The sequence below is a fragment of the Citrobacter sedlakii NBRC 105722 genome, from assembly GCF_000759835.1.
GTDB lineage: Bacteria > Pseudomonadota > Gammaproteobacteria > Enterobacterales > Enterobacteriaceae > Citrobacter_A > Citrobacter_A sedlakii.
In genome coordinates this window covers 1-114,925 of record NZ_BBNB01000014.1, presented here as the reverse complement: position 1 = coordinate 114,925, position 114,925 = coordinate 1, and the positions used below count along the sequence as shown (strand labels likewise).

The window sequence follows — 114,925 nt, the reverse complement described above, 5'->3', positions numbered from 1 at the left end:
CATAACAAAACGTGGCAGGCGAACTGCCATAAGAAGCAAGCAATGAGTTTATAAATTAAAGATCTTCTACTTGTGTGCCGATTATATTTCCATTCTTACTGTATGGAGATGGATGCACATGAAAGTATTACAAACATTAGGCGGTTACCAAGGTGGTCAGGCCGGTATTTTTCAGTACAAAAGGAATAGCGATGGGGTAGTTATTGATCCTACCGTCGGTATGAATGCTAATGCGGAAATCATTGAGATTTCTAACGATGATTGGAGTGGGATGATTAATCGGTTAGAAAACATTGGCAAGAAAGTCGTTGATTTGACGGAGATAAAACAAGAGATCGCAGATGAGCTCGGGATGAATAACACTGAGACGGCCGCCGTGGTTGCTATATTGGAACACGAAGGAACATTCGACCATTATGGCGGATTTATCGGTGGCGGGGAGTCAGTTTCAATTCATCTACGTAGGGATGATGACTAATTCAAACTGGTTTTAAGGGGACAGGCCTCGAATTCGCGAGGCTTTTTATTGCCATCACCATGGGCAGACCCATCGTAATGGCGAAATCACAGTATTTATCGATATAACCGACCAAGTGCCTTAATGGCTGCGATTCTAATCTCTATATCATCACTTTGGCTTAATTTGTGTAGTTCCTGGGTAATGTTATCCGCTTGGCATCTACCTTCGCCTAACGCATAGATTGCAGCAAGTTTGATGTCTTTTGGCTGGGTCATCATCTGCAACAAAAGCATGTTAGCTATTGGTTGCGGCATGCTCATATTTATTCCCTTTAATGAGATAAACACTGGTACTCACAGACAAGCTGGAAATGTGCTGTTGCGAGTACCTCATCGGTTTAAACGTGCATATACGTTTAACGCATATGCCAGTATTTATGGATTTCCTAAGATTATCGCGTTATCTATACGATCCCAGCACTCAGTAAAATCAAACACCTTTTTTGCACTCGATACTGAGCCCCAGTGCTCCTTGAGATTCATAGCGTGGCGGTAAGTGGTTGCGATCGGATAGTCATGGTAGCCTTTTTCGTCAGCCACGATCGCGCGAGTTCTACCTTCGTCAAACCTTGTTATGCCATCGCGAGAAATGTGCATTATCGATGGGTTTAGCTCTCCGCCGTGCGTCATCCATTCTCTGATAGAAGTCAGCTTGGTGCTTATTGGGTCGTACCCATCCTCTTTGAATTGAGCCAAGGCAACTTCTTTTGCCCAAGCACTGTTAACGATAAGAATCACTGCCTTATCGCTTTGATCTGAATTTTCGCAAATATTCCAGATTTTTTTATAGGCGGGAGTTACACATCTAATCATTGTTCTTCCTTTTCTATCAGCCACTGGAATCATTATCGTCAATTCACTGAGAAAGCTTAAGCGTATTTCACTTTATGGCGACCATCGAATCAAAATAACGGAGTAAAACAATGGCAAAACCGGACTGGGGCGAGCTTCAGCAACGGTTCCTGTCCGAACATGCCGCAACCGGCGTATCACCAAAGGAATGGTGTGAAGCGCAGGGACTGAACTACGCTACCGCCCGCCGCTACATCAAGAAACCTTCTGCGCAAAGTGCGCAAAAAAATGCGCAGAAAAAACTGCGCACTGCGCAAAAGGAAAAATGCGCAAAAGAGTTGGTGGATGATGACGGTCTTACTGCCCAACAGCGTTTATTTGTCGCGGAATACCTGAAGGACAATAACGCCACTGCCGCCGCTGCACGCGCAGGATATAGTGACCCAAACTATGGTCGTCAACTCATAGCGAATCCTAACGTTGCGCAGGCGATTGCGCAGCAGCAGAAAGAATCGTTAATGCGCACACTCGGCAGTGCAGACGAGGTGCTTGCGCAGATGTGGCGACTGGCAACGTTCGACGCCAACCAGCTTTCTCAGTATCGCCGCGGGAGCTGCCGCTACTGCTGGGGCTTCGGTCACCAGTACCAATGGCGTGATGCCGTGGAGTACGAAGAAAAGCGAATCGAAGCGGTTGAACGCAAACGTCGCGAGCCTGAGGACGTGGGCGGATATGGATATGACCATACGCAGGAACCAAACCCGGAATGTCCACGCTGCAATGGCGATGGAATAGGCCAGCCATTTTTTGCTGATACCCGCAAGTTGCCCACTACGGCAGCGCTGGCATATTCCGGTGTGAAGCTTGGTAAGAATGGCGTTGAGATAACCGCCATCAGCCGTGAGCGCATGTACGAGGCGGTGATGAAACGTCTCGGCCTGGCTGACAGTGAGTTCGCCCAGCGTCTACAGCAGATTGAAATCGAGCGCCGGCAGCTGGAGATCGACAAGCTCCGCAAAGAGCTGGCCGCTGACCCGGAATATGACGAACCAACGCCAGTTGCGATCAATATCAACGTAGTCGATGCGCGAGTGAGGGAAGAGGATGGCGATAGCTCCGACGCTTAACGTTCCCCAGGCTCGTTTTCTGGCTATGCAACAGAAGTTCAAAGCCTATGTAGCTGGTTTTGGATCCGGTAAGACATGGGTTGGCTGCGGTGGAATATGCAAAGGGTTCTGGGAGTTCCCCAAAATAAACCAGGGCTACTTTGCCCCGACTTATCCTCAGATCCGCGATATTTTCTACCCCACGGTGGAAGAAGTTGCTCACGACTGGGGACTGAAAGTCAAAATCGTTGAAAGCAACAAAGAGGTCCATTTCTACAGTGGGCGCCAGTACCGCGGCACGACAATTTGTCGGTCGATGGAAAAGCCCGACACGATAGTAGGCTTTAAAATCGGCAATGCGCTGGTGGATGAACTCGACGTTCTGAAAGCGGATAAGGCGCGTCAGGCGTGGCGAAAAATAATCGCGCGTATGCGTTATAAAGTTGATGGTCTGCGTAATGGCATTGACGTGACTACCACACCTGAAGGATTTAAGTTCGTCTATAACCAGTTTGTTAAGGCTGTGAGGGAAAAGCCTGAACTGAGGTCGATGTATGGTCTGGTACAGGCTTCGACATTCGACAACGAAAAGAACCTGCCGGATGACTATATTCCTTCGCTTCTGGCGAGTTACCCGCCGGAATTGATCAAGGCATATCTGAACGGCCAGTTTACTAACCTGACCAGCGGCACCATTTATCATCAGTTCGACAGAGTGCTGAATAATTCCAGTGAGGAAGAGCAGCCAGGTGAAGCGCTGTATATCGGGATGGATTTCAACGTCGGGAAGATGGCCGGGATCGTCCATGTATTGCGGCTCGGCTTACCACACGCGGTAACAGAGATTATCAACGCTTACGATACGCCAGACATGATACGCATCATCAAGGAACGTTTCTGGCTGTATGCCGACGGTGACTACCGCAAGGTCCGCGAGATTTATATTTACCCGGATGCCTCTGGTGACTCCAGAAAATCAAACAACGCCAGCAAAACAGATATTGAGCAGCTCCGACAGGCCGGATTTAACGTCATCGTTGATGATGCTAACCCGCCGGTAAAGGACCGCATCAACTCCATGAACGCCATGTTCTGCAATGGTAATGGCGATCGCCGGTACAAGGTGAATGTGGCCCGTTGCCCGGTCTATGCCGACTGCCTGGAACAACAGGTGTGGGATAAAAACGGCGAGCCGGATAAAAAGAGCGATAACGATCACCCCAACGATGGCGCTGGTTACTTCATTGTGAAGCAATTCCCAATAGTTCGACCTGCATTCTCTATTTCACTGGACACGACATTCTGATGGCCAATAACGATATTACTTATGTTCGCCCTGAGGTCAGGGCGGCGATGCCCGTGTGGAAAAAAATTCGTGACGTGTGCAAAGGGGCTGATGCTGTAAAGGCCGCCGGGAATGAATACCTCCCTTTTCTGGATCCGTCCGATAAGTCTGCACGCAATAAAAAGCGCAATGCTGATTACATTCAGCGCGCCGTTTTCTACGCGATAACGGGCAATACAAAGGTGGGTTTACTGGGGCTGGCATTCAGAAAAGACCCGACCATGACCGCGCCGGATAAACTGAATTATCTTCGTGATAACGCCGATGGTGCTGGTGCCAGCATTTATCAGCAGTCCCAGCAGGTTACAGAAAATATTCTGGAGGCCGCGCGCGAGGGGCTTTATACGGATTATGCAGCTGAGACCGACGAGGCGATCATCCTTCGTTATCAGGCGGAAAGCATCATTAACTGGCGCACCAAACGCATCAATGGACGTGATCAACTGGTGCTGGTGGTTTTACGCGAATGCATGGAAAAGGAAGATGGTTTTGCGTACAAGGATGAAATCCAGTATCGGGAACTTGCCCTGGAGGACGGCAAGTTTATCTGCAGGGTGTGGCGAAAGTCGGCCGATGCAGTGTCTTTTTCCGTCGATTCTGAGTATCACCCGAAGCCTAAAGGTGAGGATTTTTGGGATGAGATCCCCTTTACCTTCGTTGGTGCACAAAATAACGATCCCAGCATCGACGAGTCGCCATTAGCCGCCCTCGTTGAAATTAACCTTGGTCATTATCGAAATTCGGCGGATTACGAAGACAGCGTATTTTTCTGCGGTCAGGTTCAGCCGGTGATTTCCGGGCTTGATACCGCCTGGCGTGACTGGCTGCAGGATAAGGGAATTCGTGTCGGTTCTCGTTCTCCATTCCTGCTGCCGAAGGAGGGGAGTTTTACCTATGCTCAGGCGCAACCAAACACCCTGGCTAAAGAGGCGATGGACAGTAAGCGTGATTATTCTGTTCAGCTTGGCGCCCGGCTTATCGAGCAGAACGGCGCGGTTAAAACCGCCACTCAATCCAGCGGCGAGCAAACCGCATCCACATCGGTGCTCGGCATTTGCGTTTCCAATGTCTCGGAGGCCTATACGCTGGCACTCGGCTGGTGCGCCAGATATCTCGGCATAAAAGGCGAGGAATACCGTTACAGCATCAATCAGGAGTTTATCGCCAAAGTCGCAGAATCCGGCATGGTAACGGCAATCGTCAATGCCTGGCAGTACGGTGCGATTCGCGACACTGATATGGTCAGAGCTCTGCAGAGGCTTGACCTGATAGATCCCGCTGATGACCCTGAAACTGTCATTGACGCTATTCGTAACGGCGCGCCTAACCTGATTGGTGGCAATAATGGCAACGGCGAATGACAAACTGCAGGATGAATCCATAGCCCACGCTATATGGGTGAGTCGCTACAGTAACGGCGTTGCCAACAGGATGATAAAAGTCCTGAATGACAGCGACGCCGAACTTACCGCAAGGTTGCTGGTGGCTATTGATACGCTGGACGCTGAGAGCTTTACCGTTTCTAGGCTGGAAGCGTTACTGGTAAGCGTCAGGGCGATAAACAAGGATGCGATTCAGTCGATGTATGCAGCTCTTACTGCCGAGTTGCAGGAACTGGCGAAGCACGAAGCCACTTTTCAGATGAGCCTCTTCCAGTTTGCTATTCCCGACGATGTTCTTGCTCTTCATCCGCTGGTGGGTATCTCCCCGGATGCGGTTTATGCCGCGGCGATGGGGCGTCCATTCCAGGGACGTTTGCTGAGTGAATGGGCCAGCAACCTCGAAGCTGATCGGATGGCGCGGATATCCAATACGGTGCGGCAGGGATTCCTGCTGGGCGATACGCAGGAGCAAATCGCAAAAAAGGTCCGTGGCCATGCTAATCGTGGTTACCAGGATGGTGCGCTGCAGATGAGCCGGGCCAATGCAGCCAGCATTGCAAAAACGGCAGTAGGGCATCTTGCATCGACAGCCAGACAAAGCTTTGCGTCGGCGAACGACGACATTCTGAAGGGTAAGCAGTGGTTATCTACTTTGGATAACCGGACATCAAAGGATTGTCGGATCCGCGACCGTCTCAAGTACACGCTGGATAATAAACCGATAGGGCACAAGGTGCCTTATCTGCAGGGACCTGGAAAAATCCACTTTTGCTGTCGGAGCACTGAAACTTACATCCTGAAATCGTCCGAGGAGTTGGGTATCAAAGTCGGCGAAATCAAGAATAGCTCGCGCGCCAGCATGGATGGACAGGTTCCGGCTGATACGAATTACCAGGACTGGTTCTCCCGGCAGTCGTTCACGCGACAAGCTGAGATTGTCGGAGAAACGCGCGCCAGGCTGATTCGTGATGGCGGCATGTCTCCCGATGAGTTCTACAACGACAGGGGCGAGTGGCTGACGCTGGACCAGTTGCGCTCAAAGGATGAGCAGGCATTCAGAAACGCCAGGCTTTAACTAACACATCTTATTCAATCAGGCTGCCTTCGGGCGGCCTTTTTTATTGGGCCAGGCCCACAGTAACTATCCCAAGGGGACAACATGCTTATTCGTAACATGTTCATTAAATATTATTCGGCAGCTGGTGGTGAAGGTGGTGATGGCGGTGGCTCCGGTAGTGGTGCGCCCGAGATTACGCCGGAAATCCAAAAGCTGATCGATGAGCAGGTCAGTGCTCAGGTTTCAGGCCTGAAAAATAAAAATAGTGAGTTACTCGGTAAGCTCAAAGAGTCCACTGAGTCGCTTAAGCGTTTTGAAGGTATCGATCCTGACGCGGTGAAAACTATTCTCCAGCGTTTCTCTGATGATGAAGAGGCGCAACTGATCGCCGCCGGGAAAATTGACGAGGTACTGGATAAACGCACTGAGCGGCTACGTGCTGATGTTGATAAGCAAATCAAAGCCGCTAATGAACGCGCTGAAAAGGCGGAAGCGTTCTCCAACAAATTCCGTGATCGTGTCCTGGGTGATGCTATCCGCAGCGCAGCGCTTAAGGCTGGCGCGCTGCCAGAAGCATCCGACGATCTGATTCTTCGTGCTAAAGGCACATTCCAGCTCAACGACGAAGGCGAGGCCGTAGCAGTTGATGCAAATGGCGATGTTCTGTTCGGTAAAGACGGCAAAACTCCGCTCACCCCGGTTGAGTGGGCTGAATCTCTGAAAGAGACGGCCCCGCACCTGTTCCCGCGCGCCGAAGGCTCCGGGGCTGGTGGTCATAAACCCGGTGGCGGTGGCGGTAGTCTGAAACGTTCAGAAATGAGCTCAAGCGACAAAGCGGACTACATCCGCAAACATGGCCAGCAGGCCTATCTCAAATTGCCTAAGTAAGGACTAATCAATGCCTACGACCGTAAACAGTGACCTGATTATCTATGACGACCTCGCGCAGACTGCGTTTCTTGAGCGTCGCCAGGATAATCTGGAAGTCTTCAACGCCGCTTCAAACGGCGCAATCATTCTCGACAACGAACTGATCGAGGGTGATTTTCGCAAGCGCACCTTCTATAAAGTTGGTGGTTCTATCGAATCGCGCAACGTTAACTCCACCGACCCGGTAACGGGTAAAAAAATCGGTGCCGGTGAATCTGTCAGCGTTAAGGCGCCGTGGAAATACGGCCCGTATGAAACCACGGAGGAGGCGTTTAAACGTCGGGGTCGCGACGTTAGCGAATTCTCCGAGGTGATCGGCGTCGACGTCGCTGATGCAACGCTTGAAGGTTATATCAAGTATGCCCTACAGGGTCTTGTTGCAGCCATTGGCGCAAATGCTGACATGACGGTATCCGCGGATATTGCCACTGATGGTAAGAAAACGCTGACCCGTGGCCTGCGTAAATACGGCGATAAATTTAACCGTGTTGCGCTGTTCGTTATGCATTCCACGACCTATTTCGACATTGTTGATCAGGCTATCGACAACAAAATTTACGAAGAAGCTGGCGTGGTGGTTTATGGCGGACAGCCAGGCACGTTGGGTAAACCGGTGCTGGTAACTGACACCATGCCAGTTGATGCGATTCTGGGGCTGGTGGCCGGCGCGGTATCCGTAACGGAATCACAGGCTCCGGGCTTCCGTTCCTACGATATTAACGACCAGGAAAACCTTGCCATTGGCTATCGCGCAGAGGGTACGGTTAACGTTGAACTGCTGGGTTACAGCTGGGATGAGACGAAAGGCGCTAACCCTGACCTGACCAAAATCGGCACCGGCGCGAACTGGAAGAAACATTTCACCAGTAACAAATCCACTGCAGGCGTACTAATTAAGCTGGAAGCCCCTGCGGGGGAGTAACCCTGTCAGTGGATAAAACTTCCGCAACTGCTGACAGTACCGACGCGGTGACCGTTTCGCTCAAGTACACCAGAAATGGTGCAGGAGTCTCCGGCGCATCTGTGGCGTGGACGTCTACAGGCGGCACACTAAGTGCTTCGACGTCACAGACAGGGTCTGCTGGTGTCTCGACGGTGAAACTCACCTCTGCTACGGCCGGCTCCTTCACGGTGAAGGCTACCGTTGACGGCGTGGTGAAAACAACTGAAGCGATCGCGTTCACTGCTCCAGCGGGTGGTTAACTGACGGGGCGAAAGCCCCGTTTCTTTTGGTGAGGATCCGATGACCGTTTATATAACAATCCAGGACGTTGACGAGTTGCTGGGCGATACCTGGGCTGCCGCCGACAAAAAGGTTAAAGCCGTGCTCCAGGCAAACACCTGGATGACGGCGCTTAACCTTCAGGATATCGACCCGGAGCATATTCCTGAACAAGTTAAGCAAGCCGGAGCGTTTATCGCTTCCGTAGCCGCTGCAGGCAATCTGTATCAGCAAAAAACAGATTCCGGCGTGGTGACGAGCAAAAGCGTTGAGGCCGACGATGTGAAGGTTTCCCGCACTTTTGCCGAGTTTTCAACCACCAGCACTGAATTACTCGATCCTGATTTGCAGCTGGCGCTGGATATGCTCAAACCGTGGATGATTAACCCTTTCCAGACGTTCTTTGTGAGGGCGTGATATGTCCGATTTGAAGGTGGTCCCATTTCAAAAGCCCAGCCATCACAGCCTCGATAACGACCAGGTTATTCGCCTGCTGAAACAGGCTCTGGAGAGAGCCGAAAACGGCGGCTGCCACAGTGTCGCAGTGATACTGCTTGATGATGAGGGTAACGCGATTGATTGCTGGCATAACGGTGGACGCCCCTATGTGATGGTTGGCGCTATGGAGTCGCTTAAAACCGACTTTATCCATGCTCATATTGAGCGGCGGTAAGGGGGTAACATGCAAAATCCATATGTGCATTATGCCGGCGACGGGCTCGGTCCCCGCGATGTGTTTGTGAATGGAAACCCGATCAGACATGTCGTTTACGCAAACCCGACAAAGGGTGTTGTAGAGTTTGCTCCGCTCCCGCTGCGGGTTAAGCGCAATGGCGAAATCTATACCAGAAAACTGCGTGGTAACGTCCTGGTCCTTTTTACTGGCGGATATGTTTCTAACAATATACCGCTTCAGCGTTTTGGTGAAAAAAGCATAGAGGAGGTAGACCGTGGGTATCCGCGACGAACTACAAACTGAAGTCGCCGCAGCCTTCGATACCGACCTGCGGGATGCCGTTAAGGATTTCACTGGCTCATACGCCGTTCGGGGTGCCTGGGACCCGGTAACGGAAACCGGTACTGAAACACAGGTGACTTACTCGGGGCGCGGAGTGCTGGCGCGCTATAAACTCCGCCGTATCGATGGCGTTAACATTCTGCATGGTGATGTGAAGCTAACCGCCCTGGTTAACGAGGTGACTGACAAGCCGGCCGTCGGGCATATCATCACCGCACCGGATCCGATTACGGGTGAGCTTCAGCGCTACGAGGTCATCACCGCTTCTTCCGACTCTGCTGGCGCTGCGTACTCCATTCAACTGCGGAGAGCGTGATATGGCTAAGGGCTGGAACATCGACCCGGCGGCATTCGCCGGGCTGGTGGAAGACGATGTGAGGTTACGGCAGAGAACCATCGCCATTCAGCTGCTGAATGAAATTGTTCAACGGTCGCCGGTAGGAAACCCGGAGCTGTGGGCCATCAACGCGACCGCGGTTCAATACAACAAAGCTGTTGGGGAATGGAACGAATCTCTTTATGCCGATCCTGCCAACCTGACAAAGACAGGCCGTCTCAGAAAGAAAGTCCGTGTTAATGACAGCATGGATATTAGGCGGCCGGCTGAGTATCGCGCAGGAACCTTCAGGGCATCGCATTTCGTCAGCATCGGCGAACCTAATCATTCCGTCCCGACCGAACCGGATCCGCGCGGGACAATGACGTTTCTTAATGGCAAAAATATTATTGACCAGGCGCCAGCCTACTCGGTGATTTACATCCAGTCGAACCTGCCTTACTCCGTGCCTCTGGAGAATGGTCACTCAACACAGGCGCCGACAGGCGTCTATGCCGTCTCGTTTAATGGTGTGATTCAGGCCTACAAATGACCCTTACAGAAATCAGAAACGCTGTCATTTCTCGAATGGCGGCACAGACCGCTATTGCCTCTGATGCGGTGGATTATCCCAATGGTCCTGTATTTGACCCCAGCAACCGCGATATCTGGGCCCGCCTCACCAACATTGCAGGACAGGCTGGCGCAACCGAGATCGGGGATGGGCCAGTCGTTCAGCGCACCGGGGTGCTGATTATTCAGATCTTCGTCCCTGTTGGTTCTGGCTCTCTGCTTATCACTCAAACAGCAGACAAACTCCGTGAGCTTTTTGAATTTCAGGATGATGGAAAACTCAGTTATTTCGCCGTATCCGCTGTGCCCGCTGGCGAAACGGATGGCTGGTCTCAGTTCAATCTACAAATCCCTTACCGCGCTCTGTAGCGCTTAACTTCGATGGAGGTGACCGCATGTCGAGCGGCGCTAAGGTACTCTCGGCCTTTATCCGGGAGACGACTCCAGGAATTACGCCTGCTGGCGTCTGGAATCTTTTCAAACGTACGAGCTGGGGCGTTGGTCCATCCCAGAATACCAATGACAACGACGAGATCGGCGGTACCCGAATGGCACAAGGCGCTACGCTGGGAACGGTCGATGTAGGCGGCGATGTCGGGGCAAAGTTCCGCTACGGCCAGCATGATGACTTCCTGGCTTCGTGTTTTGGCGCGGAGTGGGCGGGTAATGTGCTGGCGATGGGGAATGATCGTATCTCTTTCTCACTCGCAACATACGCGTCGGACGTTGGTATTGCCTCCATTGTTCGCGGCGCCCAGGTAAGCGTGTTCCAGTTGGAAATTCCTAACGACGGTGACGTTACCGCGACAGTCACATTCGCCGGGCTGGGGTGGGACTCAAAAGCAGATGATACGAGTTACATCACCGGTACTCCTGCCGATAATGCTGGCGAACTGCGTTACTCGTTCAAAGAGGTCACTGCGATAAATCTGAACGGCGTCGATGGTGGTGATGGTTTCTGTATCGATACCTTCAACATCCAGTTCGACAATAACGTCCAGACGCAGCGCTGTATCGGTACCGGTTCACCGTTTGCCGGGGCGAACATCCCGACCACCTTTACGCCGTCAGGTTCGATCACTTTATCGTGGTCAAAAGCCGCGTGGGAAGTCTGGAGCAAAACGCTTACCGGCGCAACCGTGCCATTCAGTTTCACTCTGGCGAACGACGAAGGCCAGTACACGTTTAGCTTCCCGAAAGTGCAGGTCTCCGGTGACTGGCCTGATGGCGGCAATACCGACATTATCCAGGTTCAACTGGATATCACTGCGGCCGACGAGTCGCCGACGATTACCCGCGCCGTAACCATTCCAGCAACCGGCATCACGGTAACACCGGAAACAGCTTCTGTTGATGTGGGCGATACAACCAGCCTCACTGCAGCTCTGGCTCCCGCAGGCGCAACGGATACCGTGTCCTGGGAGTCATCCGATCCTGTAGTGGCAACAGTTAACGCGTCAGGTGTCGTTACTGGTGTGGCGGCCGGAACGGCAACTATCACTGCTAAGGCGCGCACTTTTACCGATACGGTAACCATTACCGTAACTGAACCATAAAATTTCCCTTGCCCGTTCCGCTCTGCATGGCGGCGCGGGCATTTTTAATGCAGGAGCTTTTAATGATCATCTTGACTCCACGAATTGATATTGGCGGCGAGCGCTGGTTTACACCACTGAAAGAGCTGAAACCTATTGAAGGGTTGAAACTACTCGTCAGCAGCATTGATAACGACCAGTACCGCTCACGTAATGCGCTTATCCGCCGCCATATTGAAAAGATGGATGCCAGTTACCAGGTGGGAACCAGCGAATTTAGCCTGTCATCGGTCGGAGAAATTGACTCCGCTGATGACCTGCTAATCGATAACTGCGCGCGTTACCTGTTGAAAGACTGGAAGGGTGTCGGTGAGCTTGTTGATGGCAAAGAGATTCCGATTGAGTACACGCCGGAACGCGGTGCTGCACTTATGAAACAGGAACCAGTGATTTACTGGCAAATTCTGGCTGAGGCCGCCAGCATCGCCCAGGGAAAAGAGCAGAAAAAGCAGGAAACCGTAAAAAAGCCATCGAAGCGCAAAAGTGGCTGAGTGAGTTCGGCGGGGAGCACGGTGAAAAGGCAAGGTGGCGAAGGGAGAAATTAAAACTCCCGCCAATTCCAGAGCCTGAAATTGACGGAGTAACGGTGGAAATCCTCAACGCTTACTCCGTTATTTCCCGCTCACGGCTTTATGCTGGAATGGCTGGTGTCCCGCTGCCTATCTCACTTCACGACATCGAATGTTATCTTTCTTCACGCAAGATCTCCCTTGAACGTGATGAATTCGATACTGCGATTTTTGCGCTTGATGATTTGTGGTTGGATACATGGACAAAGAGGCAGCAGAGGCTGACTGAAAATAAATAGCCCATGGTCTCGCTCTGTCCCTGTGCTAATCTGTGTGAAAATGTTAATGATGGGGATAGGGATGTGGACAGCGACGATTATGATGATCCGCTTTTCGACCAGGTCGTACATTTTGTTATTGAAAGGCAAAATCCTTCAATCAGCCTTCTTCAAAGGCAATTCAGAATTGGGTTTAACCGTGCATCACGACTTATTGAACGAATGGAGGTTAATGGTGTGGTTAGCGCTCAGGACCATGGCGGGAATAGGAGTGTTAATTTTTCCGATTTTTATCAATGGGCGGAATTCAGTAAAGAAAATGATGATCTACAGGGTGTGGATATGTCCAATGTGATTCCTTGGCCAAGAGGGAGAAAATGAAAAAAACAATAGCGGTTGTAATTCTGCCTGTTTTGTTTTCTTTCAACGTATTAGCAGAAGATAAAACTCCAGTTGAAGAGTTAAAAGACGGGGCGGAGATGGTGTGCAAAGGACACCAGGATGAAGCTTTGTGCGAACAAATGGTGTTATCCCTGGCTTCATTTGCGATGTATAACGCTGGGTTCTATACGCAAAGTTGTCTGGATGAAAGCAAAATCATCCCAAAAGATAAAAAACATTGTGAGAACGCCAAGGATTTAGTCGGATATTTAAAGGGGCTTGATAACAGGTAACCACTGAAAGCCCCATTCAGGTGGGTTTTCGCATTTTGTGCGATCACAGATGTTCATATCTATTCAAATTACCTGATGGGTAATTTCTTCATCTGCCACCCTATCTTTGAGCACCTACAGACGCTTTAATTACTCCTGTAGGTGTTCTTTAACAGTTAAGTGGGCTTCGTATCGTTATCCCCAACCTGGAGTTTATGCATCAATTCGAAAAGACCGTTGATCACAGACTTATGATCGCTTGGATCGATCTCGACAAAATCACTCTCACCGAAACCAATACGTACAGAACCAACCTGTGACCCTGAAATGGCGTTTTCAAGAATCTGCACTATCTCGGAATTCATAGAGCGGCCGTTGCGCTTGGCGCGTTCTGCTATAGCTTCCCTTAATTCATCCGGCATTCTCAAGCCGAATGGGGCAATGTTCCGCATACCTTTCATGTGATACCTCTTCAAATCTGATATCACAGTGTAATCAAAAAAAGATTGACTAAATAGCGACACGGTGAAATCATTTCACCGTGATATCAAAATGCAAGGGGATTGAAATGAGTGAGATTCTTTATACGGGTAAAAAAAGTGAAAACTTCATGCTTCGACTTCCTGAGCGCATGAAGGAAGAGATCCGCCATTTGGCAGAAATGGATGGAATTTCTATCAACTCTGCAATAGTTCAGCGCTTGGCGAAAAGCCTGCGTGAGGAACGTGCAAATGGTCAGTAAAAACAGTGAAGCCCCATCGGCGGCAACCTTTGGGGCTTCGGTATCAACAAACCACCAAGGAATATTGACATGACAAGTATAGCAATTCTTGAAGCTGTTAACACCTCTTACGTGCCGTTCAACGGTCAGCAGGTTATTACTGCTATGGCTGCCGGTATCGCTTATGTTGCGATGAAACCTATCGTTGAAAACCTTGGCATGAGTTGGGGCACACAGCAGCAGAAACTGGCTCGCCACATTGGTAAGTTTGGGTGTATTCATATGAATATACCTTCCGCTGGCGGCATTCAGAAAATGCTTGTTCTCCCACTAAAGAAACTCAACGGGTGGTTGTTTAGCATCAACCCAGAGAAAGTTCGCGCTGATATCCGCGATAAGTTGATCCAGTATCAGGAAGAATGCTTCACCATTTTGCATGACTACTGGACCAAAGGGCAGGCGGTTAACCCGCGCAAGACCAGCACCGACGATCGCACCCCGCTGCGTGGTCTGGTTAACCGCATCATGGGCAAAACAGGTATTCACTATCAACCGCTTTATAAAATGATCCACCGCGAGTTTGGCGTTAACCATATTGACGAGTTGACGCCTAAACAGGTTGCTGAAGCGATGGAGTATCTGGCAGGTAAGGTACTGGAAGGCGATCTTTTGCCAAAAGATAACAAACCAATCCCATTTCAGTCAGCAATGCCGCTTAGCGGGTCGGGGCGAACGATGATTTACACCGATGAAAAAGGTGTAGTGCAGGGATCTTATCCATTAACAGAAGATCAAGTGGTCATGTCATTTGATGGGTTTGTTAAATTTTTCAGGGGAAAAGGATGGCTAGTAGCCCCGAAAGAGGAGGTGATAGGGGCGATACAGAGTTTACAGTAGGGCAAAAAGAAAAACCGCCAGGTAGGACTGGCGGTTCACTGAAGTCTAACAACGTGTAGGAACGTATATGACTAAACATACTTTAGCAGTACAAGATCAGCTTGTCACCATGTCCAGCATTGATATTGCTGGCCTGGTTGGGAAGCGCCATGACAATGTGAAGAGGACAGTCGAAACCTTGATTGAACGAGGAGTGATTGCTTCTCCTCAAATTGAGGAAAAGGCTACAGCAGGCCGCCCGGTAGCATTTTATGTATTTGAAGGAGAGCAAGGTAAGCGCGACAGTATCGTAGTCGTTGCTCAACTCTCTCCAGAGTTTACAGCCCGGCTGGTAGATCGTTGGCAAGAACTTGAGAAACAGGTTTCTAAGCCTGCATTTGATGCAATGGCGGCACTCAATGACGCTACGTTCCTGCGCGGTACTTTGCTGACTTATAGCGAGAAGGTAATTGCACTTGAGCATCAGGTCGATGAAATGAAGCCGGATGTTGAAGCTCTGGAACGTATCGCGAAAGCAGATGGCAGCATGTGCATTACCGATTCTGCCAAGCATTTACAGGTTCAGCCTAAGTCCCTGTTCAAGCTACTTTCCGAGTGGCACTGGATCTATCGTCGCGCGGGTGGCAAAGCATGGCTTGGTTATCAGGACAAAATTCAGTCTGGCTATCTTGAGCATAAAGTGACGACGGTCAACCGTTCTGATGGCAGTGAGAAAATTGTTGAACAGGTGCTAATAACTGCTAAAGGCATCACGAAGATCTCCAGACTGCTCGGCGTCAGTGCGGCGGCCTAATCTACTTAAATACACCTAAACCCATCTCAGGATGGGTTTTTTATTACCTGATGCCGAAAGGCAGGAGATAGTTATGACTTTAGAACAACAAGTTGAAGCGCTGGAGTTCAAGGTGGAATTTCCAGAAAAGAATGGATTAAGTGTTACTATGAACAAAGACTTAGCCATGAAATTCATACAGCGCATTGGCAGTAATGTGTCGGTAAATATCGGTTCAAAAACGCTGGCTAACATTCCATACAGCGAAGAGTTAATAACTGATTTTACACTGGAAAGGCACAATCAACGGGCTAAAGAGCATGCTAATCAGGTAATTGTAAAAATTATCAATGCGGCCAAGAATCAGGCCGCGGTTAAAGAGGTCGCAGTTATGCAAGGCAACACTGAAAGTATTATTACCAATGCACTCAAAAGCTCCGGCGCTAAATTTCCTTAAACTAGTTTCTGTACACAATCAATTGAATCATTGAGCATTTGTAAAACGAAGTTATTCGGCTCCGACTTTGAGCGCTCTAAATCTAAACGCGCGTTTAGTCTGGACATAGCAAATTTCTTTATTGTTGCTGCTTGCTCCGGAGGTAATGTAGAGATAATTCCAGCCATAAGCACATCATGAGCTATTGTCACCGCGTCAGTGCTGGGGGTTTTGTTATCTTTGCTCATCTTAATTCCTTATACAGAGGTAATCAGCCATCCCTCTTCATATAGGTTCGCCAGTGTCCCACCACTGACGGGCTGAGTATCAAACATAGCCAGGTATATAAACCATTAACATCCTGATAAACGATCAGTAGCCGCCACCGTGCGGCTTTTTTAATGCCCGGAGATCTCAATGTCAGAACAGAAATCCCGCCTTGCCATCATTATCGACAGCACCGGCGCAGAAAAAAATGCTGAAAGCCTGACCAGTGCCCTACATGGATTGACTGAATGGGGGCGGAAAGCTGCGTTCAGTGCCGGGAAGGTGACAAAAGCCACCGAGGAAGAGTCTGCAGCATTATCGGAACTACTTGACCGCATTGACCCGGTTAACGCTGCGCTGAATAAACTGGATAAACAACAGCAACAACTGGCGAAATTTAAGTCGAAAGGCATGCTGGACGATGAGACCTTTGATGTCTATTCGAAAAAAATTGAAGAGGCCCGCAATCGTCTTACCGGCTTTTCAGATCAACTGAAAAATACGGGCATGTCAGCAAAGCAGACCGCTTTTGCCATGCGACTTGTTCCGATGCAAATGACCGATATCGTCACAAGCTTAGCCGCAGGGCAACCACCATTGATGGTTCTGTTACAGCAGGGCGGGCAGTTAAAAGATATGTTCGGCGGCATTGGTCCGGCAATTAAAGGTGTCGGCTCTTATGTGATGGGCCTGATCAATCCATTCACACTGGCTGCTGCTGCTGTCGGCGTGCTGGGCGTGGCGTACTACAAAGGCACGCAGGAGCAGGACGCATTTAATAAATCACTTATCCTGACGGGTAATCAGGTAGGGAAGACATCTGGTCAACTGGCAGATATGGCAGCCAGAGCCGGAGCGGCAGCAAATTCTACCACTGCCGCCGCTGCGCCAGTCCTAAAACAACTCATTGAGTCCGGGAAGGTTGCCGGAGACTCGCTGGAACGTGTGACTACTGCCGTTGTTAAAACAAGCGAAGCCACTGGTATTGCGACAGATCAGTTAGTCGGTGATTTCAACAAAATTGCAGCTGACCCGCTGGATGCAATCACTAAACTTAATGACCAGTATCGCTTCCTGACGCTGTCAACGTACAACCAGATTAAAGCCCTTCAGGATGAAGGAAATCAGCAGGAAGCCGCTCGCGTTGCCAGTGAAGCCTATTCCTCTACCCTGATCCAGCGGTCGAATCAGATTAAGGAAAACCTCGGTACACTCGAAACGGCGTGGAACGCACTGGGTAAGGCTGCTGGATGGGCATGGGATTCCATGCTTGATGTAGGTCGTGAGGCTTCTCTTGAACAGAAAATACAGAATGCCAGCAGTGAGATTGAGCGCGCACAGAAATCGCTTGCTGATTTGGAACGTGGACAAGCTGCTAATTCAGGGCCATACGGTCCTTGGAAATCTGATGACCTTGATCGACAGCAAAAAGGCTTAGCTTTATTAAAACAACGATTTTCATCCCTTCAGGGGGAAAAGATTGCGCAGGACGTAATTAACGATTCCTATGATTCATACCTTAAAAAACAGCAGGACGGAATCAAAGCGCAGCAGGAAATCAACGCCATCGATCAGCGTTTCGCCAGCAACGCAGAAAAGAGAGCCAAAGCACAAGAAGCATACACGCAAGCCTTGATTAAGGCGAGAGCCGCAGGTTCGATCATTAGCCCTGAGAAAGAGGCTTACAACCGAAAAAAAATCGACGAACAATTTAAAGACCCAAAAACGCCGGCAGCGCCAAAAGGTAAAGCCGTTACTGAAGATGCAGGGCAACGTATGATTGATCAGCTCAACCAGCAAAATGCCCTGCTGGTTACTCAGGCTGAAGCAACAAACAAACTGTCTTCTTCTGAACAGGAACTCATCAAATGGCGTCAGCAGCTTTCCACTCTGGAAACACGATCACCATCCCAATTAACTACCGCACAAAAATCGCTACTGCTTCGTAAAGACGAAATTACTTCATTGATGGAGCGCAATGCCCAACAGGAGAAAAATAACCGCCTGATGAAGGAGGCGACGGAACTTGCATCGTATCGCAGTACGCTTGAGATGGGGCTGGATAATTTACGGGCCAGCTATGCTGTTCAGGATTCTGGTTTCGGTCTGGGTGAGAAGCAGCAGAAACAGATGCAGGAACTGCTTCAACTGGAACAAAAATATAATACTCAGCGACAGCAACTTGATCGTGATTATGCAGATAAATCGAAAGGTATGAGCGAGGAAACGTATAACGCTAAATCACAAATGCTGACCGATGCGTTAGGCCGCGAGAGGGCAATAATGCAGCAACACTATGAAAACCTCGACGCGATGAACAATGACTGGCTGGGCGGCGTGGAGCAGGGGTTTCGAAACTGGATGGATACAGCATCGACATATTCTACCCAGATGTCTGGCGTTGTTCAGGGAGCGATGAATGGTCTTGTCGATACTATGGCCGATGGATTAAGCGGTAGTAAAGCGGACTGGAATGAGTGGTCTATGAGTGTTCTGAAGTCCCTTCAAAAAGTGCTACTGAACGCGATGATCGTAAACGGCATCAAATCAATGCAAGGCGCAGGTATTTGGGGCTCGTTATTTGGTTCAGCGAACAGTGGTGGCTCGACTCCTTCCGGAGCCTATGGCAGTGCATCAAGTGGGCTGGATTTCTTCAAACAAAATGCTAAAGGTGGGGTTTATAACTCTCCATCACTTAGCGCATATTCTGGCGGTGTATTTGATTCACCGAAGCTTTTTGCCTTCGCTAAAGGCGCTGGTGTATTTGGTGAAGCAGGGCCGGAAGCAATTATGCCACTTGCCCGAACGCCTGACGGGAATCTGGGGGTCAGGATGATGGGAGCGCAGGGAGGGGGCTTCTCTGGCGACATAATCGTCCAGCAAACGATTCATGTTTCAGGAAATGGCGACGCTGCATTGAATCGCGCAATGGAAGATGCTGCCAGAAAAGGGGCTGACGACGGCGCCAGACGGGCCAGACAGGAAATGCTTCAGGATTTTCAGAACCGTGGGCAGGGGCGGAGATTACTAGGAGTTTAACAGATGGCTGATGTATTAGAGTGGCCAGGGCCTCGCCCTTCATCCCTCAACTGGTATCTCGAGTCGAATACCAAAACATTCAGATCTCCATTCAATGGCTCATCCCAGGTAGTGCGCTTTCCGGGATCCCGGTGGAAATGTACTGTCGGCTATGACGTTCTGGATGACGCTCAGGCCAGAAAAATTGAGGCAGTACTGGCGTCACTGGACGGTGAATATGGACGTGTGAAAATTCGTGACTGGGGGCGTGATGGTGGCTCGACTGCCGCCGCAGTGTTAGTGACGGATGCGTATCAAACAGGAAGTAACCTTTCAACTAAAGGCTGGCCGGCTAATACAATGGTGATGCAAGCCGGTTACTACCTGACTGTAAATTCGGAACTGAAAAAAGTGACTGAGGATGTATTCAGCAATTCCAGCGGTGTTGCTGTGATCCCTATATCCCCAATGCTGCGGTCATCTCCAGCGGCAAATAGTACGGTAGAGGTGCGAGAACCATGGGGGATATTCAAGCTTTCAGATAACTTGCAGGGCGCATTTGACCGTAAACCGGGTGGGATAACGTCAATGACCATTGAATTTGAGGAGGCGTTTTAATGTTGTACTCCCCTTTTTCTGATTCGATGGTCGACTGGCTTTCCCGCGACCGGGTGACGGCGGTGATCGCTGCCAATATCCAGTTTGAGTCCGGCACCGTTTATGTACATTCCGGTACCGGGACAATCGTGCTTGGTGGGTATGTTTATTACGGCATGGGGCGAATGGGGTCAATTGATGATGCCACGGAAACGAACACAACCAGCCCAACGCAGGTGAAGATGACGCTCTCAGGGCTCGACCTGTCACTCTTTGCAAAGACGCTGAATGAGCGGTGTGTTGGCCGCAGCGCTGAGATTTACCTGGTGGCGATGGATGACAACGGCGTGGTGCAGGTTGCCGATTTACTTTTTAAGGGCAAGGTTTCCGGCACCGGGGCCACTGCCGGGAAAACAAACGCCCTGCAATACACCATCAGTAATATTTTTGAGGACTGGCAGCGCCCATTCCCCGATCGTTATACCGATGAGTCGCAGCAGGCCGCGTATCCCGGGGATCATATTTTTCGTTACGTTGCTCAGATGGCGGAGCGTTCGATTTACTGGGGCAATAAAAAAGATGCTCCTGGTTTTACTTATAAGTGAGGAAGCATGAAGCATCCGGACTGGCAAAACAGATTAAACGCAGTGATGAAGGCCGCCATTGAGCGGCCTTTTTCATGGGGCCAGCATGACTGCTGCCTGTTTGCTGCTGACTGTGCAGAAGCGATGACCGGGGAGAATTTTGCGAATGGCTGGCGTGGAACTTATGACAGCGAAACGGGAGCAAAAAAGGCAATTCTTCGCGGTGGCGGATCACTTGAAAAGGTGTTGGCTCGATATCTCGATGAGGTACCGGTGAAGCTGGCACAGCGCGGAGATATTGCTGTTGTTGAAAATGCCGGGTCACGGTGTGCCGGCGTTGTCTGTTCGGGCGCGGTATGGGTTCCCGGTGAAAATGGTCTGGTTGGCTTGCGGGTCAAACCGCTGAGTGTCTGGAGGGTGCGTTAATGCCTGCAGCTATCCCAATTATTGCTACCGTCGCCGCTGGCGCAGCCGCCTCTTATCAGTATTACGGGATCGCAATGGCTATCACTGTTGCCGCCCAGGTTGCTACGCAGGCGCTCACCAAAAAGCCTTCCGGGATTGATTCATATCGTGACACATCTGAACGCAAGCAGGTATTGCGAGCAGCGGCCAGCGCAAAAACTGTCGTTTACGGACGCACCACGACTTCAGGCACGCTGTTTTTCTCTGAAGAGCAGGCTGGCGAACAGGACGATGGCGAAATGCTGCACCTGGCCGTTGCGCTGGCGGGACATTCATTGTCCAGCATCGGAACCATCTGGCTTGGCGATGAGCCTGTAACTAGTTACCCTGAACACGCATCGTTTGAGTTGCACACCAACCGACAGACGGCTGACCCGTTCATGCTGGAGAACTGCCCGTCATGGAAAGATGACATGATCGGCAAAGGGCTCACCTGGCTGCGTGTGTCCCTGAAATTTAACGCTGAAAAATTCCCTTCCGGCATCCCGAATATCAAGGTTGAAAAGTTTGGTCGTGAGGTTTACGACCCGCGAACCGGTCTGACTGGATACAGCAACAATGCCGCCCTGGTCATTCTCGACTACTACCGAAACTACCTGAAAGTTCCAGACTCAGATATTAACTGGGATCAGTTTCAGGAAGCGGCCAACATCTGCGATGAGGAGGTGATCACCGGCGCCAATACCGTTGAAAAACGTTACACGATAAACGGTGAATTCGATCTTAGCGAAAACAAGGTCACTATTCTGGAAGGGATGCTGGCGGCGTGCGCGGGTGATGTGACTTATATTGCCGGAAAACATGGATTGCTTGTCGGCGCATATTATGGACCTGCGACAGAGGTGATCACCGAAAGTCAGCTGGCAGGCGACATAGAGATTATGCCTGAGGTATCCCAGTCAGAGCGGGTTAATACCATCAAGGGGACGTTTGTCGACCCGGAACAGGGATTCACAGAGGCCGATTTCCCGTCCGTTTCCGTCAGCGAGTGGGTAACAGAGGATGGCGTAGAAATTTCACAGGACATGAAACTTCGGTTTGTGACCTCTGAATTTCAGGCTCAGCGTCTGGCCGATGTGAAGTTAAAGCGCACCCGTATTGCCAGAACGATGAACGTGACGCTGAATCTGAGCGGGTACCGTTATCGTCCTGGAATGTATGCGAAGGTGAATTTCCCGTCACTGGGCATCGTCAACGTAGAGATGCGCGTTACCGACTGGAAGTTTGGCGTGCAGAATGGTGTACAGCTAACGCTGAAACAGGAAACTGCTGATGTCTGGGGTGATGCAATAGGTAAGCCTGTAGAGCGGCCACCATTCACGCAGTTACCGTCCGGTGGCGTGGCACAGCCGCAAAACCTCAGATACACCGTTGAGGAAATCGGGCAGGTGGTACAGGGCATTCTTTCCTGGGAAAACGTGGGGCAGGTGACCTATAACAAAGTCATCATTCGTCGTAACGGCCAGATGGTGCTTTCTGTTCAGGTTCCGGGTTCATTTACACGTCTGACCGGATTGCCAAAGGATACCTATACCGCCCATGTTATCGCCGTTAACCAGATGGGAGCGGAATCTCCTGAAGGCTATCTGGAATTCAGCATTGAGGCCCCGCCTCCTCCGTCGCATGTTGATATTGAGCAGGGTTTCTTTGCCGTCACGCTGATCCCACGTCTGGCTGCGATAACAAACGTTTCCACCCAGTTTGACTTCTGGACATCAGGCGAAACTCAGCTTCCCGGCACAACGACTGAAATCGTTGAGGGGAACGCCAGCAGGGAGGGTATTGGCACCACATGGACCAGTAACCAGCTACAGGTGGGACACACCTATTACTGGTACATCAGGACGATTAACGCCTTTGGTGCATCAGCATTTGTTGAGGTTCCGGCGCTGTGCTCAATGGATACCGGAGGCCTGATCGACCTCATTGATGATGCTGTTCAGAATTCTGACGCATTCCAGAATGTTAAAGAAGGTGTTGATACCAACCTCGAAGGCATTATGGAAAATTCGCTGGCGAACCACGGAACTGTTGAGCACCAGTATCAACAGTACGGTGAGGTACGTGCCGATATCCTTGTCGTGAAAACCACGGTAGCGTCTGCTGAGCAGGGACTTGCTGACCTGTCCACGTATGTTCAGGCGCAGATTGGCCCTGAAGGTAGCCTTACATCAGCCGTTAACCAGAAGATGACTGCAGTCGTTAATAGTGATGGTACAGCGAAGGCATCCTATACGCTCAATATGGGTATTGTCAGGAACGGAGTGAAATACAATACCGGTTTCGGCATGTCCATTGAGCCTGATGGTAGCTCATACAAATCAACTGTAGTTTTTGCGGCTGATCAGTTCGGCATTTATTCAGGCAGCGATCCAGGTAACTGGCAGGCTGCTTTCTTTGTATATAACGGACAGGTCTTTATCAGGAGTGTATTGATTCAGGAAGCATCAATCGACTTTGGAAAAATAACTGATTCTTTGCAGTCTTCTAACTTCATTCCTGGTGTGCGTGGCTGGAATTTGCCAAAAAATGCCAGCCCTGAGTTTCATGGAAAGCTTTATGCCGACAGTGGTGAGTTTGCATTTAACGGTGTGAATAATACGGTCGTAATTAACGGCAATGGAATTACTGTCAATCTGTCTGGTGGCGGGCGTGTAGTGGTTGGTCGCTGGACATAAGGTGAAATATGCCGGAAGGAATACTGATAGATTATAATGATGGCCGTCCTGTGATGGCTATTACCGCGGGGCTTCGTGCTCCGTCGTTTTGTGCAAGTTTTTCAGGGAACGGAACCGGAGCGAATCAATTTCGCGTCGATACTCCGTTGACTCCGGGTTCTACAGTTTTTGTTTTGCCGACACGTCCTGTTGATATACAGGAATTTGCCGACAATCAAACCTGGATTGTTTTGCCGATATATATGACATCAGTGACAAGAAACGGAGACAGCGGTATTACTGTTAACGGTACAAACAGGGGCAACTACCAGCGAATACCAAACTGGGCAGGAACAGTATTTGAAATTCTTCCTGCCACTACCTACAACGAAGGACTTCTCGTTTCCAACTCTACTGATTTCACGGCAATTTCAAATCAGGCTAAATTAATGACATGTGCTTACGTTGGCACGGTGACAGTCAACGGTTCGATGGCTCTACCCGTATCAGGAATACCGTTCGGGAAATGGAATAACAATAATGTATCTGTAGGGTTTGACGGAACAAATATTATTGTAAGAGACATCAGTTACTCAGGAAGGGATGATGTTTCCGCATCTGTAACAATGGACCTGGTAATTTTCAATAATACCGCTCCTGTAGCCGGTGATGGCATCACCATGACAAATTCAGCAGGACAGGTAACATTTTCAACAGTGAAGCGACCATTTGTATATGACCAGCAATTAACCATGACCGACAGTAATCAGTATGTAGGTGATAAATATTGCCAGATAGTATTTACAGGTGCGCAGTCGAGGAGAGTCGATGGATACTTCAATGTCAGAAAAAAAGGCGTTGTAATGTCAGGCGGAAACGTCCGGTCAGCGTATAACCAAGTGGTCGGTAATTACAATGACAACAGATTCGACATGTCATTTAACCAGAATATTAATATGCCCGTTTTAATCCTTCCAAACATGTACTGAGGAAATAACCATGTCCGCAGGAACTTTAACCCTGACCAATAACTCTGACATTGTGACAGGTATCGGTACTTCATTTGCAACGGAACTCGCCGCAGGAGATTTCGTTGTAGTAACGGTCGGAGGTGTACCATACACTCTGTCGGTTAAATCGGTAGAGAGTGACACAGGCCTGACGCTGGTCAGCGTATACACAGGCCCGACACAATCCGGCGCCGCGTGGTCGGCGGTTCCACGCGTGGCGCTGAACATGGTTACTGCCGCGCTGGTTGCACAAAGTGCAGAAGCGCTACGTGGTCTTAACTACGACAAGCAGAACTGGCAGCAGTTATTTAGTAACAACGGAAATATAACTGTTACATTGCCAGACGGCTCGCAATTCTCTGGTCCGTCATGGCCATATATGATTAGCACTGTAGCCACTAAAACGAACGGTGCAGTTCCTGTTAACCAAGGGGGAACTGGCTCAACTACTGCACAGGGTGCCAGGATAAATCTCGGTTTAGTAGATGATGCTGGTGTTATACCTGTTTCACTTGGAGGCACTGGCTCAAATACAGCATCAGGCGCAAGAAGTAATCTCGGTTTAGGTAATTCTGCAACGAGGAACGTAAACAGTCATTCCGCCATCCCCACCCCAGTAACACCAGAAATAGCAGAACAAAACGCTAAAGATTTTAGAGGAATCATCAGCTATGCACTTTTAGGTAACTACCCGCTAGGCGTATCGAGCGCGATTATGCGCGGGGATCAAGGATGGAAGCAAACCAGTGCTGCATTGGTTGGTGTTTTAAGTTCCCGCAACTGGAATGATAACAGCGGTGGCGATAGCGTTTTCCAGATAGGCATTAATAGAAACGGGGCGGGGTACAAAGTCGCCCAGCCGTCGGGCGATACGTACTATCTTAGTGACGTTATCAAATTCAGAGACGAACGAAACACAACCGTAGATTCGAACGGTTTCATAAAGGTTGCGTCTCCCATTGTAAAGATATTCAGGGATGGTAGCTATGAAACGAATGAAGAGTCGGAGGGAGTTGTTGTTACCCACATAAATACAGGTGAGTATTTGATAGCAGGTTGCACCGGCCTTAATGCAGATGCAGCATGGGGAGGGATCGATGGTGGATTTGAAATCCCGGTAGACAGGAACAAGCTCGCGCGCATCTGGCTTGATTATGAAGTGAATGCTGATGGCTCTGTTCTGGTAAAAACATATCACCGTACACACCCGGAAGCGCCTGAGTTTGCAAGAAACGAAATCAACGGGTTAACTAATGGCGAGCCAGCAGACATTCCTGAAGATTCTTTTGTTTCCGTACGTGTTGAAATGCCACCAGATAGTATCTGGAACCAGCGACAGAATGAGGCTTTGGAAGCAGACGTGCAGAAACCTACCTCATAAATAAAACCGCCGCAAGTCGTATGCAAGAACGTGCGGCGGCAAGCAGGCGTTCGTTCGATAGTGCGAGTATTGAATGATTGCCAGCCGGTGCGGATTCTACATATGCAATATGACAAAACAATGCTCTTATTCTGAAACCAGCCACATGTCGGCTTCTTCAAACATTTCCTCAAGCATATGGTTTAGCTTTTCTCGATCGCTTTTGCTGGCGTCGCTATTCAGGCCGTTTGCCTGCATCGGCTTCACCTTCACTTCTGCATCCGGGAAAATCCGATGCACACGCTTCGTCAGTTCAGCCAGGATGATCTCTCTGGCTCCCGTCAATCCCTCAACATTACGCTTGTCATAAACCAGCTCAACAAACATATTTTTTCTCCTTACTTTACTGGTTGGATATACAGTATTTATACTGTTTTAAAACTCAGTGTCAATGCAAGGGAGGATTTATGAATTATACCATTAGAAAAACATCGGCTTACGTTATGCCAGTTGCTGAGGTTGAGCTGAGTTAAGATGTTTGCTCTAGTTGATGTGAACTCGTTTTATGCGAGTTGCGAGACGGTATTTAGGCCAGATCTTAAGGGAAGGCCCGTTGTCGTATTGTCTAACAATGACGGTTGCGTGATTGCGCGTAGCGCGGAAGCTAAAGCCGCTGGGATAGCGATGGGGGAGCCGTACTTCAAGTTAAAAGATCAAATTCGGCGCGTAGGCGTCGTTTGCTTCAGCAGCAACTATGAGCTGTATGCGGATATGAGCCAGCGGGTGATGACCACGCTCGAGGATCTGGCACCGCGGGTGGAGATTTACTCTATAGACGAGGCGTTCTGTGAGCTGACTGGTGTGCGTAACTGCCGTGTGCTGGAAGACTTCGGCAGGGAACTGCAGGAAGCTGTCTACAGGAACACACGACTTGCGGTAGGCGTTGGCATAGGGCAGACAAAGACGCTGGCCAAATTGGCAAATCATGCGGCGAAAAAGTGGCTGAGGCAGACCGGTGGTGTAGTTGACTTGTCGAATGTTGAGCGGCAGCGTAAATTAATGGCGGCGCTGCCGGTTGATGAAACATGGGGCGTTGGTCGCCGAATCGCTAAAAATCTCGAGGCCATGGGGATCAAGACGGTTCTCGATTTGGCAGACACCGACATCCGGTTTATCCGTAAGCATTTCAGCGTGGTGTTGGAAAGGACTGTAAGAGAGCTCCGTGGCGAATCATGCCTGGGGCTGGAAGAGTTTGCGCCAGCAAAGCAGGAAATTGTCTGCTCCCGTTCGTTCGGCGATCGGGTAACTGATTACGAGCAGATGAGGCAGGCCATTTGTAGTTACGCAGCGCGTGCGGCAGAAAAACTACGGGGGGAACATCAGTATTGCAGGTTTATTTCGGCATTCGTCAAAACCTCACCTTTTGCCCTCAATGAGCCTTATTACGGTAACAGCGCTTCCGTTAAATTGTTCACGCCAACGCAGGACAGCAGGGACATTATCGGCGCGGCCACGCGTTGTCTTGATGTAATCTGGAAAGACGGGCACCGTTATCAAAAGGCGGGGGTGATGCTGGGTGACTTTTTCAGCCAGGGCGTGGCGCAGCTTAACCTGTTTGATGATAATGCGCCGCGTGCCGGCAGCGAAAAACTAATGGAAGTGTTGGACCACCTCAACGCCAAAGATGGGAAGGGAACGCTCTACTTTGCCGGACAGGGCATACAGCAGCAGTGGCAGATGAAACGCGAAATGCTTTCGCCGCGGTATACTACCAGGTATACCGATCTTCTCAGGGTTAGATAAATTTTTTGTACGCTTTAGTCCGCTTTGTGCCAGAAACGGACATTAAGGTCGCCAGCTCAAACTCTAATAAGGCTATACGTACGTATAAACGAAGTGCCACGATTAGAAAGGCTGAATTTATAGACTTAAAAATCATTTATTGCAGCTCAATTTATGTAATGACATAAGCAGGTTGGCTAAAGTGAGGGAGGAAATGGATAAAACATCATAAAATCAGTAAATAGATAGCGATATTGCACATATATTGCTTAAACACAGGACAGACCTGATCAGCTGAATATCCCCCCTGAAGGAGGGGGTACAGGTGGATCTCAGCACAATCTATGCCAGCTGAAAGAGAGGTCACGTTTTAGGCTGACAATAAAACACCGGAACGTCTGCAAAGTACATGACAAAGTTCCCGGACTGATCCAGGCGAATGGCCATCGCTAGCTGTTTTTCTTCCTGCGAAAAGAAAGCTGGAAAGTGACTGTTAAAATCACTGTTAGCTATAGTGGGATCACCATTATTCATCATCTGTACCTGCTGGCTTAAAAGGACAAAATCATCGCCCTGACGGGTATAATTGAAGAAAATCTGACGGCTCACTATGTTTTCCTTTTCGCCAACATCCGTACTGCCGTTGATTCTGACCCTTCCTCTCCCTTTCTGAAATAAAAAATCGAACTCTCCCTGCATCAAAAAATCGCCATGTATTGTTGACTGATTGGCGAGGCACAGAATATGGTGATCATTACTTATTTTTCTGTAGGCAGCGAACACAGCCATACTGAGGAAAATAATAGTGGATATAAAAAAAAGTACAGCAGGCAATTTTTTGCACATAAGGATCTCACTGAACGTATAAAGAAAGAGAACAGGCTTTTGTATTTCCGATATCGGCAGGACACGAGATAACAGATAATCTTGAATGGTTATCGCTTTGAGTTAAAATGATATATCTTTTTCGCGAACAGTCAGTTTTTGATTTTGTAAGCAATGCACTGACATTTTCCCTTAGGATTTTTTCATTATATAAAACGGTACACATCTTATATTCCTGATGGAGATAATTATTAAAAGCAGTTTTGTCAGGCTCTGACGTATACATATACAGAAAACCAGACAGGAAAAGTAAAACCCCGGATAGAATGACAAAAAAAATATTCCTCCCGCTGCTCAGTGAAATGCTCCTGGTAATACCAGAGATGAAATTAATTATGTTACTCTTTGTCTGAGTGGGTTCCTGAATGCCGGGACCGGAAATTTTTACTGAAACACATGGATTTATTTTCAGTCCCCGGCGTGGAACTGTAATGATAATGCCATCAGCGCCTACCTTTGCCAGACTTTGCCGAAGATGAAACACCATCTGATTAAAAGTATTATCGGATATTATCAGTGATTTATCATTCCAGGAAATCTTAATCAATTCAGCTTTGGTCAGTATCTGCGGACGACTGACTAAAAGATATAAAAGACAATAATTTGCTGGCGTGTACAGAGTGACCACTTCCCCCGTAACGTCATTTCTAAGTTCCCTAGAGACTGGGATAAACACGACAGTATCACTGATGATTATTTTACTGGCTATTAATTTTTCCATTTCAGCAAGGCTATCCTGAGTATCAATATTTATATTTCACTGTTAAGTATAACACCAGAACAGGGTAGAGTTCACGGTTAAACACAAAACATAAGCTATTGATAAACAATGGGTTAATATAACTTAATTTAAAATAACTGTTGTTACAACTCTCGTTTGTTCAATAATAACGAACATCTTTTCGGAATGTACGTTAAGAGAGTTTCCGGGCGGTGAAATGTAATAAATTACCGCAAGCGTTGAAAATGGACGATAAAGAATAAATTATGAATAAGGCATTTAATATTGTATGGAGTCACGTGAGGCAGGCGTGGATAGTTACATCTGAACTCACTACACGCAATGGCACCCCATTCCGGGCAACAGCAGGTATTTTACCGGTTGTTCTTTTTACAGCCATGGTAAGTTTTCCGGCACGGGCTGAATATACGGAGGAGGTAACATCAGGCATAACCGTAACCGGAGAAATCGTACCAGAGTACGGTTATCAGGTGGTTGAGGGCGGGACGACCATTAATACCACGCTGAATAACGGACGCCAGATTGTTGTGGGGACAGGGAGCCAGGCAATCGGGACGGTAATTAATTATGAAAATGGTTTTGATGCTCCGAATAATGGCAGCTGTAGTAGACCCAACTGTGTTCCGGGTCAGGAAGTCAGTGATGGTGGTGTAGCCACTGATACAATTGTTAATACTGGAATGCAACAAATCACTGCCGGGGGGCGGGCTGACAATACCGTAGTAAATAACGAAGGTACCCAGAGTGTTAAAAATGGTGGTTATGCATCGGGTACCATAATTAATGATAACGGTCTGCAGTGGGTAGGGATGGGCGGCTCCGTCAGTAACGCTATTATTAATGGCGGTACTCAGGAGGTATACCTGGCTAGTAAAGCAACCAACACTACAGTGAATGCAGGCGGTAAACAAGAAATAAAGACAGGAAGTACTGCTCAAGATACCATCTTAAATGGTGGTCAGCAAATTATCACCGATGAAGGCAGTGTGGCCAACGGAACCATTATATATAACGGTGGCCAGAGTATTGTGCAGAATTCAGCAACTGCAAATAAAACCACGATCAATACTGGCGGTGAACAGATAATCAGTTCGGACAGTACGGCTTCAGAAACGGTCATTAATGGTGGTAAACAGATTATTAATGCAGGTGGTAACGCCTACAATACTGCGGTTAATTATGGTGGAAACCAGACTGTTCAGAATAGTGCCTATTCCCATAACGTTAAGGTTAACAGAGGTGGAATACTTGAGCTCAATGGGGGGACTGCTGAAGATGTCACGATTGACAGCGGTGGTACGCTCAGCGCCCATGAAAACTCAACCATGCTTGGTACTCTAACCAACGGCGGTCAGGCTATTCTTCATGACAGCGTCACTGTTAACGGGGATATCCTGAATACAGGCACACTTTCATTTGTCTCATCTCAGCCAGCCTCGGTTGCGGTAATCAATGGTAATCTCACTAATAGCGGGCAATTGTTTACCGGAGGACCGTCGCTCAGTGCCGGCAGCGAACTTACCATTCAAGGGGATTACCACGGTAATGATGGCTCCCTGATCATGAATGCCATATTAGGTAATGATACTTCCATTATGGATAAATTACTGATTGGCGGAAATGCGACAGGAACAACAGAGGTTTCAGTCAATAATCTGGGCGGTAAAGGAGATCAAACCCTCAACGGTATTGAGATTGTACAGGTTGCCGGCGCGTCGTCCGCTGGCGCTTTTTATAACAGTAAGGCTATTCGTGCTGGCCTGTATAATTATACGGTCATTCAGAAGGGCAATAATTATTACCTCACGAGTAATTACGTAGCTCCTGAGCCTGAGCCGACACCTGAGCCGACACCAGAACCAGCGCCAGAACCAACGCCTACTCCAGGTAAAGATATCAGTACGTCCGCAGGGGGGTATATGGCTAATCTGGCGACGGCGAATCAGATTTTTAACACCCGTCTGGCCGATCGTCAGACCGGCATGGAATACCTGAATTCACCGACTGATAACGCTGAGGGAACCCGTTTATGGCTGCGACAGGTGGGAGGACATACACGGTCCCGCGCCGACGTACTCCGCACCCGGAGTAACCGCTACGTTGCCCAGATAGGGGGAGAAATACTCGCCGGAACTCTCAGTAACGCTGACCGCTGGGCTATTGGGTTAATGGCCGGATATGCAAACCAGAACAGCACGACTACGTCTGTACGCAGCCGCTATAACACCCGCACCACTTCCAGTCTTCACGGATACAGCGTCGGTTTGTACGGCACCTGGATGGAGGATCCTAAAGAAAATTCCGGTCTTAACCTTGATTCGTGGGTTCAGTACAGCTGGTTTCGTAATTCTGTGAATGAGGCCGGTCAGGCTTCTGACCGTTACACTTCAAAAGGTTTCAGCGCTTCTGCGGAAGGCGGATACGCTTATAAAATGTTTGAAGGTGAACGCACCGATTTTTATATCCAGCCCCAGATGCAGTTAATCTGGTCAGATGTTTCTGCTGATGCCCGATACTCACCAAACGGTATCTATGTCCAGGATGAAGGGCAAGGAAACATTCAGAGTCGCATCGGTATCAAAGCTTATCTGCAAGGACACAGCAAGATCGATGATAATTCCGGGCGCGAATTTAGACCCTATATCGAAACTAACTGGATTCATAACACGGAGCGCTATGGTGTTCGTATGGATGGGAGCCAACTTACACAGGATGGCATGAAAGATATCGCTGAAGTAAAAACCGGTATTGAAGCGAGACTGGCTACTTCAACAAGCCTGTGGGGTGGCATTGGTGTTCAAGTTGGTGAAAAAGGCTACAGCGACACGCAGGGCCAACTGGGGATCCGCTATCAGTTTTGACGGGATGTCTCGATTATTCCTGTTAATGGCTCCTGAATCGTCTAGGGTTCAGACTGTAAAACAGGAGCCTGATATTACTCAGTAAATACTCTAGCAACTGAGACTATCACGCGAATCTGAAATTACAGATTCGCGTGGAATCTACGAGTTATCAGGCTGTGGTACACACCCGCCCTGACGAGGGAGCCATAAATTCATGAAGCTCATCACTTAAGCCCACAATAATCGTACGAAGCCTGACCTCACCGGTTAATAATGAAAAATATGATCTTACATGCTTATACCTCTGTTTTTTGTAGTTATTTTTTTGCCAAAATCTCATGTCCGCTATTCGCTCATAATGGAAGTACTTGCTCACTTTTCCATTTCATCGTGTCGCCGCGATTAACTCCGCCCCCTGATTCTTCACATTTCCCACGGCGCGCGTAACCGCGTGCCAGATAAACTTGTCTGCTGAAACAGAGCCGTCGGCGATAATCTCTTCTGCCTCTTTCCCCCCAACATCTTGGCGCATCCATTCCCTTGCCGCTTCCGGCGTAAGCACAAGTGGCCGTCGGTCGTGTATATCGACCAGTCCCTGATCTGCTGCTGATGTCACGATGAGAAAACCCTCAGCTTCGTCGCCGCGCTCAAACGGTATGCTTCCGATCGCAGCCATAAATATTGGTTGACCGTCTGCACGGTGGATGAAGTAGGGCTGTTTCTTATCGCCTTCCTTCTTCCATTCAAACCACCCATCGGCAAAACAGATCGCCCGGCCATGCTGCCAGAGAGGCTTGAACATTCTGCTGGTGGCCGCAGTCTCAACGCGGGCGTTAATCAGTGGTGCTTTATCCCACCACCCGGGTGCGTATCCCCAGAACACCGGATCGAGGTGCATCTGCTCGTCGCGTTCGCTCAGTAGCAGGACCTTGGTGCCGGGCGCCACGTTGTAACGACCAATCGGCTCCGGGTCATATGCGATGTCGCGATCACCTTCATCGGCAAGGTAGGCCAGGTATTCTTCACGAGTTTGGGCTTGCGCAAAACGTCCACACATAGAAATCTCCAGCCAAATGTCATACTAAAAGTATAGAGTAGCTGGTCCGGACAGAAGATACGCCTTATAGATGTTACATCGTAGGTTAATCAAGTGATCGTATGCTGACGATTTCGGCGCTACAGTGTAATATGCACGCCAGTCGTTGATGGGGTAGTTACTGTGGAGTGTCCACCGCTGTGTCCATCAAGAAAAATTTATCAGCATAGCGAGTTAAAAAATTCATATTTATGAAGAATATACGAAATTTCTCCATTATTGCTCACATCGACCACGGTAAATCGACGCTGTCTGACCGTATTATCCAGATCTGCGGTGGCCTGTCTGACCGTGAAATGGAAGCGCAGGTTCTCGACTCGATGGATCTGGAGCGTGAGCGCGGCATTACCATCAAAGCACAGAGCGTAACGCTCGATTACAAAGCCTCAGATGGTGAAACGTACCAGCTTAACTTTATCGACACCCCCGGTCACGTTGACTTCTCGTACGAGGTTTCCCGTTCGCTCGCCGCCTGTGAAGGGGCGCTGCTGGTGGTGGATGCCGGGCAGGGCGTTGAAGCGCAGACGCTGGCGAACTGCTACACCGCCATGGAAATGGATCTCGAAGTGGTGCCGGTTCTGAACAAAATTGACCTGCCCGCTGCCGATCCGGAACGTGTCGCCGAAGAGATTGAAGATATTGTTGGCATTGACGCGACTGACGCTGTGCGCTGCTCGGCGAAAACGGGCGTTGGCGTGACCGACGTGCTGGAACGCCTGGTGCGCGATATCCCGCCGCCGCAGGGCGACCCGGAAGGGCCGCTGCAGGCGTTGATTATCGACTCCTGGTTTGATAACTACCTCGGCGTCGTGTCGCTGGTGCGGATTAAAAACGGCACCATGCGCAAAGGCGACAAAGTGAAGGTCATGAGCACCGGTCAAACCTACAACGCCGATCGCCTGGGCATCTTCACGCCGAAGCAGGTTGACCGTACCGAGCTGAAATGCGGCGAGGTAGGTTGGCTGGTCTGCGCCATTAAAGATATCCACGGCGCGCCGGTGGGCGACACCCTGACGCTGGCCCGTAACCCGGCGGACAAAGCGCTTCCGGGCTTTAAAAAGGTCAAACCGCAGGTTTACGCAGGTCTGTTCCCGGTAAGCTCCGACGATTACGAAGGCTTCCGTGATGCCCTCGGCAAACTGAGCCTTAACGATGCGTCCCTGTTCTATGAACCGGAAAGTTCTTCCGCGCTTGGCTTTGGTTTCCGCTGCGGCTTCCTTGGGCTGCTGCATATGGAGATCATTCAGGAACGTCTGGAGCGTGAATACGATCTGGATCTCATCACCACGGCGCCGACCGTTGTTTACGAAGTGGAAACCACGGCAAAAGAGACGATCTACGTCGACAGTCCGTCAAAACTGCCGCCGCTGAACAACATCTATGAACTGCGCGAACCAATCGCAGAGTGTCATATGCTGCTGCCGCAGGCGTATCTGGGGAACGTCATCACGTTGTGCGTTGAAAAACGCGGCGTGCAGACCAACATGGTTTACCACGGTAACCAGGTGGCGCTGACCTATGAAATCCCGATGGCGGAAGTCGTGCTCGACTTCTTTGACCGTCTGAAATCCACATCGCGTGGCTATGCGTCGCTGGATTACAACTTCAAACGCTTCCAGGCTTCCGATATGGTGCGCGTAGACGTTCTGATCAACAACGAACGCGTCGACGCGCTGGCGCTGATCACGCACCGTGACAACTCCCAGAGCCGTGGCCGTGAGCTGGTGGAGAAGATGAAAGATCTGATCCCGCGTCAGCAGTTTGATATCGCGATTCAGGCGGCAATCGGCACACACATTATTGCGCGTTCTACCGTGAAACAGCTGCGTAAGAACGTGTTGGCGAAATGCTATGGCGGCGATATCAGCCGTAAGAAAAAACTGCTGCAGAAGCAGAAAGAAGGTAAGAAGCGTATGAAGCAGATCGGTAACGTCGAACTGCCTCAGGAAGCGTTCCTCGCCATTCTGCATGTCGGTAAAGACAGCAAATAACCCTTAAGGAGTTGGCATGGCCAATATGTTTGCCCTGATTCTGGTGATTGCCACACTGTTGACGGGCATTTTATGGTGCGTGGATAAATTCTTTTTCGCGCCAAAACGTCGGGAGCGTCAGGCCGCAGCGCAGGCCGCTGCTGGTGATTCGCTCGATAAAGCCACCTTGAAGAAAGTGGCGCCGAAACCCGGCTGGCTGGAAACTGGCGCGTCGGTTTTCCCGGTGCTGGCGATTGTGCTGGTCGTGCGTTCGTTTATTTATGAGCCGTTCCAGATCCCGTCAGGTTCAATGATGCCAACGCTGCTGATTGGTGACTTTATCCTGGTGGAGAAATTCGCTTACGGGATTAAAGATCCGATCTACCAGAAAACGTTGATCGAAACCGGTCATCCGAAACGCGGCGATATCGTGGTCTTTAAATATCCGGAAGATCCGAAGCTCGACTACATTAAACGTGCGGTTGGGCTGCCTGGCGACAAAGTGACTTACGATCCGGTTGCCAAAGAACTCACCATTCAGCCTGGCTGTCGCTCCGGTCAGGCGTGCGAAAATGCTTTACCGGTGACCTACAGCGACGTACAGCCGAGCGACTTCGTACAGACGTTCTCGCGTCGTAACGGCGGTGAGGCGACCAGCGGCTTCTTTGACGTACCGCAGAGTGAAACGAAAGAGAACGGCATTCGACTTGCCGAGCGCAAAGAGACCCTTGGCGACGTCACGCACCGTATTCTGACCGTGCCGATTGCGCAGGATCAGGTGGGGATGTATTACCGTCAGGCAGGCCAGCAACTGGCGACCTGGATTGTGCCGCCGGGGCAGTACTTCATGATGGGCGATAACCGGGATAACAGCGCAGACAGCCGTTACTGGGGATTTGTCCCGGAAGCTAATCTGGTGGGGAAAGCAACCGCAATCTGGATGAGTTTTGACAAGCAGGAAGGCGAATGGCCGACCGGCGTCCGTTTAAGCCGTATTGGCGGGATCCACTGATCGCGGTTTAGCGTTCACGTTGTCGTCAATGTGGCGGCAACGTGAATTATTTATTAGATAATTCCCCCCAGGCTAACGACATCCCTTGTCGTTGTGTATAGAATATTCCCCCGAAGTTTAAGGTTGGCGCCTCCTGGTCGCCACGGCACACGAAACAGCGTTGGTTCCCCATATACAGGCAAGTAAAGCTGTCGCTCTGCGGCTGGCTGAATAGCCTGTGTATCAGGTCTGTTTCGTGTGCTGAATTGTTGACGCATTTATTTATTGGTATCGCATGAACCCCATCGTAATTAATCGGCTTCAACGGAAGCTGGGCTATACTTTTACTCATCAGGAGCTGTTGCAGCAGGCATTAACCCATCGCAGCGCCAGCAGCAAACATAACGAGCGTTTAGAGTTTCTTGGCGACTCCATTTTAAGTTTTGTGATTGCGAATGCGCTGTATCACCGTTTTCCGCGCGTAGACGAAGGCGACATGAGCCGTATGCGCGCAACGCTGGTGCGGGGTAATACGCTGGCTGAACTGGCGCGTGAATTCGATCTGGGCGAATGTTTGCGCTTAGGGCCTGGAGAACTGAAGAGCGGCGGTTTTCGTCGTGAGTCGATTCTGGCCGACACCGTTGAAGCGTTGATTGGCGGGGTGTTCCTCGACAGCGATATTCAAACCGTCGAAAAACTGATTCTCAACTGGTACCAGACCCGTCTGGACGAAATCAGTCCGGGCGATAAACAAAAAGATCCGAAAACGCGTTTGCAGGAATATTTACAGGGTCGCCATCTGCCGCTGCCGTCGTACCTGGTTGTGCAGGTTCGCGGCGAAGCGCACGATCAAGAATTTACAATCCACTGCCAGGTCAGCGGCCTGAGTGAGCCGGTGGTAGGCACCGGTTCGAGCCGTCGTAAGGCGGAGCAGGCTGCCGCCGAACAGGCGCTGAAAAAACTGGAGCTGGAATGAGCGAAGATAAAACCTACTGCGGATTTATAGCCATCGTCGGACGTCCGAACGTGGGTAAATCCACCCTGTTAAATAAGCTGCTCGGGCAGAAGATTTCGATCACCTCCCGTAAAGCGCAGACCACGCGTCACCGAATTGTCGGCATCCATACCGAAGGGGCATATCAGGCGATTTACGTCGATACTCCCGGTCTGCATATGGAAGAAAAGCGTGCGATCAACCGTCTGATGAATAAAGCGGCCAGCAGCTCTATCGGTGACGTTGAACTGGTGATCTTCGTGGTTGAAGGTACGCGCTGGACCCCGGACGACGAGATGGTGCTGAATAAGCTGCGCGACGGCAAAGCACCGGTGATCCTGGCCGTGAACAAGGTGGATAACGTTCAGGAAAAAGCCGATCTGCTGCCGCACCTGCAGTTCCTGGCAAGTCAGATGAACTTTCTCGACATCGTACCGATCTCCGCTGAGACCGGGATGAACGTCGACACCATCGCGGGTATTGTGCGTAAACACCTGCCGGAAGCCATTCATCACTTCCCGGAAGATTACATTACCGATCGCTCCCAGCGCTTTATGGCCTCTGAGATCATCCGTGAAAAGCTGATGCGTTTTCTTGGCGCTGAGCTGCCTTATTCGGTCACCGTCGAAATTGAGCGTTTCGTGACTAACGAGCGCGGCGGCTACGACATCAACGGGCTGATCCTCGTTGAACGTGAAGGGCAGAAAAAGATGGTTATTGGCAACAAAGGCGCCAAGATTAAAACCATCGGCATTGAAGCGCGTAAAGACATGCAGGAGATGTTCGAAGCCCCGGTTCACCTTGAACTGTGGGTGAAAGTGAAATCGGGATGGGCCGACGACGAGCGCGCGCTGCGCAGTCTCGGTTATGTCGACGACCTCTAAACCTGCGTCCTGCACAGACGACGAGTATGATGGAAGGCTGGCAGCGCGCATTTGTCCTGCATAGTCGTCCCTGGAGCGAAACCAGCCTGATGCTGGACGTCTTCACGGAAGAGTCGGGTCGCGTGCGCCTTGTTGCCAAAGGCGCGCGATCTAAACGTTCGAACCTGAAAGGCGCTCTCCAGCCTTTTACCCCCCTGTTAGTGCGCTTTGGCGGGCGTGGCGAAGTGAAAACGCTACGCAGCGCTGAAGCCGTTTCTCTGGCCCTCCCACTGAGCGGTATCACCTTATACAGTGGTCTGTACGTTAACGAACTGCTGGCCCGCGTGCTTGAGCACGAAACCCGTTTTTCGGCCCTTTTTTTCGACTATCTGCATTGCATACAGGCGCTGGCGGGCGCTACCGGTACGCCCGAACCGACCCTGCGTCGATTCGAACTGGCGCTGCTCGGGCACCTTGGGTATGGCGTGGACTTTTTGCACTGCGCCGGCAGCGGTGAAGCGGTGGATGACACAATGACCTATCGTTACCGCGAGGAAAAAGGCTTTATCGCCAGCGTGGTGATCGACAACAGCACCTTTACCGGTCGGCAGTTGCGGGCGCTGGCGGAGCGCGAGTTTCCCGATGCTGATACCTTGCGCGCCGCGAAACGCTTTACCCGCATGGCGCTGAAGCCGTATCTTGGTGGAAAACCTTTAAAGAGCCGCGAATTATTCCGGCAGTTTATGCCGAAGCGAAAATAAAAAAACGAGGATTGTCATGGCTGAATTACTGTTAGGCGTCAATATTGACCACATTGCCACCCTGCGTAACGCGCGCGGCACGGCGTATCCGGATCCGGTGCAGGCGGCGTTCATTGCTGAACAGGCGGGCGCGGATGGTATCACCGTCCATCTGCGCGAAGATCGTCGTCATATCACCGATCGCGACGTTCGTATTCTTCGCCAGACGCTGGACACGCGGATGAATCTGGAAATGGCGGTGACCGAAGAAATGCTGGCGATTGCGGTGGAGACCAAACCGCATTTCTGCTGCCTGGTGCCGGAAAAACGCCAGGAAGTGACCACCGAAGGCGGTCTCGATGTCGCCGGGCAGCGCGACAAAATGCGTGATGCCTGCAAGCGTCTGGCGGAGGCGGGGATCCTCGTGTCGCTGTTCATCGACGCGGATGAAGTACAGATCAAAGCCGCTGCCGAGGTGGGCGCGCCGTACATTGAAATCCATACCGGCTGCTATGCCGATGCGCAAACTGACGCTGACCAGGCGCAGGAGCTGGCGCGCATCGCGAAAGCGGCGACCTTTGCAGCAAGCCTCGGTCTGAAGGTCAATGCGGGCCACGGTTTAACGTACCACAACGTGAAAGCTATTGCCGCGCTGCCGGAAATGCATGAACTGAATATCGGCCATGCGATTATTGGGCGTGCGGTCATGAGCGGCCTGAAAGAGGCGGTAGCGGAAATGAAGCGCCTGATGCTGGAAGCGCGCGGCTAATGGCAATCCTCGGTTTAGGCACCGATATCGTGGAGATCGCCCGCATCGAAGCGGTGATCTCCCGCTCCGGCGACCGCCTTGCCAGACGGGTGCTCAGCGACAACGAGTGGGCGATTTGGCAGACGCACCAGCAGCCGGTGCGTTTTCTTGCCAAGCGCTTTGCGGTGAAAGAGGCGGCGGCAAAAGCGTTGGGTACCGGTATCCGCAATGGCCTGGCGTTTAATCAGTTTGAAGTGTTCAACGATGCGCTGGGGAAACCGCGCCTGCGGCTGTGGGGGGAAGCGTTAGCGCTGGCAGAGAAACAGGGTGTTGTTCATATGCATGTGACGCTGGCCGATGAGCGCCATTACGCCTGCGCCACGGTCATTATTGAAAGTTAAGCAGCGTTGCCGTCATCCGGCGTATTCACTTGCCGAACGGCATCCTGTTTTATCAGGCCCGGAGGCGGGTCTCAGGCAGCCGTTACAGCTTATCGGCGTGGTGCATCAGAACAAACTTGTCCCACAGTTGCTCTTCCGTTTCGACATGCGCCGGATCTTTCAAAATGGTATTCGGGATAGGGCACACCTTCTGACAGGTGGGCGTTTCATAATGGCCTACGCACTCGGTGCACTTGTCGCTGTTAATCTCATAAATGCTCTCGCCCATTGAAATCGCCTCATTGGGGCATTCTGGCTCGCACATATCGCAGTTGATGCATTTTTTGGTGATTAACAGGGCCATCAGGAAACTCTCATAACATCACAAACCGGGCGGGCATTATACGCGCATTCTTTGCTCAAACCAGTTTTTTTACCAGCGCCTCGCTGTGGCGTATCCGCTCCGGCGCATGTTCTAAATCCTGCTGTACCAGCGCCATAAACAGCAGATCGGTCAGCAGCGTCTGTGCGTGAGTGGAAGAGATAGCAGCACTGCGCGTGGCCTGCTCTTCCGCAATGGTATAAAGACAGTGGCTGGCCCGCTGCTGCAGGGCGTTAGGGGTGAAACCGGTTATAGCCAGAATCTTGCCACCGACGCGCAGCGTTTCATCCGCCGCCAGATTCAGCTCACGGCGCTCTCCGCTGTAGGAAATGGCAAACAGCAGATCGTCTGGCGTCAACGCCTGAACCGTCGCCAGCAGCGCATGCATATCGCGCTCCACGACCGCGTTGAGGCCGATTTTTCGTAGCTTCCAGGCAAAACTCTGCGCCACCAGACCCGACGCGCCGATGCCGGTCAACACAATGCGCCGGGCGCTGCGCAACAGATTCACGCTTTCGATCAGCTTCTCTTCCGTATTCACGTCCAGCGTGGCATGCATGGCCGCGACGTTCTCTTTGATCAACTTCTCGCCGACGAGACGTAACGGATCGTCGCCGCGGATCTGGTTGTGCACCGGCACAGAGTGCGCGGCTGGCGCGCTCATCAGCGCTTCGCTGAGCGCCAGTTTCAATGCGGGGAAACCTTTATAGCCAAGCTTTTGCGCGAACTTCACGACGCTTGACTGACTCACGCCCGCTTCGGCAGCCAGCTGCTGAGAGCTAAGATGTCTTGCCGTATCCGGCTGCGTGAGCAGATAGTCCGCGAGCTTTTTATCACTCTGCGCAAACCCAGAATATCGCTGACGAATACGAATCAAACAGTTCATAACCTCTCCCGGAAAACGAAATGGCGCAACAGACTGAAATTTTGCTCGCCTTAGTGAATATTCTATTCCATTATTAATGATAAATATGAATTAAAAATTCCTGAGGAGCAAATATGAATCTCGGCGCGTTAGTATCAGAAACCCGCAATCCCCAAACGATGGATCTTGATGCGCTGCCGACGCTTAAATTGGTTGAGCGTTTTAATCAACAGGATGCGCAGGTAGCGGAAGCCGTAAAAGCGACTCTCCCGGAGGTTGCGCGAGCGGTCGACGCCGCGGCTGACGCGTTGAAATCCGGGGGGCGTATTATCTATATGGGGGCAGGGACCAGCGGACGCCTTGGCGTGCTTGATGCCTCGGAATGTCCACCGACATTCGGCGTCCCGCACGGTCTGGTTATCGGGCTGATTGCCGGTGGTCCGGGGGCATTGCTTAAAGCGGTCGAAGGCGCAGAAGACAATCCTCAGTTGGGGGAAGACGATCTTGTCGCGATCAACCTAAAGCCACAGGATCTGGTGGTGGGACTGGCCGCTTCGGGCCGTACACCGTACGTGATCGGGGCGCTGAAGTATGCGCGTGGCGTGGGCTGCACGACGGTGGCTATCTCCTGTAATCCGGATTCACCCATTGCCCGCGAAGCCGATATCGCGATTTCGCCGGTCGTTGGCCCCGAGGCGCTCACGGGCTCAACGCGCCTGAAGTCAGGCACTGCCCAGAAACTGGTGCTCAATATGATCTCCACTGGCGCGATGGTGAAGTTCGGCAAGGTTTACCAGAATCTGATGGTGGATATGCAGGCCACTAACGTCAAACTGGTCGATCGCGCCTGTCGGATGGTGGTTGAGGCGACGGGCATTGCGCGCGACGACGCGGAAGCGCTTCTCAAACAAACCGACTATGACGTTAAACCCGCTATTCTGATGGCGCTGACCGGTCTTAACGCTACGGCGGCGAGAGAGAAGCTGGCCCAACATCAGGGCTTTTTACGCGCGGCGTTAGCTGACTCGTCTGCGGATCGCCTGGGTAAATGATTGTTGCCGGAAAAGTGACGATCTATCTGTTAGGCTAAGATCAGGAGTTATCGTCAGGTTTCCGTTTCCTGATGACAGACGTTGAATGATCCAGAGGAGTAAGGTTTGACCACTAACGCGCGTCGTGTCGTATTTTTTGATTTGGATGGTACGTTGCACCAGCAGGACATGTTCGGCAGTTTCCTGCGCTATTTGTTGCGTCGCCAGCCTCTCAACGCGCTGCTCGTGCTGCCTCTTTTGCCGGTCATTGCCGGCGCGTTGCTGATAAAAGGGCGCGCAGCGCGCTGGCCAATGAGTTTGCTGCTGTGGGGCTGCACCTTCGGGCACAGCGAAGCGCGGCTGCAGACGCTGCATGCAGACTTTGTGAGCTGGTTTCGGGAAAGCGTGACGGCGTTTCCGCTCGTCCAGGAACGTCTGACAACCTATCTGCTCAGTTCAGATGCCGATATCTGGCTGATTACCGGTTCGCCGCAGTCGCTGGTGGAGCAGGTGTATTTTGATACGCCGTGGCTGCCGCGGGTCAATCTTATCGCCAGCCAGATGCGGCGCGGCTATGGCGGCTGGGTGCTGACGATGCGCTGTCTGGGACATGAAAAAGTGGCGCAGCTTGAGCGTCAAATCGGTACGCCGCTGCGTCTGTACAGCGGCTACAGCGACAGTAAACAGGACAACCCGTTGCTCTATTTTTGCCAGCATCGTTGGCGCGTCACGCCTCGCGGAGAGCTCCAGCAACTGGAATAGTTGAAAGCATAGCTACTGTGTATAATGCGGCCCGCTATGATTACCGGAGTATCCCTTTTGTCAGACGTTGAATTTAGCCACGAATACTGGATGCGTCATGCGCTTACCCTCGCAAAGCGTGCCTGGGACGCGAGAGAAGTGCCAGTCGGGGCGGTACTGGTGCATAACAACCGCGTGATTGGCGAAGGCTGGAACCGCCCGATTGGTCACCACGATCCGACCGCGCATGCGGAGATCATGGCGCTCCGCCAGGGCGGACTGGTGTTACAGAATTACCGGTTGATTGACGCCACGCTGTACGTAACGCTGGAGCCGTGCGTCATGTGCGCAGGGGCAATGGTGCATAGCCGTATTAGCCGCGTGGTGTTTGGCGCCCGAGATGCCAAAACCGGCGCTGCCGGTTCACTTATTGACGTGCTGCACCATCCGGGAATGAATCATCGCGTAGAGGTTATCGAAGGCGTGCTGCGCGATAAGTGCGCGACGCTGCTCAGCGACTTCTTTCGCATGCGTCGTCAGGAAATTAAAGCCCTGAAAAACGCATCACGCGCTCACCTTTCATCCGACTAGGACGCGGTCAATTTACTCTGCGTCCTTTTTCTGCGGCAGGCGCAGCAAGGAAGGGGCATCCGCCAGATAGCCGGAGGACGCTTGTGACAGGAAGGAGGAGAGCGGCAGCGACTGCTTGCTGAATTCCGCAGGGGATACCACGGGATATTCTTCCGCCAGCCTCATTTCTTCCGCGACCCGTTTCTCTTTCTCCTGCAAATAGCCCACTAAACTGATCTGATACTTGCGGATATTTTCGACGTAGGCGTACGCTTCGTGACCGCGGGCGTAGCCATAGGTCAGCTTACTGTAATATGGCTTCTGGCTGAGCAGTGGCAGACGCTGCTTCACGTCGGTCCAACTGTCAGGGTTCCCTTTGGTTTTCGCCGTCAGCGTTCGCGCGTCGAGCATATGCGCATAGCCCATATTATACGCCGCCAGCGCAAACCAGATGCGCTCATCCTTTGGCACGGTTTCCGGCACCTTGCTCATCATGTCCTGTAAATACCGCGCGCCGCCGCTGATGCTCTGCTCCGGGTCGGTACGATCGGTAAGACCCAGACTTTGGGCCGTGTTTTTGGTCAGCATCATCATGCCGCGAACGCCGGTCGGCGAGGTAGCCTGCGGATCCCAGTGCGATTCCTGCCAGGCGATCGCGGCGAGCAGACGCCAGTCAATTTCCTGAGCATACTTTTCAAATAAGGGTTTCAGGTCGGGCAGCATGGCCTCAACGGCGCGCAGGAAGGTGCGGGTATCGACATAGTCGAAATCGTCGCCGTGGCCGAGATACTTCTCTTCCAGCCTCGCCAGCGAACCGTCATCATTGATGCTGTTGAAGAAATCGAGCAGGGCGGCTGATAACGTATTGTCATCGTCCAGTTGGCTAAACCAGGTGACCGGCTGTTCGTCAGTGACATCCAACGCGACCGCCAGTTCCGGATGTACGCGCTGATAAAGGCTGATGGCGACAGAGTCGGCAATGGTGTAATCCAGCTTACCGGCAAGCACGGCGTCCAACAGCTCCGTGGTGCCTTTTCTGTCTTCGATTCGCCAACTGAGTTGAGGAAATTTTGTCTCTTTCAGCGTCTGTAAATCATTAACCACCACATGGCCGGGAGCGATAGTCAGCTGGCTTTCCGTCACGCTGCCCAGCGTACGCGGACGATACTGGCCCACTTTGTAGACCAGCTGCTGCGAGACGGAGTAATAGGTCGGGCCGGGCTGGTAATTTTTAACCCGTTCGCTGTTATAGACCAGTCCGGCAGCCAGCAGGTCGGCATCGCCGTTATCCAGGTCATCGAACAACTGACTGATGTTCTGGCGTACGGTAATCTTCAGCTTCACCCCCAGATAGTTGGCAAACTGTTCCGCCAGCTCATAATCCAGCCCGTAGGGCTTACCATTAAGCGTTGAATAGGTCAGCGGCGAGTTAATGGTGCTCACGCGCAGCTCTCCCCGCGACTGGATCGCCGCGATACGACTTTCAGCTTTACCGGACCAGGGAATAGAGGGCCAAAGCGCGGCGGCCAACAACAGCGTCAGGATGCCGATGAACAGATAATTAATCTTTAATTTTTTCAATTAGTTAATTCTCTGTACCGTGCGTTGCCTCAGTGTAGGAAAAGGAATAGTAAGACCAGGAGTATTTATCAGTGAGCGGCATTTTGCTTAAACTTGCGTCAGTTGGCAACTAATTAGAACGATTGGCCGCACCGTCTGGCAAAAATTGACGCCAATTTTATTTCGACGCAAACGGTTTCGTCGGCGGCGCAGATTCTTTATAATGACGCCCGTTTCCCCACTTGGGCACACCGAAAGCTTAGAAGACGAGAGACTTATGATGGAAATTCTGCGTGGTTCGCCTGCACTGTCGGCATTCCGTATCAACAAACTGCTGGCGCGCTTTCAGGCTGCCAACCTCCAGGTCCACAACATTTACGCCGAGTACGTCCATTTTGCCGATCTGAACGCGCCGCTGAGCGAAGATGAGCAGGCGCAGCTTGCTCGCCTGCTGAAATATGGCCCGAGCCTGAGCAGCCATACGCCGGAAGGCAAACTGCTGCTGGTAACGCCTCGCCCCGGCACCATCTCCCCCTGGTCTTCCAAAGCGACGGATATCGCCCACAACTGCGGTCTGCAACAAATCGATCGCCTGGAGCGCGGTGTGGCTTACTATGTTGAAGCCTCCACGCTGACCGCTGAACAGTGGCAGCAGGTCGCCGCAGAGCTTCACGATCGCATGATGGAAACGGTTTTTTCCTCATTAAACGATGCGGAAAAATTGTTTATCCATCACGAGCCCGCTCCGGTCGCCAGCGTCAATTTGCTGGGCGAAGGCCGCCAGGCGCTGATCGACGCCAACCTGCGTCTCGGCCTGGCGCTGGCGGAAGACGAAATCGACTACCTGCAGGATGCGTTCACAACGCTGGGGCGCAACCCGAACGATATCGAGCTGTACATGTTTGCCCAAGCGAACTCCGAACACTGCCGCCACAAAATTTTTAACGCCGACTGGGTGATTGACGGCGAGCCGCAGCCGAAGTCGCTGTTCAAAATGATTAAAAACACGATGGAACACACCCCCGACCACGTGTTGTCTGCCTATAAAGACAACGCGGCGGTAATGGAAGGTTCTGACGTGGGACGTTATTTTGCCGACCATGCCACCGGGCGCTATGACTTCCACCAGGAAGCGGCGCATATCCTGATGAAGGTCGAAACCCATAACCACCCAACGGCAATCTCGCCATGGCCGGGGGCGGCGACCGGTTCCGGCGGCGAGATTCGCGATGAAGGCGCAACCGGACGCGGCGCGAAGCCAAAAGCGGGGCTGGTGGGCTTTTCGGTCTCTAACCTGCGCATTCCTGGCTTTGAACAGCCGTGGGAAGAAGATTTCGGCAAGCCTGAGCGCATTGTGACCGCGCTGGATATCATGACCGAAGGCCCGCTGGGCGGCGCGGCGTTCAACAACGAATTTGGTCGTCCGGCGCTGAACGGCTATTTCCGTACCTACGAAGAAAAGGTCAACAGCCATAACGGCGAGGAGCTGCGCGGCTACCATAAACCGATCATGCTGGCGGGCGGGATCGGCAACATCCGCGCGGATCATGTACAGAAAGGCGAGATCAACGTTGGCGCGAAGCTGATCGTTCTCGGCGGCCCGGCAATGAATATCGGCCTCGGCGGTGGGGCTGCGTCGTCAATGGCGTCCGGCCAGTCTGACGCGGATCTCGACTTTGCTTCCGTGCAGCGCGACAACCCGGAGATGGAGCGTCGCTGCCAGGAGGTGATCGACCGCTGCTGGCAACTGGGCGAAGCTAACCCCATTCTCTTTATTCATGACGTTGGCGCGGGCGGTCTTTCTAACGCCATGCCGGAGCTGGTGAGCGACGGCGGGCGCGGCGGTAAGTTCGAGCTGCGTGATATTCTCAGCGACGAGCCGGGCATGAGCCCGCTGGAAATCTGGTGTAACGAATCCCAGGAGCGTTACGTGCTGGCGGTTGCCGCCGACCAGCTTCCGCTCTTCGACGAACTGTGCCGTCGCGAACGCGCGCCGTACGCGGTCATTGGTGAAGCGACGGAAGAAAAACACCTGTCGCTGAATGACCGTCACTTTAACAACCAGCCGATCGATCTGCCGCTTGACGTGTTGCTCGGCAAAACACCGAAAATGACCCGCGATGTTCAGTCCCTCAAAGCGAAAGGCGACGCCCTGAATCGCGGCGGCATCACGCTTGCCGACGCCGTGAAGCGCGTTCTGCATTTGCCAGCCGTCGCGGAAAAAACCTTCCTGGTGACCATTGGCGACCGCACCGTTACCGGTATGGTTTCCCGCGATCAGATGGTCGGCCCGTGGCAGGTGCCGGTAGCGAACTGCGCGGTAACGACCGCCAGCCTCGATAGCTACTATGGCGAAGCGATGGCTATCGGCGAACGCGCGCCGGTGGCGTTGCTCGACTTCTCTGCTTCCGCGCGTCTGGCCGTTGGTGAAGCGCTGACCAACATCGCCGCGACGCAGATCGGCGACATCAAACGCATCAAGCTTTCCGCGAACTGGATGGCGGCTGCCGGTCACCCCGGTGAAGACGCCGGTCTGTATGAAGCGGTAAAAGCGGTAGGCGAAGAACTTTGCCCGGCGCTTGGCCTGACCATTCCGGTAGGCAAAGACTCCATGTCGATGAAAACCCGCTGGCAGGAAGGCGGCGAACAGCGTGAAATGACCTCGCCGCTGTCGTTGGTGATCTCCGCTTTTGCCCGCGTAGAGGACGTACGTCATACCGTTACGCCTCAGCTCTCGACCGAAGACAATGCCCTGCTGCTGATTGACCTCGGTAAAGGACACAACGCGCTGGGCGCCACCGCGCTGGCGCAGGTGTACCGTCAGCTTGGCGATAAACCAGCGGATGTGCGCGACGTGGCGCAGCTGAAAGGTTTCTACGACGCGATTCAGGCGCTGGTGGCGCAGCGTAAATTGCTGGCCTACCACGACCGCTCTGACGGCGGTCTGCTGGTGACGCTGGCGGAAATGGCCTTTACCGGCCATTGCGGTCTCCAGGCCGATATCGCCACGCTGGGCGGCGACCATTTGGCCGCGTTATTTAACGAAGAACTGGGCGCGGTGATCCAGGTGCGTGCGGCGGATCGTGAGGCGGTTGAAGCGCTGCTGGCGCAATACGGCCTCGGTGACTGCGTCCATTATGTCGGTCAGGCCGTGTCGGGCGACCGTTTCGTGATTAATGCTAACGGCCAGACGGTGTTCAGCGAAAGCCGGACCACGCTTCGCGTCTGGTGGGCAGAAACCACCTGGCAGATGCAGCGCCTGCGCGACAATCCGGAATGCGCCGACCAGGAGCACGACGCGAAAACCAACGACGCCGATCCGGGCCTGAACGTGACGCTGACGTTTGATCTTAATGACGATATCGCCGCACCGTACATTGCCACCGGCGCGCGTCCGAAGGTCGCCGTCCTGCGCGAGCAGGGGGTGAACTCCCACGTTGAAATGGCCGCCGCGTTCCATCGCGCGGGCTTTGACGCCATCGACGTGCACATGAGCGATCTCCTCGGCGGTCGCACCGGACTGGGCAACTTCCAGGCGCTGGTGGCCTGCGGCGGTTTCTCTTACGGCGACGTGCTGGGCGCAGGGGAAGGCTGGGCGAAATCCATTCTGTTTAATCATCGCGTGCGCGATGAGTTTGAAACTTTCTTCCATCGTCCGCAAACCCTGGCGCTTGGCGTATGTAACGGCTGCCAGATGATGTCGAACCTGCGTGAACTGATCCCGGGCAGCGAGCTGTGGCCGCGCTTTGTGCGTAATCAGTCGGACCGTTTTGAAGCGCGCTTTAGCCTGGTGGAAGTGACGCAAAGCCCGTCGCTGCTGCTACAGGGGATGGTCGGCTCGCAAATGCCTATCGCTGTGTCCCACGGGGAAGGGCGCGTCGAAGTACGCGATGAGGCCCATCTTGCCGCGCTGGAGAGCAAAGGTCTGGTGGCGCTGCGCTATGTCGACAACTTTGGCACGGTGACGGAAACGTACCCGGCAAACCCGAACGGCTCGCCAAACGGCATTACCGCGGTCACGACGGAAAACGGTCGTGTGACCATCATGATGCCGCACCCGGAGCGCGTGTTCCGCACGGTCAGTAACTCCTGGCACCCGGAAAACTGGGGCGAGGACGGCCCATGGATGCGTATCTTCCGCAACGCGCGTAAGCAGCTAGGCTAAGCCGTTGCCTGTTGAATAGCCTCTTCACAAAGAGCCCGGTATATTTACCGGGCTTTTTAGTGGGTGTCGCGAATTTACGACAACACAGCCAGGTGAGTGTCGTCAAAAGGAGACGCTTAACCTATTGATTTTTATAGCGGTATAAAGGTTGTGCTTAAGGTGTTGCTAATCAGCGACACTTGGGGTGAAAAATAAGCAATGCAGGGCGCGGGCTTATTTTACATAAATATCATGAAATTCAGTGTGTTAACAAAATGTTTTATTTGTTGGCACAGTTACTGCATAATATTCACCAGTGGCTCATTCACCTTCTTATGTCAGCCCCTTCGGGACGTGCTACATAAACTTCGAATGACGCACAACAAGGTGCCTGCCGTCCAACTTCTGATAATAGCGTTGCTTTATCAACCATCGGGCGAAACGTCGAGTTAGGCACCGCCTTATTCCATAACAAAGCCGGGTTTTACCCGGCTTTGTTGTATCTGACGTTTGCCTCAGTTAGCATCCTCTTATTCCTGTTTGGCGAGAGTAACGCATTGAAGCGCTGGTCTGTTTTCCCCCGTTCATTACGACAGTTGGTAACGCTGGCATTCCTGCTGATCCTGTTACCGCTGTTGGTCCTTGCCTGGCAGGCGTGGCAAAGCCTGAACGCCCTGAGCGCGCAGGCGGCGCTAACCAACCGTACGACGCTTATCGATGCGCGCCGCAGCGAGGCAATGACCAACGTAGCGCTGGAGATGGAGCGCAGCTACCGCCAGTATTGCGTGCTTGACGATCCAACCCTTGCCAGGGTGTACCAGAGCCAGCGCAAACGCTACAGCGAAATGCTCGACGCCCACGCCGGCGTATTGCCAGACGATAAGCTGTATCAGGCGCTGCATCAGGATCTGAACGATCTGACGCAGTTGCAATGCCGTAACAGCGGGCCGGATACCGCCGCTGCCGCGCGTCTGGAAGCCTTTGCCAGCGCCAATACCGAGATGGTGCAGGCCACGCGTACCGTGGTTTTCTCGCGCGGGCAACAGCTTCAACAGGAGATTGCCGAACGCGGCCAGTTCTTCGGCTGGCAAGCGCTGGTGTTGTTTCTGGTCAGTCTTGCAATGGTATTGCTGTTTACGCGGATGATAATCGGGCCGGTAAAAGGCATAGAGCGAATGATCAACCGGTTGGGGGAAGGGCGGTCGCTTGGCAATACCGTCACTTTTACCGGACCGCGCGAGCTTCGTTCCGTAGGGCAGCGTATCATTTGGCTGAGCGAGCGGCTGTCCTGGCTTGAGTCTCAGCGCCATCAGTTTTTGCGTCATCTTTCCCATGAACTGAAAACGCCGCTCGCCAGCATGCGGGAAGGGACGGAACTGTTGGCCGATCAGGTGGTGGGCCCCTTGACGCCGGAGCAAAAAGAGGTGGTCGGCATCCTCGACGACAGCAGCCGCAACCTGCAAAAACTGATTGAACAACTGCTCGATTATAACCGTAAGCTGGCGGACAGCCCCGTTGAGATGGAAAGCGTTGAGATTGAACCTTTGGTTGATATGGTCGTTTCCGCTCACAGTTTGCCTGCTCGCGCTAAAATGATGCATACCGCGGTTGAGCTGTCAGCTGACCGCTGTCTGGCGGAGCCGATGCTGTTGATGAGCGTGCTGGATAATCTTTATTCCAATGCGGTGCACTACGGAGCCGAATCCGGTAACATTCGTATCAGTAGCCGTTTCCAGGGAAACCGGGTTTACATTGACGTCTGCAATACCGGTACGCCAATTCCCGAAGCGGAAAAGACCATGATTTTCGAGCCTTTTTTCCAGGGAAGTCATCAACGAAAAGGGGCCGTGAAGGGCAGCGGGTTGGGGCTGAGTATCGCCAGAGATTGCATTCGCCGTATGCAGGGCGAACTGTATCTTGTCGAGGACTCTGCGCAAGCGGTTTGCTTCCGAATCGAATTGCCGCTTTCTGCATCGAAAAACGACTAAACAGATAAGTCTGGTAACTATGCCACACGTTTTTTTTCACATTTTTCAACGAATTCTGTCCCGTCGGGTCATCCTGGCGGGAATACCCTGTCTGGCGCTGCTGGGCTGTGTACCGCAGGCGGTAAAACATGACGCGGGCGAAACGGCGCAGGATAACCTGCCTACGACTCAACTGGCGGATTATCTGTCGGTCGACTGTACCGATATCTGGGCGCTGCATGGCCCGGTGACCGATACCAATCCGCTGTACTGGCTGCGCGCCATTGACTGCGCCGATCGTTTGATGCCGGTACAGTCGCGCAATGAAGCCCGAATGCTGAACGACGACAGCTGGCAAAACGCCTTTAAGCGCGGCGTGCTGCTGGCGAACGCCAAAATCACGCCGCTGGAGCGTCGCGACACGATCTCCCGTCTTGACGGCGTCAGTACCCTGATCCCCTCGCAGGTGCGCCCGCTTTATCAAATCTGGCGCGACGGACAGGCGCTCCAGCTTCAGCTTGCTGAAGAGCGCCAGCGCTACAGCAAACTGCAGCAAACCAGCGACAGCGAACTTGATACGCTGCGCCAGCAACAACAGCACATGCAGGCGCAGTTAGATCTGACGACGCGCAAACTGGAAAACCTGACGGACATCGAGCGCCGGCTTTCCAGCCGTAAGCCTGCCGGAAGTTACAATCCTGACGCGGGACACAGCGAAGAGAAAGCTGCCGCGCCGGTTCCGTCCGACGATGAGGTATCGCCATGATAAGCCGTAAACCAGCGCATTTACTGCTGGTCGATGACGATCCGGGCTTGCTTAAACTGTTGGGTATGCGTCTGACCAGTGAAGGCTACAGCGTGGTTACAGCAGAGAGCGGAGCCGAAGGACTGCGCGTGCTAAACCGTGAAAAAGTGGATTTGGTGATTAGCGACTTACGCATGGATGAAATGGACGGGATGCAACTGTTCAGCGAAATCCAGAAGGTGCAGCCCGGCATGCCGGTGATCATCCTTACCGCCCACGGGTCGATCCCGGACGCGGTCGCCGCAACGCAAAAAGGCGTGTTCAGTTTTCTCACTAAACCGGTCGATAAGGACGCGCTGTACCATGCTATTGATGAAGCACTGGAACAGTCCGCCCCGGCGACCGACGACAGTTGGCGTGAGTCAATCGTTACCCGCAGCCCGCTCATGCTGCGTCTGCTGGAGCAGGCGCGGATGGTGGCTCAGTCTGACGTCAGCGTGCTGATCAACGGGCAAAGCGGCACCGGGAAAGAGATCTTCGCCCAGGCGATCCATAATGCCAGCCCGCGCAGCAGTAAACCGTTTATCGCCATTAACTGCGGCGCGTTGCCGGAACAACTGCTCGAGTCGGAGCTGTTTGGTCACGCGCGCGGGGCGTTTACCGGCGCGGTCAGCAACCGCGAAGGGCTGTTTCAGGCCGCAGAAGGCGGGACGCTGTTCCTTGATGAAATTGGCGATATGCCCGCGCCGTTACAGGTGAAGCTGCTGCGCGTGTTGCAGGAGCGCAAGGTCAGGCCGCTCGGCAGCAACCGCGACATCGACATTGATGTGCGTATTATTTCGGCTACCCACCGTGACCTGCCGAAAGCGATGGTGCGCGGCGAGTTTCGTGAGGATCTGTACTACCGCCTCAACGTGGTGAGCCTGAAGATCCCGGCGCTGGCCGAACGGACGGAAGATATCCCGCTGCTGGCGAATCATTTGCTGCGTCAGTCGGCGGAGCGGCATAAACCGTTTGTGCGCGCCTTTTCCACCGATGCGATGAAGCGCCTGATGACCGCCAGCTGGCCGGGTAACGTCCGGCAACTGGTGAACGTCATTGAGCAGTGCGTGGCGCTGACCTCGTCGCCGGTGATCAGCGACGCACTGGTCGAGCAGGCGCTGGAAGGCGAAAACACCGCGTTACCGACCTTTGTCGAAGCCCGTAATCAGTTCGAACTGAACTATCTGCGTAAACTGCTGCAAATCACCCGAGGCAATGTGACCCATGCGGCGCGCATGGCGGGACGCAACCGGACGGAGTTTTATAAATTGCTCTCACGTCACGAGCTTGATGCCAACGACTTTAAAGAGTAGCTCCCTACCAGGACGCACGCTATGATACGGTTAGCAACCGGTTACGCGATTAAAACAGGAACACCATGAAAAAGATTGATGCGATTATTAAACCCTTCAAACTGGATGACGTGCGTGAAGCGCTGGCTGAAGTCGGCATCACCGGGATGACGGTAACAGAAGTGAAAGGCTTTGGCCGTCAGAAAGGGCATACCGAGCTGTATCGTGGCGCGGAATATATGGTCGATTTTCTGCCGAAGGTGAAAATCGAAATCGTCGTGCCGGATGACATCGTGGAAACCTGCGTCGATACCATCATCCGTACTGCGCAGACTGGCAAAATTGGCGATGGTAAGATTTTTGTCTTCGACGTGGCGCGGGTTGTACGCATCCGTACTGGCGAGGAAGACGACGCGGCCATTTAAGCCGCGTCTGCCTGTAGGCTGGCGCAGTGCCTGATGGCGCGGCGCCTGTCAGGCCTGCGGGTTTTTCCGCTGTGCGTTACAGCACTTTATGCGGACCAAAACATTCGTAATGAATGTTTTCGTTTTTCACGCCCATTTCCACCAGTTGCTTCGCGGCAAACTGCATAAACCCGACCGGACCGCACAGATAAAACTGCATAGCCGGATGGGTTAGCGATGCTTTCATCGCCGTCAGGTCCATCAGCCCTTCACTGTCAAATGCCGCTTTTGCGCGATCGGCCTCTGTCGGGATGCGATACCAGGTGTGCGCGGTAAAGTGCGGCAGCGTATTTCCCCGTTCACTCACTTCATCGACAAACGCATGCACATCGCCGTTTTCCGCCGCGTGGAACCAGTTAACCTGGGCGCTGTGTTTCGCTGTTGCCAGCGTATCCAGCATCGCCAGCATTGGGGTCTGACCGACGCCTGCGGAGATCAGCGACACTGGCGTGTCCGTTGGGACCTGCATAAAGAAATCACCGGCAGGCGCGGCTAAATGCACTACGTCGCCGACGTTTGCATGGTTATGCAGCCAGTTAGACACCTGCCCGCCGTCTTCGCGCTTCACGGCAATCCGGTAGCCTTTGCCATCCGGCTTGCGGGTCAGCGAGTACTGGCGAATCTCCTGGTGCGGAAAACCTTCCGGCTTCAGCCAGACGCCCAGATATTGACCCGGCTGGTAGTCGGCCACCGCGCCGCCATCGACGGGTTCAAATTCAAAACTGGTAATCAGCGCGCTGCGTGGGGTTTTCGCGACAATACGGAATGGTCGTGTCCCTTCCCAGCCGCCGGTTTTACGGGCATTTTCACGATAGATTTCCGCTTCGCGGTGAATAAACACATTCGCCAGCACGCCATAGGCTTTACCCCACGCATCCAGCACATCCTGACCCGGGCTGAACATTTCATCCAGCGTGGCTAACAGATGCGTGCCGACGATGTTGTACTGCTCCGGTTGGATCTGGAAGCTGGTGTGTTTCTGGGCGATCTTTTCCACAGCAGGCAGCAGCGCGGGCAGATTCTCAAGGTTGCTGGCATAGGCGGCAATGGCGTTAAACAGCGCTTCACGCTGATCGCCATTGCGCTGGTTGCTCATGTTAAAGATTTCTTTGAGTTCGGGATTATGGGCAAACATGCGATCGTAAAAATGGGCGGTCAGTTTGGGACCCGTTTCGACCAGCAGGGGAATGGTGGCTTTTACAGTGGCGATGGTTTGGGCGTCAAGCATACGGTCTTCCTTTATCTGAATCTTTAATGATGTATGTCAAATGCATCTTATAAAAAATACCCCTGCTTTGTAAATGGTTCTTTGTGACTTTGCGTTGCAAAAGTTACAACGTGAAAAATCTGCATCACAAACCTGAAAAGAAATCCGTTGAAAACCGTAAAGTCTTCATTCGGCAAAGCCTTATAGAATGCCGAGGTAATCGTTTGCGTAAAATCCTTTGTCAAGACCTGTTATCACAGAATGATTCAGTTATACTGTTGGCCGTTGTCCAACAGGACCGCCTAATTAAGGCCAAAATTTTATCGTTAGCTGAGTCAGGAGATGCGGATGTTAAAGCGTGAAATGAACATTGCCGATTATGATGCCGAACTGTGGCAGGCTATGGAGCAGGAAAAAGTACGTCAGGAAGAGCACATCGAACTGATCGCCTCCGAAAACTACACCAGCCCGCGCGTCATGCAGGCGCAGGGCTCTCAGCTGACCAACAAATATGCTGAAGGGTATCCGGGCAAGCGCTACTACGGCGGTTGTGAATATGTCGATATCGTTGAGCAACTGGCGATCGATCGCGCGAAAGAACTGTTCGGCGCTGACTACGCTAACGTACAGCCGCACTCTGGTTCTCAGGCTAACTTCGCGGTTTACACCGCGCTGCTGCAGCCGGGCGATACCGTACTGGGTATGAACCTGGCGCAGGGCGGCCACCTGACTCACGGCTCCCCGGTTAACTTCTCCGGCAAACTGTACAACATCGTGCCTTACGGTATTGATGAGTCCGGTAAAATTGACTACGAAGAGATGGCGAAGCTGGCGAAAGCGCACAAACCGAAAATGATTATCGGTGGTTTCTCTGCTTACTCCGGTATCGTTGACTGGGCCAAAATGCGTGAAATCGCCGACAGCATCGGCGCGTATCTGTTCGTCGATATGGCGCACGTTGCGGGCCTGATCGCCGCAGGCGTTTACCCGAACCCGGTTCCGCACGCGCACGTTGTGACCACCACCACCCACAAAACGCTGGCGGGTCCTCGCGGCGGCCTGATCCTGGCGAAAGGCGGTGACGAAGAACTGTACAAAAAACTGAACTCCGCCGTGTTCCCGAGCGCGCAGGGCGGCCCGTTGATGCACGTTATCGCGGCGAAAGCGGTAGCGCTGAAAGAAGCGATGGAGCCAGAATTCAAAGTTTACCAGCAGCAGGTTGCGAAAAATGCTAAAGCGATGGTGGAGGTGTTCCTGAGCCGCGGTTACAAAGTGGTCTCCGGCGGGACTGAAAACCACCTGTTCCTGCTGGATCTGGTTGATAAAAACCTGACCGGTAAAGAAGCCGATGCCGCGCTGGGTCGCGCCAACATCACCGTAAACAAAAACAGCGTACCGAACGATCCGAAGAGCCCGTTTGTGACTTCCGGTATCCGTATCGGTTCTCCGGCTGTCACTCGCCGTGGCTTTAAAGAAGCGGAAGTGAAAGAGCTGGCGGGCTGGATGTGTGACGTTCTGGACAATATCAATGACGACGCGGTGATTGAGCGCGTGAAAGGTAACGTTCTGGATATTTGCGCACGCTTCCCGGTTTACGCGTAATTCACTGCGAATGCCGGATGGCGGCGCATGCCTGACCATCCGGTCGCGATGTTATGCCGGGCGTCACTCTGATGCCCGGTTATCTGAATAAAATGCCCTCACGCTTCCCTCGCCGCCGCGGCGCTCCGGGTCAATCTCGCTCAACTGCGATTCAACGTATAAATAGCCAATACCCATAAGCTGCTGCGCGCGGCTCAACGTGCCAAAGCCGATCCGCGTCGCTTTCGCCCGCGGATTATCGCCATGGTCGAAAGGATTAAATCCGGTTTGCTGGCGTAAGGTATTTAGCCAGCTTTCGCCAAAAGCACAGCTACGCCCGTATAGCCAGATCTGGTTAATATTGAGGATATTAAGGAAGTTATAAAGGCTTAATCCGATGGCGTTCGCCGCATGTTCCACCCATGCCTGAATACGCACGTCACCCTGCCGCCATGCTTCAATCAGTCTGTCCGTGGTTAGCCTCTCCGGATCCAGCTCGGGTATGGGTTGCGTTTTCATCCACACCCTCGCCTGTTTTTTCAGCGCGCTCAGCGAGGCCACGGTTTCCAGGCAACCGTAGCGACCACAGTCGCAGGCGACGCCGTCCGGATGAATAATGGTGTGTCCTATCTGTCCACTGCCGTACAGGCTGCCGCGCCAGATGCTGTCATTGATGACAAAGGAAGAACCAATCCCATAATCGACGTTAATCACGCAGAAATCTTCATTGGCCGCCGGGTTTTGCCATTTCTCCGCCAGCGCCAGCATCACGCAGTCATTATCAAGACGAACCTGCACGCCAAGCATTTCTTCCAGGAGATATTTTATCTCTACCGGGGTTTTCCACGGTGCCTGCGGCATGGTTTTCGACGCACCGGTAATCGGGTCAACCTGACCGTGCACGCCCAGCGCCAGATTAAGGGTGATCTCAGGATAGCGCTGCTGGTACACGCGCCAGTGGCGGGCTATAGCGCTGAGCAAGTCTTTCGGCGTGGCGGCATTGATTACCTCGTGCCGCCAGTCGCCGACGGCGACCAGACGGGCGTCCGCCAGTTGGCTGGTGAGGCTGGTCGGCGTCACGTTCATACAGAGCGTCCAGGCCCCGCGTTCGGGCAGGTGAAAGCTTCCGTTGCTCAGACCTCGCTGGCTCAGCGTTTCTCTGGAGTGGCAGAGCCGTCCCTCATCCACTAACTCCTGCAGAATATTGCTCACTGCTGGAATCGACAGGCCGGTCATTTGCGCCAGCTGCGACTTGCTGAGCTGTTTCTCACGCCATAAATGCGCCAGAAAGAGCTGTTTGTTTGCCTGCCGGACCCGCGCATTGTTGTAGCCTAAATGGCGCATACACTTAACTCCCTTAACTATATTGCGTGAGCGTTGCGCATTTTAACGCCAGTTAACTGTACCACAATAGCCTTAAGTCGATATTTTACTTTTATTCATTGAGTGGAGGCAGCATGTACGGTTCAGTTAAGGTCTGGCAGGAAACCTTATCACTTCCGAGCTGGACGGTGGGGGAAGAAGATCCAAACCCCATGTTTCTTGAAAAGCGCGTCTACCAGGGCTCTTCCGGCGCCGTGTATCCGTATGGCGTTATTGATACGCTGACCGGCAAACGTGAGATGCGTGAGTATCAGGCCGTGTGGATGGAGAACGATTTTATCCGCGTCATGCTGCTACCGGCGCTGGGTGGACGTATTCATCGCGCTTACGACAAAGTGCGGGCGCGCGATTTTGTCTATTACAACGAAGTGGTGAAACCCGCGCTGGTCGGCTTGCTGGGGCCGTGGATCTCCGGCGGCATTGAGTTTAACTGGCCGCAGCACCACCGTCCCACCACCTTTATGCCGGTGGATTTCACCGTCCAGGCGGGTGAAAACGGCGAACAAACCGTCTGGATGGGCGAGGTGGAGCCGATGCGCGGTTTGCAGGTTATGGCTGGTTTTACGCTGTATCCGGATCGCGCGCTGATTGAAATCACCGGTAAGGTATTCAACGGCAACGCGACACCGCGCCATTTTTTGTGGTGGGCTAACCCGGCGGTGAAGGGGGGGGATGATCATCAGAGCGTATTTCCGCCGGACGTGACGGCGGTATTTGACCACGGCAAGCGCGACGTTTCTGCTTTTCCGATCGCCACCGGCACCTACTATAAAGTCGATTACTCGGCGGGCGTGGATATCTCCCGCTACAAAAACGTGCCGGTTCCGACCTCCTACATGGCGGAAAAGTCAGACTATGACTTTGTCGGTGCCTGGCATCACGGTGAACGTGGTGGCCTGTTGCATGTGGCCGATCATCACGTTTCACCGGGTAAAAAACAGTGGACCTGGGGATACGGCGATTTTGGCGTCGCCTGGGATCGTAACCTGACCGATGATAACGGCCCGTATATCGAACTGATGACCGGCGTTTTCACTGATAACCAGCCGGATTTTACCTGGCTTGCGCCTTATGAGGAAAAGGTGTTCGTCCAGAACTTCCTTCCTTACAGCGAACTGGGCATGGTACAGAATGCCAGCACCGATCTGGCGCTCCGTCTGGTGCGTGAAGACGGCGCTCTGTCGGTTGGCGTTTACGCCATCGCGCCGCTGCATGAGGCGCGAGTGACGCTCAGCGCAGAGGGCGCGCCTTTTTATGAAACCACCCTGACGCTGGCACCGGGCCAGAGCTGGATGACACGGATCGTGGAAAACGGCCCGGACCGGATCACGATGACGGTAAGCCATCCTGATGGACGGGAATGGCTGAAATACGAAGAACACATCGCCGGGGAGGTTCCCCTGCCGTCGACAGCAACGGCGCCGGCGATGCCGGAAGCGCTCTCCAATACCGATGAGCTCTACTTTATTGGTCAGCACCTGGAGCAATACAACCATGCCAGCCGTTATGCCGAGGATTACTATCGTCGGGCGCTGGAGGTGGATCCGCTGGATTATCGCAACAACGTCGCGCTGGGTACGCTGGCGCTAAATCGCGCGGACTGGACGCTGGCGGCACAGTGTGCGAGCGCCGCGTTGACGCGGGCGCACAAGCTCAACAAAAACCCGCGTGACGGCGAAGCCAGCATGTTGCTTGCCGCCGCGCTGGAGCGGCAGGGGAATTTCGACGCGGCATGGGATCACTACTTTAAAGCGAGCTGGAGCGGGAACTGTCGGGATGCCGCGTTCTGGTCGCTGGCGCGAATAGCGATGCGGCGGGGAAATTACGCGGACGCGCTGGACAAAGTCAATCAAAGCCTGCGCGTTAACGGTAGCAACAACCTGGCGATGGGGTTAAAGGCGCTGGTGTTGGCGAAGCTGGGCCGAGAAGCTGACGCGCTGACCTGGATCGATCAGCAGCTTCGCGATTATCCGCTCAGCTACGCGCTGCACTATGCGCGCTGGGCGGTGAGCCGCGACGAGTCAACGAAAGATGCGTTGATTGCCATCACGGGACGACGCGGTACTAACGCCTGTGAGTTGGCGGGCTGGCTGCTCTCCTGTGGTCAGCAAGACGCTGCGCGCGACGTGCTGGCGCTGTTGGACAGCCAGGAAACGCTGCCGCTGCTTTGGCGCGCATCCCTGAGCGATAACCCGCAGTCGTTGATTGATCGGTCACGCGCCTGTCTGCACAACCGGGTGCGCTTCCCGAATACGCTCGACGAAGTGCAAATGCTGCAAACGCTACCGGACAGCCCGTGGGCGCAATATTTACTCGGCTGCTTCTGGTACAGCAAACGCCGTTACGATGCGGCGCTGGCCTGCTGGCAGTTCACGCTTGCGCAGGAAGCGGATTTCGCACCGGTGCATCGTCTGCTAGGCATCTACGCATGGAATAAACAGCAGGATGCCGTACTGGCGCGACAGTACCTTTCGCAGGCGGTGGCGCTGGAGCCGGACAACGCCCGTTTCCTGTTTGAACGGGATTACCTCGACAAACTGCTGGCTACCCCTGCTGCACAGCGTCTGCAACAGCTGGTCTCCCGCCAGTCCGTTGTTTTTCAGCGCGACGATCTCACTGTGGAATTGCTCAGCCTGTGGAACGGACTGGGCGACTACGAGGCGGCGGCGAAGGTCCTGCGCGAGCGGGCATTCCATCCCTGGGAAGGGGGCGAAGGGAAGGCGACCGGCCAGTACCTGATCAACCAGATGCATCGGGCGCTGGCGGCGATCGGCGAAGGCGCGTACCAGAATGCGGTCTACCTGCTGCAACAGGCGCTGAGCTATCCGCATAACCTGGGCGAGGGGCGTTTGCCGGGGCAAACGGATAATGACATTTGGTATCTGCTTGGCTACTGCGCGCAGCAACAGGGGCATCACGACGAGGCGCAGCGCTATTTTGCGCGAGCGACGCGCGGCGGCAGTTCGCTTGATGCTGGCCGCTATTATAACGATCAACCGGTGGATTACTTGTTCTGGCAGGGCATGGCGCTGAAGGCGCTGGGCGAGCATCACGCTGCGGAGCGGTTGTTCCAGAGCTTCCTGCATTGGGTTGAAACTCAGCGCGACAACGTGCCAGAGGTGGACTTCTTCGCCGTTTCGTTGCCGGATCTGGTGGTGCTTGATACGCCCGCGGCGGCGAAGCACCAACAGCACTGTCTGTTTATCACCGCGTTAGGGCATTTGGGGCTGGGCAATCTTACCGCCAGCCAGCTGGCGTTCGACGCATTACTGCAGGCGAATCCGGCGCATGACAAAGCGCTGCTCCTGCGCCACGCCATCCCCCTGGCGTTATGGAACTAAACCCTGAACCGGTGGTGGAAACACCACCGACAACCTCCTGTTCCCTGCGTTTCCCTGAAAGAGGAATCAACATGAATAATGCGCAGACACACCTGAATATCGGCTACGTCTGGACCATTTGTCTGGTTGCGGCCTGCGGCGGTTTATTGTTTGGCTATGACTGGGTGGTCATTGGTGGGGCAAAGCCCTTTTATGAAGCGTACTTTTCCATTACCGATCCGGCGCAGTCCGGCTGGGCAATGAGTTCCGCGCTGGTGGGCTGTATTTTTGGCGCGCTGATTTCCGGCTGGTGCGCCGATAAGTTCGGTCGCAAAATGCCGCTGATCCTCGCGGCCATTCTGTTCAGCGCCTCGGCATGGGGAACCGCCGTTGCCCATAATTTCGATATGTTTGTTATTTACCGCATCGTCGGCGGTATCGGGATCGGTCTGGCCTCAGCCCTGAGTCCACTGTACATCGCCGAGGTCAGTCCGGCGGAAAAGCGCGGTCGCTTTGTGGCGGTTAACCAGTTAACTATTGTGATCGGCGTGCTCGCGGCGCAGCTGATCAACCTGCTGATCGCCGAACCCGTCGCGCCAGGCGCGACGCAACAGGCCATCGTGGAAAGCTGGAACGGTCAGACCGGCTGGCGCTGGATGTTTGGCGCCGAGCTTGTTCCGGCGCTGGCGTTTCTGGTGCTGATGTTTTTTGTTCCGGAATCGCCGCGCTGGCTGGTGAAGGCGGGGAAACCGGAGCGGGCGCGCGCGATGCTACAGCGGATTGGCAGTACGGAGTACGCCGGGCAGACGCTGAAAGAGATTGAACACTCCCTGCGTAAAGATAGCCATAAAGTCGCCTGGTCGACGCTGCTACAGCCGCAGATCAAGCCGATCGTGGTTATCGGGATGGTGCTTGCGGTGTTCCAGCAGTGGTGCGGGATCAACGTGATCTTCAACTATGCCCAGGAGATCTTCGCCTCTGCGGGCTTCGACATTAACGGTACGCTGAAATCCATCGTCGCCACCGGCATCATTAACCTGGTGTTTACGCTTGCCGCGCTGCCGCTGGTCGACAAAATTGGTCGACGCAAACTGATGTTGTTTGGCGCATCCGGTCTGACTGTCATCTATGTGCTGATTGCGGGCGCGTATGGCATGGGGATCATGGGCTGGCCGGTGCTGGTTCTGGTACTGGCGGCGATCGCGATCTATGCCATGACCCTTGCCCCGGTAACCTGGGTGCTGCTTTCCGAGATTTTTCCCAACCGGGTGCGCGGTCTGGCGATGTCGCTGGGGACGCTGGCGCTGTGGATCGCCTGCTTCCTGTTGACGTATACCTTTCCGCTGCTCAATGCCGGACTCGGCGCGGCAGGCAGCTTCCTGCTCTATGGCGTGATTTGCGCGATGGGTTTTCTGTACATCCTGCGTAACGTGCCGGAGACCAAAGGCGTGACGCTGGAAGCGCTGGAAGAACAGTTGGCGGCTAAACAGCTGAAAACCAGCCCGTCGGCGCAGCAGAAAAGCGCACGCTCATGAGCACCGCGCTGACGCTGCAAAACGCGCATCTGCGGATGCGCGTGGATCCGCAAGGAGGCAGGCTGCTGACGCTGTTTTCGTTACCACATCAGCAGCCAGTATTGTATACAGGCGACGGCGCGGGTGGGCTGTTTCCCATGTTGCCGGTGGCTAACCGTGTGGCGGGAAACCGTTTTTCCCAGCGCGACGGCGTCGTTCAACTGCCCTTGCATGATGCTGACCCCACGTTCTGGCTGCACGGAGACGGCTGGCGTCAACGCTGGGAGGTGGCCGACGCTGGCGATCAGCACTGCGTTTTGCGTCTGCGAAGCCAGCACCCCTGCGGCTACGATTATTGGGCCACCTTGCGTTACGCTCTCGACGGCGCAACGCTGGCGGCGCAGCTCTCGATAACCCATCAGGGTCAGCGACCGATGCTTTACGGCTGTGGATTTCATCCCTGGTTTGCTTTTGACGCGCAAAGTACAGCGCAGTTTTCCGCCAGCGGCTACTGGCCGGAAGGGGAACAGCACCTGCCGTTGGCCTGGCGCAGCGACATTCCGCCAGAAGCGGATTTTAGCCGGGCGCATAATGGCGCGGATCGCTGGCTGAATGTGGGCTATTCCGGCTGGGGAGGACGGGCGGTCATCCGACATAGCGTGATGAAGATCACGCTTTCAGCGCAAACTCCCTGGCTGATGCTGTTCAGAATGCCGGGTCGGTCATTCCTCTGCCTTGAGCCGCAGTCGCATCCGGTTAACGCCCACCACATGCCGGGGCAGCCGGGATTACGTGTATTAAGTGCGGGAGAAGCGTGCCGTTTTGCACTGCAAATCCGCGTTGATTAAGGCAAAAAAGAGGTTATCCCGCTGTTAATGTTCACTTGCGTCAGCCTGCGTTTATCGCCAGACTATCGCCTCCAAACGGGAGGGAATCATGGTCTTGCACTCCACGCGCTGGCTGGCGCTCGGTTACTTCACCTATTTTTTTAGCTACGGTATTTTCTTACCTTTCTGGAGCGTCTGGCTTAATGGCGCCGGGTTAACCCCCGAAACCATCGGTTTGCTGCTGGGCGCCGGACTGATCGCCCGTTTTCTTGGCAGCCTGTTGATTGCCCCCCGGGTCAGCGACCCGTCGCGGTTGATTTCAGCGCTGCGCATCCTGGCGTTGCTGACGCTGGTGTTCGCGCTGGCATTCTGGGCGGGCGCCCACGTGGCGTGGCTGATGGTCGTGATGGTCGGCTTTAACCTTTTTTTCTCCCCGCTGGTGCCGTTAACCGATGCGCTGGCAAACACCTGGCAAAAACAGATCACGATGGACTATGGCCGGGTGCGTCTGTGGGGGTCAGTCGCCTTTGTGATCGGCTCGGCGCTAACCGGTAAGCTCGTGAGTCTGTTTGATTATCGGGCGATTCTGGTAATGCTCACCCTGGGGATTGCATCCATGCTGCTCGGTATGCTGCTGCGTCCGAGCGTGCCGCCGCAGGGAGAAAGCCGCCAGCAGGAGAGCGCCGGATGGCCAGCGTGGCGAGCGTTGGTGACCCAGAGCTGGCGCTTTCTGGCCTGCGTCTGCCTGCTGCAAGGGGCGCATGCCGCTTATTACGGTTTTAGCGCGATTTACTGGCAGGGGGCCGGGTATTCGGCCTCGGCGGTAGGGTATTTGTGGTCGCTTGGCGTCGTGGCGGAAGTTGTCATCTTCGCTCTTAGCAAAAAGCTGTTCCGCCGCTTTAGCGCCCGCGACCTGTTGCTGCTTTCTGCCGTCTGCGGCGTGATTCGCTGGGCGCTGATGGGCTGGACCACCGCGCTGCCGTGGTTGATTGTGGCGCAGATCCTGCACTGCGGCACGTTTACCGTATGTCACCTGGCCGCGATGCGCTATATCGCCGCGCGGCAGGGGAGTGAAGTGATTCGCCTGCAGGCGGTCTATTCCGCGGTGGCGATGGGCGGCAGTATCGCCATCATGACGGTCTTTGCCGGATTCCTCTATCAGCATCTGGGCAACGGCGTGTTCTGGGTGATGGCGCTGGTGGCTCTGCCCGCGATGGCGCTGCGGCCAAAAGTAACGGCTTCAGCCTGACTCCAGCATTTTGCGGATCTGCTGTTGCTGGTGCGGCGTTAACGCCTCCGCCGCGTGTATCAGCGGCGGTGAAAACAGGGGCAGCGGCGTGGTGTAAGGCGTGACGATCAGCGCGACGCCGCGCGGCGACCCTTCCTGCTGAAATGTCCGCATCGGCACCGGTTTGATATTTAACGGCAGTAGCGTCAGTTCGCGAAGCTGCTGTTCTATCTGTTGCTCCAGCATGCGGTTATCGCCGGTCAGTAAGAGGATCTGCTTTTCGTGTAGATCATTTTCCTGCATCAACCACGCGCCGAAAATCACCGCCACCAGACCCGTCTCTTCTTCGGAAAACGCAACGCCGTATTCCTCTTCAAAACCGCGCAGAGCCTCGCGGGTGGTGCGCATCAGGCGCGGATAAAGACGCGCGAATTCATCCGGCAGGGTGTTATCAATACCGATCGAGAACAGACTGCGGTTCAGCGCCTGGGCAAGGTGAATGTATAACTGATCGTTCAGCCCTTGTTCATCGTTGAACCGCACCGCGCCCAGTTCGCGAAAGCGCAGCACCAGACGGGCGATGGCCAGCCGTAGCCGCCGGTTTTGCTGATGGTTGTCGCGGATCGGATCGGGCAGGCGCACCATCGAAAACAGCAGCGCCATAAACAGCGACTCCGTGAGCGGCGCATCCTGTCGCACGCGTCGCTGCCAGTGGCGCCCAATTTCCTGGGCGAGCTGATATTCGGCGCAGGTTTGCACCCAGCGCTGCTGGATCGGATTAAATTCCGGCGCAATGCCCGCGTGATGTTGCAAAAGGCAATACTGCAAATAGAGGCGTAAAAACTGCACGTCGCGACTCTCGAACGGCTTTTGCAGACGGCGGGCGCAGAGGTTGATCAGCGCGTGAAGGTTGGTGTCATCGTAGAGCGTGCGCAGGATCCCCCGCTGCTTCAGCTCGCGCTTGAGGGCGGGCGAGAAGTGCTGGGAAATAAAATTGGGGCATAACCGTAAGCCGCGTCTCAGCCAGTGCAGCAGGCAGAGGCGCTGATCGAGCGCTGTACCTTCGATCCGGTAGCAACCGTCAGGGCCAGAAATGATGCTCAGTCGATGATAGCGCTGGATCTCACGTCCCGTTTCGGTGACATCTTCGCGGGCAAGCCTATCATCGACGCCATTAAGCGCGCTGAATGTTTCCGCGGTGGCAATTTGCCCTGGCTGGAAAAGCGTCAGCAAGACCTGGCAACGGCGCTGGGGAGCAGAAAGTACAGATGGCGGAGCAAGCGTTGGCATCATCTGTCGAACCTCCCGAATGTATGTTTGATAAGAATAGCTAAAGTTTTTCCATAATAATTACGAATGAAATGCTTTAGGTCAGGATTGCTGAGGAAGGTCACAGAATTTTTCACGTACAGGGCGTCAGGAAGGAGTGAAACGCAGCGCCTGAAGCGCATTTTTTGCTTTTTTATCGTTCGGTTGTCTAAAAGACGCCCCGCCGATGCCGGCGGAGCGGGAAACGCTAACGCGTCTGGCGTAACGTTAATCCAACGTCGCCACCGGGATGCACCGACAACAGCGTCTCTTTTGAGTAACCACTTTCGCTCATCAGGCAGGCGCAGGCGGCGTCGAAAATGGCGATGACCAGCATAATCGAAGTGGTCGCCAGCATGTTTAGCGGGTCGGCTTCACGCTTAACGCCTGTTGAAATCACCAGCCGGGCGGCGCGGGCGATGGCGGAGTCAGCGTTTTCGGTGACGCTGATAATCGGTACATTTTTCGCCGCGAGTCCTGGCAGCAGGCGCGTTAGCTCATCTGAGTTCCCGCCGCGAGAGATCATAATGACCAGATCGTCCGCGTCCAAAAAACCCAGGTCGCCGTGCGCGGCGTCGGTGGCGTTAAGGTAGATCGCCGGACGTTCAACGCAGGCCAGCATATGGGCGATTTTTCGCGCTGCGATGCCGGAGGTGCCGACGCCCGTGACGGCGATTTTCCCCCGGCAAGCGCGTAGCGCCGCCATTAACGCCTGCCACTGCGCCTCGCTCAGATGATCGGCCAGTCCGGCCAGCGCCTCGCTATACAGCGTCCAGGTGGCGGTGGCCTGTTGCCATGCGCGGCTCATGACGCCGCCTGCATCAGTTGGCGGTACTTCATATGATCCTGATACATTTCATGAAACACCTGATATTTACGGTCGTAATACTGTTTGATGCGGTTGGTCTGCGGGGTCACCGTTTTGCCAATCCGGCTCATCGCCGACATCGCTTCCGGGAAGCTCTCAAAAACGCCCGCCGCGATCGTGCCCATCATGGCGCCGCCCAACAGCATCGCCTCGCTCTCTTCCGGCAACAGCATCGCGCAGCCGGTGGCGTTAGCGTGTTCCTGCACGAAGACGGGATTCTTGGTGCCGCCACCGCTGGCCATAATGGTGTCGATACTGTAACCGCTCTGGTTCATGGTCTCGATGATATGGCGTGTCCCCAACGCGATGGCCTGAATGGTGGCCAGATACTGTAGCGCCATATCTTCCGGAGTCCGCGATAGTTTCAGCCCGCTTATCGCCCCGGTGAGGGTGGGGTTGGCGCGCGGCGAACGGTTACCGTGGAAGTAGGGGAGAATATGTATATCGCGGGTTAAAAAGGCGATGTTCTCCGGCTCGCCCGCCATTTTTCGCAGCAGCGCGTTGAGCACTTCATAAATAGTTTGGTCCTGCGACGTAGCCTGCGCCAGTAGCGTTTCGTAGCACGGGTGTGACTGAATAATATGATCGATTAACGCGCCGGTGGCGGATTGTCCGCCTTCGTTAAGCCAGTATTCCGGTAGCACCGCTGAGTAGTACGGTCCCCAGACGCCGCTGATAAAGCGCGGTTCTTTAGAGATCGCCATATGGCCGGTCGAGGTGCCGCCAATCAGGGCGATCCGGCGATCGAAATCGGCCACATCGCCCGACACGCCGCTGGCGCCCAGGGTGCCGAGCGTACCGGCATGGGCGTCGATGATCGACACGCTCACCGCCGTGCCCGGAATCAGTCCCATTTCGCTGGCGGCGCGCTGGCTCAGACCGTGACCCAACGGTTCGCCCATCGTTTTAACATAGCGGCCAATTTTGGCGGCATCGTGTTCCAGCAGATCTTCAAGGCCAATTTCGCGGAAGTAGCTGGCATCCCATTTGTCCTCGTGGCCCATATAGGTCCACTTGCAGACCGTGGAGCACAATGAACGGGTGTCGTCGCCGGTGGCGCGCCAGGTCAGGAAATCAGGCAAATCAAAATAATAGCCCGCGTTGGCCCAGGTGTTCGGCATGTGCTGTTTCAGCCACAGCAGCTTTGGGGTCTGCATTTCCGGTGAGATAATACCGCCAACGTAGTCCAGCACGCGGTGGTGCAGGGCGTTGATGCGTTCCGCCTGGGTGATGGCGCGGTGATCCATCCAGACAATAATATTCTGCTCGCTGCGCCCCGACGGGCTAACGGTCAGCGGTTGTCCCTCTTTGTCGAGCACCACCAACGAACAGGTCGCGTCAAAGCCTAACCCCTTGACCTGAATAGGGTTGATATCTGACTGATTAATGGCATCGCGAACGGCGTTGCACACCGCCTGCCAGATATTGTCTGACGACTGTTCGACGAAATCGGCCTGCGGACGATAAATCTCAATCGCACGGCTGGCTTGTCCAACCATTCTGCCGTTGAGATCAAACACCCCTGCGCGGGCGCTACCGGTTCCTACATCCACACCAATAAAATAACTCGCCATCATTTTTCTCCTGAAATCAGGCTTTACGATTCTGTAATGCGATAAAGAGGATGAGCACCGCGCCCCAGAGCGCCATGGTCAGATAGCTACTGATCCCCAGCAAATTAAAGCCGCTCTCCAGCATTTGCAGCACCACCAGCGCCAGCACCAGGCCGATAATGCGCCCAAAGCCGCCGTCCGGGTTAATGCCGCCCAGCACTGAGGCGAGAATGGTCACCAGCAGGTACGACTCGCCGTAGCCGGCTTTCGCCGAATTGAACTTGGCCATCATCAAGATGGCCGCCACCCAGCCGAGCAGAGCGGAAATGACATAGACGGAGATTTGCACCCGCACTGTATTCACGCCGCTGTAGCGGGTCGCCTGCTCGTTGGAGCCCATCAGATAAAGGCTGCGCCCCAACGTGGTGTGCTCCAGCAAAACCCATAGCAGGACGGCAACCAGCAGGAACAGCAGCAGGGCGACGGGAATACCGGCGACAGTGGCGTTACCGAGATACTGAATCGCTGTCGGGAAACCAGAAATCACCGTGCCGTTGGAAAGTAGAATGTTCAACCCGGAGATCAGCGTCATGGTACCGAGCGTCGCCAGGATGGGTGAGACGCCGACCCAGGCGATGAGCGCCCCGTTTACGACACCGATCGCTACGGCCACCGCTGCGCCCGCCAGCAGCGCCAGCGCCAGAAACAGCGGGTTATCCGGTTGACTGACGATGATCGCCGCCATGACCAGCGAACAGGCGTTAGCGCCCGCGATAATCGACAGGTTGATGCCGCCAGTAAGCATGGTCATCCCCATGCCGAGCGCCAGCATACCGAGGATCGGCAACTGCGAGCCGATGGACTGGAAATTGGCGGCGCTGAAAAAACGGCTTCCCAGCAGCGCGGAAAAGATCACGGCAACGACAATAATAATGACGCACTGCAGGCGGATGATGGCATCACTGGGTAAAACGCGTGCTATCGTTTTCATCTTAGAGCTCCCTTGCCAGTTTGCGTTTTTCGTTCCAGGCCGTCGCGCTGATGCTGACCAGGATGATGGCGCCGCTGAAAACGGTGTGCCAGTAAGATGAGACGCCCAGCAGCGTCAGGCCGTTTTGCAAAAAGGCCAACAGGATCACCCCGAGCAGCGTTCCGGTCAGCGTGCCGCGTCCGCCGCTCATGCTGGTGCCGCCGAGCACTACTGCCGCCAGCACAGTGAGTTCGAAACCGAGCAGCGAGTTTGGCGCTACCGACTGGGTGATTTGCGCCTGCACCACCGCCGCGACGCCCGCCAGAATCCCCATGTAGCCGTAAACGTAGAAATGCAGCTTCAGCAGATTCATACCGAGGCGCGAGGCCGCATCGCGGTTGCCGCCCATCGCGTAAATTTGTCGGCCCAGGCGGGTAAAGTTCATCAGCACGGCGGTAAAGACAATCACTGCCGCCAGGCACAACAATGGCAGGGTTAGCCCGTAGTCATAACCGTCGGCGGCGGTGAACGAAAACCAGTTAATGCCGTTCATAAACCAGTCCGGGAAGCCGTACAGCCAGGTGCCTTTGGTGGCGTAAACCAGCAGACCGTAATAGACGTTAAGCGTGGCGATGGTAATGATGATCGCCGGTACGCGCAGCCAGTAAACGAGAAAGCCGTTGAGCAAGCCGAGCAGCAGCCCGACGACGCAGGCCAGCGCCAGGGCCAGCAGGAAGTTGCCGCCGTGGGCAATAACCCAGCTTGCCATCGCATACTGCGCAATGGCGGTCATCGCCGGAAACGAAATATCGATACCGCCGGAGATCAGCACCACAAACAGCCCGCAGGCGAGGATGCCGAGGATCGCGTAGCTGGTGGCGACATCCGTCAGGTTACCTAACGACAGAAATTCATCGGTTTTGATGCTCAGCCCGACCGCCAGCGCAATCACCAGCAGGCCGAGCCAAAATTCATGGTGTCCCGCTAAGCGGGAGAGACGATTATTATTCATGGATGACCTCTACCACCTCGGCAATATCCTGTTCAGAGCAGCGATGCGGGTTAAACTCCGCCACCAACTTTCCGCGACGCATCACCAGCACGCGATGGCTGTTGTAATAGGCTTCCGGGATCTCATCGCAAATCATCAGCACCGCCATTCCCTGCTCCGCCAGGTCGCGGGCGATCTGGTAGATCCCTTCTTTATTGGCGATATCCACGCCCACGGTGGGCGAATCGAGGATCAGAATCCGTGGGTTGGTCGCCACCCATTTGGCAATGGCGATACGCTGGGCGTTTCCGCCGGACAGCGTTTTTACCGGCAGTTGCGGATCGGAAACCTTAATGTTCAGTTCACGGATCAGTCCGGCGACCTGTTTTTGCGCGTGGCGATGGTCCAGCAGACCGCTGCGCGTATGCAGTTTGTCGTAAACCGTGACGATGGTGTTGTCATAGATCGACTGATCCATGATAAGCCCTTGCGTCAGGCGATCCTCCGAGACATAGCCGATCCCGTGCCGGATAGCATCCTGGTTATTACGCAGCCGGACCGGCTGACCGTTGATCCGAATTTCACCGCTTTCCGGCTGGGTCATGCCAAACAGGCTCAGGCACAGCTCGGTGCGCCCGGCGCCCAGTAACCCGACAATCGACACGATTTCGCCGCTGCGCAGCGACAAATTGATGTCCTGATATTTTCCACGACGGCTCAGGTTGCGTAGCTCAAGCAGGGGTTCTTGCTCAGGCGACGGTTTTTCCGGGAGCGGGCTGTAATGAAAGCGCTGGCCGGTCATCAGGAACGCCAGCTCGTGGCTGTCGAGCTCGCTTGCCGGATACGTGCCCACCAGCTTGCCGTCACGCATGACGCTGATGCGGTCCGCCACTTCCATCACTTCATCAAGCCGGTGGCTGACAAACACCACGCAGATGCCATCTGCCTTAAGTTCGTTTACCACCCGCAGCAGGCCGTTAACCTCCTGGCGGGTCAACGAAGCGGTAGGTTCATCCATAATGACCAGCCGCGCTTCGGCGGCAATGGCGCGGCAAATAGCCACCAGTTGGCGGTCGGCAATCGACAGCTTTTCGACTTTTTTGTCCGGATCGATGGACACGCCAATGCGCCGCATTGCCGCCAGCGCCTGTTGTTTCATTGCGCCGCGGCGTACCCAGATATCGCCGCCGGGTAGGTAGCGGTTGACGGCAATGTTCTCTGCCACGCTGAAGTTGGGGAACAGGGATAAATCCTGATAGATCACCTGGATGCCATAATGTGAAGAGAGCTGCGGAGAAAGATGGTGGAACAGTTTTCCATCCAACTGGATCTGCGCCCCTTTTTCCGGCTGATAAACGCCCGAAATCACTTTAATGATGGTGCTTTTTCCGCAGCCGTTCTGTCCTGCCAGGCAGTGAACTTCGCCTTTTTTCAGCGTCAGATTCACGTTATCCAGCGCCAGCACGCCCGGGAATTGCTTGCTGATATTCTCAAGAGTGATAAATGCGGTGGTGTCTGTCATGGACAATACCCCTGCGAGCGCCCCGAAGGGCGCTAAGTGTTAATTTTTATTGATAGCGCCATTCAGACGAACGGCGTTGGGTTTCCCTGGTGTTGGCAAAAAGCCTTAGAAACCGAGCGATTGTGCGTTGTCTTTGGTGACTTCGAGGATCTTATTAAAGCGAATCACTTTCTGTTCCATGTCGACATCGGCTTTCCCTAAACCGTCGATGGTAAGATCCGGCGTCACCTCTTTACCCTGCAACAGTTGATCGGCGACCGTGACCAGCGCGTAACCAGCGTCTTTCGGATCCCACAACATCGCTTTCTTGATATCACCGCGCATCAGATACGGCGCGGCCTGTGCTGGCATCGCGATTCCAACCACGGCGATTTTATCTTTCGCCCGTTTTTTCTGTACCGCCTGGCCTGCGCCGATCGGACCCAGCGAGCCAAACCCGATAACGCCTTTCATCTGCGGGTAGGTTTTCATCAGATCCAGCGTTGTGGCGTAGGATTTATCGATGCTCTCCGCTACCGGCAGGCGCGAAGTCACTTCAAACATGTCAGGGTATTTTTCTTTCTGGTACTTAATGGCGTAGTCGGCCCAGGCGTTGTGCAACGGTACGGTCAGCGAACCAACGTAAATGGCGTAGCCGCCTTTTCCACCCATGTTTTTCGCCAGTTCGTCAACGTTCGCCTGCGCGTACTTCTCGCTGTCGATGGTTTCAATATCCCACTGACCGATCTGCTGGTCAGGTGACTCGTGGGTCAGGACGACAATCCCCTTATCGCGCGCTTTCTTCAGAACCGGCTCAAGGACTTTCGCGTCATTCGGGACCACAATGATCGCGTTCACGTTCTTGGCAATCAGATCTTCAATCACTTTCACTTGCTGCGCCGGATCGGGCGTTGACGGACCGGTCTGGTAAGCGTTGACGTCGAGCTTTTTCGCAGCTTCATTGACGCCGGTTTCCATGCGGTTGAACCATGGAATCCCCGTCACTTTTGCAACCACAGCGATTTCATATTTTTCTGCCGCAAAGGACGTGCCGGACAACATGCATGCAGAAACCAGAGTGGCACTGAGTAATGCGAGTTTGAATTTCATTGTTGTTCCTTTTGTAGGGACCAGGGCATGTCACGCCACGAGATTAGCAACGAAGGGAAGAGGCAATGAATCATAAGTTTGCTAAATGTGATCAATGCCCTTAATTGTTATTTTTTGGATAATGCAAGGTTAAATTAATGTTTAATTTGGAGTGAGTTAGCCTTTGATAGAGACAGATTGTGTTATTTTTTACGTGTAATTGAAACTATTTATTAACATTTATGCATCATATTGCCGTTGGCGAAGCAAAATTTGGCGTTGGCGTGTTGAACAACGCGGCGGGAAAATATCAAAAATGAGAACTGAATCGAGACACGAAATCCGCGCCCAATTTTACAGATTTCTTTGCTATCCTCTCGGTCAGTTTCGCCACGCTGGTTTTTCGTGGCCTGTAGCCGAATTGAGAGGTAATGATGCCACTGGTTAAACGCAGCGCGCTGGCGTGCCTGATGTTTTTTATGACCTCTATGGCGGTGGCGCATCCTCATAGCTTTATCCGCCTGAAAACAGAAACGGTGAGTGAGGATGGTCGCCTGATCGCGTTAAAAATGCGCTGGACGATGGATGAGTTAACCTCAGCCGACCTGCTTTACGACGCGGGGGAGGCGAAACCCGGCTCGGAAGTCTGGAAGAAACTGGCGGCGGAAGTGATGGCGAACGTGCTGGGACAGCATTATTTCACCGAAATGTGGCATAACGGGCAGCGGGTGAAATTTAAAAATCGTCCCACGGAATACGGTATGGCGCGTGAAGCCCATCAGGCTGTACTGACGTTTACTCTGCCACTCGCTGAACCGCAGCCGCTGAGCGGGCAAACCTTTACCTTTTCTACTTTCGATCCCAGCTATTACGTCGATATGAGTTATGAAGAAGACAGTGACGCCACGCTCTCTCCGGCGATGGCAACGCAGTGCGACATTGCCATGCATACCCCGACCCCCAGCGAAGAATCCCTGAAATTTGCCCAGTCGCTGGATAAAGCGGACGCGCCGCCGGAAGATATGGAACTGGGTAAACAATTTGCGCAGAAGGTCACCCTGAGATGTCGGTAATGTCACCCTCTCGTCTTCCTTCACGCCGCTGGATGGCTTTTTGGCCGCTGGCACTGTTTTTATTGCTGGCTACCGTGGGCGGCGTCTGGCTCTGGCAGGCATGGCCGCAGGTGATGATTAAAAGCGTGCTCTGGCAGCGGGAAGTTAATCAGCAGATGGGCGCTTTGCTGAAGACTGTTGCCGCGAATCCGGCACAGGCGGGCGGTTCGCTGCTGCTGTTCAGCTTTTTGTATGGTGTGCTGCATGCGCTGGGGCCAGGGCATGGCAAGGTGGTGATCGCGACCTGGCTGGCGACCCATCCTTCTAAGCTGAAATCGAGTATCGGCCTGACGCTGGCATCCTCGCTATTGCAAGGGCTGGTGGCGATTGGACTGGTGGTGCTGGTGCTTGGCGTGCTACAGCTTCCGGCAAGGCAACTCCATTTGAGCAGTTTCTGGCTCGAAAAGGGCAGTTACGCATTGGTCGGCGTCCTCGGGCTCCTGCTCTGCTGGCGGGCGTTGAAAAAACTTCGCGCGCTGCTGCGTAAGCCCAAATTCATCGCCTTCACGCCGCACCATACGCATCATGAAAACTGCGGCTGCGGGCATCAGCATTTACCGGATCCGCAGCAGCTAAGCAATGATGACGACTGGCGCGCCCGGCTGATGATTATTCTGTCAATGGGGATGCGTCCCTGTTCCGGCGCAATCATGGTACTGCTGTTCAGCAAAGTCATCGGCGTTTTTTACTGGGGAATGGCCTCGGCGCTGGCGATGGCGGCAGGGACATCGCTCACTATTACATCGCTGGCGCTGCTGGTGCATAGCTTCCGGACGCTGGCGGCCAGACTGAGCGGCAACAGTGCGCCGGTATTGTGGCGGCAGGTAGGATGGTTGACGCTGGCGTTAGCCGGAGGGACGTTCTTAATGATTGCTGCGGTGGTGATGTGGGTGAGTGCGGCGCCGACGGGAAGGGGCCTGAGGCCGTTTTGAATAAATGCCGGAGGCGGGCTCCGGCATTTTGCTTAACGCTTCAGCGCGTCGCTCAGTTCGTCACGCATGCTGGCCAGCATCGCTTTCACTACGCGCGGGTTACCCGCCACGATGTTGCCGGTTGTCATGTAGTTATGGCCGCCGGTGAAGTCGCATACCAGCGCGCCCGCTTCACGGGCGATCAGCTCGCCTGCGGCGAAATCCCACGGACGCAGGCCGATTTCGAAATAACCGTCAACGCGCGCGGCGGCAACGTAGGCCAGATCCAGCGCGGCGGAGCCGGTGCGGCGGAAGTCAGCGCACTCGGTAAACATTTTGCCGAGGATATTCATGTAAGAGGTGGCGTGCTGTTTCGCTTTGAACGGGAACCCGGTAGCGATGATGGTGCCATCCAGGTCGCGCGCGTTGCTACCGCGCAGACGGTAACCGTTCAGCTGCGCGCCCTGACCGCGGGTGGCGGTGAACAGTTCATTGCGCATCGGATCGTAAACCACGGCGACTTCGGTACGGCCTTTAATGCGGACCGCAATTGATACCGCGAAGTGCGGCAGACGTTTAACGAAGTTGGTCGTGCCATCCAGTGGATCGATAACCCATTGAACATCCTGATCGGTACCTTCATGTTCACCGCTTTCTTCGGTGATGATGGTGTGCTGTGGGTAAGATTTGCGGATCGTTTCGATAATAATCGCTTCTGCGGCTTTATCGACGTTGGTCACGAAATCATTGCTGCCTTTCTGGCTGGTTTCTACTGAGTCAGGCGTTTCGTAGTGTTTGGCAATTACATTACCCGCCTTGCGCGCTGCGCGCACGGCGATGGTCAGCATCGGATGCATCGGTCTCTCTCACTGGATGTTAAAGAACGGGAAAACGGCGCAGATTATAGCAGCGAGATCGGAATATGTCTCCGGTTTATGATAATATGGCCGAATAATCTTTAGACGAAGAAAGACAATGCTGCAAAATATTCGAATTGTGCTGGTCGAAACCTCCCACACCGGCAATATGGGGTCTGTCGCCCGCGCGATGAAAACAATGGGGTTAACCAATCTGTGGCTGGTGAATCCGCTGGTGAAACCGGATTCCCAGGCAATTGCGCTGGCGGCCGGGGCCAGCGATGTGATCGGCAACGCGCAGATCGTCGACACGCTCGACGAGGCGCTTGCCGGATGCAGCCTGGTGGTTGGCACCAGCGCGCGTTCGCGTACGCTGCCGTGGCCAATGCTTGACCCGCGCGAATGCGGCCTGAAAAGCGTGGCGGAAGCGGCGAATACGCCGGTGGCGCTGGTGTTTGGCCGTGAACGCGTTGGCCTGACCAATGATGAACTGCAAAAATGCCATTACCATGTCGCGATTGCCGCTAATCCGGAATACAGCTCGCTGAACCTGGCAATGGCGGTGCAGGTTATCGCCTATGAAGTCCGCATGGCCTGGCTGGCGACGCAGGAAAACCCGGACGCCGCGGAGCATGAAGAAACGCCTTACCCGCTGGTTGACGATCTGGAGCGTTTTTACGGTCACCTGGAGCAGACGTTGCTTTCAACAGGTTTTATCCGTGAGAACCATCCGGGGCAGGTGATGAACAAACTGCGCCGTCTGTTTACCCGTGCGCGTCCGGAGAGCCAGGAGCTGAACATTTTGCGCGGTATGCTGGCGTCGATTGAGCAGTTAAAGAAAGAGAAGTAAGCCAGGCCGAAGGCACATACCGTAAGCCGGATAAGCGGAGCGCCATCCGGCAGGTGAAAACGGCACTGAAGGTTAAATACCTGACTAAAACAGTCAAGTAAATAGTTGACCAATTTACTCAGGAATGTCAGACTTGGCCCTGCTATGCAATACCCCCATTTTACAATAAAAACCCCGGGCAGGGGCGAGTTTGAGGTTAAGTAAGACATGAGACTGACATCTAAAGGGCGTTATGCCGTGACCGCAATGTTGGACGTTGCGCTCAACTCCGAAGCGGGCCCGGTACCGTTGGCTGATATTTCCGAGCGTCAGGGTATTTCCCTTTCTTATCTGGAACAGCTGTTCTCCCGTTTGCGTAAAAATGGTCTGGTCTCCAGCGTACGTGGACCAGGCGGTGGTTATCTGCTGGGTAAAGATGCCGGCAGTATTGCAGTAGGTGAAGTGATCAGCGCTGTTGACGAGTCGGTGGATGCGACCCGTTGCCAGGGCAAAGGCGGCTGTCAGGGCGGCGATAAGTGCCTGACTCACGCGCTGTGGCGCGATCTCAGCGACCGTCTGACCGGTTTCCTTAACAACATTACGTTGGGCGAACTGGTGAATAATCAGGAAGTCCTGGATGTGTCCGATCGTCAGCACACCCATGACGCACCGCGCACGAATCGTGCTCAAGACGCGATCGACGTTAAATTACGCGCGTAGTAAGTAGTAAAACGTATTTCAGAATCAGGCCGGGGCAATGACGTATTGCCCCGCTAACTCGGTCGTACATCCAGCCGGTTGCCTGATTCCTTGCATTGAAGCGATGTACGGAGTTTATAGAGCAATGAAATTACCGATTTATCTCGACTACTCCGCAACCACGCCGGTGGACCCGCGTGTTGCCGAGAAAATGATGCAGTTCCTGACGCTGGACGGAACCTTTGGTAACCCGGCCTCCCGTTCACACCGTTTTGGCTGGCAGGCTGAAGAAGCGGTCGATATTGCCCGTAATCAGATTGCCGAGCTGGTCGGCGCCGACCCGCGTGAAATTGTCTTTACCTCCGGTGCGACAGAGTCCGATAACCTGGCGATCAAAGGTGCAGCCAACTTTTATCAGAAAAAAGGCAAGCACATCATCACCAGCAAAACCGAACACAAAGCCGTGCTGGATACCTGCCGTCAGCTTGAGCGCGAAGGGTTTGAAGTCACCTACCTGGCGCCGCAGAGCAACGGTATTATCGATCTGAAAGCGCTCGAAGCGGCAATGCGTGATGACACCATCCTCGTGTCTATCATGCACGTGAACAACGAAATCGGCGTGGTGCAGGATATCGCGACTATCGGCGAAATGTGCCGTGCGCGCGGCATCATCTATCACGTGGACGCCACCCAGAGCGTGGGCAAACTGCCTATCGATCTGAGCCAACTGAAAGTGGATCTGATGTCCTTCTCCGGCCACAAAATCTATGGCCCGAAAGGGATCGGCGCGCTGTACGTTCGCCGTAAACCGCGTATTCGTATTGAAGCGCAGATGCATGGCGGCGGACACGAGCGCGGTATGCGTTCCGGCACCCTGCCTGTTCACCAGATCGTCGGTATGGGTGAAGCCTATCGTATCGCCAAAGAAGAGATGGAAACCGAAATGGCGCGCCTGCGCGCGCTGCGTAACCGTCTGTGGAACGGCGTGAAAGATATGGAAGAAGTCTACCTGAACGGCGATCTCGAACAGGGCGCGCCGAACATTCTTAACGTCAGCTTTAACTACGTTGAAGGCGAGTCACTGATCATGGCGCTGAAAGACCTGGCGGTATCGTCCGGTTCAGCCTGTACTTCCGCAAGCCTCGAGCCATCCTACGTGCTGCGCGCGCTGGGGATGACCGATGAGCTGGCGCATAGCTCTATCCGTTTCTCTTTAGGTCGTTTTACTACCGAAGAAGAGATTGATTACACCATCGAACTGGTTCGTAAATCCATTGGCCGTCTGCGCGATCTTTCTCCGCTGTGGGAAATGCACAAGCAGGGCGTGGATCTGAACAGCATCGAATGGTCACATCATTAATCGGTACCGATAAGGAGAATTCAACATGGCATACAGCGAAAAAGTCATCGATCATTACGAGAATCCGCGTAACGTGGGTTCCTTCGACAACAGCGACGAGAACGTCGGCAGCGGTATGGTCGGCGCGCCAGCCTGTGGCGACGTAATGAAGTTGCAGATTAAAGTCAACAATGAAGGTATCATTGAAGACGCGCGTTTTAAGACCTACGGCTGCGGTTCCGCCATCGCCTCCAGCTCCCTGGTCACCGAATGGGTCAAAGGGAAGTCGCTGGACGAAGCGCAGGCGATCAAAAACACCGATATTGCCGACGAGCTTGAACTGCCGCCAGTGAAAATTCACTGCTCTATCCTGGCAGAAGACGCGATCAAAGCCGCCATTGCGGACTACAAAAGTAAACGTGAAGCAAAATAAGAAGAGTTGAGGTTTTGTTATGTCGATTACACTTAGCGACAGTGCAGCAGCGCGAGTTAATACCTTCCTGGCGAACCGCGGTAAAGGGTTCGGCCTGCGTCTGGGTGTAAGAACCTCGGGCTGCTCAGGTATGGCGTATGTACTGGAATTTGTTGATGAACCGGCGGCGGAAGACACCGTGTTTGAAGACAAAGGCGTGAAAGTAGTCGTCGACGGCAAAAGCCTGCAATTTCTGGATGGTACGCAGTTAGATTTCGTCAAAGAAGGTCTTAACGAAGGGTTTAAGTTCACCAACCCGAACGTTAAAGACGAATGTGGCTGCGGCGAAAGCTTCCACGTCTGAGCGCTTACCGATAACCCCACGCGTAATGTCTTACGTGTGGGGTTTGTTCTGACAGGCTACCCCTGAGATAGTTATGGATTACTTCACTCTCTTCGGATTACCCGCGCAATACCCACTTGATCTCCAGGCCCTGACGATGCGTTTTCAGGATCTGCAACGTCAGTATCACCCTGATAAATTCGCCAGTGGCACCCAGGCTGAACAGCTTGCCGCCGTACAGCAATCCGCCACCATCAACCAGGGCTGGCAAACGCTACGCCATCCCTTAACGCGTGCGGAATATCTGCTCTCACTCCACGGATTCGACCTTGCCAGCGAGCAGCATACGGTGCGCGACACCGCTTTTCTCATGGAACAACTGGAACTCCGCGAAGAACTCGACGAGATTGAACAGGCGAAAGACGAAGCGCGGCTCGACGCCTTTATTAAGCGCGTCCAGTCCATGTTCGACAGCCGCCATCAGCAGATGGTTGAACAGCTTAATCACGAGACGTGGGACGCGGCGGCCGATACCGTGCGTAAACTGCGTTTTCTCGATAAACTGCGAAGCAGTGCAGAACAACTCGAAGAAAAACTGCTCGATTTTTAATTTTCGGAAGCAATTATGGCCTTATTACAAATTAGTGAGCCTGGTCTGAGTGCTGCGCCGCATCAGCGTCGTCTGGCGGCGGGCATTGACCTTGGAACCACCAACTCTCTGGTCGCTACCGTGCGTAGCGGTCAGGCCGAAACGCTGGCTGACCATGACGGTCGTCATCTGTTGCCGTCGGTGGTTCACTATCAGCAGCAGGGCCACACGGTGGGCTACACCGCACGCGAGAACGCCGCGCTGGACACCGCTAACACCATCAGTTCGGTTAAGCGCATGATGGGCCGCTCGCTGGCGGATATCCAGACGCGTTACCCGCATCTGCCGTACCGTTTTCAGGCCAGCGCTAACGGCCTGCCGATGATCGAAACCGCAGCGGGATTGCTGAATCCGGTGCGGGTGTCCGCGGACATTTTGAAAGCGCTGGCCGCGCGTGCCACCGAATCCCTTTCCGGCGAGCTGGACGGCGTGGTGATTACCGTTCCGGCCTACTTCGATGACGCGCAGCGTCAGGGGACAAAAGACGCTGCGCGTCTGGCGGGGCTGCATGTGCTGCGCCTGCTTAACGAGCCGACTGCCGCGGCGATTGCCTACGGTCTGGATTCCGGCAAAGAAGGGGTGATTGCCGTCTACGATCTCGGCGGCGGCACTTTTGATATTTCTATTCTGCGCCTGAGCCGCGGCGTGTTCGAAGTGCTGGCAACCGGCGGCGACTCCGCGCTGGGCGGCGACGATTTCGACCACCTGCTGGCAGACTACATTCGTGAACAGGCGGGGATTACCGATCGCAGCGATAACCGCGTACAGCGTGAACTGTTGGATGCGGCCATCGCCGCGAAAATCGCCCTCAGTGACGCGGAGTCGGTCACCGTTAACGTGGCGGGCTGGCAGGGGAAAATCACCCGCGACCAGTTCAATGAACTCATTTCCTCGCTGGTTAAGCGTACCTTACTGGCCTGCCGACGCGCGCTGAAAGACGCGGGCGTTGAGCCGCAGGAAGTTCTGGAAGTGGTGATGGTGGGCGGTTCTACGCGCGTGCCGTTGGTGCGTGAGCGCGTGGGCGAATTCTTTGGCCGAACGCCGCTGACCGCGATCGATCCGGATAAAGTGGTCGCCATTGGCGCCGCCATTCAGGCGGATATCCTGGTGGGCAACAAGCCGGACAGCGAAATGCTGCTGCTGGACGTGATTCCACTGTCGCTGGGCCTCGAGACGATGGGCGGCCTGGTGGAAAAAGTGATCCCGCGTAATACCACGATTCCGGTGGCGCGCGCGCAGGACTTCACCACGTTTAAAGACGGTCAAACCGCCATGTCGATCCACGTCATGCAGGGCGAGCGTGAACTGGTGCAGGACTGCCGTTCGCTGGCGCGCTTTGCGCTGCGCGGGATCCCGGCGTTGCCAGCGGGTGGTGCGCATATTCGCGTTACCTTCCAGGTGGACGCTGATGGCCTGCTGAGCGTCACCGCAATGGAAAAATCGACCGGCGTTGAGGCCTCTATTCAGGTCAAACCGTCCTATGGTCTGACCGACAGCGAAATCGCGTCAATGATTCAGGATTCGATGAGCTTTGCCGAGCAGGACGTGAAAGCGCGTATGCTGGCCGAGCAGAAAGTCGAAGCGGCGCGCGTGCTGGAAAGTTTAACCGGCGCGCTCGTTGCGGATGCCGCGCTGCTCAGCGCCGCAGAACGTCAGGTTATCGACGAGGCCGCCGCGCGCCTGAGCGAGGCGGCGCAGGGCGATGACGTTGACGCTATCGAACAAGCCATTAAAAACGTAGACAAACAAACCCAGGAATTCGCCGCTCGCCGCATGGACCAGTCGGTTCGTCGCGCGCTGAAAGGCCATTCCGTGGACGAGGTTTAATATGCCAAAGATTGTTATTCTGCCTCATCAGGACCTCTGTCCGGATGGCGCAGTTCTGGAAGCGAAGACCGGTGAAACCATTCTTGACGTTGCCCTGCGTAACGGCATCGAGATTGAACACGCCTGCGAAAAATCCTGCGCCTGTACCACCTGCCACTGCATCGTGCGTGAAGGTTTTGATTCCCTGCCGGAAAGCACGGAAGAAGAAGACGACATGCTGGATAAAGCCTGGGGGCTGGAGCCGGAGAGTCGCTTAAGCTGCCAGGCGCGCGTCACCGAAGATGATTTAGTGGTCGAAATCCCACGTTACACAATCAACCATGCGCGCGAGCATTAACAGAGGGTAGTATGGGACTTAAGTGGACAGACAGCCGTGAAATTGGCGAAGCGCTGTACGACGCCTTCCCCGATCTCGATCCAAAAACCGTTCGTTTCACCGATCTGCATCAGTGGATCTGCGACCTGGAAGAATTCGACGATGACCCGCAGGCATCGAACGAAAAGATCCTTGAGGCCATTCTGCTGGTCTGGCTGGACGAAGCCGAATAAGACAACGGGCTGCCTACGGGTAGCCCGTTTTCCTGTATGCGCGAAGTTAAGGAAAAATAACAATGACAGAAGCCATGAAAATCACGCTTTCCACTCAGCCTGCCGACGCGCGCTGGGGTGAAAAAGCCACATACAGTATTAATAGCGACGGGATTACCCTGCACCTCAACGGTAAAGACGACCTGGGCCTGATTCAGCGCGCCGCGCGTAAAATTGACGGGCTGGGTATTAAGCATGTCCAGCTTGCCGGTGACGGATGGGACGCCGATCGCAGCTGGGCCTTCTGGCAGGGCTACAAAGGGCCGAAAGGCAGCCGTAAGGTCGAGTGGCCGCAACTCGACGACGCACAGCGCCAGGAGCTGGACAACCGTTTGACGATCGTCGACTGGGTGCGCGACACCATCAACGCCCCGGCGGAAGAACTGGGGCCGGAGCAGCTGGCGCAGCGCGCCGTTGACCTGCTGTGCAGCGTAGCGTGCGATCATGTTTCTTACCGTATTACGAAAGGCGAAGACCTGCGCGAGCAGAATTACATGGGGTTGCATACCGTTGGCCGCGGCTCTGAGCGTCCGCCAGTGCTGTTGGCGCTCGACTACAACCCGACCGGGAATAAAGATGCGCCGGTTTATGCCTGTCTGGTGGGTAAAGGCATCACCTTCGATTCCGGCGGTTACAGCATCAAACAGAGCGCTTTTATGGATTCGATGAAATCCGATATGGGCGGCGCGGCAACGGTGACCGGCGCGCTGGCGTTTGCCATTACCCGCGGTCTGAACAAGCGCGTGAAGCTGTTCCTTTGCTGTGCCGATAACCTGATCAGCGGCAATGCGTTTAAGCTGGGCGATATTATTCGCTATCGTAACGGTAAAAACGTAGAAGTGATGAACACCGATGCGGAAGGCCGTCTGGTACTGGCGGATGGACTGATTGACGCCGGCGCGCAGAAACCAGAGCTGATCATCGACGCCGCCACTCTGACCGGCGCGGCAAAAACGGCGCTGGGTAATGACTATCATGCGCTGTTCAGCTTTGACGATCAGTTGGCGAACCGCCTGCTGGCCAGCGCGGCGGCGGAAAACGAGCCGTTCTGGCGTCTGCCGCTGGCGGAGTTCCACCGTAACCAACTGCCCTCGAATTTTGCCGAGCTGAATAATACCGGCAGCGCGGCGTATCCGGCCGGTGCGAGCACGGCGGCGGGGTTCCTGTCGCACTTTGTCGAAAATTACCAGCAGGGCTGGCTGCATATTGACTGTTCGGCCACCTACCGCAAAGCGCCGGTTGAGCAGTGGTCCGCCGGGGCGACTGGCCTGGGCGTGCGCACGATTGCGAATCTGCTGACCGCCTAAAATCCGCTTTATAGGCCGGGCAAGCGAAGCGCCTCCCGGCATTTTGCCTGACGCGACGCGTTGCGTCAGGCCTGTAATCATTTTTAATACGATGTGTGATGCCTATGTCCGAAACGAAAAACGAATTAGAAATTCTGCTGGAGAAAGCGGCGACAGAACCCGCGCACCGTCCGGCCTTTTTCCGCACCTTGCTGGAGTCGACCGTCTGGGTGCCCGGCACCGCTGCCGAAGGCGAGGCGATCGTCGAAGACTCTGCGCTGGATCTTCAGCACTGGGAAAAAGAGGACGGCACCTCCGTTATTCCGTTCTTTACTTCTCTGGACGCGCTACAGCAGGCAGTGGAGGAAGAACAGGCGTTTGTGGTGATGCCCGTGCGCACTCTGTTTGAAATGACCCTGGGCGAGACGCTGTTCCTTAACGCCAAACTGCCGACCGGCAAAGAGTTTATGCCGCGTGAAATCAGCCTGTTAATGGGTGAAGAGGGCAATCCTCTGAGTTCGCAAGAGGTGCTGGAGGGAGGGGAATCATTGATCCTTTCTGACGTCGCTGAACCGCCAGCCCAGATGATCGATTCGCTCACCACGTTGTTTAAAACCCTCAAGCCGGTGAAGCGGGCGTTTCTGTGCTCCATTAAAGAAAGTGCCGATGCTGAATCTAACCTGTTGATAGGCATTGAGGCTGACGGCGATATTGAGGACATTATTCAGGCGGCGGGCAGCGTGGCGACCGACACCTTACCGGGCGATGAGCCAATTGATATCTGTCAGGTCGTGAAAGGCGAAAAGGGCATCAGCCACTTTATTACCGAGCATATCGCACCGTTCTACGAACGTCGCTGGGGCGGATTCCTGCGTGACTTTAAGCAAAAACGGATTCTCTGATCACAGGAAAGCCGCCCCGTAGGACGGCTACCTGGCTTACTTGTTCTGAACGTTGAGATTTTTGAACACAGCGTGCCGGGAAGGCCGCGAACCGAACCAGCACAAAAAAACGCGCGGTTGAACGGTTTTTTTGTGGGGATAAGCAAGTCCTGTCGGAATTTATTCAGACGGTTCAGGCTCCACCGGTAAATCATCACGCGCGCCCCATTCACTCCATGCGCCGTCATACAGCGCAACGTCCGGAACCCCCAGGGTGGCCAGCGCCAGCACCACCACGGCAGCCGTCACGCCGGAACCGCAGCTGGCAATAATGGGCCGATCAAGACTGACCCCGTGGCGAAAGAAAATGGCGTCCAGTTCGTCCGTCGTTTTTAATTCACCGTCCTGAACCAGCTCGGTCCACGGCACGTTTAACGCGCCGGGGACGTGGCCACGCCGCAGGCCGGGACGCGGCTCATCCACTTCTGCATTAAAACGCGCAGCCGGACGGGCGTCGACGATTTGCGCCGTTTTTTCGTGGCTGGCTAACAGCACGTCAGTAACACGCACCACGGCTCCGGGGGTAAATGCGGCGTCAAATTCGCCTTCCGGCAGCGTCACGTCGCCTTCTTCCAGTGGCAGCGCAGCGCGCTGCCAGCCCGCCAGCCCGCCGCCCAGGATCGACACCTTCTCCACGCCAAACGTCCGCAGCATCCACCACGCGCGTGGCGCGGAAAACAGATTTCCTTCGTCATAAACAACCAGATGCTTATCCTGATGTATGCCGAGTTCGCGCATGGCGACGGCAAAGGCTTCCGGGCGCGGCATCATATGGGGCAGAGGAGAGGTGTGGTCGGAAAGCGCTTCGATATCGAAAAACACAGCGCCAGGAATATGTCCGGCGCGGAACTCTTGTGCAACGTCGCGGTCTTCCTGTCCCGGCGGCGCCATTCGGGCGTCGATAACGTGAATATGCGGATCGTTAATATGCTCAGCAAGCCAGTCGGCGGCGACAAACCAGGAAGTGGACATAAGCATCTCCATTTTTGCGTCACAGAAAAGAAGAATTCTCGGACGTTTAGGGATAACGGGCAAGTAAAAGCGCCCGAATTGTCCGGTAGCGCCACACTTCTAAAAAAAATTCAGACAGCGCAGAGCGGATACAGACTTACACAACGATAAATCTCACGCATAATGTCTGTCCTACGTTGCTAACGGGCCATGTCGGCCAGGGATGAAAAATGAAACACATACGCGTAGCCGCCTGCATTTTGATGCTGGCGCTGGCTGGGTGCGACAACAACGACAAAACCACAACTGTCGCCAAAAGCGATACGCCAGCGACGCAAACAAAGGCCACACCGCCTGTCCAGAAAGATCCGGCGCAGTTGCAAAAGCTGGCCCAGCAAAGCGAAGGCAAAGCCTTAACGCTGTTGGACGCATCAGAAGTACAGCTCGATGGCGCCGCCACGCTGGTGCTGACTTTTTCCATTCCGCTCGATCCCGAACAGGATTTCGCCCGCACCGTGCATGTGGTGGATAAGAAAAGCGGCAAAGTCGATGGCGCCTGGGAGCTTTCGCCCAATCTGAAAGAGCTGCGTTTACGCCATCTGGAGCCTAATCGTTCTCTGGTGGTCACGGTTGAACGGGATCTTAAAGCGCTGAACAACGCGACTTTCGACATTACGTACGAAAAAGCGCTCACCACCCGTGACGTGCAGCCCAGCGTCGGCTTTGCCAGTCGTGGGTCGCTGCTGCCAGGAAAGGTGGTGGAAGGCCTGCCGGTCATGGCGTTGAATGTGAACAACGTAGACGTCAACTTTTTCCGCGTGAAGCCGGAATCGCTGGCGGCGTTCGTCAGCCAGTGGGAGTATCGCAATTCCCTTTCGAACTGGGAGTCCGACACGCTGCTGAAAATGGCCGATTTAGTCTATTCTGGCCGTTTCGACCTGAATCCGGCGCGCAACACCCGCGAAAAACTTCTCTTACCGCTCAGCGAGATTAAACCGCTGCAGCAGACCGGCGTTTATGTCGCGGTCATGGCGAAAGCCGGTAAGTATGAATACAGCAATGCCGCGACGCTGTTTACCTTAAGCGACATTGGCGTCTCGGCGCATCGCTACCAGAACCGTCTGGATGTTTTTACCCAAAGTCTGGAAAACGGCGCGGCGCAGCAGGGCGTCAATGTCTCTCTGCTGGATGAGAAAGGCCAGACGCTGGCGCAGGCCACCAGCGACGGGAGAGGCCATCTGCAACTGGAGAACACGAAAAATGCCGCGTTGCTGTTAGCGCGGAAAGACGGTCAAACCACCCTGTTGGATCTCAAACTGCCGGCGCTGGACCTGGCCGAGTTCGATATCGCAGGCGCGCCAGGCTACAGCAAGCAATTCTTTATGTTCGGCCCGCGCGATCTCTATCGTCCGGGCGAAACGGTGATCCTCAATGGACTGCTGCGCGACAGCGACGGCAGGTCGCTGCCCGATCAGCCGGTTAAGCTCGAGGTGGTCAAACCGGACGGCCAGGTGATCCGCAGCGTGGTGAGTCAGGCTGAAAATGGCTTGTACCGCTTTACCTACCCGCTGGACAGCGGCGCGCCGACCGGCATGTGGAATATCCGCGCGAACACGGGCGATAACCAGAGCCGGATGTGGGACTTCCACGTGGAAGATTTTATGCCGGAACGAATGGCGCTGAACCTCAGTGGGCAGAAAACGCCATTAGCGCCTGCGGACAAGGTAAATTTCTCGGTTACCGGCTATTACCTGTATGGCGCTCCCGCAAATGGTAATGCTCTGCAAGGCCAGCTGTTCCTCCGACCATTGCGTGAAGCCGTTCCGGCGTTGCCGGGCTTCCAGTTTGGCAACATCGCGGAGGAGAATCTTTCACGTAGCCTGGACGAAGTGCAGTTAACGCTGGATGCGCAAGGGCGCGGCGAGGTCAGTACCGACAGCCAGTGGCGTGACGCCCATTCACCGTTACAGGTGGTCTTGCAGGCCAGCCTGCTGGAGTCCGGTGGTCGCCCGGTCACACGCCGTGCGGAGCAGGCGATTTGGCCAGCCGACACGCTGCCGGGTATCCGTCCGCAGTTTGCGGTAAAAGCAGTGTATGACTATCGCACCGACACCACCGTCAATCAGCCTGTTGTCGACGAAGACAGCAACGCCGCGTTTGATATTGTTTATACCGATGCGCAGGGCGTGAAAAAAGCGGTATCCGGATTGCAGGTGCGGTTGATCCGTGAACGCCGTGATTACTACTGGAACTGGTCGGAAAGCGAGGGCTGGGAATCGCGCTTCGATCAAAAAGATCTGGTCGAAGGCGAACAGACATTGGATCTCGGCGCCGATGAAACCGGTAAAGTGTCGTTTCCGGTGGAATGGGGCGCTTACCGACTGGAAGTCAAAGCGCCAAACGATGCTGTCAGTAGCGTTCGCTTTTGGGCGGGCTATAGCTGGCAGGACAACAGCGACGGCAGCGGGGCGGTACGTCCGGATCGCGTGACGTTGAAGCTCGATAAGCCCGCTTATCGTCCGGGCGACACCATCAGGCTGCATATTGCCGCGCCGGCGGCAGGCAAAGGTTATGCGATGGTGGAATCCAGCGAAGGCCCGGTGTGGTGGCAAGAAATTGACGTACCGGCGGCTGGATTGGATCTGTCAATTCCGGTAGATAAAGACTGGAATCGCCACGATCTTTATCTGAGTACGCTGGTGGTGCGTCCTGGGGATAAATCGCGTTCGGCGACGCCAAAACGCGCCGTAGGCTTGCTGCATCTGCCGTTAGGCGATGAAAATCGTCGCCTGGCGCTGACGCTGGAGAGCCCGGCGAAAATGCGGCCGAACCAGCCGTTGACGGTGAAAATTAAAGCCAGCGCCAAAAACGGCGCCGCGCCGAAACAGGTAAATGTGCTGGTATCCGCTGTGGACAGCGGCGTGCTGAATATTACTGATTACGTCACGCCGGATCCGTGGCAGGCGTTCTTCGGGCAAAAACGCTATGGCGCGGATATCTACGATATCTATGGTCAGGTCATTGAAGGCCAGGGACGTCTGGCGGCATTGCGCTTTGGTGGCGATGGCGATGAGCTAAAACGCGGGGGTAAACCCCCGGTTAACCATGTCAATATTGTCGCCCAACAGGCGCAGCCAGTTACGCTAAATGAACAGGGCGAAGGCATCGTGACGTTGCCGATTGGCGATTTCAACGGTGAACTTCGGGTCATGGCGCAAGCGTGGACCGCGGAAGACTTCGGCAGTAGCGAAAGCAAAACCGTTGTGGCGGCGCCGGTTATCGCTGAACTGAATATGCCGCGCTTTATGGCCAGCGGCGATACGTCGCGTCTGGTGCTGGATATCACTAACCTTACGGACCAGCCGCAGACCCTAAACGTGGGGCTGACGACCCGCGGTCTGATTGAGTTGATCAGCGAGCAGCCTGCGCCAGTCACTCTTGCGCCGGGTGTGCGTACGACGTTGTTTATTCCGGTGCGCGCAAAAGAGGGCTTTGGCGATGGTGAGCTGCAGGCTACGCTCACTGGCCTGACGCTGCCGGGCGAAGCGGTGGGGGCGCAGCAAAAACAGTGGAAGATAGGCGTTCGTCCGGCATTCCCGGCGCAAACAACCCATCACGGCATTATGCTGCAATCAGGCGAAAGCTGGTCGGCGCCTGCCGATGTACTGGCCAATTTCTCGCCAGTCACCACCCAGGGACAACTGCTGTTCAGCGGTAAACCGCCGCTGAATCTGGCGCGTTATATCCGCGAACTGAAAGCCTATCCGTATGGCTGCCTGGAACAAACCACCAGCGGCCTGTTCCCGTCGCTTTATACTAACGCTGCGCAGCTTAAGGCGTTGGGCATTGCTGGCGACAGCGATGAAAAGCGCCGTGCGGCGATAGAAACCGGCATTTCACGTCTGCTGCAGATGCAGCGTGATAACGGCGGCTTTGCGCTGTGGGATAAAAACGGTCCGGAAGAATACTGGCTGACCGCGTACGCGATGGACTTTCTTGTCCGTGCGGGCGAGCAGGGCTACAGCGTCCCGGCGGAAAGTATTAACCAGGGGAACGCGCGTCTGCTGCGCTATCTTCAGGATCCGGGCATGATGTCGATTCGCTACGCCGATGACACCCGGGCGAGTAAGTTTGCCGTGCAGGCCTATGCCGCGCTGGTGCTGGCGCGTCAGCAGAAAGCGCCGCTCGGCGCGCTGCGTGAAATCTGGGAGCGTCGCGGTCAGGCGGCGTCCGGTTTACCGCTGCTGCAACTGGGGATTGCCCTGAAAAATATGGGGGATGCGAAGCGTAGCGACGAGGCGATTAGCCTGGCGTTGACGACGTCGCGCGACAGTGATCGTCAATGGATGGCGGATTACGGCAGCCCGCTTCGCGATAACGCGCTGATGCTGTCGCTGCTGGAAGAAAACAAGCTGAAGCCGGAAGCGCAGAACAGCTTGCTGAACACCCTCTCTGAACAGGCATTTGGTCAACGCTGGCTGTCAACGCAGGAGAATAACGCGTTGTTCCTTGCGGCGCGCACTCTTCAGGATCTGCCGGGAACCTGGCAGGCGCAGACGTCGCTTGAGACGCAGCCGTTGGCGGGCGATCGCGCGCAAACCCGTAATCTCGATGCCGATCAACTTGCCGCGCTGCAGGTGACCAACAGCGGCACACAGCCAATGTGGCTGCGCCTGGATGTCAGCGGCTACCCGCAAACCGCGCCAGCGCCAGCCAGCAATGTTTTGCACATTGAGCGCCATATTCTGGGCACTGATGGACAAAGCAAGGCGTTGGATTCGCTACGCAGTGGCGAACTGGTGCTGGTCTGGCTGGAAGTGAAGGCCAGCCAGAACGTGCCCGATGCGCTGGTGGTGGATCTGTTGCCAGCCGGTCTGGAACTGGAAAACCAGAACCTGTCCAATGGCAGCGCCAGCCTGCAGGAAAGCGGCAGCGAAGTGCAGAACCTGATTAACCAGATGCAACAGGCGGACATTCAGCACATGGAGTTCCGCGATGATCGCTTTGTCGCCGCCGTGGCGATCAATGAAGGGCAGCCCGTCACGCTGGTGTATCTGGCGCGCGCGGTGACGCCGGGAACGTACCAGGTGCCGACGCCGCTGGTGGAGTCAATGTATGTACCACAATGGCGGGCGATCGGCGCGGCTGACAATCTGCTGATTGTTAAGCCGTAAATGATCCGATTGTGTCGCAAACGCAACTGCTGGCTCTGGCTGGCAGTTGCGTCTGTCCTTCTGGTCGCCGCCGTTCTGGCGGCTGATAAAATCTGGCCCTTACCCCTGCGCGAAGTGAATCCGGCCCGTGTCGTCGTGGCGCATGACGGTACGCCGTTATGGCGATTCGCCGACGCGGAAGGGATCTGGCGTTATCCGGTTACCGTTGAAGAGGTCTCCCCCCGCTACCTTGAGGCGCTCATCAATTACGAAGATCGCTGGTTCTGGACGCACCCGGGGGTCAATCCGTTCTCTGTGCTTCGCGCGGCGTGGCAGGATCTGAGCGCCGGACGCGTGATTTCCGGCGGTAGCACCTTAACCATGCAGGTTGCCCGACTCCTTGACCCGCATCCGCGAACCTTCGGCGGCAAGTTTCGTCAACTCTGGCGCGCTTTTCAGCTTGAATGGCACCTCTCTAAGCGTGATATCCTGACCCTGTACCTCAATCGTGCGCCGTTTGGCGGGACTTTGCAGGGCGTCGGCGCGGCCAGTTGGGCTTACCTGGGTAAGCCTCCGACGCAGTTGAGTTATTCCGAAGCGGCTTTACTGGCGGTGCTGCCTCAGGCGCCGAGCCGTCTGCGTCCCGACCGGTGGCCGGAACGGGCAGAGGCCGCGCGAAATAAAGTGCTTGCGCGAATGGCGACACAGGGCGTGTGGTCGCCAAAGCAGGTGCAAGAGTCGCGTGAAGAGCCTGTCTGGCTTGCGCCGAGACAAATGCCGCAGTTGGCGCCGTTGTTTTCGCGCATGATGTTGGGCAAAAGCCAGCGCGACAAAATCGTCACCACACTGGATGCCGGGTTGCAAAGGCAACTGGAAGAGCTGGCGAATAACTGGAAGGGAAGGCTTCCGGCGCGCAGTTCCCTGGCGATGATCGTGGTCGACCATACCGATATGAGTGTGCGTGGCTGGGTCGGCTCGGCAGATTTGAATGACGACACGCGATTCGGTCATGTGGATATGGTAAATGCGATCCGTTCACCCGGATCGGTGTTAAAGCCCTTTGTCTACGGCCTTGCGCTGGATGATGGGTTAATTCATCCGGCGTCTTTATTACAGGATGTGCCACGTCGTACCGGGGACTATCGGCCTGGCAATTTTGACAGCGGCTTCCACGGCCCCGTCAGCATGAGTGAGGCGCTGGTCAGATCGCTGAACCTGCCAGCGGTGCAGGTGCTGGAAGCCTACGGACCAAAACGTTTTGCGGCGAAACTGCGCAACGCCGGATTGCCGCTGTATCTGCCTGCGGGCGCCGCGCCGAACCTGTCGCTGATTCTGGGGGGCGCAGGCGCGCGGCTTGAGGAGATGGCGGCGGCGTATAGCGCGTTTGCCCGCCACGGTAAGGCGGGAAAGCTGCGCCTGCAACCGGACGAGCCGCTGATTGAGCGTCCATTGCTTTCGCCGGGCGCGGCATGGATCATCCGGAGAATCATGGCGGATGAAGCGCAGCCGTTACCTGACAGCGCGCTACCCCGCGTCGCGCCGCTGGCCTGGAAAACCGGTACCAGCTACGGCTATCGCGACGCGTGGGCGATTGGCCTGAACGCTCGCTATGTGATCGGCATCTGGACCGGCAGACCGGATGGAACGCCCGTCGCCGGACAGTTTGGATTCGCCAGCGCCATTCCGCTGTTGAATCAGGTAAACAACTTGCTGCTGGCCCGCGGCGCATCGCTGCCGGAAGATCCGCGCCCTTCGTCAGTGACGCGAGGGACGGTTTGCTGGCCTGGCGGACAATCTCTTGCGGATGGCGACGCCAACTGTCGCCGTCGTCTGGCGAGCTGGCTGCTGGAGGGCGCACAGCCGCCGACGCTGCTGTTGCCTGAGCAGGAAGGCGTGAGCGGTATTCGTTTTCCTGTCTGGCTGGACGGCGCGGGAAAACGCGTTGCTGCCGACTGTCCGCAGGCGCGCGAGCGGACGCTGATCGTCTGGCCGCTGCCGCTGGAGCCGTGGTTACCGACCCCGGAGCGTCGTGCTGCAAGGCTGCCGCCGCCCTCCGTACAGTGCCCGCCGCTGGGACAGGACGCCCTTTTACCGCTTCAGCTTTCCGGCATACGTGACGGGGCGATAGTGAAGCGTTTACCGGGTAGCCTTGAGGCGAGCGTCGCGATTCAGAGCAGCGGTGGAAGCGGCGAACGCTGGTGGTTCCTTAATGGCGAACCGTTAAGCGAACGAGGATCTGCGATCACGTTGCGGCTCGTGGAAAACCGAGAATATCAACTGTTGGTGATGGATGGCGCAGGACAAATTGCGACGGTGAGATTTTCCTTACTGTAGTCGTCAGCGCCGTTTGTCAGGCCATCCGCCGCGAACGCATGCGTGTTGTTGCTAATACTCATCTTATTTTAAAAAAATGTTACCTTTATCCATAGGCAACAGTCAGGATGCTCTTTATAATCCGCGCCAGGTAAACAACAACAGAACACTTATCAGAGGTTAATAATGGCGATTGAACGTACTTTTTCCATCATCAAGCCAAACGCGGTGGCAAAAAACGTTATTGGTAATATCTTTGCGCGCTTTGAAGCAGCAGGGTTTAAAATTGTCGGCACAAAAATGCTGCACCTGACCGTAGAACAGGCTCGCGGTTTTTATGCTGAGCACGACGGTAAGCCGTTCTTTGACGGTCTGGTGGAGTTTATGACCTCTGGCCCGATCGTGGTCTCTGTTCTGGAAAGCGAAAACGCGGTGCAGCGTCATCGCGATCTGCTGGGCGCAACCAACCCGGCAAACGCTCTGGCGGGTACCCTGCGCGCGGACTACGCGGACAGCTTCACCGAAAACGGCACCCACGGTTCCGACTCCCTGGAATCCGCGAAACGCGAAATCGCCTTCTTCTTCGGAGAAGGCGAGGTGTGCCCGCGTACTCGTTAATAATTTCGTAAATGCCGCGTGCAGACGTGGCATCCTTGCGCCAGAATTTGTACAATGCAGCGCCCCAGGACGAGCACCGGCACCGCTCACCGGGGCGCTTCTTTTTCAACCCTCCAGGGGCCATAACGTGTAATAACGAGGCCGGAATAGAATATGTCTGAACACATTGTCACGCCTGAAAGCATCACCCCGGTAGTTCCCAATAAAGATGGAAAAATCAACCTGTTGGATCTCAACCGCCAGCAGATGCGGGAGTTTTTTAAAGAGTTAGGTGAAAAACCCTTCCGCGCCGATCAGGTGATGAAGTGGATGTATCACTATTGCTGCGACAACTTTGATGAGATGACCGACATCAACAAAGTTCTGCGCGGTAAGCTGAAAGAGGTGGCGGAAATCCGCGCGCCGGAAGTGGTTGAAGAACAGCGCTCCTCCGACGGCACCATCAAATGGGCGATTGCCGTCGGCGATCAGCGCGTTGAAACGGTATACATCCCGGAAGACGACCGCGCCACGCTGTGCGTCTCTTCTCAGGTAGGCTGTGCGCTGGAATGTAAATTCTGCTCAACGGCCCAGCAGGGATTTAACCGTAACCTGCGCGTTTCTGAAATCATCGGCCAGGTGTGGCGTGCGGCGAAAATCGTTGGCGCGGCGAAAGTCACCGGCCAGCGCCCGATCACTAACGTGGTGATGATGGGGATGGGCGAACCGTTGCTCAACCTGACCAATGTGGTTCCGGCGATGGAAATCATGCTGGATGATTTTGGCTTTGGCTTGTCCAAACGTCGCGTCACGTTGTCCACTTCCGGCGTCGTGCCTGCGCTGGACAAATTAGGCGACATGATCGATGTCGCGCTGGCGATCTCGTTGCACGCGCCGAACGATGAAATTCGAGACGAAATTGTCCCTATAAACAAGAAATACAATATCGAAACGTTCCTCGCCGCGGTGCGCCGCTATCTGGAGAAATCCAACGCTAACCAGGGGCGTGTGACCATCGAATATGTCATGCTCGATCACGTCAATGACGGAACCGAGCACGCGCATCAGTTGGCGGAGTTGCTGAAAGATACGCCATGTAAGATCAACCTGATCCCCTGGAACCCGTTCCCGGGCGCGCCGTATGGCCGCAGCTCCAATAGCCGCATCGATCGTTTCTCGAAAGTGCTCATGGGTTACGGGTTTACCACCATTGTGCGTAAAACCCGCGGCGATGATATCGACGCCGCCTGCGGTCAACTGGCCGGGGATGTTATCGATCGGACCAAGCGTACCCTGCGTAAACGTATGCAGGGCGAGGCTATCGACGTGAAAGCGATCTGATAAATATTGCGTCACTGCCCGTTTTATGTGCAGTGACGCAATGTTATTTGAATGAGGGCCGCGCTTGTACTCGTCTGGTCAATAATAACGGTGCGTTTTTGTCGACTTTAAGGCAGTATGTACGGTGCAACAATAGTTTAGCCCTCTGGCTTGAGCTGTTTTTGTTAAGAGTGACCTGACAGGCTTATACTGTCTGACTAAGGTTAACTGACCAGATGTTTCGCGGTGTGGGTGGGCATTGTGACTCGCCGGCGCCTGAATCCAAATTTACACCAGCAGCTGTAGCGAATGAATACTGAAGCCACTCACGACCAACATGAAGCACAATCCACTGGCGTTCGTCTGCGTAATGCCCGTGAACAACTCGGACTCAGCCAGCAGGCTGTCGCTGAGCGACTTTGCCTGAAGGTGTCTACCGTACGTGATATCGAAGACGATAAGGCCCCGGCCGATCTTGCTTCGACCTTCCTGCGCGGGTATATCCGCTCCTATGCGCGTCTGGTGCATATCCCTGAAGAAGAGCTGCTGCCTGGCCTGGAAAAACAGGCGCCTGTCCGTGCGGCGAAAGTGGCGCCGATGCAGAGCTTCTCATTAGGTAAACGGCGCAAAAAGCGCGACGGCTGGTTGATGACGTTTACCTGGCTGGTGCTGTTTGTGGTCGTCGGCCTGACGGGCGCCTGGTGGTGGCAAAACCATAAGGCGCAGCAGGAGGAGATCACGACGATGGCCGATCAGTCCGCTGCTGAGCTGAACGCAAATGGCGCAACGACGCAGAGCGTGCCGCTGGATACCAGCGCCGCAGCAAGTCAGGATAATACCCCTGCGTCGACCGGTCCGGCGGAAACCGCGCAAACGCCAGCGCCAACCACAACGGCGCCTGCGGTTGACCCGCAGCAGAACGCCGTTGTGTCGCCTTCTCAGGCTAACGTGGATACCGCCACGACGTCTCCGGCCACCCCTGCGCCACAGTCCGCGACGGACGGTACAGCAACGCTGCCAACCGATCCGGCAGGCACGGCGGCACCTGCTGTCGACCCGAACGCGCTGGTGATGAACTTCACCGCCGACTGCTGGCTGGAAGTGACCGATGCGACCGGCAAAAAGCTGTTCAGCGGTATGCAGCGTAAAGATGGCAATTTAAACCTAACCGGGCAGGCGCCTTATAAGCTTAAAATTGGCGCTCCGGCGGCGGTGCAGATCCAGTATCAAGGAAAACCTGTCGATCTGAGCCGTTTTATCAGAACTAACCAGGTTGCGCGTCTGACCCTCAATGCCGAACAATCACCGGCGCAGTAACAGACGGGTAACGCGGGAGATTTTTCATGCATAACCAGGCTCCAATTCAACGTAGAAAATCAACGCGTATTTACGTTGGGAATGTGCCGATTGGCGATGGCGCCCCCATCGCCGTACAGTCGATGACCAATACGCGGACCACGGACGTGGAAGCGACGGTTAACCAGATAAAAGCGCTGGAACGCGTTGGCGCAGATATTGTTCGCGTCTCCGTCCCCACCATGGATGCCGCAGAAGCCTTTAAGCTCATCAAACAGCAGGTTTCTGTTCCGCTGGTGGCCGACATTCACTTTGACTACCGTATCGCGCTGAAAGTGGCGGAATATGGTGTGGACTGTCTGCGTATCAACCCTGGCAATATCGGTAATGAAGAGCGTATCCGCATGGTGGTGGATTGCGCGCGCGACAAAAATATCCCGATCCGCATCGGCGTTAACGCCGGGTCGCTGGAAAAAGATCTGCAGGAAAAATATGGCGAACCGACGCCGCAGGCGCTGCTGGAATCGGCAATGCGCCATGTCGATCATCTCGATCGTCTCAATTTCGATCAGTTTAAAGTCAGCGTGAAAGCCTCCGATGTCTTCCTCGCCGTTGAGTCTTATCGCCTGTTAGCGCGTCAGATCGCTCAGCCGCTGCACCTAGGTATCACCGAAGCCGGCGGCGCACGCAGCGGCGCGGTGAAATCCGCGATCGGCCTCGGGCTGCTGCTGTCTGAAGGGATCGGCGACACCCTGCGCGTCTCGCTGGCTGCCGATCCGGTGGAAGAGATCAAAGTCGGTTTTGATATTCTCAAATCACTGCGTATTCGCTCACGCGGCATCAATTTTATTGCCTGCCCGACCTGTTCGCGCCAGGAGTTCGACGTGATCGGTACGGTGAACGCGCTGGAGCAGCGGCTGGAAGATATCATCACCCCGATGGACGTTTCTATCATTGGCTGTGTGGTCAACGGGCCGGGCGAAGCGCTGGTCTCCACGCTGGGCGTGACGGGCGGCAACAAGAAAAGTGGTCTCTATGAAGATGGCGTTCGTAAAGATCGTCTGGATAATAACGACATGATTGACCAGCTTGAAGCCCGCATTCGCGCCAAAGCGACGATGCTCGACGAAGCGCAGCGCATCAACGTGCAGCAGGTTGAAAAATAATAACGTGATGGGAAGCGCGTAGCTTCCCGTGTATGATTGAACCCGCATGGCTCCCGTCTCGTTCGGGAAAGCGCTGAGGGTTCATTTTTATATTCAGAAAGAGAATAAACGTGGCAAAAAACATTCAAGCCATTCGCGGCATGAACGATTATCTGCCTGGCGAAACCGCCATCTGGCAGCGCATTGAAGGCACACTCAAAAACGTGCTCGGTAGCTACGGTTACAGTGAAATCCGCCTGCCGATTGTAGAGCAGACCCCGTTATTCAAACGCGCGATTGGTGAAGTTACTGACGTCGTTGAAAAAGAGATGTATACCTTCGAGGACCGCAATGGCGATAGCCTGACCCTGCGTCCTGAAGGAACGGCAGGCTGTGTACGCGCCGGCATCGAGCATGGTCTTCTGTACAATCAGGAACAACGTCTGTGGTACATCGGACCGATGTTTCGCCACGAGCGTCCGCAGAAAGGGCGCTATCGCCAGTTCCACCAGTTGGGCGTCGAAGCCTTTGGCCTGCAGGGGCCGGACATTGACGCTGAGCTGATCATGCTGACAGCACGCTGGTGGCGTGCGCTGGGGATCGCCGGGCACGTTAACCTGGAGCTGAACTCTATTGGTTCTCTGGCGGCGCGCGCCAGTTATCGCGATGCGCTGGTCGCCTTCCTGGAACAGCACGTTGAGAAGCTTGACGAAGACTGCAAACGTCGTATGTACAGCAACCCGCTGCGCGTTCTGGACTCCAAAAATCCGGACGTACAGGCGCTGCTTAACGATGCGCCGCAGCTTGGCGACTATCTCGACGACGATTCCCGCGAACACTTCGCCGGCCTGTGTAAACTGCTGGAAGCCGCGGGCATTGGCTATACCGTTAATCAGCGTCTGGTTCGCGGCCTTGACTACTACAACCGTACCGTTTTTGAATGGGTGACCAGCAGCCTGGGTTCCCAGGGCACCGTTTGCGCTGGCGGCCGCTATGACGGACTGGTGGAACAGCTTGGTGGCCGGGCGACCCCGGCGGTGGGCTTCGCAATGGGGCTTGAGCGCCTTGTTTTACTTGTTCAGGCGGTGAATCCGGAATTTACTGCCGATCCTGTTGTCGATATATACCTGGTGGCTTCAGGCGCGGATACGCAGTCTGCGGCAATGACGCTGGCGGAACGTTTACGGGATGACCTCCCGGGCGTGAAGCTGATGACAAACCACGGCGGCGGCAACTTTAAGAAACAGTTTGCCCGCGCTGATAAGTGGGGCGCCCGCATTGCGCTGGTGCTTGGCGAGTCCGAAGTGGCTGCCGGTACTGTCGTTGTGAAAGATTTGCGCTCCGGTGAGCAAACGGCGGTTGCACAGGATAGCGTTGCAACGCATTTGCGCACGTTAATGGCTTAAGGAGAAGGACTGCGTGGAAATTTACGAGAACGAAAACGACCAGGTTGACGCGATTAAACGCTTCTTTGCCGAAAACGGCAAAGCCCTGGCGGTTGGGGTGATTTTAGGGGTTGGCGCGCTGATTGGCTGGCGCTACTGGACCAGTCACCAGACTGAATCCGCACGCTCTGCTTCTCAGGCTTATCAGACCGTCGTGAGCTCGCTCAGCGCGGATAACGCAGAAAACCTGTCTGCGGCGGAAAAATTTGCTGCTGAGAATAAAAACACCTACGGCGCGTTAGCGTCGATGGAGCTGGCGCAACAGTTTGTCGACCAGAATCAACTTGATAAAGCCGTGTCCCAGCTACAGCAGGGACTGGCGGCCACCAGTGACGAAAACCTTAAAGCGGTTATCTCACTGCGTCTGGCTCGCGTTCAGGTACAGCTTAAACAGGCTGACACTGCGCTGCAAACCCTCGACACCGTAAAAGGTGAAGGCTGGGCGGCGATTGTTGCCGATCTGCGTGGCGAAGCGTTGCTGAGCAAAGGCGACAAGAAAGGTGCGCGCAGTGCATGGGAAGCAGGCGTAAACAGCAAAGCCTCCCCGGCACTGAGCGAAATGTTGCAGATGAAAATCAATAATTTGTCCATCTGAGAGGGACCCGATGCAATTGCGTAAATTACTTCTGCCAGGACTGCTGTCCGTTACCCTGTTGAGCGGCTGTTCACTGTTTAGCGGCGAAGAAGACGTTGTTAAAATGTCCCCATTACCGGTGGTTGAGAACCAGTTTACCCCGTCTACCGTCTGGAGCACCTCTGTGGGCAACGGGATCGGTGATTTCTATTCCAACCTCCATCCTGCGCTGGCAGATAACGTGGTTTACGCCGCCGATCGTGCGGGCGTGGTGAAAGCGTTAAATGCCGACGACGGCAAAGAGATCTGGTCGGTTAACCTCAACGAGAAAGATGGCTGGTTCTCCCGCGCGCCTGCGCTGCTGTCTGGCGGCGTGACGGTGTCTGGCGGTCATGTTTACCTGGGCAGTGAAAAAGCCCAGGTATATGCCCTGAACACCGCGGACGGTACCGTTGCGTGGCAGACCAAAGTCGCGGGCGAAGCGCTGTCGCGTCCGGTGGTCAGCGACGGCCTGGTGCTGATTCATACCAGTAACGGCCAGCTGCAGGCGCTGAACGAAGCGGATGGCGCGATCAAGTGGACCGTCAACCTTGATATGCCTTCTCTGTCTCTGCGCGGCGAGTCTGCGCCAGCGACGGCCTTCGGCGCGGCGATTGTCGGCGGCGATAACGGTCGCGTAAGCGCCGTGCTGATGCAGCAGGGCCAGATGATTTGGCAGCAGCGTATTTCTCAGGCGACGGGCTCTACAGAAATCGACCGTCTCAGCGATGTCGATACCACGCCAGTTATCGTTGACGGTATCGTCTATGCGCTGGCGTATAATGGTAACCTGACGGCGCTGGATCTGCGCAGCGGTCAGATCATGTGGAAACGTGAACTGGGGTCAGTGAACGATTTCATCGTTGACGGCAACCGTATTTATCTGGTGGATCAGAATGACCGCATACTGGCGTTGACCACCGACGGCGGCGTAACCCTGTGGACACAGAGCGATCTGCTTCACCGTCTGCTGACCTCTCCGGTGCTGTACAATGGCAATCTGGTGGTGGGCGACAGCGAAGGTTACCTGCACTGGCTCAACGTTGAAGATGGCCGCTTTGTGGCACAGCAGGAAGTTGACAGCTCCGGCTTCCAGACCGAACCGGTGTCTGCCGACGGCAAACTGCTGATCCAGGCGAAAGACGGTACCGTGTACGCGATTACACGTTAATCGTTCCGGTCGTACGCGTTAAAAAACGGCTCCTGGTGCAGGGGCCGTTTTCCTGTTTTTAACAACGGCGCAAAAATCGCGTCTGTTGTCTGATGATTTATAAAATGAGGCTTTAAACATGGTACCTGTGGTCGCGCTTGTCGGGCGCCCTAACGTCGGAAAATCCACGTTATTTAACCGTCTAACCCGTACCCGGGATGCGCTGGTTGCGGATTTCCCGGGTCTGACTCGTGACCGTAAGTACGGTCGTGCGGAAATTGATGGTCGCGAGTTTATCTGTATTGATACTGGCGGTATTGACGGGACGGAAGACGGTGTAGAAACCCGTATGGCGGAACAGTCCTTGCTGGCGATTGAAGAAGCGGACGTTGTACTGTTTATGGTGGACGCCCGCGCGGGCCTGATGCCTGCTGACGAAGCCATCGCTCAGCATCTGCGTTCCCGTGAAAAACCGACCTTCCTCGTCGCCAACAAAACCGACGGTCTCGATCCGGACCAGGCGGTTGTGGAATTCTACTCCCTGGGGCTGGGGGAAATTCACCCGATCGCCGCGTCTCATGGTCGTGGCGTTCTCAGCCTGCTGGAGCACGTTCTGCTGCCGTGGATGGACGATGTCGCGCCGCAGGAAGAGGTGGATGAAGACGCCGAATACTGGGCGCAGTACGACGCCGACGAGAACGGGGAAGAAGAGCCGGCAGATGATTTTAACCCGCAGGATCTGCCGATCAAGCTGGCGATAGTCGGACGACCGAACGTGGGTAAGTCTACGCTTACTAACCGCATTCTGGGTGAGGACCGCGTGGTAGTCTACGACATGCCCGGCACCACGCGCGACAGCATTTATATCCCCATGCAGCGTGACGAGCGTGAATATGTGCTGATTGATACCGCAGGGGTGCGTAAGCGCGGCAAGATTACCGACGCGGTGGAAAAGTTCTCGGTAATCAAGACGCTGCAGGCGATAGAAGACGCTAACGTGGTGCTGCTGGTGATTGATGCCCGCGAAGGGATTTCCGATCAGGACCTGTCGCTGCTGGGGTTCATCCTTAATAGTGGGCGCTCACTTGTTATTGTGGTGAACAAGTGGGATGGCCTGACGCAGGAAGTGAAAGAGCAGGTGAAAGAGACGCTGGACTTCCGTCTGGGCTTTATCGACTTTGCCCGCGTACACTTTATCTCCGCACTTCACGGCAGCGGGGTCGGCAACCTGTTTGAATCCGTACGTGAGGCCTATGACAGCTCCACCCGTCGCGTCAGCACCGCGATGCTAACCCGCATCATGACGATGGCGGTGGAAGATCACCAGCCGCCGTTGGTGCGTGGCCGCCGCGTGAAGCTGAAATACGCCCACGCCGGTGGTTACAACCCGCCAATCGTGGTGATTCACGGCAACCAGGTTAAAGACCTGCCGGACTCTTACAAGCGTTATCTGATGAACTACTTCCGTAAGTCGCTGGAAGTGATGGGGACACCGATTCGTATCCAGTTCAAAGAAGGGGAAAACCCGTATGCGAATAAGCGTAATACGCTGACCCCGACGCAGATGCGCAAGCGTAAGCGCCTGATTAAACATATCAAGAAAAGTAAGTAATCACTTAAGCCCTCTCTCAGGAGAGGGCACACATCCAGATAGGGAGACTGCTATGGAACTTCGTTGTCCAGACTGCCAAAATCCGCTGGAACGTAACGGTGAGACTGCGCATTGTGCGACGTGCAATGTCGATTATGCCCTTGCGGCGCTGTGCCCGGACTGCCATAAGCCGCTACAGATCTTAAAAGCCTGTGGCGCGGTGGATTACTTTTGCCAGAATGGCCATGGCCTGATTTCAAAAAAACGCGTTGAGTTTGCCCTGACGCGAACTTAATCGCACACGCAATCCTCTCCTTTTTGCCAAAGCTCAACGAGCGAAGCGGGCGCGTCATTTTCCGGCACCAGCACGATGATATCGGCGTATCCCGCCTGATCGTGCCGGGTCCAGACGATCTGAATACGAAAATAGCGCTGATCGCCTCGCCCCGGCGAATCCGCCTGACCCGGCGGCGTGCCGACGGACAGGCTTTGCCGCAGGATGTCGGCAACGCGCTGACGCTGGGCCTCAGACAAGGTGGAAAGGGCAATTTTGCGCTGTTGACTCAGCTTCGGGATAAACGCGACGCCGCCTTCGCGTGCCAGTTCCACAACGGCGTCATCAGTGAGTTCAGGGATATCCATTACATCACTCCTGTGGCTTTCCAGGCGTCCTCAATGGCCTGCGCCGTTTCTTTACCGCTACGTTTTTCTCCGTGATGAATGGTTAAACGCGCGAAATCAATGAAGTCGGCGTCCTGCGCCAGTTGGCGATCGCACACTGTATCGTACCAGGCATAGCCAGCCTTCTCCCATGCGTAACCGCCGAGCGCCGTCGCGGCGAGGTAAAACGCCCGGTTAGGAATGCCGGAATTAAGGTGCACGCCGCCGTTGTCCTCACGCGTTTTGATAAAATCGCGCATATGACCAGGCTGTGGATCTTTGCCAAGCAGCGGATCGTCATAGGCGGTACCCGGTGCCGACATTGAGCGTAATCCCTTGCCGTTGATACCTTCCGCCAGCAGCCCTTCGCCGATGAGCCAGTCGGCCTGGTCCGCGGTTTGCCCCAGATGGTATTGCTTTACCAGCGCGCCAAACACGTCAGATAGCGATTCATTGAGCGCGCCCGCCTGCTCAAAGTAGATCAGTCCGGCTTCGGACTCCGTGATCCCATGCGCCAGTTCGTGCGCCACCACGTCAATGGCAATCGTGAAACGGTTAAAAATCTCGCCATCGCCGTCGCCAAACACCATCTGCTGCCCGTTCCAGAAGGCGTTCTGGTACTCGCGTCCATAATGAACCGTTCCGGTGAGAATTAACCCTTTGTTATCCAACGAGTCGCGCTGCCAGTTTTTCCAGAAAAAGTCATGGGTTATGCCGAGATAATCATAGGCTTCATCTACCGCCACGTCGCCATTCGAAGGGTGGCCCTCATAACGGACCTGCGTGCCGGGCAGTTCCTGGGTCTGCTTCGCATCGTAAATGTCGCGTTCCAGTTGGCCAGCCTGACTGACGTGCGGCGCGGCGGGCTTGCCCGGCATATGCGCCATCAGGGTCTGCACGTGGCTCAGCGTTTGTCGTGCGCACCGCTGCTGCGGTTCAGAACCTGTTTCGATAATGCGACGCAGGATATAAGGCGGGATGACGCTGTAAAAGTGGGGCATGCTGTTCTCCTGAATTCTGGCAAGGCCGAATAAATAAGGAATAACAGCAGTATAGTGTGAAAATTAAACGCTTTTACGCTGGCGGGTTTTTTTTACCGTTTTGACGGCTTTCACCTCGCTTTCCACCCAGCCATCGGTGACCCGGGTGGTCAGCAGATCGCCAGCCTTCACCTGTTTAGTGTGTTTCAGCACATTGCCGTCGGCGCTGCTGGTCACGCTGTAGCCGCGTGCCAGAGTGGAGAGCGGACTGACGGCTTCCAGATGAGTGACCGCATTGCCGAAGCGTTCACGCGTTAGGCTCAGGCGCGCGCGTATTGTATCCGCCAGACGATATTCCAGTTGCTGAATACGGCTTTGCGCCCGGTGAATGCGTGGCTGAGGATTTTGGTGATTGAGGCGCTGTAACAAGCGGAATTGCTGCTGGCCGGAACGCTTAAGCTGGCTGTCAATCGCGATATTCATCCGCTGTTGTAATCGTTCCAGTGCCGTCTGCTGACGTGCCAGTCGCAGCTGCGGATGCTGCTGTTGCAGACGATGATGCAACTGTGTAAAGCGACGGCTGCGGTTTGCGAGAAAATAGTCCATCGCCATGCCAAGGCGCTGCTGGGCAGACTGAAGCTGGCGCACCAGCTCCTGCTGGTTGCGGCTGACCATTTCAGCGGCTGCTGAAGGGGTCGGCGCGCGCAGATCGCCGACAAAATCGGCAATCGTCACGTCCGTTTCGTGTCCGACGGCGCTCACTACCGGAATGCGACTGGCGAAGATTGCCCGCGCCACCCGTTCATCATTGAAGCTCCATAAATCTTCCAGTGAACCGCCGCCGCGTCCGACAATCAGCACGTCACACTCGTTACGCATGTTCGCCAGTTCGATGGCGCGCACGATTTGCCCTGGCGCATCGTCACCCTGTACGGCGGTCGGATAAATAATGACCGGGAGGGACGGATCGCGGCGTTTGAGCACGTGGAGAATATCATGCAGCGCAGCGCCGGTTTTCGAGGTGATCACCCCGACGCAGCGGGCAGGGGAGGGAAGCGGTTTTTTAAACTGCTGATCGAACAAACCTTCTGCCGAAAGCGTGGCTTTTAGCTGTTCGAATTTTTGCTGGAGCAGCCCTTCACCCGCGGGCTGCATGCTCTCGACGATAATCTGGTAATCGCCGCGCGGCTCGTAGAGGGTGATATTGGCGCGCACCAGCACCTGCTGCCCGTGTTGCGGGCGGAAGGTTACCCGGCGGTTGCTGTTGCGAAACATCGCACAGCGCACCTGGGCGGCGTCATCTTTCAGGGTGAAATACCAGTGGCCTGACGCGGGCTGGGAGAAATTCGAAATTTCGCCGCTGATCCAGACCTGTCCCATCTCTTGTTCTAACAGCAGACGAACCGTCTGATTAAGGCGGCTTACGGTAAAAATGGCGGAAGTCTGAGAGGATAACATGTGAGCGGGATCAAATTCTAAATCAGCAGGTTATTCAGTCGATAGTAACCCGCTTACCGGGGATCGCAAGGTTTTTTTGCAAAAAAGTGTAGATGCAATCGGTTACGCTCTGTATAATGCCACGGCAATATTTATCCACCCCAGGTCAGAGATATTGCCCATGCTACGTATCGCTAAAGAAGCTTTGACGTTTGACGACGTCCTCCTCGTTCCCGCTCACTCCACCGTTCTGCCGAATACTGCCGATCTCAGCACGCAGTTGACGAAAACCATTCGTCTGAACATTCCTATGCTCTCCGCAGCAATGGATACCGTGACTGAAGCGCGCCTTGCTATCGCTCTGGCCCAGGAAGGCGGCATTGGTTTTATCCACAAAAACATGTCTATCGAGCGTCAGGCGGAAGAAGTCCGTCGCGTGAAGAAACATGAATCTGGCGTGGTTACCGACCCGCAGACCGTTCTGCCCACGACCACCCTGCGCGAAGTTAAAGAACTGACCGAACGCAATGGTTTCGCAGGCTACCCGGTTGTGACCGAAGACAACGAACTGGTCGGCATCATTACGGGCCGCGACGTGCGTTTTGTGACGGACCTGAGCCAGCCGGTGAGCGTCTATATGACCCCGAAAGAGCGTCTGGTTACCGTGCGTGAAGGTGAAGCGCGTGATGTCGTGCTGGCAAAAATGCACGAAAAGCGCGTCGAGAAAGCGCTGGTTGTTGATGACAGCTTCCACCTGCTCGGCATGATCACCGTTAAAGATTTCCAGAAAGCAGAACGTAAACCGAATTCCTGTAAAGACGAGCACGGTCGCCTGCGCGTCGGCGCAGCGGTTGGCGCGGGGGCGGGCAACGAAGAACGCGTTGATGCGCTGGTTGCTGCGGGTGTTGACGTCCTGTTGATCGACTCCTCTCATGGCCACTCCGAAGGCGTACTGCAGCGTATCCGCGAAACCCGCGCGAAGTACCCGGATCTGCAAATCATCGGCGGCAACGTGGCGACTGGCGCAGGCGCGCGCGCGCTCGCTGACGCTGGCGTAAGCGCGGTGAAAGTGGGGATTGGCCCAGGCTCTATCTGCACCACCCGTATCGTAACCGGCGTGGGGGTTCCGCAGATCACCGCCGTATCTGACGCTGTAGAAGCGCTGGAAGGCACCGGCATTCCGGTTATCGCCGACGGCGGTATCCGTTTCTCTGGTGATATCGCGAAAGCCATTGCCGCAGGCGCAAGCGCGGTGATGGTCGGCTCTATGCTGGCCGGTACCGAGGAATCTCCGGGCGAAATTGAACTGTACCAGGGCCGTTCTTATAAATCTTACCGCGGAATGGGCTCGCTGGGCGCAATGTCTAAAGGCTCTTCTGACCGTTACTTCCAGAGCGATAACGCCGCCGACAAACTGGTGCCGGAAGGTATCGAAGGCCGCGTTGCCTATAAAGGCCGTCTGAAAGAGATCATTCACCAGCAGATGGGCGGCCTGCGCTCCTGTATGGGACTGACGGGCTGTGGTACTATTGACGCATTGCGTACTAAGGCGGAATTCGTCCGTATCAGCGGTGCGGGTATTCAGGAAAGTCACGTTCATGACGTGACCATCACTAAAGAGTCCCCGAACTACCGTCTGGGCTCCTGATAAGTTTACGCGCCCTGACGGGCGCTTTTTTTGGTTTCATTTGCCTCGGAATTAGCGTCAATGACAGACAATATTCACAAGCATCGCATTCTCATCCTTGATTTCGGATCGCAGTACACTCAGCTGGTTGCGCGTCGCGTACGTGAACTCGGCGTGTACTGCGAACTGTGGGCTTGGGATGTAACTGAAGCACAGATTCGCGAGTTTAATCCTAGCGGTATCATTCTTTCCGGCGGCCCTGAAAGCACCACCGAAGAAAACAGTCCGCGCGCGCCGCAATACGTTTTTGAAGCGGGCGTACCGGTATTTGGCGTTTGCTACGGCATGCAGACCATGGCGATGCAGTTGGGCGGTCATGTAGAAGGCTCCAGCGAGCGCGAATTTGGCTACGCCCAGGTTGAAGTGGTTAGCGACAGCGCGCTGGTGCGTGGCATCGAAGATTCCTTGACCGCCGACGGCAAGCCGCTGCTCGACGTCTGGATGAGCCACGGCGATAAAGTCACCGCTATCCCGTCTGACTTTGTGACCGTTGCCAGCACCGAAAGCTGCCCGTTCGCCATCATGGCGAATGAGGAAAAACGTTTCTACGGCGTGCAGTTCCACCCGGAAGTGACGCACACCCGTCAAGGGATGCGTATGCTGGAGCGCTTCGTGCGCGATATCTGCCAGTGTGAAGCGCTGTGGACGCCGGCAAAAATCATCGACGACGCGGTTGAGCGTATCCGTCAGCAGGTCGGTGATGACAAAGTGATCCTCGGTCTGTCCGGTGGGGTTGACTCCTCCGTCACCGCGATGCTGCTGCACCGTGCGATCGGCAAAAACCTGACCTGCGTCTTTGTTGATAACGGTTTGCTGCGTCTGAATGAAGCGCAGCAGGTGATGGATATGTTCGGCGACCATTTCGGTCTGAACATCGTTCATGTTCCGGCGGAAGACCGCTTCCTCAGCGCGCTGGCGGGTGAAAACGATCCGGAAGCAAAACGTAAGATCATTGGCCGCGTTTTCGTGGAGGTGTTCGACGAAGAAGCGCTGAAGCTGGAAGAGGTGAAATGGCTTGCTCAGGGCACTATCTACCCGGACGTCATCGAGTCTGCTGCTTCAGCAACCGGTAAGGCGCACGTCATCAAATCTCACCATAACGTCGGCGGTCTGCCAAAAGAGATGAAGATGGGTCTGGTTGAACCGCTAAAAGAGCTGTTCAAAGACGAAGTACGCAAGATTGGTCTGGAGCTGGGTCTGCCGTACGACATGCTTTACCGTCACCCGTTCCCGGGGCCAGGTCTGGGCGTACGCGTGCTGGGCGAAGTGAAGAAAGAGTATTGCGATCTGCTGCGTCGTGCGGACGCGATCTTCATCGAGGAACTGCACAAAGCTGACCTGTACAACAAGGTAAGCCAGGCGTTCACCGTATTCCTGCCGGTTCGTTCGGTTGGCGTGATGGGCGACGGTCGTAAATACGACTGGGTTGTCTCTCTGCGTGCGGTTGAAACCATCGACTTTATGACCGCGCACTGGGCGCACCTGCCGTATGACTTCTTAGGCCGCGTGTCTAACCGCATCATCAATGAAGTGAACGGCATTTCCCGCGTGGTGTATGACATCAGCGGTAAGCCCCCCGCTACCATTGAGTGGGAATAAGCCGATAACCCTTCCTGAGTTTTCATGAACAGGTAAAAATGCAATCAACCCTCTGTTTTTACAGGGGGTTTTTATTTATGTGCATTCATGTTTCCTCACTCCAGTTCACACTTTTTAGCGGTATTTCTCACGGTATCGCCTTAGAGGTGTATTTTTCTCTCTGTCTGATACCGTTGTAAAAATAATGCCAAAATGGTGATTTTATGCTGACTGATATCAAACTGAAAAACCTCAAGCCAAAGGACAAACTTTATAAAGTTACTGACCGGGATGGTTTGTATGTTGCAGTGCTGACGTCAGGCACAGTCTCGTTTCGCTACGATTACAGTATCAACGGAAGACGAGAAACACTGACATTAGGGAAGTATGGTATTGACGGTATTTCTCTGGCTGAAGCAAGGGAAAAACTTCATACCGCGAAAAAGCTGCTCAAGTCAGGCATATCACCTGCTGTAGACAAACGTTACGGTAAAAATAAGCTCCGGGAGAGTGAGACGCTGACGGTATATACCGACAATTACATGAAGCATGTAACACTGGCGGACAGTACCAGAGCGATGAAAGAAGCGGTTATTGAGCGAGATATCCTGCCTGTGCTGGGCAACAAATTAATGACCGAAATTACTACGGCAATGGTGCGCGACCTTTGCGATCGGATAATAGATCGAGGAGGTAATGCAACAGCGGTACAGGTTCGCGAGATAATCAGCAGTGTCTATCGTTATGCAAATGATCGAGGGCACAGTTTTTCTAATCCGGCTCAGGATATTAAAGCGAGTTCTATCGCAACGTTCACTCCCAGGCTCAGAAGCCTTTCCCCGCGAGAAGTTGGCATTTTCTTCAATACACTGGATACCGTTGCAGGGATGCCAACGCTCAAACTGGCATTGAAGATTATATTTCTGACAATGGTACGTAAAAGCGAGTTCACTTTAGCGACCTGGGATGAGGTTGATTTCAAAACCAATGAGTGGACCATTCCTGCTGGCCGTATGAAAGGAGGCCGGACTCATGTCATCTATCTTTCGCGCCAGGTTAATGATTTGCTGATAGGCCTGAAAATGTGTGCCGGAGGAAGTCCTTACTTACTTGCAGGGCGCTATAACATCAACAAACCACTGTCTAATGCAGCCCTGAACGGCGTTATCACTACAACCGTAAAAGTGGCACAGTCGCAAGGGAAGGCGCTGGAGCACTTTACCGTCCATGACATGCGGCGGACGGCTAGCACGTTATTGCATGAGGCAGGGTATCCATCGGACTGGATAGAGAAATGTCTCGCACATGAGCAGAAAGGGGTGAGAGCAATTTATAACAAAGCCGAATACGCGCGACCGCGAGCTTACATGTTGCAGCAGTGGGCGGACATGGTTGATGGTTGGATTGCTGGAACAACAGTGACGCTCACCCCGTTTTCGCCGAGGAAGTACGAGGAGTGGATGAACCTTGCTATGTAATGGTTTATTGCACGATTAAGATAAAATTTCTATAAAATTAGTGAGTTCGACTATGTTTTTTAATATGCTTAATAATAAACAAAAAAAGCGTCTTTTTATTAATCAAGTAAATGTGTTTTACAATTATTCGTTAGGTTTTGAAGTTCATTCGGTAGACTTATTGAAGACTGCTAATAAACTTCTTAAATCAGGGTTTTCTAAATATGTTTGTTTTTCAGATTTTAAGTTTTTATATCTCAATGAAAATAATCAAATAAAATATAGTAATTTACATCCAGAAGGAAGAAATTGGGATTCTTCATGGGAAATAAATTTTGATGATGATATACCAAAAGAAATAATTCCTGATTTAATGATTTCTTCCGAGTTGTTTTTCCATGAAAATAGACTCGTGAATGATAATCAGGCTTACATAAGAACATCATTACCTCCCTTTGTTCTGGAGATAAGTAATGAGCAGTACCCTATGTATCCGGGAGTAAAGATCTACCGTGATGGAATCGCTATCATTTATTTTCAATTTGATGGTAAATGGAATGGGATTGATGATGACAGTTTCTTATCATCAATTATAAACATAAGTCAAAGATATTTTGATAAAATATGGGTTGATGCGAAACTTCAAATGCTCGATGGTGAAGTAGTTTTAGAAAATAGCTTTGAAGATGTTTTTTCAATTGGTGGAAATTATCTTGATGGAAGAGAAATAAGAAAATTAAAACAGAAGATGCGAGATAATAGCATGAAAGTATTAACTGAATCTTTTGAGAAAGAAGGTTGTACTTTTTCGTTCGATAATCATAGAGAATGGATTTTGCACCAGATTGCAGGAACGGAGGAGAATGAATCATGGGAATCTACGATTGAAATGTGTCGTTCTATATATTCAAACGTTATTAGTAGCATGTTGGTTCCACAATTTAAGAATAATAAAGCTAAATCATATAGTTATCTTTGGCACGGACGGCCTTCTGTTTCTCTTTTACGTTTCGATAAGCAACCTCAGGATAAAAGTGCTTTGTTGAAAAATTTCTCTGAGTCATTGGTTAAGTTTTTGAATAGAGCTGATATCAGCGAAAAGAAAAACTCCTTGCCGCCAGATTTAAGGAAGTTTAATGATTATTGTCTACATGCAAATAGATCCATTTACTTATGGACTTGGTTAAGAGGAGAGAATGAGTCAGAAGATATTTGGGATGACAGAAATACCTCATCAAGAATACTTGAAAATCAGGCAAGAGTTGAGCAGGTTGAATATCATAATATGAGTATTTCTAGAGCGTGCTCTTGGGCTAATAACCCGCCATCTGAACAGCATCTATTTATCTCCTATACAACATTGGCAGAAACAGAAAATAAAATTCATCATAGTAGTATATCTGGGGAAATTTCTGATACGCTTTCATATCTCATTAAATCTTTTGGGACAGAGAGTTTAATTGCTTCTTCGAAAGAGATGGCTAGATTTCGCATGGACGAACTTAAATATAGGTCAGATTCAGCAAGAAACTCTAGCAATTATTGGTTAACATTTATTTTCGGTTTGGTTGGTGTTACAAGTTTTGCTGAATTTGCAGTTAATCCACTAATTCTTAATAAATGGAGTGGAATGAATAAAGTTATAGCACCTTTTATTTCTTTTGGGATCTCTGCTGTTTTAGTTTTAGCAATATCTGCAATTATCTGGTATTACACAAAGAGAAAATACTAGCATTTAGAGTGATTGATACTAGAAGTTATGTTGCTATTTATATTGCTTTTATGATGGATATCGGGCTAATTAATTTAGCCATAAACTTGCTCGATATACCGTCCTCGCCCATCCCCATGTCCCAGATCTGTTGAGGTTACCGCCAGTGCCTCTTTGTGGCTTAATCCCTGATCCTTGTAATAGCTGATCGCGTCCTGCGCCCAGGCATAGCGCAGGGAGTGAGGGGAGTATTCGCCCGTCAGCCCGGCATCGCGGAGATGGTTGTGTAAGTATCCCGCATAATCGTGCCATTCACATTTAGAGATCTTCCGGCATACTCACGCTGCCAACGAAGGAGATCGCTATACGTAAAGCCCGTTTTACTGAGCACCAGATCATTGCCGTAATCAAATCGGTTGAAGCCGGACGAACTGTTAAGGATGTCTGCCGGGAGGCATTGTCGATTGAAATCGATCTGAATCTGCCAGCCCCGCGAGTGGTCCGGGTGCTCGACAGGATCGCGGCAAACCGCGGCTATCCAGCCATGCTTCGCATGGATAATGCTCCGGAGTTTATTTCACTGGCGCGGGCTGATTGGGCAGAGAAACATGGAGTAAAACTGGAATTTATCCAGCCGGGCAGGTCGGCGCAGAACGCTTTCATTGAGCGCTTTAACCGGACATACCGTACAGAAATACTCGATTTTTATCTGTTCAGAACGCTGAATGAAGTGCGGGAAATCACGGAAAAATGGTTGTCAGAATATAACTGTGAATGCCCGCATGAATCACTGAGCAATATGACACCAGAGGAATACCGACAACAACATTATTTGGCCGGGATCTCAAAAAATGCATGGAACTAAAACGGGTCTATTTACAAACACTTCCCATACTCAATCGTGCTAAGCCGTTTCTACGCCTCAATGGTTATATCAACAGCCAGTCGTGCCAGATGTTGTTAACACCGATATGTTGAATTTGTAATTTCATATTGGGTTTTTATATGAACAATTTTTCAAAGCTTCGTCGATCTTATCGCTTAACTCTTCCTCGTCCCAACTTGCAAATGATTTATATATTGGCATCTCCCAATCTTCATTTGAGATAACTTGTATTATAAATCTACCTTCTTCCTCAAATGCAGAGGTCCATCCAATATCAAGAATATTTCCATTGTTGAAAGTTAGTTGAAAAAGATCCTCGTCTAGCTTAGTGACTTGCTCAAATATTGCTTTGGTAAAGTCTAAGCTTGAAAGTTCATCATAAATATTCAGTACTCATTCTACATGATGAACTTTATCTAAAATTAGATTGTTTTTTTTCATTTCATTAATTTCCTGACTTCTTGAGGCCCAATTGGATGAGAGTGGATAGTTCCTTGTGATTCTTTAGTCACTACCCAATTAGTTTCTTTACCTTTGTATGCTCCCTTTACGTTATCGAACTCTTTGATCTTCCAATTTTGATCATTTGTAGTTGGGATGTCATTCTTCCAAACATCATGATTTATAGACTCAATGTCAACTTCTGGCTTAAATTTTGCTGGGCCAGACGTTGTGTTTTTCACAACTTCACTCCAGGGCTATTTTTAGGCGGGTAGTGCTTGTAGCCATGAATATAAGATTTTTTGACCTCATTGAGATAAACTTAAATCGGCTTAATCCCGGCATCGGCAGGGAAAACCAGAATGTAATCCTGCGTAGCGACCGTACCGGTGGCCAAGCCCGCACGTCCTGGACCGATTCTGCCGTGCCGTCGAACAGACTCGACGGCTCGCGATACGGCAGGCGTACATCAAAATGATAGTGAAGCGGGCTGTCGGCGAAGATGTACACATCCAGTTTGCGGATGTAATCTATCTCCGTTCGTCAATAAACCCCATTTCTGGCAGAATACATTGAAGTAACTGTAAATCTGTTTTCTTCCGTTGAGTCATGAATAGTGAATACCCTTATTATTTTCATCATTACTTTGAGTCTTTGAACAATGGGAGTCCTTGCGATTTACGCCAGTTTTTGACTAGTTCTAGAACTTTCGAGGGTTCTCCATCCTCATCTTTATCTGGAAATACGATTAAATCGCTGCCTTTAGGGTGATTTGTAACTTTGATAAAATTATCCATTAGCATGTCAAAATATTCATCCGGTTTTTTTCCTTTTAATTCTTTCTCTTTTCTGGTGTTTTTTCTAAACTCATACAGGATTTCTAGAAACTCGTTTTCAGTGTAATCCTCAAGTCTATCTTTCAAAACTGGCATATTCATAATGTCACCTATCTCCTGTAATGTATTTCATCATGTAGTTTAGGCGTAACTATACGTATGTTATCCATACCATAGACGCCTCCCCCATCTTTTATGGGAATTACATGATGAATCTCGAATTTTTTAAAAATAGTGTTTGGTCCTATGTATTGACCCTCTTTGGGAACCCATGGTGAAAGACCATCTGCAACCCTGTCTTTGTTTACTGTTGTAAGGTCTTTAGTTAATTCTGGGTACTTACCGACTTCATTCCAGACAGCTTCACGGAAGTCATCATAAGAGCTGAACTTCTTACCTCGTAGAGTATCTGCTACCAGAGATGGTATTGGAGCCCCATCTCCCGAGTTTGTAACAGATAAATCTAGCCAAGGTTTATCTCCGGATAGTTTTACACCGTTGCCAGTAGCTGTTCCGGGTTGATTTCGTGAATCATCTTTCAGATACACATAAATCGGCTTAATCCCGGAATCGGCAGGGAATACCAGAATGTAATCGTTAAGTTCCCGCTCTTCCAGAACCGGGAATGT

General features: G+C 53.8%; 108 protein-coding genes and 3 pseudogenes. 82 read left to right on the top strand and 29 right to left on the bottom strand.

Translation table 11 applies throughout. The annotated features are described in order from the left end of the window. The first annotated feature begins 118 nt into the window (after positions 1 to 118). Positions 119 to 478, top strand: a complete 360-nt coding sequence (locus CSE01S_RS18505) for a hypothetical protein (protein ID WP_071258647.1) — start codon at positions 119 to 121, stop codon at positions 476 to 478. Between the two features lie 95 nt (positions 479 to 573). On the opposite strand, the gene CSE01S_RS18500 is transcribed toward CSE01S_RS18505, so the two are convergent. Then, on the bottom strand, positions 574 to 774 hold the full coding sequence (locus tag CSE01S_RS18500) for a HEAT repeat domain-containing protein (protein WP_370906251.1): 201 nt from the start codon (positions 772 to 774) through the stop codon (positions 574 to 576). 120 nt (positions 775 to 894) lie between these two features. Beyond that, positions 895 to 1,365 carry a hypothetical protein gene (locus CSE01S_RS18495; RefSeq protein WP_139267361.1) on the bottom strand — a complete coding sequence of 157 codons (471 nt, stop codon included), beginning with the start codon at positions 1,363 to 1,365 and terminating at the stop codon, positions 895 to 897. A gap of 77 nt (positions 1,366 to 1,442) precedes the next feature. Here CSE01S_RS18495 and CSE01S_RS18490 point away from each other — a divergent pair, with 77 nt between their 5' ends. The 19 genes and pseudogenes from CSE01S_RS18490 to CSE01S_RS18415 all read left to right on the top strand — a co-directional run bounded on the left by CSE01S_RS18490 (position 1,443) and on the right by CSE01S_RS18415 (position 13,316). Next, positions 1,443 to 2,438 carry a terminase small subunit gene (locus CSE01S_RS18490; protein WP_042291588.1) on the top strand — a complete coding sequence of 332 codons (996 nt, stop codon included), beginning with the start codon at positions 1,443 to 1,445 and terminating at the stop codon, positions 2,436 to 2,438. Beyond that, positions 2,416 to 3,723 (top strand): terminase large subunit domain-containing protein, encoded by a 1,308-nt coding sequence (locus tag CSE01S_RS18485; RefSeq protein WP_004190663.1) that lies wholly within the window; start codon positions 2,416 to 2,418, stop codon positions 3,721 to 3,723. Before CSE01S_RS18490 ends, CSE01S_RS18485 begins: the two co-directional genes overlap by 23 nt. Further along, complete coding sequence (locus CSE01S_RS18480) at positions 3,723 to 5,123, top strand: DUF4055 domain-containing protein (protein ID WP_042291585.1); 1,401 nt, start codon at positions 3,723 to 3,725, stop codon at positions 5,121 to 5,123. The genes CSE01S_RS18485 and CSE01S_RS18480 overlap by 1 nt, the downstream gene beginning before the upstream one ends. Further along, positions 5,107 to 6,219 carry a phage minor head protein gene (locus CSE01S_RS18475; protein WP_042291582.1) on the top strand — a complete coding sequence of 371 codons (1,113 nt, stop codon included), beginning with the start codon at positions 5,107 to 5,109 and terminating at the stop codon, positions 6,217 to 6,219. Before CSE01S_RS18480 ends, CSE01S_RS18475 begins: the two co-directional genes overlap by 17 nt. 84 nt (positions 6,220 to 6,303) lie before the next feature. After that, entirely contained in the window at positions 6,304 to 7,089 is a 786-nt protein-coding gene (locus tag CSE01S_RS18470; protein ID WP_042291579.1) for a hypothetical protein, read from the top strand. A 10-nt stretch (positions 7,090 to 7,099) separates the two neighbouring features. Continuing rightward, positions 7,100 to 8,053, top strand: coding sequence for a major capsid protein (locus CSE01S_RS18465; RefSeq protein ID WP_004190653.1), 954 nt, complete (start codon positions 7,100 to 7,102; stop codon positions 8,051 to 8,053). 8 nt (positions 8,054 to 8,061) lie between these two features. Then, a complete protein-coding gene (locus tag CSE01S_RS23555) occupies positions 8,062 to 8,334 on the top strand; it encodes an Ig-like domain-containing protein (RefSeq protein WP_167333865.1) in 273 nt (90 codons plus the stop codon). 40 nt (positions 8,335 to 8,374) lie between these two features. Continuing rightward, positions 8,375 to 8,770: a hypothetical protein gene (locus tag CSE01S_RS18460; RefSeq protein WP_042291575.1), complete on the top strand. Its 396-nt coding sequence runs from the start codon at positions 8,375 to 8,377 to the stop codon at positions 8,768 to 8,770. Between the two features lies 1 nt (position 8,771). Further along, entirely contained in the window at positions 8,772 to 9,026 is a 255-nt protein-coding gene (locus CSE01S_RS18455) for a hypothetical protein (protein WP_004217346.1), read from the top strand. Positions 9,027 to 9,035: 9 nt separating this feature from the next. Further along, entirely contained in the window at positions 9,036 to 9,332 is a 297-nt protein-coding gene (locus CSE01S_RS23270; protein ID WP_072015026.1) for a hypothetical protein, read from the top strand. Beyond that, positions 9,304 to 9,687 (top strand): hypothetical protein, encoded by a 384-nt coding sequence (locus CSE01S_RS18450; protein ID WP_004146198.1) that lies wholly within the window; start codon positions 9,304 to 9,306, stop codon positions 9,685 to 9,687. Before CSE01S_RS23270 ends, CSE01S_RS18450 begins: the two co-directional genes overlap by 29 nt. 1 nt (position 9,688) lies before the next feature. Then, complete coding sequence (locus CSE01S_RS18445; protein WP_004190641.1) at positions 9,689 to 10,240, top strand: hypothetical protein; 552 nt, start codon at positions 9,689 to 9,691, stop codon at positions 10,238 to 10,240. Further along, positions 10,237 to 10,629, top strand: coding sequence for a phage tail terminator-like protein (locus tag CSE01S_RS18440; RefSeq protein ID WP_042291565.1), 393 nt, complete (start codon positions 10,237 to 10,239; stop codon positions 10,627 to 10,629). The genes CSE01S_RS18445 and CSE01S_RS18440 overlap by 4 nt, the downstream gene beginning before the upstream one ends. 26 nt (positions 10,630 to 10,655) lie before the next feature. Next, positions 10,656 to 11,585 (top strand): annotated as a pseudogene (locus CSE01S_RS18435) (phage tail tube protein); the annotation flags it as partial. Next, a complete protein-coding gene (locus CSE01S_RS23550) occupies positions 11,568 to 11,816 on the top strand; it encodes an Ig-like domain-containing protein (protein WP_392397387.1) in 249 nt (82 codons plus the stop codon). The pseudogene CSE01S_RS18435 and the gene CSE01S_RS23550, both read left to right, overlap by 18 nt. Positions 11,817 to 11,878: 62 nt before the next feature. Further along, positions 11,879 to 12,346, top strand: coding sequence for a phage-derived protein YdaY family protein (locus CSE01S_RS18430; RefSeq protein WP_042291560.1), 468 nt, complete (start codon positions 11,879 to 11,881; stop codon positions 12,344 to 12,346). A 95-nt stretch (positions 12,347 to 12,441) separates the two neighbouring features. Next, on the top strand, positions 12,442 to 12,663 hold the full coding sequence (locus CSE01S_RS18425; RefSeq protein ID WP_042291558.1) for a hypothetical protein: 222 nt from the start codon (positions 12,442 to 12,444) through the stop codon (positions 12,661 to 12,663). A gap of 63 nt (positions 12,664 to 12,726) precedes the next feature. Further along, positions 12,727 to 13,023 (top strand): DNA translocase FtsK, encoded by a 297-nt coding sequence (locus CSE01S_RS23480; protein WP_304501815.1) that lies wholly within the window; start codon positions 12,727 to 12,729, stop codon positions 13,021 to 13,023. Next, positions 13,020 to 13,316 (top strand): hypothetical protein, encoded by a 297-nt coding sequence (locus CSE01S_RS18415; RefSeq protein ID WP_042291552.1) that lies wholly within the window; start codon positions 13,020 to 13,022, stop codon positions 13,314 to 13,316. The genes CSE01S_RS23480 and CSE01S_RS18415 overlap by 4 nt, the downstream gene beginning before the upstream one ends. Before the next feature lie 155 nt (positions 13,317 to 13,471). On the opposite strand, the gene CSE01S_RS22885 is transcribed toward CSE01S_RS18415, so the two are convergent. Beyond that, positions 13,472 to 13,756, bottom strand: a complete 285-nt coding sequence (locus tag CSE01S_RS22885) for an Arc family DNA-binding protein (RefSeq protein ID WP_084589039.1) — start codon at positions 13,754 to 13,756, stop codon at positions 13,472 to 13,474. Positions 13,757 to 13,863: 107 nt separating this feature from the next. Here CSE01S_RS22885 and CSE01S_RS18405 point away from each other — a divergent pair, with 107 nt between their 5' ends. The 4 genes from CSE01S_RS18405 to CSE01S_RS18390 all read left to right on the top strand — a co-directional run bounded on the left by CSE01S_RS18405 (position 13,864) and on the right by CSE01S_RS18390 (position 16,142). Beyond that, a complete protein-coding gene (locus CSE01S_RS18405) occupies positions 13,864 to 14,037 on the top strand; it encodes an Arc family DNA-binding protein (RefSeq protein WP_042291548.1) in 174 nt (57 codons plus the stop codon). A gap of 69 nt (positions 14,038 to 14,106) precedes the next feature. Next, positions 14,107 to 14,913, top strand: coding sequence for a phage antirepressor N-terminal domain-containing protein (locus CSE01S_RS18400; protein ID WP_042291547.1), 807 nt, complete (start codon positions 14,107 to 14,109; stop codon positions 14,911 to 14,913). 67 nt (positions 14,914 to 14,980) lie between these two features. Further along, the gene (locus CSE01S_RS18395; RefSeq protein WP_042291543.1) at positions 14,981 to 15,706 is read left to right on the top strand and encodes a phage antirepressor KilAC domain-containing protein; all 726 of its coding nucleotides are present in this window, start codon (positions 14,981 to 14,983) and stop codon (positions 15,704 to 15,706) included. Between the two features lie 73 nt (positions 15,707 to 15,779). After that, positions 15,780 to 16,142 (top strand): hypothetical protein, encoded by a 363-nt coding sequence (locus CSE01S_RS18390; RefSeq protein WP_148365443.1) that lies wholly within the window; start codon positions 15,780 to 15,782, stop codon positions 16,140 to 16,142. Here CSE01S_RS18390 and CSE01S_RS18385 read toward each other — a convergent pair. Further along, positions 16,139 to 16,369 carry a hypothetical protein gene (locus tag CSE01S_RS18385; protein ID WP_042291542.1) on the bottom strand — a complete coding sequence of 77 codons (231 nt, stop codon included), beginning with the start codon at positions 16,367 to 16,369 and terminating at the stop codon, positions 16,139 to 16,141. The genes CSE01S_RS18390 and CSE01S_RS18385 overlap by 4 nt on opposite strands. A gap of 169 nt (positions 16,370 to 16,538) precedes the next feature. Between CSE01S_RS18385 and CSE01S_RS18380 the strand changes: the two genes are divergently transcribed. The 7 genes from CSE01S_RS18380 to CSE01S_RS18350 are packed head-to-tail and all read left to right on the top strand — an operon-like array spanning position 16,539 to position 26,100. Further along, complete coding sequence (locus CSE01S_RS18380; protein WP_052406310.1) at positions 16,539 to 19,427, top strand: phage tail tape measure protein; 2,889 nt, start codon at positions 16,539 to 16,541, stop codon at positions 19,425 to 19,427. A 3-nt stretch (positions 19,428 to 19,430) separates the two neighbouring features. After that, the gene (locus CSE01S_RS18375) at positions 19,431 to 20,024 is read left to right on the top strand and encodes a hypothetical protein (protein WP_042291540.1); all 594 of its coding nucleotides are present in this window, start codon (positions 19,431 to 19,433) and stop codon (positions 20,022 to 20,024) included. Beyond that, the gene (locus CSE01S_RS18370) at positions 20,024 to 20,608 is read left to right on the top strand and encodes a hypothetical protein (protein WP_042291537.1); all 585 of its coding nucleotides are present in this window, start codon (positions 20,024 to 20,026) and stop codon (positions 20,606 to 20,608) included. The genes CSE01S_RS18375 and CSE01S_RS18370 overlap by 1 nt, the downstream gene beginning before the upstream one ends. Positions 20,609 to 20,614: 6 nt before the next feature. After that, positions 20,615 to 21,013: a DUF6950 family protein gene (locus CSE01S_RS18365; protein ID WP_042291535.1), complete on the top strand. Its 399-nt coding sequence runs from the start codon at positions 20,615 to 20,617 to the stop codon at positions 21,011 to 21,013. Further along, positions 21,013 to 23,730: a phage tail tip protein J-related protein gene (locus CSE01S_RS18360; protein ID WP_042291533.1), complete on the top strand. Its 2,718-nt coding sequence runs from the start codon at positions 21,013 to 21,015 to the stop codon at positions 23,728 to 23,730. The genes CSE01S_RS18365 and CSE01S_RS18360 overlap by 1 nt, the downstream gene beginning before the upstream one ends. Positions 23,731 to 23,738: 8 nt before the next feature. Then, positions 23,739 to 24,698, top strand: a complete 960-nt coding sequence (locus CSE01S_RS18355) for a DUF6453 family protein (RefSeq protein WP_042291532.1) — start codon at positions 23,739 to 23,741, stop codon at positions 24,696 to 24,698. Positions 24,699 to 24,708: 10 nt separating this feature from the next. Next, complete coding sequence (locus CSE01S_RS18350) at positions 24,709 to 26,100, top strand: phage tail fiber protein (protein WP_042291530.1); 1,392 nt, start codon at positions 24,709 to 24,711, stop codon at positions 26,098 to 26,100. Positions 26,101 to 26,226: 126 nt separating this feature from the next. Here CSE01S_RS18350 and CSE01S_RS18340 read toward each other — a convergent pair whose 3' ends face one another. Beyond that, positions 26,227 to 26,466: a DinI family protein gene (locus tag CSE01S_RS18340; RefSeq protein ID WP_042291528.1), complete on the bottom strand. Its 240-nt coding sequence runs from the start codon at positions 26,464 to 26,466 to the stop codon at positions 26,227 to 26,229. A 147-nt stretch (positions 26,467 to 26,613) separates the two neighbouring features. Between CSE01S_RS18340 and CSE01S_RS18335 the strand changes: the two genes are divergently transcribed. Further along, on the top strand, positions 26,614 to 27,882 hold the full coding sequence (locus tag CSE01S_RS18335; protein WP_042291526.1) for a Y-family DNA polymerase: 1,269 nt from the start codon (positions 26,614 to 26,616) through the stop codon (positions 27,880 to 27,882). Between the two features lie 342 nt (positions 27,883 to 28,224). Here the strand turns inward: CSE01S_RS18335 and CSE01S_RS18330 are convergent, their stop codons facing one another. After that, the gene (locus CSE01S_RS18330; protein ID WP_042291524.1) at positions 28,225 to 28,707 is read right to left on the bottom strand and encodes a YqeJ family protein; all 483 of its coding nucleotides are present in this window, start codon (positions 28,705 to 28,707) and stop codon (positions 28,225 to 28,227) included. A 7-nt stretch (positions 28,708 to 28,714) separates the two neighbouring features. Then, positions 28,715 to 29,467: a winged helix-turn-helix domain-containing protein gene (locus tag CSE01S_RS18325; RefSeq protein WP_042291522.1), complete on the bottom strand. Its 753-nt coding sequence runs from the start codon at positions 29,465 to 29,467 to the stop codon at positions 28,715 to 28,717. 266 nt (positions 29,468 to 29,733) lie between these two features. Between CSE01S_RS18325 and CSE01S_RS18320 the strand changes: the two genes are divergently transcribed. After that, complete coding sequence (locus CSE01S_RS18320; RefSeq protein WP_072015024.1) at positions 29,734 to 32,349, top strand: autotransporter outer membrane beta-barrel domain-containing protein; 2,616 nt, start codon at positions 29,734 to 29,736, stop codon at positions 32,347 to 32,349. A 367-nt stretch (positions 32,350 to 32,716) separates the two neighbouring features. On the opposite strand, the gene CSE01S_RS18315 is transcribed toward CSE01S_RS18320, so the two are convergent. Then, positions 32,717 to 33,388: an SOS response-associated peptidase gene (locus tag CSE01S_RS18315; protein WP_042291520.1), complete on the bottom strand. Its 672-nt coding sequence runs from the start codon at positions 33,386 to 33,388 to the stop codon at positions 32,717 to 32,719. Positions 33,389 to 33,618: 230 nt separating this feature from the next. Here CSE01S_RS18315 and lepA point away from each other — a divergent pair, with 230 nt between their 5' ends. The 7 genes from lepA (at position 33,619) to acpS (ending at position 40,134) form a co-directional block, all read left to right on the top strand. After that, complete coding sequence (gene lepA / locus CSE01S_RS18310) at positions 33,619 to 35,418, top strand: translation elongation factor 4 (protein ID WP_042291517.1); 1,800 nt, start codon at positions 33,619 to 33,621, stop codon at positions 35,416 to 35,418. A 16-nt stretch (positions 35,419 to 35,434) separates the two neighbouring features. Continuing rightward, positions 35,435 to 36,409, top strand: coding sequence for a signal peptidase I (gene lepB, locus CSE01S_RS18305; protein ID WP_042291515.1), 975 nt, complete (start codon positions 35,435 to 35,437; stop codon positions 36,407 to 36,409). Between the two features lie 274 nt (positions 36,410 to 36,683). Then, complete coding sequence (rnc, locus tag CSE01S_RS18300) at positions 36,684 to 37,364, top strand: ribonuclease III (protein ID WP_042291512.1); 681 nt, start codon at positions 36,684 to 36,686, stop codon at positions 37,362 to 37,364. Next, positions 37,361 to 38,266, top strand: a complete 906-nt coding sequence (era, locus tag CSE01S_RS18295) for a GTPase Era (protein WP_042291507.1) — start codon at positions 37,361 to 37,363, stop codon at positions 38,264 to 38,266. The genes rnc and era overlap by 4 nt, the downstream gene beginning before the upstream one ends. 26 nt (positions 38,267 to 38,292) lie before the next feature. Next, on the top strand, positions 38,293 to 39,006 hold the full coding sequence (gene recO / locus CSE01S_RS18290; protein ID WP_174435354.1) for a DNA repair protein RecO: 714 nt from the start codon (positions 38,293 to 38,295) through the stop codon (positions 39,004 to 39,006). A 16-nt stretch (positions 39,007 to 39,022) separates the two neighbouring features. Further along, complete coding sequence (gene pdxJ, locus CSE01S_RS18285; RefSeq protein ID WP_042291504.1) at positions 39,023 to 39,754, top strand: pyridoxine 5'-phosphate synthase; 732 nt, start codon at positions 39,023 to 39,025, stop codon at positions 39,752 to 39,754. Continuing rightward, a complete protein-coding gene (gene acpS, locus CSE01S_RS18280; RefSeq protein WP_042291502.1) occupies positions 39,754 to 40,134 on the top strand; it encodes a holo-ACP synthase in 381 nt (126 codons plus the stop codon). Before pdxJ ends, acpS begins: the two co-directional genes overlap by 1 nt. An 82-nt stretch (positions 40,135 to 40,216) precedes the next feature. On the opposite strand, the gene CSE01S_RS18275 is transcribed toward acpS, so the two are convergent. Together CSE01S_RS18275 and CSE01S_RS18270 are read right to left on the bottom strand one after the other, a co-directional pair. Beyond that, the gene (locus tag CSE01S_RS18275) at positions 40,217 to 40,477 is read right to left on the bottom strand and encodes a YfhL family 4Fe-4S dicluster ferredoxin (protein WP_042291500.1); all 261 of its coding nucleotides are present in this window, start codon (positions 40,475 to 40,477) and stop codon (positions 40,217 to 40,219) included. Between the two features lie 55 nt (positions 40,478 to 40,532). Next, positions 40,533 to 41,381: a MurR/RpiR family transcriptional regulator gene (locus CSE01S_RS18270; protein WP_042291497.1), complete on the bottom strand. Its 849-nt coding sequence runs from the start codon at positions 41,379 to 41,381 to the stop codon at positions 40,533 to 40,535. A 113-nt stretch (positions 41,382 to 41,494) separates the two neighbouring features. Between CSE01S_RS18270 and murQ the strand changes: the two genes are divergently transcribed. From murQ to tadA, 3 genes are all read left to right on the top strand, one after another. Further along, the gene (gene murQ / locus CSE01S_RS18265) at positions 41,495 to 42,412 is read left to right on the top strand and encodes an N-acetylmuramic acid 6-phosphate etherase (RefSeq protein WP_042291493.1); all 918 of its coding nucleotides are present in this window, start codon (positions 41,495 to 41,497) and stop codon (positions 42,410 to 42,412) included. A 105-nt stretch (positions 42,413 to 42,517) separates the two neighbouring features. Continuing rightward, a complete protein-coding gene (gene yfhb / locus CSE01S_RS18260; protein ID WP_042291490.1) occupies positions 42,518 to 43,153 on the top strand; it encodes a phosphatidylglycerophosphatase C in 636 nt (211 codons plus the stop codon). Positions 43,154 to 43,177: 24 nt separating this feature from the next. Beyond that, positions 43,178 to 43,723: a tRNA adenosine(34) deaminase TadA gene (tadA, locus tag CSE01S_RS18255; protein ID WP_042291488.1), complete on the top strand. Its 546-nt coding sequence runs from the start codon at positions 43,178 to 43,180 to the stop codon at positions 43,721 to 43,723. Positions 43,724 to 43,735: 12 nt separating this feature from the next. Here the strand turns inward: tadA and mltF are convergent, their stop codons facing one another. Continuing rightward, positions 43,736 to 45,283: a membrane-bound lytic murein transglycosylase MltF gene (gene mltF, locus CSE01S_RS18250; protein ID WP_042291485.1), complete on the bottom strand. Its 1,548-nt coding sequence runs from the start codon at positions 45,281 to 45,283 to the stop codon at positions 43,736 to 43,738. Between the two features lie 256 nt (positions 45,284 to 45,539). Here mltF and purL point away from each other — a divergent pair, with 256 nt between their 5' ends. From purL to glnB, 5 genes are all read left to right on the top strand, one after another. Beyond that, positions 45,540 to 49,427 carry a phosphoribosylformylglycinamidine synthase gene (gene purL / locus CSE01S_RS18240; protein ID WP_042291482.1) on the top strand — a complete coding sequence of 1,296 codons (3,888 nt, stop codon included), beginning with the start codon at positions 45,540 to 45,542 and terminating at the stop codon, positions 49,425 to 49,427. A gap of 536 nt (positions 49,428 to 49,963) precedes the next feature. Further along, a complete protein-coding gene (gene qseE, locus CSE01S_RS18235; protein ID WP_042291729.1) occupies positions 49,964 to 51,394 on the top strand; it encodes a two component system sensor histidine kinase QseE/GlrK in 1,431 nt (476 codons plus the stop codon). A gap of 19 nt (positions 51,395 to 51,413) precedes the next feature. Beyond that, complete coding sequence (qseG, locus tag CSE01S_RS18230; RefSeq protein ID WP_042291479.1) at positions 51,414 to 52,139, top strand: two-component system QseEF-associated lipoprotein QseG; 726 nt, start codon at positions 51,414 to 51,416, stop codon at positions 52,137 to 52,139. Then, positions 52,139 to 53,473, top strand: a complete 1,335-nt coding sequence (gene glrR / locus CSE01S_RS18225; protein ID WP_304501882.1) for a two-component system response regulator GlrR — start codon at positions 52,139 to 52,141, stop codon at positions 53,471 to 53,473. Before qseG ends, glrR begins: the two co-directional genes overlap by 1 nt. A 65-nt stretch (positions 53,474 to 53,538) precedes the next feature. Next, positions 53,539 to 53,877, top strand: a complete 339-nt coding sequence (gene glnB, locus CSE01S_RS18220; protein ID WP_012906673.1) for a nitrogen regulatory protein P-II — start codon at positions 53,539 to 53,541, stop codon at positions 53,875 to 53,877. Between the two features lie 76 nt (positions 53,878 to 53,953). Here glnB and hmpA read toward each other — a convergent pair whose 3' ends face one another. Beyond that, positions 53,954 to 55,144: an NO-inducible flavohemoprotein gene (gene hmpA / locus CSE01S_RS18215; RefSeq protein ID WP_042291473.1), complete on the bottom strand. Its 1,191-nt coding sequence runs from the start codon at positions 55,142 to 55,144 to the stop codon at positions 53,954 to 53,956. Positions 55,145 to 55,471: 327 nt separating this feature from the next. On the opposite strand from hmpA, the gene glyA reads away from it, so the two are divergent. Continuing rightward, the gene (glyA, locus tag CSE01S_RS18210; protein ID WP_042291470.1) at positions 55,472 to 56,725 is read left to right on the top strand and encodes a serine hydroxymethyltransferase; all 1,254 of its coding nucleotides are present in this window, start codon (positions 55,472 to 55,474) and stop codon (positions 56,723 to 56,725) included. A 132-nt stretch (positions 56,726 to 56,857) separates the two neighbouring features. Here the strand turns inward: glyA and CSE01S_RS18205 are convergent. Next, positions 56,858 to 58,048: pseudogene (locus tag CSE01S_RS18205) on the bottom strand (ROK family transcriptional regulator); the annotation flags it as partial. 113 nt (positions 58,049 to 58,161) lie between these two features. Between CSE01S_RS18205 and CSE01S_RS18200 the strand changes: the two are divergent. The 4 genes from CSE01S_RS18200 to CSE01S_RS18185 all read left to right on the top strand — a co-directional run bounded on the left by CSE01S_RS18200 (position 58,162) and on the right by CSE01S_RS18185 (position 64,997). Continuing rightward, complete coding sequence (locus tag CSE01S_RS18200) at positions 58,162 to 61,428, top strand: DUF5107 domain-containing protein (protein ID WP_042291466.1); 3,267 nt, start codon at positions 58,162 to 58,164, stop codon at positions 61,426 to 61,428. A gap of 71 nt (positions 61,429 to 61,499) precedes the next feature. Continuing rightward, positions 61,500 to 62,942, top strand: a complete 1,443-nt coding sequence (locus tag CSE01S_RS18195; RefSeq protein WP_042291464.1) for a sugar porter family MFS transporter — start codon at positions 61,500 to 61,502, stop codon at positions 62,940 to 62,942. Further along, entirely contained in the window at positions 62,939 to 63,769 is an 831-nt protein-coding gene (locus CSE01S_RS18190) for an aldose 1-epimerase (RefSeq protein WP_042291460.1), read from the top strand. Before CSE01S_RS18195 ends, CSE01S_RS18190 begins: the two co-directional genes overlap by 4 nt. Positions 63,770 to 63,857: 88 nt before the next feature. Further along, positions 63,858 to 64,997 carry a 3-phenylpropionate MFS transporter gene (locus CSE01S_RS18185; protein WP_042291457.1) on the top strand — a complete coding sequence of 380 codons (1,140 nt, stop codon included), beginning with the start codon at positions 63,858 to 63,860 and terminating at the stop codon, positions 64,995 to 64,997. On the opposite strand, the gene csiE is transcribed toward CSE01S_RS18185, so the two are convergent. From csiE to CSE01S_RS18150, 7 genes are all read right to left on the bottom strand, one after another. Further along, complete coding sequence (gene csiE, locus CSE01S_RS18180) at positions 64,989 to 66,269, bottom strand: stationary phase inducible protein CsiE (protein ID WP_042291454.1); 1,281 nt, start codon at positions 66,267 to 66,269, stop codon at positions 64,989 to 64,991. The two genes, CSE01S_RS18185 and csiE, sit on opposite strands and share 9 nt — an antisense overlap. Before the next feature lie 223 nt (positions 66,270 to 66,492). Then, a complete protein-coding gene (locus tag CSE01S_RS18175; protein ID WP_042291452.1) occupies positions 66,493 to 67,092 on the bottom strand; it encodes a KpsF/GutQ family sugar-phosphate isomerase in 600 nt (199 codons plus the stop codon). Then, on the bottom strand, positions 67,089 to 68,726 hold the full coding sequence (locus CSE01S_RS18170; RefSeq protein WP_042291448.1) for an FGGY-family carbohydrate kinase: 1,638 nt from the start codon (positions 68,724 to 68,726) through the stop codon (positions 67,089 to 67,091). Before CSE01S_RS18170 ends, CSE01S_RS18175 begins: the two co-directional genes overlap by 4 nt. Positions 68,727 to 68,742: 16 nt before the next feature. Further along, positions 68,743 to 69,696: an ABC transporter permease gene (locus CSE01S_RS18165; protein ID WP_042291445.1), complete on the bottom strand. Its 954-nt coding sequence runs from the start codon at positions 69,694 to 69,696 to the stop codon at positions 68,743 to 68,745. A 1-nt stretch (position 69,697) separates the two neighbouring features. Next, the gene (locus CSE01S_RS18160) at positions 69,698 to 70,687 is read right to left on the bottom strand and encodes an ABC transporter permease (RefSeq protein ID WP_042291441.1); all 990 of its coding nucleotides are present in this window, start codon (positions 70,685 to 70,687) and stop codon (positions 69,698 to 69,700) included. Beyond that, entirely contained in the window at positions 70,680 to 72,188 is a 1,509-nt protein-coding gene (locus CSE01S_RS18155) for a sugar ABC transporter ATP-binding protein (RefSeq protein WP_042291438.1), read from the bottom strand. Before CSE01S_RS18155 ends, CSE01S_RS18160 begins: the two co-directional genes overlap by 8 nt. Positions 72,189 to 72,293: 105 nt before the next feature. Further along, complete coding sequence (locus CSE01S_RS18150; protein ID WP_042291436.1) at positions 72,294 to 73,277, bottom strand: autoinducer 2 ABC transporter substrate-binding protein; 984 nt, start codon at positions 73,275 to 73,277, stop codon at positions 72,294 to 72,296. 413 nt (positions 73,278 to 73,690) lie between these two features. Here CSE01S_RS18150 and CSE01S_RS18145 point away from each other — a divergent pair, with 413 nt between their 5' ends. Both CSE01S_RS18145 and CSE01S_RS18140 read left to right on the top strand, forming a co-directional pair. Then, positions 73,691 to 74,329, top strand: a complete 639-nt coding sequence (locus CSE01S_RS18145; protein WP_042291434.1) for a DUF1007 family protein — start codon at positions 73,691 to 73,693, stop codon at positions 74,327 to 74,329. Further along, entirely contained in the window at positions 74,320 to 75,300 is a 981-nt protein-coding gene (locus CSE01S_RS18140; protein WP_042291432.1) for a nickel/cobalt transporter, read from the top strand. Before CSE01S_RS18145 ends, CSE01S_RS18140 begins: the two co-directional genes overlap by 10 nt. A 32-nt stretch (positions 75,301 to 75,332) precedes the next feature. Here CSE01S_RS18140 and suhB read toward each other — a convergent pair whose 3' ends face one another. Next, positions 75,333 to 76,136, bottom strand: coding sequence for an inositol-1-monophosphatase (gene suhB / locus CSE01S_RS18135; RefSeq protein ID WP_042291430.1), 804 nt, complete (start codon positions 76,134 to 76,136; stop codon positions 75,333 to 75,335). A 118-nt stretch (positions 76,137 to 76,254) separates the two neighbouring features. Here suhB and trmJ point away from each other — a divergent pair, with 118 nt between their 5' ends. The 11 genes from trmJ to sseB all read left to right on the top strand — a co-directional run bounded on the left by trmJ (position 76,255) and on the right by sseB (position 85,010). Beyond that, positions 76,255 to 76,986 carry a tRNA (cytosine(32)/uridine(32)-2'-O)-methyltransferase TrmJ gene (gene trmJ, locus CSE01S_RS18130; protein WP_042291428.1) on the top strand — a complete coding sequence of 244 codons (732 nt, stop codon included), beginning with the start codon at positions 76,255 to 76,257 and terminating at the stop codon, positions 76,984 to 76,986. Between the two features lie 207 nt (positions 76,987 to 77,193). Continuing rightward, positions 77,194 to 77,685, top strand: a complete 492-nt coding sequence (gene iscR, locus CSE01S_RS18125) for a Fe-S cluster assembly transcriptional regulator IscR (protein ID WP_042291424.1) — start codon at positions 77,194 to 77,196, stop codon at positions 77,683 to 77,685. Between the two features lie 124 nt (positions 77,686 to 77,809). Next, a complete protein-coding gene (gene iscS, locus CSE01S_RS18120; protein ID WP_042291421.1) occupies positions 77,810 to 79,024 on the top strand; it encodes a cysteine desulfurase in 1,215 nt (404 codons plus the stop codon). 25 nt (positions 79,025 to 79,049) lie between these two features. After that, complete coding sequence (gene iscU, locus CSE01S_RS18115) at positions 79,050 to 79,436, top strand: Fe-S cluster assembly scaffold IscU (protein WP_002913991.1); 387 nt, start codon at positions 79,050 to 79,052, stop codon at positions 79,434 to 79,436. Between the two features lie 19 nt (positions 79,437 to 79,455). Further along, positions 79,456 to 79,779, top strand: a complete 324-nt coding sequence (gene iscA / locus CSE01S_RS18110; protein WP_003037681.1) for an iron-sulfur cluster assembly protein IscA — start codon at positions 79,456 to 79,458, stop codon at positions 79,777 to 79,779. A 73-nt stretch (positions 79,780 to 79,852) separates the two neighbouring features. Continuing rightward, on the top strand, positions 79,853 to 80,368 hold the full coding sequence (hscB, locus tag CSE01S_RS18105) for a co-chaperone HscB (protein ID WP_042291420.1): 516 nt from the start codon (positions 79,853 to 79,855) through the stop codon (positions 80,366 to 80,368). 15 nt (positions 80,369 to 80,383) lie between these two features. Further along, positions 80,384 to 82,234, top strand: coding sequence for a Fe-S protein assembly chaperone HscA (gene hscA, locus CSE01S_RS18100; RefSeq protein WP_042291417.1), 1,851 nt, complete (start codon positions 80,384 to 80,386; stop codon positions 82,232 to 82,234). 1 nt (position 82,235) lies between these two features. Next, the gene (gene fdx / locus CSE01S_RS18095; RefSeq protein ID WP_042291414.1) at positions 82,236 to 82,571 is read left to right on the top strand and encodes an ISC system 2Fe-2S type ferredoxin; all 336 of its coding nucleotides are present in this window, start codon (positions 82,236 to 82,238) and stop codon (positions 82,569 to 82,571) included. Between the two features lie 11 nt (positions 82,572 to 82,582). Next, entirely contained in the window at positions 82,583 to 82,783 is a 201-nt protein-coding gene (gene iscX, locus CSE01S_RS18090) for a Fe-S cluster assembly protein IscX (protein WP_003037694.1), read from the top strand. A 62-nt stretch (positions 82,784 to 82,845) separates the two neighbouring features. Further along, entirely contained in the window at positions 82,846 to 84,129 is a 1,284-nt protein-coding gene (gene pepB / locus CSE01S_RS18085) for an aminopeptidase PepB (protein ID WP_042291413.1), read from the top strand. Positions 84,130 to 84,233: 104 nt separating this feature from the next. After that, positions 84,234 to 85,010: an enhanced serine sensitivity protein SseB gene (gene sseB / locus CSE01S_RS18080; protein WP_042291411.1), complete on the top strand. Its 777-nt coding sequence runs from the start codon at positions 84,234 to 84,236 to the stop codon at positions 85,008 to 85,010. 159 nt (positions 85,011 to 85,169) lie between these two features. Here the strand turns inward: sseB and sseA are convergent, their stop codons facing one another. Continuing rightward, positions 85,170 to 86,021 (bottom strand): 3-mercaptopyruvate sulfurtransferase, encoded by an 852-nt coding sequence (gene sseA, locus CSE01S_RS18075; protein WP_042291409.1) that lies wholly within the window; start codon positions 86,019 to 86,021, stop codon positions 85,170 to 85,172. A 209-nt stretch (positions 86,022 to 86,230) separates the two neighbouring features. Between sseA and CSE01S_RS18070 the strand changes: the two genes are divergently transcribed. The 11 genes from CSE01S_RS18070 to CSE01S_RS18020 all read left to right on the top strand — a co-directional run bounded on the left by CSE01S_RS18070 (position 86,231) and on the right by CSE01S_RS18020 (position 102,918). Beyond that, complete coding sequence (locus CSE01S_RS18070; protein WP_042291407.1) at positions 86,231 to 91,174, top strand: alpha-2-macroglobulin family protein; 4,944 nt, start codon at positions 86,231 to 86,233, stop codon at positions 91,172 to 91,174. Next, entirely contained in the window at positions 91,175 to 93,487 is a 2,313-nt protein-coding gene (gene pbpC / locus CSE01S_RS18065) for a peptidoglycan glycosyltransferase PbpC (RefSeq protein WP_042291403.1), read from the top strand. A 165-nt stretch (positions 93,488 to 93,652) separates the two neighbouring features. After that, on the top strand, positions 93,653 to 94,084 hold the full coding sequence (gene ndk / locus CSE01S_RS18060) for a nucleoside-diphosphate kinase (protein WP_042291400.1): 432 nt from the start codon (positions 93,653 to 93,655) through the stop codon (positions 94,082 to 94,084). 153 nt (positions 94,085 to 94,237) lie between these two features. Continuing rightward, a complete protein-coding gene (gene rlmN, locus CSE01S_RS18055) occupies positions 94,238 to 95,404 on the top strand; it encodes a dual-specificity RNA methyltransferase RlmN (RefSeq protein ID WP_042291398.1) in 1,167 nt (388 codons plus the stop codon). 288 nt (positions 95,405 to 95,692) lie between these two features. Further along, positions 95,693 to 96,700: a cytoskeleton protein RodZ gene (gene rodZ / locus CSE01S_RS18050; protein ID WP_042291396.1), complete on the top strand. Its 1,008-nt coding sequence runs from the start codon at positions 95,693 to 95,695 to the stop codon at positions 96,698 to 96,700. Between the two features lie 26 nt (positions 96,701 to 96,726). After that, positions 96,727 to 97,845: a flavodoxin-dependent (E)-4-hydroxy-3-methylbut-2-enyl-diphosphate synthase gene (gene ispG, locus CSE01S_RS18045; protein WP_042291394.1), complete on the top strand. Its 1,119-nt coding sequence runs from the start codon at positions 96,727 to 96,729 to the stop codon at positions 97,843 to 97,845. Between the two features lie 110 nt (positions 97,846 to 97,955). Then, complete coding sequence (gene hisS / locus CSE01S_RS18040; RefSeq protein ID WP_042291391.1) at positions 97,956 to 99,230, top strand: histidine--tRNA ligase; 1,275 nt, start codon at positions 97,956 to 97,958, stop codon at positions 99,228 to 99,230. A 13-nt stretch (positions 99,231 to 99,243) separates the two neighbouring features. Next, a complete protein-coding gene (locus CSE01S_RS18035; RefSeq protein WP_042291388.1) occupies positions 99,244 to 99,864 on the top strand; it encodes a YfgM family protein in 621 nt (206 codons plus the stop codon). A gap of 10 nt (positions 99,865 to 99,874) precedes the next feature. After that, entirely contained in the window at positions 99,875 to 101,053 is a 1,179-nt protein-coding gene (gene bamB, locus CSE01S_RS18030; protein WP_042291385.1) for an outer membrane protein assembly factor BamB, read from the top strand. 118 nt (positions 101,054 to 101,171) lie between these two features. Continuing rightward, positions 101,172 to 102,644 carry a ribosome biogenesis GTPase Der gene (gene der, locus CSE01S_RS18025; RefSeq protein WP_042291382.1) on the top strand — a complete coding sequence of 491 codons (1,473 nt, stop codon included), beginning with the start codon at positions 101,172 to 101,174 and terminating at the stop codon, positions 102,642 to 102,644. A gap of 52 nt (positions 102,645 to 102,696) precedes the next feature. Then, positions 102,697 to 102,918, top strand: coding sequence for a zinc ribbon domain-containing protein (locus tag CSE01S_RS18020; protein WP_042291379.1), 222 nt, complete (start codon positions 102,697 to 102,699; stop codon positions 102,916 to 102,918). Here CSE01S_RS18020 and CSE01S_RS18015 read toward each other — a convergent pair. From CSE01S_RS18015 to xseA, 3 genes are all read right to left on the bottom strand, one after another. Continuing rightward, positions 102,915 to 103,265 carry a protealysin inhibitor emfourin gene (locus tag CSE01S_RS18015; protein ID WP_042291377.1) on the bottom strand — a complete coding sequence of 117 codons (351 nt, stop codon included), beginning with the start codon at positions 103,263 to 103,265 and terminating at the stop codon, positions 102,915 to 102,917. The genes CSE01S_RS18020 and CSE01S_RS18015 overlap by 4 nt on opposite strands. Next, a complete protein-coding gene (locus CSE01S_RS18010) occupies positions 103,265 to 104,284 on the bottom strand; it encodes a M4 family metallopeptidase (protein ID WP_042291373.1) in 1,020 nt (339 codons plus the stop codon). Before CSE01S_RS18010 ends, CSE01S_RS18015 begins: the two co-directional genes overlap by 1 nt. A gap of 63 nt (positions 104,285 to 104,347) precedes the next feature. Beyond that, positions 104,348 to 105,721, bottom strand: a complete 1,374-nt coding sequence (gene xseA, locus CSE01S_RS18005) for an exodeoxyribonuclease VII large subunit (protein ID WP_042291371.1) — start codon at positions 105,719 to 105,721, stop codon at positions 104,348 to 104,350. 160 nt (positions 105,722 to 105,881) lie between these two features. Here xseA and guaB point away from each other — a divergent pair, with 160 nt between their 5' ends. The 4 genes from guaB to CSE01S_RS17985 all read left to right on the top strand — a co-directional run bounded on the left by guaB (position 105,882) and on the right by CSE01S_RS17985 (position 112,154). Beyond that, the gene (guaB, locus tag CSE01S_RS18000; RefSeq protein ID WP_042291368.1) at positions 105,882 to 107,348 is read left to right on the top strand and encodes an IMP dehydrogenase; all 1,467 of its coding nucleotides are present in this window, start codon (positions 105,882 to 105,884) and stop codon (positions 107,346 to 107,348) included. 60 nt (positions 107,349 to 107,408) lie between these two features. Beyond that, entirely contained in the window at positions 107,409 to 108,986 is a 1,578-nt protein-coding gene (guaA, locus tag CSE01S_RS17995) for a glutamine-hydrolyzing GMP synthase (protein WP_042291366.1), read from the top strand. 203 nt (positions 108,987 to 109,189) lie between these two features. Continuing rightward, positions 109,190 to 110,443: a tyrosine-type recombinase/integrase gene (locus tag CSE01S_RS17990; RefSeq protein ID WP_042291363.1), complete on the top strand. Its 1,254-nt coding sequence runs from the start codon at positions 109,190 to 109,192 to the stop codon at positions 110,441 to 110,443. Between the two features lie 52 nt (positions 110,444 to 110,495). Continuing rightward, the gene (locus CSE01S_RS17985; protein WP_042291361.1) at positions 110,496 to 112,154 is read left to right on the top strand and encodes a hypothetical protein; all 1,659 of its coding nucleotides are present in this window, start codon (positions 110,496 to 110,498) and stop codon (positions 112,152 to 112,154) included. Positions 112,155 to 112,228: 74 nt separating this feature from the next. Here CSE01S_RS17985 and CSE01S_RS22510 read toward each other — a convergent pair. Beyond that, positions 112,229 to 112,465: pseudogene (locus CSE01S_RS22510) on the bottom strand (integrase domain-containing protein); the annotation flags it as partial. 2 nt (positions 112,466 to 112,467) lie between these two features. Between CSE01S_RS22510 and CSE01S_RS17980 the strand changes: the two are divergent. Further along, positions 112,468 to 112,998 carry an IS3 family transposase gene (locus tag CSE01S_RS17980; protein WP_072015022.1) on the top strand — a complete coding sequence of 177 codons (531 nt, stop codon included), beginning with the start codon at positions 112,468 to 112,470 and terminating at the stop codon, positions 112,996 to 112,998. A 458-nt stretch (positions 112,999 to 113,456) separates the two neighbouring features. Here the strand turns inward: CSE01S_RS17980 and CSE01S_RS17975 are convergent, their stop codons facing one another. From CSE01S_RS17975 to CSE01S_RS22865, 3 genes are all read right to left on the bottom strand, one after another. Beyond that, the gene (locus CSE01S_RS17975) at positions 113,457 to 113,702 is read right to left on the bottom strand and encodes a hypothetical protein (protein ID WP_042291357.1); all 246 of its coding nucleotides are present in this window, start codon (positions 113,700 to 113,702) and stop codon (positions 113,457 to 113,459) included. A gap of 399 nt (positions 113,703 to 114,101) precedes the next feature. Then, positions 114,102 to 114,398 (bottom strand): bacteriocin immunity protein, encoded by a 297-nt coding sequence (locus tag CSE01S_RS17970; RefSeq protein ID WP_392397386.1) that lies wholly within the window; start codon positions 114,396 to 114,398, stop codon positions 114,102 to 114,104. Between the two features lie 8 nt (positions 114,399 to 114,406). Next, positions 114,407 to 114,925 (bottom strand): pyocin-S2/colicin E7-DNase domain-containing protein (locus CSE01S_RS22865; protein ID WP_174435353.1); only part of this gene is annotated, 519 nt, incomplete at its 5' end.

Bases quoted from the DNA above. Each gene is read 5' to 3' on its own strand.
- CSE01S_RS18505 (WP_071258647.1), top strand. From the start codon at position 119: ATGAAAGTATTACAAACATTAGGCGGTTACCAAGGTGGTCAGGCCGGT.
- CSE01S_RS18500 (WP_370906251.1), bottom strand. From the start codon at position 774: ATGCCGCAACCAATAGCTAACATGCTTTTGTTGCAGATGATGACCCAG.
- CSE01S_RS18495 (WP_139267361.1), bottom strand. From the start codon at position 1,365: ATGATTCCAGTGGCTGATAGAAAAGGAAGAACAATGATTAGATGTGTA.
- CSE01S_RS18490 (WP_042291588.1), top strand. From the start codon at position 1,443: ATGGCAAAACCGGACTGGGGCGAGCTTCAGCAACGGTTCCTGTCCGAA.
- CSE01S_RS18485 (WP_004190663.1), top strand. From the start codon at position 2,416: ATGGCGATAGCTCCGACGCTTAACGTTCCCCAGGCTCGTTTTCTGGCT.
- CSE01S_RS18480 (WP_042291585.1), top strand. From the start codon at position 3,723: ATGGCCAATAACGATATTACTTATGTTCGCCCTGAGGTCAGGGCGGCG.
- CSE01S_RS18475 (WP_042291582.1), top strand. From the start codon at position 5,107: ATGGCAACGGCGAATGACAAACTGCAGGATGAATCCATAGCCCACGCT.
- CSE01S_RS18470 (WP_042291579.1), top strand. From the start codon at position 6,304: ATGCTTATTCGTAACATGTTCATTAAATATTATTCGGCAGCTGGTGGT.
- CSE01S_RS18465 (WP_004190653.1), top strand. From the start codon at position 7,100: ATGCCTACGACCGTAAACAGTGACCTGATTATCTATGACGACCTCGCG.
- CSE01S_RS18460 (WP_042291575.1), top strand. From the start codon at position 8,375: ATGACCGTTTATATAACAATCCAGGACGTTGACGAGTTGCTGGGCGAT.
- CSE01S_RS18455 (WP_004217346.1), top strand. From the start codon at position 8,772: ATGTCCGATTTGAAGGTGGTCCCATTTCAAAAGCCCAGCCATCACAGC.
- CSE01S_RS23270 (WP_072015026.1), top strand. From the start codon at position 9,036: ATGCAAAATCCATATGTGCATTATGCCGGCGACGGGCTCGGTCCCCGC.
- CSE01S_RS18445 (WP_004190641.1), top strand. From the start codon at position 9,689: ATGGCTAAGGGCTGGAACATCGACCCGGCGGCATTCGCCGGGCTGGTG.
- CSE01S_RS18440 (WP_042291565.1), top strand. From the start codon at position 10,237: ATGACCCTTACAGAAATCAGAAACGCTGTCATTTCTCGAATGGCGGCA.
- CSE01S_RS18430 (WP_042291560.1), top strand. From the start codon at position 11,879: ATGATCATCTTGACTCCACGAATTGATATTGGCGGCGAGCGCTGGTTT.
- CSE01S_RS18415 (WP_042291552.1), top strand. From the start codon at position 13,020: ATGAAAAAAACAATAGCGGTTGTAATTCTGCCTGTTTTGTTTTCTTTC.
- CSE01S_RS22885 (WP_084589039.1), bottom strand. From the start codon at position 13,756: ATGAAAGGTATGCGGAACATTGCCCCATTCGGCTTGAGAATGCCGGAT.
- CSE01S_RS18405 (WP_042291548.1), top strand. From the start codon at position 13,864: ATGAGTGAGATTCTTTATACGGGTAAAAAAAGTGAAAACTTCATGCTT.
- CSE01S_RS18400 (WP_042291547.1), top strand. From the start codon at position 14,107: ATGACAAGTATAGCAATTCTTGAAGCTGTTAACACCTCTTACGTGCCG.
- CSE01S_RS18395 (WP_042291543.1), top strand. From the start codon at position 14,981: ATGACTAAACATACTTTAGCAGTACAAGATCAGCTTGTCACCATGTCC.
- CSE01S_RS18390 (WP_148365443.1), top strand. From the start codon at position 15,780: ATGACTTTAGAACAACAAGTTGAAGCGCTGGAGTTCAAGGTGGAATTT.
- CSE01S_RS18385 (WP_042291542.1), bottom strand. From the start codon at position 16,369: ATGAGCAAAGATAACAAAACCCCCAGCACTGACGCGGTGACAATAGCT.
- CSE01S_RS18380 (WP_052406310.1), top strand. From the start codon at position 16,539: ATGTCAGAACAGAAATCCCGCCTTGCCATCATTATCGACAGCACCGGC.
- CSE01S_RS18375 (WP_042291540.1), top strand. From the start codon at position 19,431: ATGGCTGATGTATTAGAGTGGCCAGGGCCTCGCCCTTCATCCCTCAAC.
- CSE01S_RS18370 (WP_042291537.1), top strand. From the start codon at position 20,024: ATGTTGTACTCCCCTTTTTCTGATTCGATGGTCGACTGGCTTTCCCGC.
- CSE01S_RS18365 (WP_042291535.1), top strand. From the start codon at position 20,615: ATGAAGCATCCGGACTGGCAAAACAGATTAAACGCAGTGATGAAGGCC.
- CSE01S_RS18360 (WP_042291533.1), top strand. From the start codon at position 21,013: ATGCCTGCAGCTATCCCAATTATTGCTACCGTCGCCGCTGGCGCAGCC.
- CSE01S_RS18355 (WP_042291532.1), top strand. From the start codon at position 23,739: ATGCCGGAAGGAATACTGATAGATTATAATGATGGCCGTCCTGTGATG.
- CSE01S_RS18350 (WP_042291530.1), top strand. From the start codon at position 24,709: ATGTCCGCAGGAACTTTAACCCTGACCAATAACTCTGACATTGTGACA.
- CSE01S_RS18340 (WP_042291528.1), bottom strand. From the start codon at position 26,466: ATGTTTGTTGAGCTGGTTTATGACAAGCGTAATGTTGAGGGATTGACG.
- CSE01S_RS18335 (WP_042291526.1), top strand. From the start codon at position 26,614: ATGTTTGCTCTAGTTGATGTGAACTCGTTTTATGCGAGTTGCGAGACG.
- CSE01S_RS18330 (WP_042291524.1), bottom strand. From the start codon at position 28,707: ATGTGCAAAAAATTGCCTGCTGTACTTTTTTTTATATCCACTATTATT.
- CSE01S_RS18325 (WP_042291522.1), bottom strand. From the start codon at position 29,467: ATGGAAAAATTAATAGCCAGTAAAATAATCATCAGTGATACTGTCGTG.
- CSE01S_RS18320 (WP_072015024.1), top strand. From the start codon at position 29,734: ATGAATAAGGCATTTAATATTGTATGGAGTCACGTGAGGCAGGCGTGG.
- CSE01S_RS18315 (WP_042291520.1), bottom strand. From the start codon at position 33,388: ATGTGTGGACGTTTTGCGCAAGCCCAAACTCGTGAAGAATACCTGGCC.
- lepA (WP_042291517.1), top strand. From the start codon at position 33,619: ATGAAGAATATACGAAATTTCTCCATTATTGCTCACATCGACCACGGT.
- lepB (WP_042291515.1), top strand. From the start codon at position 35,435: ATGGCCAATATGTTTGCCCTGATTCTGGTGATTGCCACACTGTTGACG.
- rnc (WP_042291512.1), top strand. From the start codon at position 36,684: ATGAACCCCATCGTAATTAATCGGCTTCAACGGAAGCTGGGCTATACT.
- era (WP_042291507.1), top strand. From the start codon at position 37,361: ATGAGCGAAGATAAAACCTACTGCGGATTTATAGCCATCGTCGGACGT.
- recO (WP_174435354.1), top strand. From the start codon at position 38,293: ATGATGGAAGGCTGGCAGCGCGCATTTGTCCTGCATAGTCGTCCCTGG.
- pdxJ (WP_042291504.1), top strand. From the start codon at position 39,023: ATGGCTGAATTACTGTTAGGCGTCAATATTGACCACATTGCCACCCTG.
- acpS (WP_042291502.1), top strand. From the start codon at position 39,754: ATGGCAATCCTCGGTTTAGGCACCGATATCGTGGAGATCGCCCGCATC.
- CSE01S_RS18275 (WP_042291500.1), bottom strand. From the start codon at position 40,477: ATGGCCCTGTTAATCACCAAAAAATGCATCAACTGCGATATGTGCGAG.
- CSE01S_RS18270 (WP_042291497.1), bottom strand. From the start codon at position 41,381: ATGAACTGTTTGATTCGTATTCGTCAGCGATATTCTGGGTTTGCGCAG.
- murQ (WP_042291493.1), top strand. From the start codon at position 41,495: ATGAATCTCGGCGCGTTAGTATCAGAAACCCGCAATCCCCAAACGATG.
- tadA (WP_042291488.1), top strand. From the start codon at position 43,178: ATGCGGCCCGCTATGATTACCGGAGTATCCCTTTTGTCAGACGTTGAA.
- purL (WP_042291482.1), top strand. From the start codon at position 45,540: ATGATGGAAATTCTGCGTGGTTCGCCTGCACTGTCGGCATTCCGTATC.
- qseG (WP_042291479.1), top strand. From the start codon at position 51,414: ATGCCACACGTTTTTTTTCACATTTTTCAACGAATTCTGTCCCGTCGG.
- glnB (WP_012906673.1), top strand. From the start codon at position 53,539: ATGAAAAAGATTGATGCGATTATTAAACCCTTCAAACTGGATGACGTG.
- hmpA (WP_042291473.1), bottom strand. From the start codon at position 55,144: ATGCTTGACGCCCAAACCATCGCCACTGTAAAAGCCACCATTCCCCTG.
- glyA (WP_042291470.1), top strand. From the start codon at position 55,472: ATGTTAAAGCGTGAAATGAACATTGCCGATTATGATGCCGAACTGTGG.
- CSE01S_RS18200 (WP_042291466.1), top strand. From the start codon at position 58,162: ATGTACGGTTCAGTTAAGGTCTGGCAGGAAACCTTATCACTTCCGAGC.
- CSE01S_RS18195 (WP_042291464.1), top strand. From the start codon at position 61,500: ATGAATAATGCGCAGACACACCTGAATATCGGCTACGTCTGGACCATT.
- CSE01S_RS18190 (WP_042291460.1), top strand. From the start codon at position 62,939: ATGAGCACCGCGCTGACGCTGCAAAACGCGCATCTGCGGATGCGCGTG.
- CSE01S_RS18185 (WP_042291457.1), top strand. From the start codon at position 63,858: ATGGTCTTGCACTCCACGCGCTGGCTGGCGCTCGGTTACTTCACCTAT.
- csiE (WP_042291454.1), bottom strand. From the start codon at position 66,269: ATGATGCCAACGCTTGCTCCGCCATCTGTACTTTCTGCTCCCCAGCGC.
- CSE01S_RS18175 (WP_042291452.1), bottom strand. From the start codon at position 67,092: ATGAGCCGCGCATGGCAACAGGCCACCGCCACCTGGACGCTGTATAGC.
- CSE01S_RS18170 (WP_042291448.1), bottom strand. From the start codon at position 68,726: ATGGCGAGTTATTTTATTGGTGTGGATGTAGGAACCGGTAGCGCCCGC.
- CSE01S_RS18165 (WP_042291445.1), bottom strand. From the start codon at position 69,696: ATGAAAACGATAGCACGCGTTTTACCCAGTGATGCCATCATCCGCCTG.
- CSE01S_RS18160 (WP_042291441.1), bottom strand. From the start codon at position 70,687: ATGAATAATAATCGTCTCTCCCGCTTAGCGGGACACCATGAATTTTGG.
- CSE01S_RS18155 (WP_042291438.1), bottom strand. From the start codon at position 72,188: ATGACAGACACCACCGCATTTATCACTCTTGAGAATATCAGCAAGCAA.
- CSE01S_RS18150 (WP_042291436.1), bottom strand. From the start codon at position 73,277: ATGAAATTCAAACTCGCATTACTCAGTGCCACTCTGGTTTCTGCATGC.
- CSE01S_RS18145 (WP_042291434.1), top strand. From the start codon at position 73,691: ATGCCACTGGTTAAACGCAGCGCGCTGGCGTGCCTGATGTTTTTTATG.
- CSE01S_RS18140 (WP_042291432.1), top strand. From the start codon at position 74,320: ATGTCGGTAATGTCACCCTCTCGTCTTCCTTCACGCCGCTGGATGGCT.
- suhB (WP_042291430.1), bottom strand. From the start codon at position 76,136: ATGCATCCGATGCTGACCATCGCCGTGCGCGCAGCGCGCAAGGCGGGT.
- trmJ (WP_042291428.1), top strand. From the start codon at position 76,255: ATGCTGCAAAATATTCGAATTGTGCTGGTCGAAACCTCCCACACCGGC.
- iscR (WP_042291424.1), top strand. From the start codon at position 77,194: ATGAGACTGACATCTAAAGGGCGTTATGCCGTGACCGCAATGTTGGAC.
- iscS (WP_042291421.1), top strand. From the start codon at position 77,810: ATGAAATTACCGATTTATCTCGACTACTCCGCAACCACGCCGGTGGAC.
- iscU (WP_002913991.1), top strand. From the start codon at position 79,050: ATGGCATACAGCGAAAAAGTCATCGATCATTACGAGAATCCGCGTAAC.
- iscA (WP_003037681.1), top strand. From the start codon at position 79,456: ATGTCGATTACACTTAGCGACAGTGCAGCAGCGCGAGTTAATACCTTC.
- hscB (WP_042291420.1), top strand. From the start codon at position 79,853: ATGGATTACTTCACTCTCTTCGGATTACCCGCGCAATACCCACTTGAT.
- hscA (WP_042291417.1), top strand. From the start codon at position 80,384: ATGGCCTTATTACAAATTAGTGAGCCTGGTCTGAGTGCTGCGCCGCAT.
- fdx (WP_042291414.1), top strand. From the start codon at position 82,236: ATGCCAAAGATTGTTATTCTGCCTCATCAGGACCTCTGTCCGGATGGC.
- iscX (WP_003037694.1), top strand. From the start codon at position 82,583: ATGGGACTTAAGTGGACAGACAGCCGTGAAATTGGCGAAGCGCTGTAC.
- pepB (WP_042291413.1), top strand. From the start codon at position 82,846: ATGACAGAAGCCATGAAAATCACGCTTTCCACTCAGCCTGCCGACGCG.
- sseB (WP_042291411.1), top strand. From the start codon at position 84,234: ATGTCCGAAACGAAAAACGAATTAGAAATTCTGCTGGAGAAAGCGGCG.
- sseA (WP_042291409.1), bottom strand. From the start codon at position 86,021: ATGTCCACTTCCTGGTTTGTCGCCGCCGACTGGCTTGCTGAGCATATT.
- CSE01S_RS18070 (WP_042291407.1), top strand. From the start codon at position 86,231: ATGAAACACATACGCGTAGCCGCCTGCATTTTGATGCTGGCGCTGGCT.
- pbpC (WP_042291403.1), top strand. From the start codon at position 91,175: ATGATCCGATTGTGTCGCAAACGCAACTGCTGGCTCTGGCTGGCAGTT.
- ndk (WP_042291400.1), top strand. From the start codon at position 93,653: ATGGCGATTGAACGTACTTTTTCCATCATCAAGCCAAACGCGGTGGCA.
- rlmN (WP_042291398.1), top strand. From the start codon at position 94,238: ATGTCTGAACACATTGTCACGCCTGAAAGCATCACCCCGGTAGTTCCC.
- rodZ (WP_042291396.1), top strand. From the start codon at position 95,693: ATGAATACTGAAGCCACTCACGACCAACATGAAGCACAATCCACTGGC.
- ispG (WP_042291394.1), top strand. From the start codon at position 96,727: ATGCATAACCAGGCTCCAATTCAACGTAGAAAATCAACGCGTATTTAC.
- bamB (WP_042291385.1), top strand. From the start codon at position 99,875: ATGCAATTGCGTAAATTACTTCTGCCAGGACTGCTGTCCGTTACCCTG.
- der (WP_042291382.1), top strand. From the start codon at position 101,172: ATGGTACCTGTGGTCGCGCTTGTCGGGCGCCCTAACGTCGGAAAATCC.
- CSE01S_RS18020 (WP_042291379.1), top strand. From the start codon at position 102,697: ATGGAACTTCGTTGTCCAGACTGCCAAAATCCGCTGGAACGTAACGGT.
- CSE01S_RS18015 (WP_042291377.1), bottom strand. From the start codon at position 103,265: ATGGATATCCCTGAACTCACTGATGACGCCGTTGTGGAACTGGCACGC.
- CSE01S_RS18010 (WP_042291373.1), bottom strand. From the start codon at position 104,284: ATGCCCCACTTTTACAGCGTCATCCCGCCTTATATCCTGCGTCGCATT.
- xseA (WP_042291371.1), bottom strand. From the start codon at position 105,721: ATGTTATCCTCTCAGACTTCCGCCATTTTTACCGTAAGCCGCCTTAAT.
- guaB (WP_042291368.1), top strand. From the start codon at position 105,882: ATGCTACGTATCGCTAAAGAAGCTTTGACGTTTGACGACGTCCTCCTC.
- guaA (WP_042291366.1), top strand. From the start codon at position 107,409: ATGACAGACAATATTCACAAGCATCGCATTCTCATCCTTGATTTCGGA.
- CSE01S_RS17990 (WP_042291363.1), top strand. From the start codon at position 109,190: ATGCTGACTGATATCAAACTGAAAAACCTCAAGCCAAAGGACAAACTT.
- CSE01S_RS17985 (WP_042291361.1), top strand. From the start codon at position 110,496: ATGTTTTTTAATATGCTTAATAATAAACAAAAAAAGCGTCTTTTTATT.
- CSE01S_RS17970 (WP_392397386.1), bottom strand. From the start codon at position 114,398: ATGAATATGCCAGTTTTGAAAGATAGACTTGAGGATTACACTGAAAAC.